The organism is Sporosarcina cascadiensis, from assembly GCF_009650995.1.
GTDB classification, from domain to species: domain Bacteria; phylum Bacillota; class Bacilli; order Bacillales_A; family Planococcaceae; genus Sporosarcina; species Sporosarcina cascadiensis.
The window spans coordinates 56,752-172,094 of record NZ_WHVV01000003.1; the positions used below are offsets into that span (position 1 = coordinate 56,752).

Genomic DNA, 115,343 nt, shown 5'->3' on the forward strand with positions numbered 1-115,343 from the left:
ATCGGATACTTCAGATCAGCACGAAAAAACGTCCACTGACTCAAAGACCGGTCACCAAATGGAACAAGATCAGCCTTGGTTTGAAGAGCCGCAGAAGAAAAAGTCCTTCAATCAATCAAAAGATCCGGACCAAACAACTGACGAATCATCTGCAGACGACTTTTTCGAAGATATCCGCAAAGAATTCATGACAGCAGGAGACCGTTTTATGCAATTCATGGATACGGCTGTACAGCGCGTAAAGACCTTTGATTTCGAAGCGCCGTTCAGCAAATCGGTCAGCTTTACACATACTGAAACCAAGACGGCAGAAGATATAGAACAAGTAATTATCCATATTGACCACGGGAAAGTGGAGATTCATCCATCTGAAGATGATCAAATCACCGCAGAATTCTCTGTTAAACATTTTAATCATGATTCTGAAACAGAAGCACGGAGCCAATTTCTAGAAAAACTGCTGTTCGTCAAAGACGGCAATAAACTGCGTATCGGCAGTGATATGAAAATGGTTCAGGTGAATGTAAAGCTCTATATCCCTAAAACGCTGCCATATAAAAAGCTGTCCGTGCGTCTGTTGAACGGCGGCTGCTCAGTGGAAGGCATCGATTTCAATGAGCTTCGCATCAAAACTGCGAATGGCAAAATTGAATGTGCGCATATTGCGTTTGATGAAGCGGAACTGGAAACCGCAAACGGGATGATCCGTTTATTGAAAGTACGGGGCAATAAGCTGGAAGCGGAGACGCTGAACGGGCGTGTCTATGCTGACGGTGAACTGATCGATGCAGATGCGAAATCGCTGAACGGCAATGTCAGCCTGACAACGACTGCATTGAATGCGAAGCGGCTGGACGCAAAGTCCATCAGCGGTACAGTTGAGCTGTATTTCCCATCGACAGTCGGTCTGAAAGGCGAGATCATCTCTAATATGGGGAAGCTTGATCTGCAGCTGAAAGATGTATCGCGTGTGGAAGAACAGGAACAATTCCTGCACCGAACAATCCGCTTCACTAAAGCCGGTGAGGATGAAACGAAAGCTCCTTTACAGATTACCGGCGAATCCAAAACAGGTTCTGTGTTAGTCCACTACAACTCGGTTGAGTTTTGAACGATGTGTGAGGTAAGGACGCGTCCGCCTGGAACGCAGGGAAACGTTTTCTCTCCACTTACCCTATATTGCGCATTCACTAGTGAAACTCCATTCGCAAGGAGCCATTCTAAACACATAAAAAATACCTGCACTCCGCTGAAAATGCGGCAGTGCAGGTATTTTTACTTTTGGTAAGCCCAGTTTAAAATTCCGAAAGCCAGCGCCCGTGCACATTGCAGCAGGTAGACTTTATTCTGAAGCAGCACAGCCTCTGTTTTATGTGACATGAAGCCGCATTCTGCCAGAATCGCAGGCATCTGAGTATCCCGCAGCACAGCGAAATTCGCTTTCTTCACCCCGCGGTCAAGCCGTTTGCAAGCCGCAATGAGCGACTGCTGAACCAAGTTTGCTAAAATTGCGGAACTTTTACTGGCAGCCGGATAGATATACGTTTCTATTCCCTGTGCTTCGCTCCAGCCACTCGTATGGGCATTTGCGTGAATCGATACATAAGCGTCCGCTTTCATTCGGTTGGCTGCTGCCGTGCGTTCAGACAGCGGCACGTCCCGTGAGTTTTCATGTACATAGCGAACGTTCAGGCCTTCTCTGGTCAGGCGGACACCCACCATCTCCGCAACTGCCAAATTAAATTGGAACTCGCGAAGCTTACCGTCAGGCGATCGTTTCCCTGGTGTTTCAGGTCCGTGTCCGGCATCAAGAACAATCAGTGTCATTTTCAACCACTCTCCTTTATCCTGTATATAGTCAGTTTTCTGAAAAAGTGGACACCTGCATAAAGCAGACAAGGAGAAATCCATTTCTTTTCTTTTCCTACATGTTAAAATGAGGATTGGGAAAGCAGTCAGTTGTACATTTGATCAATCTGAATGGCAAGTTTGGCTGACAAGAACGTGAAAATTCCATTTCAAAAGAAATGAAACAGCTGGAAAGCGGGGAACTTTATGGGGGAACTAACAGTAGAAGATATTATGAATCGGTTCGGGCTTGAGTTGATCGCTGGACATCAAGGGATTCAGCGGCATATCCTGATGAGCGATATCTCGAGGCCAGGTCTGGAGATGGCTGGATACTTTGATTATTATCCATCAGAGCGTGTCCAATTGATTGGGCGAAAAGAAATGTCATTTCTGGAAACATTACCTGCCATTACAAGAAGAAAGCGGCTGGAACGTCTTTGTTCCAATAATACGCCTGCTTTTATTATCGCGCACGGTGAAGAGGGGCCGAGAGAACTGAGTCAGCTGGCAGATGAAAAAAACATCCCTGTCTTGCGGACGGATTACAAAACGACGCAGTTTTCCGGTATGCTGACGAATTACTTAGTAGGCCAGCTGGCTCCCATGACGACTGTCCACGGTGTATTGGTAGACGTTTACGGAGTAGGTGTGCTGATCACAGGCGGGAGCGGTGTAGGGAAGAGTGAAACTGCGCTTGAGCTCATTAAGAAAGGTCACCGTCTCATTGCCGATGACTCCGTGGAAATTCGTCAAGTGGCGGAAAATATCTTGATCGGGACAGCGCCGAAAATATTAAAACATATGCTAGAAATCCGAGGAGTCGGGATTATTGATTTAATGACATTGTTCGGTGCAAGCGCTGTAAAAGACGATAAACGGGTGCTGCTGGCTGTAGATCTGGAGATTTGGGATGAAGATAAACATTACGACCGTTTAGGTATCGATGAAGAAAAGGTAGTTATACTGGATTCACAGATTACAAAGTTATCGGTTCCTGTGCGTCCGGGGCGAAATATTGCGGTCATCATAGAGGTGGCAGCGATGGATTACCGAATGAAACGTCTTGGTTTTAATGCAGCCGAGGAATTTACGAAACGGCTGGATCAGGCAATCGCGGATAATGCGGAAATTTTGAAAGAAGAGGGGCTCGACTAAGTGAATTTATTGTTACTTGCGATCAATCCGGTTGCAATTAGAATCGGCAGTTCGGAACATGCGTTAGAAGTGCGCTGGTACGGCATTCTAATCGCAATGGGAATCATATTAGGATTTTTGATAGTACAGCGGGAGATGCTGAAAAAAGGCATGCATCCGGACTTTCTGACGGATATGCTGATTTGGGCCATCCCAATTTCCATCATCAGCGCCCGAATTTACTATGTCATCTTCACATGGGACTATTACAGCGAGCATCCGGAACAGATCATCCAGATTTGGAATGGCGGAATTGCGATACATGGGGCGCTGATAGGTGCTGTCATCACAGCGGTCATATTTACCAGAAAACGCGGTGTGTCATTCTGGAAAGTTGCGGACATTACAGCGCCCGGTCTGCTGATAGGCCAAATTATCGGACGCTGGGGAAATTTTATGAATCAGGAAGCGCACGGCGGTCCGGTTTCCGAGGCATTTAAAGAGAATACGATGATTCCTGACTGGATCATGAATCAAATGACGATTGACGGCGTGACGTATCATCCGACGTTTCTCTATGAGTCGATGTGGAATGTAGCCGGATTGATATTGATCTTGGTTCTGCGCAGGGTCATCACTGTCAAACGCGGGGAAATCTTTTTGTTTTATGTTATCTGGTATTCGATCGGCCGGTTCTTTATTGAAGGCATGCGGACGGACAGTCTGTATGTAATAGGAGCTCTGCGTGCGGCGCAGTTGGTCTCTGTTGCCGGAGTCGTTATCGGAATTGCGATTTTGCTGTATCGCAGATTTATTATGAAAGTGAACGAGAATTATGAAGAAAAACGAAAATAAAATCGCATTATCCAGTACACTCAGCAATGGACTGAAATCGGGTCTTCACACGACCTGGTCGCTGGGAAAGATCATCTTTCCCATTACACTGTTCATAACGATTTTACAGTTCACGCCGATTTTACCCTGGCTTGTCGAACTGGTTGCGCCGCTGATGCATATCTTCGGACTGCGCGGGGAAGCCGCTGTGCCGATTGTGCTGGGAAATACATTGAATTTGTATGCCGGAATTGCAGGGATCATCTCTCTGGAATTAACGGTAAAAGAAGTTTTCATTATTGCGCTGATGATCAGTTTTGCGCATAATTTGTTCATTGAGACAGCTGTGGCGCTTAAGGTGGGCGTCAAGCTGTGGCTGGTCCTGGCAGTACGGCTGGGATTGGCGGCAACGGCGGGCATCTTGCTGAATCTGTTTTGGACAGGCGGCTCAGAAATCGCCCAGTACGGCTTGACGCCACAGGCTGAAGCGGTTCCACAAGGAGTTTGGCAAATTCTGCTTCTCGGAATCGAGAAAGCAGCGTTCGGCGTTCTGCAGCTTGCGCTGATTGTCATCCCGTTGATGCTGCTTGTTCAATTTGTCAAAGACCGCAATTATTTAGAACATTTTTCAAAAGGACTAGCTCCTTTCACTAAGTTAATCGGCGTGAAGCCGAATACCTCGATGACACTTGTTGCGGGCTTGCTGATCGGCCTGGCTTACGGAGCGGGTGTGATGATACAGGCTGTCCGCGAAGACGGCGTTTCCAAACGGGATATTACGTTAGCATTCATTTTTCTGATGGCCTGCCACGCTGTAATTGAAGATACTTTATTATTTCTGCCGCTTGGTATCCCGATCTGGCCATTATTTCTGATACGGCTTGTGACCGCGATTCTGCTGACTGTAACGGTCAGTGTGTGTTGGAAGCAGCCGAAAGCAGCCGAAAGCGAAGGAGGAGTCTGTCATTGACTATTAAACCGATTACCACGTTATTATTTGATTTTGACGGAACACTTGGCGATACAAATGAATTGATTATTGCTACTTTCCGTCATGTGCTGGAAGAACATTTTCCCGGTCGTTTTCAGCGTGAAGACATATTGGCTTTTATCGGGCCGTCGCTGAGAGATACTTTTTCATCCATTGAACCTGTGATGACAGACCAGTTGATCCAGGAATACCGGGCATGGAATCTTGCCAATCATGACGCTTATGTAACAGAATTTGACGGCGTTTCGGATACACTGCACAAGCTGCATGCAAAAGGTTTGAAAATGGCGGTCGTTTCTACGAAAAAGCGTGACATGGTGGAAAGAGGGCTGCGTCTGATCGGAATCGAATCCTATTTTGAAACGGTGATCGGTCTGGATGACGTGACCAATGAAAAACCGAATCCTGAGCCGCTTTTATTGGCATTGGAACGACTGAATCGTTCGCCTGAAGAAGCGCTGATGATTGGAGATAACTTCCACGACATCCTAGGCGGTCAAAACGCAGGAGTCCGCACGGCAGCTGTTGCCTGGGCGCTTAAAGGAGAAGAATACTTGCAGACGTTTAAACCGGATTATATGCTGCATCACATGACCGATTTGTTTACACTGATCGATGGAGAGCGGCCGTGAGACGCACGGAGCGCTACGCTTCTAAAGGCGAAGCAAATTCACTTTGGCATATTTACCGGACTGTTTCGATTTTCAAAGTAGCGAAGAACTTCATTGTGATCCAGATCGCACGGTATACTCCGTTTGTTTCATGGAAGAATATACTGTATCGGCTATTTTTGCGAATGAAGGTGGGCAGACAGACAGCGTTTGCTTTAATGGTGGTGCCGGATGTCATGTTTCCTGAGCGTATTACGGTCGGAAATAATTCGATCATCGGTTTCAACACCACGATTCTTGCCCACGAGTATTTAATCGATGAATACCGCATTGGCGATGTGGAGATCGGCAACGAAGTGTTAATTGGCGCAAATACCACGATTTTACCCGGTGTGAAAATAGGGGACGGCGCAATTGTCTCCGCCGCTTCACTGGTTAATATGGATATTCCTGCCGGCTGTTTTGCAGGCGGGAATCCAGTGCGGATCATTTATACAGCAGAAGAGATGAAAGCACGGGCTGCACGCAGTGACAAATGAATGACGGGCAGGTTAGATGTGCTATAATAGAGGGTAGATTGCAAAGAGGGACGTTATATGCGTTCCTCTTACTTTTTCGGAGGAGTTCGATTGGAAAAAAAACGAAGGTTTAACAAGAATAAGATTGTTTCATTTTTGCCTGACGGTGATTTTTATCGCAAGCGCGCGATGCAGGCGATGCAGCGCGAGCAATTTTCAGACGCAGAAAAGTATTATAAACGTGCTTTGGAGCTGAATCCTGATGATGCGCTTACGCATATGGAATATGGCGTATTCATCATGGAAGTCGGTCGTTTTGAAGATGCCTACGAATTATTGAAGAAGGCGGATGAATTAGACCCGGATAACGAAGAGACAACTTTCTATCTGGCGGAAGTTCATGCCCACCTCGGCTTGCTGCGCGAAGCGAAACAATATGCATTGAAATATATCGGGCTTTCTCCCGGCGGACTGTTCATGGAAGAATCACACGAGATCATTGAATTTGCAGATCAGGAAGAGACCTATCTCGAAGACGGTGAGCTGCCGGACGCCGAGGTACTTTTCATTCAGGAAAAGGCCCGTAAAATAATGGAAGAAGGCAATTTTGAGCAGGCGATTGAAGTACTCGAAAATCTGCTCGCTGATTACCCGAAAAACTGGGCGGTCCATAATAACTTGGCGCTGGCTTATTTCTATATTGGTGAAGAAGCCCGTGCAGAAAAAATACTCTATGACGTGCTTCAAGAAGAAAAAGGAAATATTCATGCGCTGTGTAATTTAGCTGTGTTTTTTTATTATGGACGGGACGAAGAGCGGTTGACAAGCATGATGGATCTGCTCGCGAAGATCAAACCATATCAGGTGGAGCACCGATACAAGCTAGGTGCTACGTTTGCGCTGACAGGCCGGTATGAAGAAGCGTATCATTGGTTGCGCAGTCTTCAGAAACGCGGCTTCCAGGGCGATGTAGGTTATTATTTCTGGCTTTCGAATGCCGCTTATTTTACGGGACATCGACAAGTGGCGGAGCAGGCTTACGATAAATTGCTTCAAATGGATCCTTCAAAAGAAGGGTTCGAGCCTTGGAAATCAATAGAGGACCAGCTGAATCCTGATGCGTATGAAGAGGATGTTCCTTTTTTAATTGAAAAGATATCGAATCCGTACAGCAGTGAGCGGATGTTCGGCTTGTATTTACTTGGCAAGTCTTCGCATCTGCAGGAAATCCTGTCACATCCGGGATATATAAACGTGGAAGATCTCAGTTCATCAGAGCAGTTATTTTTAGCGCATAGTCTGGATTATGAATTCATTGCGGAAAATGATTTCGAAAAATCGTTCAGCCGGGCGCTGGAAATTTGTGAGCTGCTTTATGAACAGTACACGCCGCTTGATTTGCAGGGAACACATTTATTTCAGATGTGGTTCACGCTGTGTGAGAACGCCCTCACGGATAAATATGCGTTTGCAAATCCTAAAGCTATAGCTGCAGCAGTGGACTATATGTTCCAGTCTTCCCGCTATGATCAAGTGACTAAGAAGTCCCTAGCGGGGAAATACGGGGTGTCTGTTGCCACTCTGACAAAGTATGTGCAGCAATTGATTCAGTTTTTGCCTTACTCTGCGGATTGACAGTAAACTGGCTGTGCATTTAAGTTGAATTCATTCGAAAATTCCACTAGGATTTTATATATAGACTTTCTATATTTGAGGAGGACAATCAGATGTCAACGGATAAAATTTATGACGTAATAATTGTGGGTGCAGGACCGGCGGGTATGACGGCGGCTGTTTATACAGCACGCGGAAACATGTCTACATTAATGTTGGAGCGGGGAGTTCCCGGCGGCCAGATGGCGAACACAGAAGAGATTGAGAACTATCCTGGATTCGAAAGTATTCTTGGGCCTGATCTGTCTACGAAAATGTTCGACCATGCAAAACGTTTCGGTGCGGAATATGCATACGGAGACGTCACGAAGATCGAAGACGGACGCGAGTTCAAAACAATTCATGTAGGAGAAAATAGCTTTAAAGCACGTGCGGTTATTTTAACGACAGGTGCTGAATACCGTAAAATGGGAATTCCGGGCGAAGCAGAATTGACCGGCCGCGGTGTCAGTTATTGTGCAGTTTGTGACGGAGCGTTTTTCCGCGGTAAAGATATCGTCGTAATCGGCGGTGGAGATTCAGCGGTTGAAGAAGGTACGTACTTGACGCGTTTTGCGAATAAAGTGACGATCATTCACCGCCGTGATGAGCTGCGCGCACAGAAGATTGTGCAGGAGCGTGCATTTGCGAATGAAAAGATTGATTTCATTTGGAACACGACTGTTAAGCAAGTGAACGAAAAGGACGGCAAGGTCGGTTCTGTTACACTTGTATCAACTGAAGACGGCTCAGAACGCGAAATGGAAACGGAAGGTATGTTTATTTATATCGGACTGGATCCATTAACGGCGCCTTTTAAAGAACTCGGTATTTTGGACGAGAACGGTTATATCGAAACAAACGACATTATGGAAACAAAGATTCCGGGAATTTACGCTGCAGGCGACGTGCGTGAAAAGTTACTGCGTCAAGTCGTTACAGCTACAGGCGACGGAAGTGTTGCTGCGCAGGCGGCTCAGAAATATATTGAAGAGCTGATGGATGAGGTAGGAGCCAAAGCCTGAAAACTTAATCTATTCGTAATCTGTACGTAATAGGTTTGCAATGTAGGAAGGGTATACTTGTATAAGTCAAGACCCCCTTTTAAAATATAGCAACTTTGTGGCTATTTGCGGTAACAAACTTCCGTGAATAGCCTCCTTTTTTTGTCGTTTTTCTATAAAGCATTGTATACTAGGAATACATACGTGAAAAGTGGGGACTACATATGCAAAAAATTGCTAATTTACTCGTAGTGAAAGACGAACAAGTCCTTTTACTCAAGAAGCCGAGACGCGGCTGGTATGTAGCGCCGGGCGGGAAAATCGACGAAGGGGAATCGATTTACGAGGCTGCTGTAAGGGAATTTACTGAAGAAACAGGCGCCAGACCGATTCAGCCGCATTTGAAGGGTATTTATACAATGATGACCATGGACGATGACGGAAAGCAACTGCTGAATGAATGGCTGCTGTTTACATTTATAGCCCGTGATTATTCGGGAGACATTTTGGAGACAACAGCTGAAGGCGAGCTGGAGTGGCATCCGGTGGAGAGTCTGCATACATTACCGATGGCAGAGGGGGATCGTTCCAATCTCTTGTTCGCAGTCCATGGGGCAGGAATGCAATATGGAACGTTTTACTATACAGAGCAATTCCGCTTACTGCAGGAGTCGCTTCAACAATCGACGGAAGGTGAATGAATAAAAATGGATCAAGCACACGGGTCAAATGAATACGAAGTAGTGATTATCAGTGGCATGTCAGGTGCCGGTAAAACAGTTGCGATGCAGTGTTTTGAGGATATGGGTTTTTATTGCATCGATAATTTGCCACCTGAATTATTCGTGACATTCCTGGATTTAATGATGAAGTCGGATAATCAGATGAGACGGATTGCAGCCGTAATGGATACACGCGGCGGAAGCCTGTTTGATTCATTGGTTGCAGCGCTTGAGGAACTTTTTAAAAAAGACGGCGTTAAAGCCAGTCTGCTGTTTCTGGATGCCGATGATGAGACCTTGGTGAAGCGTTACAAGGAAACACGCCGGTCCCATCCGCTTTCTGAAGGCGGCGTGCTGCTCGAAGGAATCCGCAGAGAGCGGATACTGCTGACGGAGCTGAAAGGCCTGTCACGTTCAATTTACGATACGTCTAAATTAAAGCCGAAACAATTGCGCGAGAAAATCATGCGGGAGTTCTCTGCTGAAGGAGAACCGACGTTTACGCTGAACTTTGTTTCTTTTGGTTTCAAAAACGGTATGCCGATTGATGCAGACGTCGTTTTCGATGTTCGTTTCCTGCCGAATCCTTTTTATTTAGAGGAGTTGCGTCCAATGACAGGTTTGAACCCAGAAGTGTCTGATTACGTGCTGAAGTGGAATGACACAAAATTGTTGATTGAGAAATTAACCGACCTGTTCAAGTTCCTGATCCCGCAATATAAGCAAGAAGGCAAAGGTCAGGCAGTCATCGCATTCGGCTGCACAGGGGGCCAGCATCGCTCGGTGACTCTTGCGGAATACTTTGGAAAAGAGTTCAAAGGGGACTATCCAACGCAAATTTCTCACCGGGATGTCGAAAAAAGAAAGGGCTGACACGGCTATGCCATCTACTACTATAAAAAGAGTCGTAGTATTCGGAGGGGGAACAGGCCTTTCAACCATTTTACGCGGATTGAAGCGCTATCCCATTGATTTGACGGCTATTGTCACAGTAGCAGATGACGGAGGCAGTTCGGGACGTTTATTTGACCAATACGACATCCCGCCTCCAGGGGACATCCGACAGGTTATGGCAGCGCTTTCAGATGTCGAACCGTTGATTGAGAAGATGTTCCAGTACCGTTTCGAAGGTTCCGACGATTTGAAAGGTCACTCGCTCGGGAACCTCATGCTGACCGCATTAACGAACATTACAGGCGATTTTGCGCGTGCGGTGGAGCAAATGGGGCTGGTCCTGAACATAAAAGGGAAAGTATTGCCTGCAGCAAATCAACGGATTACCTTGCATGCAGAGCTAGAAGATGGTTCAATTATTACAGGTGAATCGAAAATTCCTCTCTACGGGCGGAAAATTCGCAATGTCTTCATTTCACCTCAAGATGTGAAGCCGCTGCCGGAGACGGCTGAGACGATCAAAAAAGCAGATTTGATCATATTTGGTCCAGGCAGTTTATATACAAGTATCTTGCCGACGATTCTGGTGCAGGATATACGGGAAGCCGTACTTGCGAGCCAGGCGAAAAAAGTGTATATCGGCAACTTGACGACGCAAAGAGGCGAGACATTTCGGTATACGGCCTCTGAGCATGTTCAGGCGCTGTATGACCACGCGGGAGTGCCTTTCCTGGATGCAGTGCTCGTCAATAACTCAGATGCCTTCAGACGTGCGTACGGGATACCTGCCGATGAAGAACCCTGGCTGGTGGAAAATGATCTGGACAGACTGCAAATGCTCGTTCCCGAAGTTTTTGTGCAGGAAATCGCGACGGTGTTCAACGGTGTGATTATGCATAAATCAGCGGACGTGGCGGATGTGCTCATGCGATATATAGAGAGAACGTAGAAGACGGATAGATATGAAGATCGCCGAAAAGGGGGAATATCATGTCTTTTGCATCTAAAACAAAAAAAGAGCTGACGCAAATTGAAGCGGATGACTGCTGTATTAAAGCGGAGATCGCTGCTTTTATTCGAATGAATGGCGTGATGTCTTTTTCCAATAAACAACTGAGTCTGGATGTGCAGACTGAAAACGCGGCGATTGCGAGAAGGCTTTATTCCAATCTGAAAAAGCTGTATCCTTATAAAGTAGAATTGCTGGTACGGAAGAAAATGCGTTTGAAGAAAAATAACGTGTATATTTGCCGGATACGGGACGGCGCAAAAGACTTGCTGGAAGCGCTCTCCATTATAACCCACGATTTCCAGATGGTTGATACGATTGATCCGGTGCTAATTGAAATGGACTGCTGTGCGAGAGCGTATTTACGCGGTGCTTTCTTGGCGGGAGGTTCGGTCAATAATCCAGAAACCTCTTCGTATCACTTAGAAGTGTTTTCAAGCTATCAAAAGCATAGTGAGTCACTTGTGGAACTGATGAACCGGTTCCAATTAAATGCGAAGTCCATCGAACGCAAAAAAGGATTTATCGCTTATTTGAAAGAGGCTGAGAAAATATCTGATTTTCTTGGACTCATCGGGGCGCATGTCTCGCTTATGAAATTTGAAGACGTTCGTATTATGAGAGATATGCGGAACAGTGTAAACCGGCTTGTGAATTGCGAGACAGCTAATCTGAACAAGACAATTGGCGCGGCACAGCGTCAGGTGGAAAATATTAAGCTGATTGAACAGACGATCGGACTGGAACAACTGCCGGAGAGGCTGCAGGAAATTGCACAGCTGCGTGTGGCGCATCAAGACGTCACATTGAAAGAGCTGGGTGAACTGGTGTCCGGTGCATCTGTCAGTAAATCAGGCGTTAACCACCGCTTGCGAAAGATTGAAGAGATAGCCGAGCGGCTGCGCGGAAACTGATCAAATGTATTATATTCTGAAAAAGAAAGAAAAGGAGCATACAATATGGTAGAAAAAACAGTGAAGGTAGGAATAAAACCTGGTTTACAGGCAAGACAGGCAGCATTATTTGTGCAAGAAGCGAATAAATACTCTGCTGATATTTACTTGAAAAAAGAAGTTCGTCAGGTAAACGCCAAAAGTATTATGGGGATCATGAGCCTGGCGATTGCAAAAGGTACGGAGATCACTTTGCAGGCAGACGGCATCGATGAAGATTTGGCTCTTGAAAATCTGGCACAGCTTGTAGAAACTGAACAGCAATAAAAAAAACCGATTCTCCTTTTGGAAGAATCGGTTTTCGTTTACTCATTTTGCTTATTTCTTCATATCGCTGCGCTGAACGATGTGATCGATCAAGCCGTATTCTTTCGCGCGTTCCGCTGTCATGAAATTATCACGGTCTGTATCTTTCGCGATGACATCAATCGGCTGTCCAGTGCGGTCAGCTAAGATTTGATTCAGCTTCTCACGCAAGTGCAAGATGCGCTTTGCAGCGATTTCGATTTCAGTCGCCTGACCTTGTGCGCCGCCGAGTGGCTGGTGAATCATCACTTCGGCATTCGGCAATGCATAACGCTTGCCTGGAGCTCCTGCTGTCAGCAAGAATGCGCCCATGGATGCTGCCATACCGATGCAGATTGTCTGGATATCGGGTTTGATGAACTGCATTGTATCGTAGATTGCCATACCTGCTGTAATGCTTCCGCCAGGGCTGTTAATGTAAATGGAGATATCTTTTTCCGGATCTTCAGCTTCCAGGAATAAAAGCTGCGCTACGATCGAATTTGAGACATTGTCATCGATTCCGCTTCCGAGCATGATAATCCGGTCTTTCAGCAAGCGGGAATAGATGTCATACGCCCGCTCACCGCGGTTTGTTTGTTCAATAACTGTAGGAATTAGATTCAATGGTACTTCCTCCTTTTAATGTTCCGTAATAATCGTTCTGTTGAAATCAGTTGGTATTTCAACTATAATTGTATTTTACATAAGTTGGTCAACAAAGGTCAAATCATTCGCCTTATAAATAGCTATTGCTTTTCATTCTATTCCACGATATAATGGAAGATGTCTCAAAGAGGGATATATTTATTTGACAAGTTGATTTTGAAGCGTTTAAAAAATGTGGAAATATTATCTGTCCTCGTGGTGCAATGGATAGCACGTAAGCCTCCGAAGCTTAAAATGTGGGTTCGACTCCCGCCGAGGGCACTACTAATTAGCAAGAAGACTGAACAGATCGCATATGCGATTTGTTCAGTCTTTTTTTTATTTGTCCAGAGGCAGTCAGCAGAAAAAAACGTCCGAATGAATTAAATTCATTTTTCTTGATTAATTTAATAAGAGCTCAACTTGAATAGAAAGAAAGGCTGGAAATATAAAAAGGGAAATACCCAGGAGATTACTCATGAAACAGAGAAAGGCCTGTCTTTTCACCTAGTAAAAAATAAAAATTAAATAAATTATTGTCGAAAAAGACTCGTGCAAACGCTGTCATACCAATAGTTAGCGAGAACAGTAATTATTTTACACTTTAAGAAATTATGAAAATTGGTTTGAACTCGAATTTTAGTTATGGTAATCTATCAAATAAGTAAAACGAAAGTTTTATGAAAATATCAAGGAGGAGAATTATGAAGAAATCGGCGATAGGTATTATGGCGGTGATGATGCTTCTTTTGCTCGCAGCATGCGGTAGCGGAGATTCAGATTCCGGCAGCAGTGGAAGCGGCAGCAAGTTGGATGAACTAAAAGATAAGGGCGTTGTCAGAGTCGGCTTTGCCAATGAGAAACCGTATGCGTATGAAGAAAATGGCGAATTGCAAGGTGCTGCGGTTGCTATTGCCAAAGCGGTCTTTGAAAACCTGGGCGTTGACGAAGTGGACGGCAAGCTCTCCGAATTCGGTCAATTGATCCCGGGGTTAGGCGCCGGCAAGTTTGATGTGATTACAGCAGGTATGGCTATTTCACCGGACCGCTGCTCAAACGTTTCATTCGGTGAGCCGGAAATTAAGTATGGTGAGGGCCTGATTGTTGAAAAAGGCAACCCGATGAATCTGAAGAGTTACAAGGATATCGCTGCTGATCCGTCTATTAAAGTAGCAGTCATGAGCGGAGCGACAGAAAAAGACTTCATGATCCGTGAAGGAGTTGCGGAGAGCCAGATTATGATGGTTCCGGATATCCCGGCTTCATTCTCGGCAGTTGAATCAGGCCGTGCAGCTGTTACGACAGGCACTGAGATGACGATTAAGATGGCATTGGAATCTGCAAACAATGAAAAATTGGAGTTCGTCACAGATTTTGAACAGCCGGATATCGAAGGAGTGCCAAGCTACGGTGCGGCAGCTTTCTTGAATGGTGACGACGAACTGCGCGAAGCATACAACGAAGAATTGAAGAAGTTGAAAGAAAGCGGCGAAATCGCTGCATTGATTGAACCGTTCGGCTTTACCGAAGAAAATAACTTGGTGGAAAACGAGATTACGACGGAAAGTGTTTGTAACGGAGATAACTACTAAGAGAACAGCCGGGTCATGCCCAACAGCGGCATGACCTTTTTTCTTTCGTTAAATCGGCCGTCAGTCTGGCAGATGCAGACCGGACGGCAATTGGTTTTTAACTAACGATCAATAAATAATGGAGTGGTTTTTGTGAATTCCTTACCCGATATATTTTCTGCGGTCGTACAAGGGCTGGGTATTACGCTGCAGGTATTGTTCCTGTCGATTATCTGCGCGAGTATCATTGCACTGGTTGCAGGGCTTTCGCGTGTTAATTCGAACCCCCTGCTGCGTGGATTCACTGGTTTTTACGTAGAGATATTCCGCGGCACCTCGCTGATTGTACAATTATTCTGGTTTTCCTACGCACTTCCAGGATTATTCAATATTCATCTTGGAAGTGATGTATGGGTAGCAGTCCTCGCGATCTCATTGAACTACGGAGCCTATATGTCCGAAATCGTCAGAGGATCGATTCAGGCGGTGTCTGCAGGACAGACAGAAGCATCTATCGCACTGAATTTATCGAAGTTCCAGCGTATGCGCCATATTATTTTGCCGCAGGCTCTGCGCATGATGCTGCCGGAATACGGTAATTATTTAATACAGATTTTGAAAGCAACTTCATTAGTATCACTCATAGGATTGACTGATCTGCTGTATTACGGAAATATTTACCGAAGCACGCACATAGCGGAATCCCCGATGGTTTATGTACTTCTCCTCGTGATGTACTTTGTGATTGCGCTGCCGTTGATTGCCTTCACAAGAAAGATGGAGAGTGTAGCGAAGAAAGGGGTTGCTAGCTGATGACTTGGAGCTGGGATGTGTTTTTTTCAGTAATTCCACTGATATTTAAAGGTTTGTGGATTACCGTCGGTTTGACGCTGGCGTGTTATGTATTCGCTGCTGTATTTGGATTCTTCTGGGTGTTTATCAGCAGATTGCCATGGCGGCCGGTGACGTGGCTGTTCGGCTGGATCGCTGAATTTATCCGTTCGACTCCGCCGCTTGTCCAATTGTTTTTCATTTATTACGCATGGCCGATGATGCCGGTAATAGGCGTATCTCTCAATCCTTTTGTAGCTGCTATTTTAGGGCTCGGAATGCATTTCAGCACTTATATGTCTGAAGTATACCGTTCAGGAATTGAATCGGTGGATAAAGGACAGTGGGAAGCTTCGACAGCGCTGAATCTGTCGACGCGTCAAAAGTGGACGAAAATTATTTTGCCTCAGGCGATTCCGCCGACTATTCCAATGCTGGGCAATTACTTGATCATCATGTTCAAAGAAGTCCCGCTGGCTTCTACAATCGGTGTCGTGGCGATGCTTCATATCGCCAATGATTATGGAGCGCAGTATTATAAGTTCGTGGAGCCGCTGACAGTCGTCGCGCTGTTCTTCCTGCTGCTGAGCTACCCGTCTGCACTGCTAATCAATAAATTAGAAAAGAAATATAACCGCAGCTTCGATAAAAAGACGCTGGCATAATAAAAAAGCAACAGAGTGGAATGAAAGAGAGGTTGAGATGGTGGAACCGATAGTGCAATATAAAGACGTCCGCAAATCGTTTGGAGAAACAGAGGTGCTAAAAGGCATCGACTTGGATATTAGGCCTTCCGAGAAAGTCGCTCTGATCGGTCCGAGCGGTTCCGGTAAGACAACAATTATCCGTATGCTGATGACACTGGAAGAGCCGACAGCTGGAATTATAGAAGTGAATGGGCAAAATCTTTGGCAGATGCAGAAAAAGGAGGAGTGGGTCACAGCGGATGAAAATCATCTGCGTTCCATCCGAGGAGATATCGGTATGGTGTTTCAGCACTTTAACTTATTTCCGCATATGACGATATTGGAGAACTGTATGCTGGCTCCCGTACTCGTGAAGAATGAAAATAAAGCCGAAGTGAAAGCGACTGCTGTTGAGATGCTGGAAAAGGTAGGCCTCGGTGATAAGATTGAATTGTACCCCGCGCAGCTTTCCGGCGGCCAGAAGCAACGCGTGGCAATGGCGAGAGCGCTGATGATGCGTCCGCAGGTCATGCTGTTTGACGAAGTAACGTCAGCGCTGGATCCTGAGCTCGTCGGTGAAGTGCTTGAAGTCATCCGAGATCTTGCCAAAGAAGGGGAGATGGCGATGATTCTTGTCACGCACGAGATGGATTTTGCGCTCGATATTGCAGACCGCGTAGTCTTCCTGAATGAAGGGGTCATTGAAGAAGAAGGGCCGCCTTCAGAAATCCTGCTGAATCCTGATAGTGAACGCCTGCAGGACTTCCTGGGACGCTTCATGAATAACAGATAAAAACGAGTCGTTTATTGGGTCTCCACCAAACTGTGTGCTTGACAGTCTATTTCATAAGCAGTTTGAAATTTGACTGTTATTGCGCAATGTAGGATGAGTGAGAAGGATACCGTTTCCCTGCGTTCCAGGCGGACGCGTTCTGGAGGGCCCGCGGTGAGCCGACTTGGTCGCAAGCTCCCGCAAGTCGTCTCACCTGTCGGGCTGATCCTCCCAGAGTCGCCGCCTTCCACTTCGGTACACTGGCTGATTTTTCAATACTTTTCATGTGATTGGCAGTATGAGCATACTATTTGAGACTTTTATTATAAGTAAGGCATTCATGCACTACCTATCATTCTGCAAAGGCTTAGATTCTTGTGTTCAATGCATTTACAAAGTCGAGAAACGAAAACCATACCAACTAAATCCGCACTCTGTAAAAGAGCAGTATGACATACTTTCTCCAATACCAGCTAAGGCGCAACTGCGGGGAGGCTGTTGCAAAGCGAACAGCGTAGGATTCGCTTTGCCGTATTTCTGCGGTCTTTGCAGAAATTAAGACAATGAGGCATGTTCTTCGCCAGCTGGCCCATAGCGTAAGGCAATCCCCCAGCAGCGAAGCGGGATTAAACTGCAAACTCACACTCCATTCAAGACTCCTGCAAAGCCGAGTAACGAAATCCTCACACTGCAAAACTGCAGCAGGATTTCCGCAATACGAATGTGAAAGGTTGTCAAGAACAGAATTTGGCGCAGATCTCGTTTATTCATATGAATAATTTACTCGTGTGGAAACATATAAAAAGGGTCAGGATTCATAATTGAATCTAGACCCTTTTTTCTATATGTATCCAATTTTAAGGAAATAAAAAACCCTACGCAATGTAGGGTTTTTCTCAAGCAGAGATTAAGCTTTTTGAACGTTAGTAGCTTGTAGGCCACGTTGTCCTTGTTCAATTTCAAATGTTACGCTTTGACCTTCGTCTAAAGATTTGAAACCGTCGCTTTGGATTGCTGAGAAGTGAACGAATACGTCCTCTCCAGCTTCACGCTCGATAAAACCAAAACCTTTTTCTGCATTAAACCACTTAACTGTACCTTGTTCCATAATTTTTGCCTCCTAGTGTGGATTGCCACACATGATGTTACTATGCTTGCTCAAATACCTTAGACGAAAAACAAAATATTTTCTCGATCTGCAAAAAGAACAAAGATAATACTCTCTTAGAATAACCCATCTCGAATGAAATTGCAAATGGAACGATTGATAATAATTAAAAAGACCTTAGAATCTTTGGGAAATGGTTAGTTCTTCCTGCGATATTCTTAAGAAATATTTATAAAGGGGGGCAATACAGCTGATAAATTGATGAACCGTACGGAACTTATCCGTAAACTGTCCTGAATAAAGCAAAAGATGTTCTATTGTTAAAATTAATCATACAAAAAAAGGAAGCCGCTTATAAAAGCGGCTTCCTTCTATACAATACAGTTGGTTGACCGGAGCTTAGCGTTCCTTGCTGAGTTCATCGTGAATCAAATTCATATTATAGTTTAAATACTTAACATATGTGTCGATTTCGTCGCCGGGATTCCCGATTTCATCAGAATAGATCGGCTTTTCTGCGATTGGAACGCCTGTTTCTTCAGATACCGTTTCCATCGGGCGTGTATCCACATTGGACTCTACGAATAAAACAGGCACATTGTGTTCTTGAATATAGTGGACCAATTCTTTGATCTGCTTAGGAGAACCGTTCTCTTCTGTATCGATCTCCCAAATGAACGCTTCCTTAAGGCCATAATGATCGTTCAGGTATTGGAATGCGCGTTCACTTGTAACGAGTACCCGGTTTTCTTCAGGAATTGTAGAGATGCGCTCTGCGAATTCATTATCCAAATCCTGCAGACGCTGAACATACTCATCACCGCGTTTTTTGATGTCTTCGCTATTAGCAGGGTGCTTTTCAACTAATACATCGCGCACTGTTTCTGCCATCTTCACCCCGACAGCCGGGTCAATGAACGCGTGCGGATTGATTTCTTCATCGCGGCCATCTTCTCCGCCGATATACTTCGGCTCCACATTCTCAGTCAAACTGAAGATATTTTCCTCTTTCTGGCCGACAGAGTCCATCATTTTAAAGAACCATCCCTTTTTGCCACCTTCAAGATTCAAACCATTATAAAATAAAACGTCTGCATCCGTCGCAGCTTTAATATCATTTGGAAGAGGCTCATATTCGTGAGGATCCGTTCCAGTCGGCACCAGATTATACACTTCAATGTCCTCTCCGCCGATTTCGCGGGCCATGTCTGCAATAATGGTAAATGATGTAACAACCTTCAGCTTGCCGCCGTCCTCTTTACTGTCATTTGTGTTTGCCGCGCTGTTCTTGTCATCGTCGCTGCCGCATGCTGCCAGCATAAACACAGCGAGCAAGGACAAGCCCAGCCATTTTAATAAGTTTTTCATGTAATTCATCCTGCTCCTTTTATAGGTTATTATATTTTCCGTCTCAACGGTTGTTTCTATGTTTAATTATTCGTCATCACGTCTTTCCGTTTAGACACAGACCGGAACTTGCTGACCACAATCCCTTGTTTAGGGGAGAATAAAAATGCCAGTACAAAAAGTGCGGTTGTCGCCAATGCGATGACAGGTCCTGAAGGCATGTTGTACAAAAAACTGAAATATAATCCGATGATGGATGAAATTGCGCCGAAAAAGGCAGCAAGGAAAACCATAACGGAGAGTTTATTGGTTAACAGATAGGCAGTCGAAGCCGGTGTGATTAATAATGATACAACTAAGATAACGCCTACCGTCTGCAGGGAAGCGACTGTCACCAATGTCAATAAGAACATGATGCTGTAGTGAATCAAGCGCGTTTTTAATCCGTAGGCGGCAGCCATCGTTTCGTCAAAACTTGATACGAGCAGTTCTTTAAAGAACAGCGCGACCACTAAAATGACAATAGCGCCGATGATCAACGTTAGCCACATATCGGAAGTACGGACCGACAGTACGTTGCCGAATAAAATCTGTGTGAGGTCTGTCGCACTTTTTGCCCGGGTAATGAGGATAATACCCAGTGCGAAGAACGCGGAGAATACAATCCCGATGGACGAATCATTTTTAATCCGGCTGTTTTGGGAAATGGCGCCGATACCGAATGCCGTTAAGACGCCCGTCAGGACCGCTCCGTAGAAATAGTTGATGCCGAGCATATAAGAAATCGCTACACCGGGCAGAATAGCATGGGAAATCGCATCTCCCATCAGCGCCATGCCGCGAAGAACGATAAAGCTGCCGATGACGCCACAGATGATTCCCACCATGATGGACGTGATAAACGCTTTCTGCAGGAAACCGTATGTCATTAAATCCTGAATAAATCCCATTACATGGAAACCTCCAAACCATCGAGCATGAATTCACGGTTATAGGCTTTCGACATATTGCCTGACTGGAATACTTTGTTGACAGGTCCCGCATCAATCAGCTCTTTATTCATCAAAATCAGATCATCAAAATAACTTTTCACTTTTGACAAGTCATGGTGCACGACGAAAACGATTTTTCCTGCTTCTTTCAGTTCACGCAAAATCCCGATGATGACTTCTTCACTGGATACGTCAATTCCGACAAAGGGTTCATCCAAGAAGAAATAATCTGCTTTTTGAGCAAGTGCACGCGCGAGGAACACTCGCTGCTGCTGTCCGCCGGATAATTCACCGATCTGGCGGTTGGCGAATTCCTCCATGCCTACTTGCTTCAGACATTCCATTGCCAGCTCTTTATCCGCTTTTTTAGGGCGGCGCAGAATTCCGACTTTTGGATAGGTGCCCAGAAGCACAGTATCCTTTACGACAATCGGGAAATTCCAATCGATATTTGAACGCTGTGGAACGTATGCAATCTGTTTGCGCATTTCATCGACTGATTTCTTGCCGAATCTGACGGATCCATGGTCTTTATGGATCAATCCAAGCATTGCTTTCATTAATGTTGATTTGCCGGCACCGTTCGGACCGAGCACCCCGATTATAGTGGAGGCTCCGAAAGAAAAGGATACGTCTTTCACTACTTCATTTCCGTCATACGACACACTGATATTCTCAACTGTTATCGGATCAATCATTCTGTTCCCTCCTTCAATATGTTTCCCTCGTGCAACTTTTAGATAAATAATAACCTGCCGAATCATTTATTCAATTAGTATTCCTCATTTTTTATTTATTAAAACACTATAAATCAATAGTTTCCTTAGTGCAACTCTTGTGCATGGTTTGAACTACAATGTTTCCTTAGTGCAACTTTTAATAGTATAGCTTACTCAAAATACTCTGTAAAGCTAAATTTTCAAATAGCTATTACTGCACAGTATTTATAGAAAACTTCTATCATATAGTGGCTATTATATGTGAGGAATGAACCAAGTAAATGGATGAACACCCAATTTGACGGGGGAATAAATTTGGGGTTTGCAACAAAATCGATTCTTGAAAACTTGTCATGTCTGTATTGAGAAAATCATGCTGCAGTTAAAACCCGCTTCGGCGCTGGGGGATTGCCTTACGCTATGAGCCTACTGGCAAAGAGCATGCCAGCAGTCTCACAGCCACGGCCGACCCCACAGTTGCGCCTACGCTTTTGCTGGAGAATGTATGTCATGTTGCTTTTTGGCAGATTGTGAATTGAGTTGGTGTGGTTTCGTTTCTCGACTTTGTAAACACTTTGATCACAATGATCTAAGTCTTTGCAGAATGCTAAGTATTGCATGAAACGCCTTACCTATCGTAATAGTCTCAGATATTATGCTCATACTGCCTTCTTGCACAAAAAGTATTAAAACAACAGCCAGTGTACCCTCGTTCCAGGCAACCTAAGTACGCCGCAAGTGCCTTAATTTCTGCAAAGACCACAGAAATACGGCAAAGCGAACCCTACGCTGTTCGCTTGGCAACGGTTGCATGACTCACTTCATGTGAGCCCGCGGCTAAAAACACTCTGGGAAGATCAGCCCGACAGGTAAGACAACTTGCGAGAGCCGTCACGAAGAACGGCTTTTGCGAGTAAAAGCGAAGCGTTAGGAGCACATCTTTGCACTTCAAGTCGGCTCACCGCGGGCCCGCAAGACACGCGTCCGCCTGGAACGCAGGGGAACGGTATCTATCCATTTACCATTCTATACTGCGCAATCACAGTCAAATCCATGAAATAGACTGTAAAGCACATGTTTTGGTGAAGAGCCTAAATTTTAATTGAGCATTTTTATTTCATCTGAAGTTTTGCGGGATAAAGAAGAAGGGTAAGTAAATACTAATTACATAAAGAAAGGAGCAGTTGTGGATGAAAAAAATCACAGGACCGTTAATTATCGTCATTATCTTAGTTGTTATAGCAGCTGTTATGATTGTACCGAGCTATAATAAATTAGTGAATTTGGAAGAAGACGTAGATCAGTCTTACGCACAAATTGAAACGCAATTGCAGCGAAGAGTGGATTTAATCCCGAATCTGGTCAGCACGGTAAAAGGCTATGCTTCGCATGAAAAAGAAGTTCTGGAGAATATCGCCGATGCACGGAGCAAGATGGCAGGTGCTAAAGGACCGGAAGAACAGGCAGCCGCAGATTCCGAACTAGCGGGTGCGCTGAGCAGATTATTGGTCGTTGTCGAGAACTATCCTGATCTGAAGGCCAATCAAAACTTCCAGCAATTAATGGATGAACTGGCGGGTACAGAAAATCGAATTGCAGTCGCACGCAAAGATTATAATGATGTAGTATCTGTATTCAACCGGAAAGTAAAAGGTTTCCCAGGTAAAATTATCGCATCCGTTTTTGGATTCGATGAGAAAGAATACTTTAAAGCGACAGAAGGGGCACAAGAACCGCCAACAGTTGATTTTGGAGATGACAAAAAGTGATGAAACACTTCCGCCTGTTCACTGCAGCGCTGCTGTTTGCCCTGATCGGCACTGCGGTACCGGCCCATGCCATTACAGAAGTAGTAGTGGATGATGCAGACATTTTATCTCCGCAGCAGGAGGCGGAAATAAAAGACTATGGAGTTCGGCTATATAACGCGACAAAAGCGGAATTTGCCGTACGGACTGTTTATTCTCTTGAAGGGGAGCCGGTAGAGGATTACGCAGTCCGAAAACTTCGCGAACTGAAGCTCGGCGATGCCAAGATGGACAACGGCGCACTGCTGGTTGTCTCAACTGAAAAGAATGAAGAATTGGGCATCAAAAGAGAGTTCTATCTCGCTACAGGCTATGGCCTGGAAGGTGCACTCCCTGACGGTAAGGTGGGCCGCATCATAGACGAAGTGGCCATACCATACTTAACAGGTGATCCAAAACAGCCTGATGCAGCCATCATGGAAGCCTATAAAGCTTTCTACAATGAAATCGCAGCAGAATACGGCCTGGAAGGAGATGAATTGCCGGTCAATTACCCTCAGTCTTCTGAAGAAGAGTTCGGCGTTCCTCCATTCCTGGTAGTCCTCATTATCATCTACATTATTTTCCGCGTCCTTAAAGGCGGCGGCGGAGGAAGAGGTGGTGGAGGCGGCCCGCGCGGAAGAGCCCGCGGCGGTCCTATATTCTTCCCGGGATCATTCGGCGGCGGTTCAGGCGGTGGCTTTGGAGGAGGCGGCGGTGGTGGTTTTGGCGGCTTCGGTGGAGGAGGATCCGGCGGAGGCGGCGGAGCAGGCCGAAGCTGGTAAAATAGATGGAAGCTGCTGTTGCAAACGAACTTGGTTTGCGGCAGCAGTTTTTTGATGACTTCGCACAGCCGCGCCAAACTTCGGCCCGCGCGCACCCACCCAAATCCGTCTTGCTTGATTACTGTTCTATCGTTACTATATAAAGAAATACTCCGCATAAGAGGTGAATCAAAATGAAATTCCAATTCTACACAAGACCCGGCTGCAGCCTGTGTGAAGAAGCTGAACTGATGTTGAAGCTTGCGGCAGAGGATTATCCGGTCGAATGGCAGACCATTAATATAGAAGAAGATGAAGAAATACATGAAAAATACATGTTGATGATTCCTGTACTCGAGCAAAATGGAGAAGTTGTTAAATACGGGAATATTGGCTATATCGATATTTTGGAAATAATTGAATATTGAAAGCGTTTTCATTATTGATTTTAAAAAAAGAAGATGTTATACTCAACGTATAATATTTTTTTAATCTAGGTGGGACGTTATTTAAATATAGGGATCAAAAATAACCCATCTGAAAAGAGTGATGTAATTGAGCTTATCATTTATCGATGCCCAGCTTGCATTAGTACCTGAAATTTCATCGTTAATTGAACAACGGTATCACTTGCTGAAACTCATCAAGCTTTCAGGTCCGGTCGGCAGAAGACCGTTAAGTACGATGTCGGGCTGCTCTGAACGCGAAATTAGAACAATGCTCGAATCTATGAAAGAACAAGGCACGGTGGATATTTCAAAAGAAGGAGTTTCCATTACAGGCAAAGGGGCAGAAATTCTGTTTATTTTGCACGACTCCATTGAAGAAAGATCAGGCAGACGGCAGCTGGCGGAACAATTAGTCGAACGGCTGGCTGTACGGGATGTTCATATTGTAGAAGGTAACTCGGATCGCTCCGAGCTTACGAAGAAACTGCTCGGCATGCACACGGCAAAACAATTCAGGTCTCTTATTAACGGCCATAAAATTGTGGCTGTGACAGGCGGCAGCACGGTAGCCTCGATTCCGGCATTCATGCACAATGAAGAACTGTCTGACTTATTATTCATTGCGGCAAGAGGCGGAGTAGGTGAAGAACTTGGTTTGCAGGCGAATATGATCGCCGCTTCATTTGCAGAAACTTGCGATGCATCTTACAAAGCGTTTTATTATCCGGACACCCTCAGCGAAGAAGCCCATGCAGTATTTCAGCATGAGCCGGCAGCGAAAGAGATGCTAGAGCTGTACAGTCAGACGGAATGTGTAATTCACGGAGTAGGAAATGCAGCAGAAATGGCGCTTCTTCGCAATTCTCGAGAAGAAGAAAAGCAGATCCTTACTGACCGGCAGGCAGAAGGCGAGGCTTTTGGGTTCTACTTCAATCGTCATGGTGAGATCGTTCACCGCATCCGAACAGTCGGGATTCAGATGGAACAGCTTCAGGAAGTGCCTTTAGTGTTTGCAGTTGCAGGCGGAGAAAGTAAAGCAGAAGCTTTATTGTCCTATCTCGCAAGCGCACCGCCGCAGACAATTTTAATTACGGATGAAGGGGCAGCGAATAAAATGCTGTCACTCATGTGAAAAATGGTTATGATTCGCCTGAATGGGCAAACAATATACTAATGGAGGAGATTTATTATGACATTGAAATTAGCGATTAACGGGTTCGGACGTATTGGGCGGGTAGTGCTTCGTGAAACTTTATTACAAAACGACGTAGAAGTGGTGGCAATCAATGATTTGACAGATTCAGCTATGCTGGCACACTTATTGAAATACGATTCCGTACACGGCGTATTGAATGCAGAAGTTCAGTCAGATGAATCAGCCATTATTGTAGACGGCAAGAAAATCAAAGTATTTGCTGAAAAAGACCCGGCCAATCTACCATGGGGAGACCTTGGCGTGGATATCGTAGTAGACAGCACAGGGGTTTTCCGCTCAAAAGAGCAGCTTCAAAAGCACATCGATGCAGGAGCTAAGAAAGTCATTCTGTCGGCACCGGCTCAAGGCGAAATGACAACACTTGTAATGGGTGTCAATGAAGAAACTTATGATGCGGCAAACGACAATATTGTTTCCAATGCATCTTGTACAACTAACTGTCTGGCGCCTGTTGTCAAAGTATTGAATGATACTTTCGGTGTGAAACGCGGGATGATGACGACCATTCACTCGTATACGAATGACCAGCGAATCCTGGATCTGCCGCACTCCGATTACAGACGCGCGCGTGCTGCTGCTGAATCCATGATTCCCACTTCAACAGGTGCGGCTTCTGCTGTAACAAAAGTTATTCCTGAACTGAAAGGCAAACTGGATGGAATGGCTGTGCGTGTGCCGACTCCGAATGTATCCCTTGTCGACTTCGTAGCGGAACTGGATAAAAACGTAACAGTTGAGCAAGTTAATGAGGCACTGAAAAAAGCTTCTGAAAATGAATTAAAAGGATTCCTGTATTTCAGCGAATTGCCACTGGTGTCCATCGATTATAACGGCAACACAGCTTCCTCCACAGTAGATGCATTATCCACTATGGTAATGGAAGATAACATGGTGAAAGTCATTTCTTGGTATGACAATGAATCAGGTTACTCTGCACGCTGCATCGACTTGGCCCGTTATATGCAAAAACAAGGATTGTAAGCTGGAAATCAGCCCAATCTTTTATAAATCGTAGCCATTCCAATGGTGAATGATTATAATGAATAGGGGTGAGAGGAACGGAGAAACCCGTTCCTCTTTTATATACAAAAAAGCGGAAAGCGCCGTTAAGCCTCGACAGGCACTGGAGGGCTTAAAATAAAGGTGGCTCTTTACCTTTATCTTTAAGACCGAAGTGACCCGAGAGGCTGGCGCTTGGAGCTGGATTACACAAAAAGCGGAAAGCGCCGTTAAGCCTCGACAGGAACTGGGAGGCTTACAATAAAGGTGGCTCTTAACCTTTATCTTTAAGACCGAAGTGACCCGAGAGGCTGGCGCTTGCAGCTGGATGATTCTAAAGCGGAGACGGCTGTCCAGCTCCGACAGGCACTGGAGGACTTAAAAGAAAGGCGCACTTTGCCTTTCCTTTAAGTCTGAAGTGACCCGAGGAGCTAGCCGTCGCAGCTGGATGACAACAATCAGTAGAAATGCAAAGGAGGACTTAATCCATGAAGATGAAAAAAACAATCAGAGATATCGAATTGAACGGCCGGCGTGTCTTTTGCCGTGTGGATTTCAACGTACCGATGGAAGACGGAAAAGTAACGGACGACACACGGATCCGTGCGGCGGTTCCGACGATTGAGTATATGGCGAGAGCAGGAGCGAAAGTCATCCTCGCAAGTCACTTGGGGCGTCCAAAAGGCGAAGTGCAGGAGGACATGCGTCTGACGTCTGCAGGCGAGAAGCTGTCTGAGCTGCTTGGCAAATCGGTTCGCAAACTGGATGTTTCGACAGGGGAAGAAGCGGAGCAGGCCATTGCGGAAATGAAAGACGGCGATGTCATTCTTCTCGAAAACGTTCGTTTCCATGCCGGCGAAGAAAAAAATGATCCGGAACTGGCAAAACAATTTGCGGATCTGGCGGATGTGTTTGTTAATGATGCATTCGGGACGGCTCACCGTGCTCACGCATCGACAGCTGGAATTGCGCAATATATTCCGGGTGTACTCGGCTTCTTACTGGAGAAAGAACTGGATGTCCTAGGCAAAGCATTGTCTCATCCGGAACGTCCTTTCACTGCGATTATTGGCGGAGCGAAAGTAAAAGATAAAATTGGCGTCATCGATAACTTGCTGGATAAAGTAGATAATTTATTGATCGGCGGCGGACTTTCCTACACATTCACACGGGCGCAAGGTTATGAAACTGGCAGTTCGTTAGTAGAGGAAGATAAAGTGGATTTGGCGAAGTCTTTCATACAGAAGGCAGAAGAGAAAAACGTGAAGTTATACTTGCCGACGGATGCTGTTGTAGCAGACGCTTTTTCAGCGGATGCACAGAAGAAAACAGTGTCAGTTGAAAACATTCCGGAAGGCTGGATGGGGCTGGATATCGGGCCCGAAACAGCAGAAACTTATAAGGAAGTCATTAAGAATTCCAAATTTGTGATCTGGAACGGACCGATGGGTGTCTTCGAGATGGAACCTTTCGCAAACGGCACGAAGACGGTCGCGGAGGCAATGGCTGAAACGGATGCTTATACTGTGATTGGCGGCGGTGACTCGGCTGCTGCGGTTGAAAAGTTCGAAGTGGCGGAGAAAATGGATCATGTGTCCACGGGCGGCGGCGCTTCATTGGAATTCATGGAGGGCAAAGAGCTCCCTGGAGTTGCAGTACTGGAAGACAGAGAATAGGAGGGATTCTTTTGAGAAAACGAATTATTGCGGGCAACTGGAAAATGTATAAAACATCTAAAGAAGCTGCGGATTTTGCGGAAACAATCAAAGATCGGATCAAGGTTTCTGACCATGTAGAAGCCGTCATCTGTCCGCCTGCCATCTATTTGGGCGACCTCATGCAACGTTTTGAGACAAGCGCCGTCAAAGTGGGCGCGCAAACGATGCACGACACGGATGAAGGAGCTTTCACAGGTGAAGTGAGCCCGGCAATGCTGGAAGATCTTGGCGTGCAATACGTCATTATCGGACACTCCGAGCGACGCCAGTATTTCAATGAAACAGATGAAACGGTCAATAAAAAAGTCCATGCTGCATTCAATCATCACTTGGTACCGATGATTTGTGTGGGTGAATCACTGGAGCAGCGCGAAGCAATGGAAACGGTTTCGGTCGTTTCAGAACAAGTAGAGAAAGCGTTTGCTGATTTGCCGGCTGATCTTGCAAAGCAGGCAGTCATCGCGTACGAGCCGATCTGGGCGATAGGCACCGGGAAAACGGCAACAGCTGATGATGCCAATGAAGTGTGCGGCGCAATCCGTCATAAAATCGAAACGATCTATTCGAAGGACACGGCAGATGCAGTTCGTATTCAGTACGGCGGCAGCGTCAAGCCCGAAAACATTAAGGAACTGTTGAGCAAAGAGCATATCGATGGAGCACTTGTCGGCGGTGCAAGTCTTGATCCGGAGGCTTTCATCAAGCTTGCGGAGGCGGGAACACATGTCGAATAAGCCTGTCGCGCTCATTATCTTGGATGGATTCGGTTTGAGGGATGAAAAATACGGCAATGCTGTAGCCCATTCCAATATCCCGAATTTCGACTTGCTGTGGAAAAACTTTCCACATGCCACGCTGACGGCCTGCGGAGAAGCAGTGGGACTTCCGGAAGGACAGATGGGAAACTCGGAAGTCGGTCATTTGAACATCGGTGCTGGCCGGATTGTCTATCAAAGCCTGACGCGTATCAATAAGTCTATTCGGGAAGGCGACTTTTTCGAAAATGCGGCGCTTCTGGAGACGATGGAACATGTCAAGACGAAGCAGTCTGCACTTCATGTCATGGGACTGCTGTCCGACGGCGGCGTCCACAGTCACTATGAGCATTTATTCGCTCTGTTGAAACTGGCGAAGGAACAAGGAGTCCAGCGGGTGTATCTGCATGCGTTCCTTGACGGGCGTGATGTGGGTCCAACTTCAGCACTTCCTTATCTGAAGCGGACAGAGGAAGAAATGAAAAAAATCGGGGTCGGGGAAATCGCTACCGTTTCGGGAAGATATTTTGCGATGGACCGAGATAAACGATGGGACCGCGTACAGAAAACATACGATGCTATGGTCTATGGTATCGGCAAACAGGCAGATTCCGCAGAAGAAGGAGTTAGTGCCTCTTATACCGAAGAAGTACATGATGAGTTCGTGGAGCCGTTTGTCGTGCAGAAAGACGGCAAACCGGTGGCAACGATTGAAAACGGCAATGCGGTCGTTTTTTTCAACTTCCGTCCCGACCGGGCAATCCAGCTGGCACGTGCGTTAACACAGCCGGGGTTCGACGGATTCGATAGGGGCGTGAAAAAGTTGCCGGACCTTCATTTTGCCGGTTTTACGCATTATAATGATGACGTAGTCGGGGATATCGTATTCCACAACGTGAACCTGACGAAAACGATTGGCGAAGTGCTCGAAGACCGCGGCAAACGTCAACTGCGCATTGCGGAGACGGAAAAGTATCCGCATGTGACATTTTTCATGAGCGGCGGACGCGAGAAAGAGTTTGAAGGGGAGACCCGCATTCTTATTAATTCGCCGAAAGTCGCGACGTATGATCTGCAGCCTGAAATGAGTGCGTATGAAGTGACGTCCGCATTGGTCAAAGAGATTGAAGAAGAGCGTCAGGACGCCATCATTCTGAACTTTGCCAATCCGGATATGGTCGGCCACAGCGGAATGCTCGAACCGACTGTCAAAGCGATTGAAACGGTGGATGAATGTCTCGGCCGGATCATCGACGCTTTATTTGCCAAAGGCGGTTCTGCCATCATTACGGCAGATCACGGAAATGCGGATGAAGTCACCACAATCGGCGGACAGCCGATGACAGCGCACACGACAAATCCGGTACCTGTCATTGTGACACAGCCTGATTTGACGCTGCGCACGGACGGTATTCTAGCCGACCTGGCACCGACCATGCTGAAAATGCTGGGAATTCCACAACCGGTAGAAATGACCGGAAAACCATTATTCTAAGGAGAGATCTTCATGCCAATCATTACACATATTCAAGCTAGAGAAGTTTTGGATTCACGAGGCAATCCAACAGTAGAAGTAGAAGTATTCACGGAAAGCGGTGCGTTCGGGCGTGCTATCGTACCATCCGGTGCATCCACTGGTGAATATGAAGCGGTAGAGCTTCGTGACGGCGATCAAAATCGCTATAATGGCAAAGGCGTGCTGAAAGCGGTTGACCATGTGAATGAGGTAATCTCTTCAGAACTGGAAGATATGTATTCTGTGCTTGATCAAGTAGTCATCGACCGTGCATTGATTGAACTGGACGGCACTTCAAATAAAGGCAAGCTCGGCGCTAACGCAATCCTTGGTGTATCCATGGCAGTTGCACATGCGGCGGCAGATTACCTGGACATTCCTCTTTATCAGTACTTAGGCGGCTTTAACGCGAAGCAGTTGCCGGTGCCGATGATGAATATCCTGAATGGCGGAGAGCACGCGGACAATAATGTCGATATCCAGGAATTCATGATCATGCCTGTCGGCGCGGAATCTTTCCGTCATGCAGTGCGGATCGGTGCGGAAATTTTCCACAGTCTGAAATCTGTACTTCATGAAAAAGGATTGAACACGGCAGTTGGCGACGAAGGCGGATTCGCTCCGAACCTTGAGTCCAATGAAGCAGCGCTGACAACTATCCTGGAAGCCATCGAAAAAGCAGGTTATAAACCAGGCGAAGAAGTATTGCTGGCAATGGATGTGGCATCTTCTGAGTTTTATGATAAAGAGCAAAACAATTATTATCTGGCAGGCGAGGACGTACGCAAGACATCTGAAGAAATGGTGGCGTGGTACGAAGAGCTTTGCGAAAAATATCCGATCGTGTCCATTGAAGACGGTCTGGATGAAAACGACTGGGACGGCCATAAGCTGCTGACAGAACGTCTTGGCAGCAAAGTGCAGCTGGTAGGGGACGACTTGTTCGTTACGAATACAGACAAGCTGTCACGCGGAATCAAAGAAGGAATCGGCAACTCGATCCTGATCAAAGTGAACCAGATCGGAACATTGACAGAAACGTTCGATGCAATTGAAATGGCGAAGCGTGCAGGCTATACAGCTGTCATCTCTCACCGTTCAGGCGAATCTGAAGACGTAACTATCGCAGATATCGCGGTTGCGACGAATGCAGGACAGATCAAAACAGGCGCACCTTCACGTACAGACCGCGTAGCGAAGTACAATCAGCTGCTCCGCATTGAAGATCAGCTGTTTGAAACGGCTCAGTATCTGGGCAAAGAAACCTTCTATAATTTGAATAAATAATGGTCTCAATAACTGTCATCGACACGAATCGCAACAAAGACTTGTGTCGGTGGCATAGCTTTGTTAAAATAGAACTGTTGTGACTTGCTATTTTTTGGAGGTGGAAAAACATGCATGCCGTTTTTACAGCATCGCTTGTAGTCGTAGCTATAGCATTGATCGTTGTCGTATTATTGCAATCCGGTAAAAGTGCAGGACTGTCAGGAGCCATCTCCGGAGGGGCAGAACAACTTTTCGGTAAACAAAAAGCACGCGGATTGGACTTGGTTCTTCAAAGAACAACCATCGTTCTGTCTGTATTATTTTTTGTCTTAACAATTGCGATCATGAAAATATAACAAGCCAGCGCCTGACCACGTTTGAACGGTCAGGCGCTTTTCGTAGAAAGGATCGAAAGACATGCGAATTGCACAGCCTAAACCGTTTTTCTTTGAGCACGGCAAACGTGCGGTGCTTCTGCTGCACGGCTTCACCGGTACATCTGCGGATGTTCGGATGCTCGGCCGGTTTCTTGAAAAACATGATTATACTTCATTGGCGCCTCATTACAGAGGACACGGTGTGCCGCCGGAGGAACTGATTAAGACCAATCCGGCTCAATGGTGGGAAGACGTTTTAGATGCATATAAACGGCTGACTGATGCAGGCTATGAGGAGATCGCGGTGGCGGGACTCTCTCTCGGTGGCGTGTTTTCATTGAAGCTGGCAGCAGAATTTCCGTTAAAAGGTGTCGTAACGATGTGTGCGCCGATGACGATGAAAACGACCGATTTGCTGTATCAGGGCGTCTTGAAATATGCCCGTGATTATAAGAAGTTTGCAGGCCTGAATGAAGAACAGATCCAGCAGGAAATGGACGAGTTGAAAACGAAGTCGATGCCCGGGCTGAATGACTTGCGCGCGATGGTGGAAGGTGTGCGTAAAGAAGTCAGCCAGATTTATACGCCGCTGCTGGTGGTCCAGTCCCGTCACGATGAAGTGATTGATCCCAATTCGGCCAATATCATTTATGAAGAAGCGGAATCGACGGAAAAAGAACTGCAGTGGTACGAAGAATCAGGCCACGTGATCACGCTCGGCCCCGAAAAAGCGCAGCTGCATGAAAATGTACTGCAATTTCTGGAATCACTTGATTGGCAGGAGTAAAAAACGGGGAAGATACAACTAGCAGGAAGTAAAGGAGGAGATGATTGTTTGGATACATTTGAAAAAGAGTTACAAGAACGGATTATGTCCTTGGTAAAGGAAGAATCCTACCAGCCGCTCACCGTTCACGAGATCCAAGAGAAATTCGGGATGGAGCAGGCGGCGGAATTTAAAGAACTCGTGAAAATGCTCGTGCAATTGGAGCAAAGCGGGAAAATCGTGCGTTCACGAACCAACCGATACGGATTGCCGGAACAAATGAATTTGCTCCGCGGAAAATTTATCGGACATGCGAAAGGCTTCGGCTTTGTCGTGCCGGAAGATGTGACAGGTGATGATGTCTTCATCCCTCCGCATGAAGTTAACAGTGCAATGAACGGAGATACGGTGCTTGTGCGCGTTTCAGGAAACTCACAGGGGGACCGCCGCGAGGGAGTCATCACGAAAGTCGTGGACCGCAAGACAGCAACTGTCGTCGGTACGTATGCGCAGCATGACGGCTACGGTTTTGTCATGCCCGACGATAAGAAACTGCCGATGGATATTTACATTGAAAAAGGGCATTCATTGGAAGCGGTTGATGGGCAGAAAGTAATTGTCGAAATTACAGAATGGCCGAGCGACACAAAATCCGCAACGGGCATGATCACGCAGATTCTGGGACATAAAAATGATCCCGGCGTCGATATTTTGTCGATTATCCATAAACACGGCATTACCGTCGATTTCCCGCAAGAAGTCATCGATCACGCCATGCGTGTACCGACGACGGTGCAGGAAGAGGATTTCACTAATCGCAGAGATTTGCGCGATGATCTGACGATTACAATTGACGGAGCAGACGCAAAAGATTTGGATGATGCCATTTCACTTGTGAAAGATGAAGACGGAAGCTATCGTCTGTTTGTCCATATTTCTGACGTCAGTTATTATGTAACGGAAAACTCCCCGATGGACGCAGAAGCAGCAGACCGCGGCACGAGTGTCTATTTAACAGACCGCGTGATTCCGATGTTGCCGCACCGTTTGTCGAACGGAATCTGTTCATTGAATCCGGGAGAAGACCGCCTGACACTGACTTGTGAAATGAAAGTGGATCATAACGGCAAAGTAGTGGAACATGAGATTTATCCGAGTGTCATTAACTCGAATTATCGTATGACGTATACCGATGTCTATGAAATCGTCGATCATCAGGATGAAGAATTATCGAAGAAGTACGAAGAGATTGTGCCGATGCTGAACAGTATGGCGAAGCTTGCAGCGATCTTCCGTCAAAAACGGCAGGACCGCGGCGCGATTGATTTTGATTTCAAAGAATCTAAAATTCTGGTCGATGAAGAAGGCTGGCCGACAGATGTCGTGATTGTCGAACGTACGGTTTCTGAGAAAATGATCGAAGAATTCATGCTGATCGCCAATGAAACGGTAGCCGAGCATTTCCACTGGCTGCAAGTACCGTTCCTGTACCGGATTCACGAAGACCCGAAAGAAGAGAAACTGCAGCGTTTCTTTGAGTTCCTGACGAATTTTGGTATCGTCGTCAAAGGATCAGGAAACCAAGTACATCCGCGTGCCTTGCAGGAAATCGTGGAATCGATTGAAGGTCTGCCTGAGCAGTCGGTCATTTCAACGATGCTGCTGCGATCGATGCAGCAGGCGAAATACCATCATGAAAGCCTAGGACACTTCGGCTTATCGACGGATTTCTATACGCATTTCACAGCGCCGATCCGACGCTACCCGGACTTGATCGTCCACCGTTTAATCCGGACGTATCTATTCGAAAAAGACTTGTCACAGGCAACTGTCGCACACTGGTCGGCAAGCCTGCCGGAGATTGCGCAGCACACGTCTGAACGCGAACGCCGCGCAGTTGATGCAGAACGTGATACGAATGCCTTGAAGAAAGCACAGTTTATGATGGATAAAATCGGGGAAGAGTTTGAAGGTGTCGTTTCTTCTGTGACGAACTTCGGAATATTCGTCGAGCTCGAGAATACAGTAGAAGGTCTGGTTCACGTTCAGAATATGAACGATGACTATTACCGTTTCGACGACCGTCAGATGATGATGATCGGCGAACGGACAGGCAAGCAGTTCCGTATAGGCGATGAAGTGACTGTGCGCGTGGTGTCGGTCAAGCCGGAAGAACAGGCAGTCGATTTCGAAATCGTCGGCATGAAACAGAATTTCCGCGGATCGCGCAAAGAGACGCCGAAAGTCATTCAGTCCGGGGCCAAAGGAAAAGGCGGCGGCCAGAGCAGAAAACAGGGTGCCGGCGGACAAGGCAAGAGCAGCGATAAGCGCAATAAGAAGTACGAGAAGCCGAAAAGAAAGTTTTATGAAGGCGTAGCGAAAAAATCAAAGAAGAAACCTAAAAAATAATAAGGCTGGAGATCATTGCTCCAGTCTTCATCCGGATTCAGCTTACGCTAGATCCGGATGCAATCACGCTATTGCGAGATTGATAATATAGGGAGGAATGAAACATGGCCAAAGGATCCGGCAAAGTACTCGCCATCAATAAGAAAGCGAATCATGATTACGCAATCGAAGAGACGATTGAGGCGGGTCTTGTCTTAAAAGGTACGGAGATCAAATCCGTCCGTAAAGGGAAAGTACAGCTGCGTGACGCATTCGTGCTCATCCGAAATAATGAAGCATGGATTTCCAATATGCATATCAGTCCGTATGAACAGGGAAATATCCATAACCATGATCCAGTTCGTTCACGCAAACTGCTGCTGCATAAAAAACAGATCAGTAATCTGATAGGGCAGATCAAGCAAGACGGCTATTCGATCATACCGCTGAAAATGTATGTCAAAGACGGTTTTGCGAAAGTACTGATCGGTGTCGGTAAAGGGAAGAAACTTTACGACAAGCGGCACGACCTGAAAGAAAAAGAACATAAGCGCGATATGCAGCGTGCATTCAAATCCAGACAGCAAGATTGATTCAGCGACGGTTTTATTGTATACTATAAGAAGTTTCAAGTACGACCCATCATTCGAAAGTGACGAATGAACACGGGTTCCGGACTTTCCTTCGGGGACGTTACGGATTCGACAGGGGTGGTCTGGGCTTGAGTTGCGCGTCGGAGGGATCGTCTCCGTCAGAAACGACAGTTAATAATAACTGGCAAAACAAACAACAACCTAGCATTCGCAGCGTAAGCTGTTGAATCTACCTTTCGTTTCCATCGCTCATGTGGAGGCGTAAGGTTCACTTATTAGTGGGCTACGATGACATCTGCATTCTGAGGCTGTCATAAGAGATTCCCGGAATAGCGCACAGGACGCCCTGATTGATGGCAGAATGTCCGCGCGAAACCAAGTAGTCAATCTACACGCGTAGACGCTGAAGTAGCAGAGCCTTTGGACGTGGGTTCGACTCCCACCGTCTCCATAGATGAAATTCATACAGTTTCAAACAACGTGAGAAGCCTTGTTATACAAGGCTTTTTCTTTTTGTCTATTTCATTGAATCGCACCCAATTGAAACAAACCGATGTTAAAACCGATGTTAGCATCGGGTGGAAAACAACGTTCAGATGCTCATAAAGCTGTCGAACTTATTGATGGCTTCTTCTTTTGCCTTTTGCGAAACGTGCGTATAAATATCCATCGTTGTTTTAACGTCACTATGTCCTAAACGATCTTGCACTTCTTTCAAATTAGCACCTGCTTCAAATAACAATGAACAATGTGTATGACGCAAACCATGTGTTGTGATTGTGCCTAGTTTGTATTTATCCTGTACATGCAAAATCCATTTACGAGTTTTTGTAGGCTGCATATACTCGTTGTATTCATTGCTAAATACAAGTTGCTTTGGATTCAACGTATTAAAGCCTAGTGCTAAATAATCTTGTTTCTGCTTTTTCTTCCACTCTTTTAACACAGCCATTGTTTTTTCTTCCATTTTAATAGTACGGGCAATCCCGGTTTTTGTGGACTTTACATATAGCTTGCTAGCTTTACCACGAGAAAGAGCCTTGTTGATCCGGATCTCATTTGTTGTGAAGTTCAGGTCATTCCACGTAAGAGCAAACGCTTCACCTTTACGAATCCCACTGAATGCCAATAATCGAAAGAAAACATACGCTTTGTAGTTATTCTCTTTTTCCAAGCATGACAAGAACTCGATTAGCTGCTCACGAGTATAGAAGTTTTCCAATTCCTCTTCGCTGTTTACAGTGGCTTTCTTGGAAGCAGCGGTGGGCATATCTACGTGTGTAAATGGATTTGTTTGTATATAGCCACGTTTAATCGCAAAGTCTAACACTTTTGCAGCATACGCTTTTACCATGTGGAACCTCTTTAACTTCACTGCCCATTCATCTACATGCTTTTGACATACATCGACATGAATCTTTTCAATCTTATATTCGCCCATTGCAGGCAGTATATGATTTCTGAAAAGGCCAGTCGTTTTTACAAATGAGCTTTCCTCAACAGTCTTTTCATATTGTATGACCCATAGGTCATAAATCTCTTGATATGTTTCCACTTGCTTCTTGCGAAATGTTCCTTTGTCTATCTCCAGTTTGATCCTTGCAAGCGCTAGTTCTGCTTCTTTTTTGGTTTTGAACTTGCTACGCGTAGTACGCAGCTCTTTTCCGGTCAGTGGGTCAATGCCGATATAAATTTTAAAACGGTAACGCTTCTCACCATTCTTCAGTGTGTAGGGTTCAATAGTATTTGATTTTTTCTTCGCCAATAGTTACTCCCCCATTCCTTATTCGGAGGCAAGGTTGGGGCGCCGAGTACCAGGACCCGACAATCAACATATATCATGGTTGGTTATTAATTGCAATTTCTCACTCTTGCCCCCAAATCTACTTAATGACTATTGCTTACCAAGAAGCCATCAATCTCTTTTTTTGACACGCGCTTCACTCCGTCAATCTCACAGACCCTCAAGCCCATCTCTCTGAACTTGCTGAACGTGTTATGGGCAACCCCTGCATAAGCAGCACCTTCTTTTAGGCTCATCCATTCTTTGCTGGACTGTTGCTCCTTGTGGTGATTTATCGCTTCTTTTACAGTAGTCAGCACTACATTCCGTAGCTGTTCCTCCAGCCCCTGCGGCATGTCAAATTCGATACGCATTTCCTCATGCTCCTATGTTTTCTCTTTGAATTTTTTCATCGGAAGGTGAATTGTGGAAATAAAAAAGCAACCAATAGATACCTCATAAAAACACAAAAGAGAGCGCAAGGATTTAGTTCCCAGCGTTTTCTTTTATGCAATTATGCGCTATCTTTGGTTGCGCGGTTATCTTTAGTGTGGTTGAAGAGTCTGTGAATGTTAAGGACCCTTCGATAGCTCCTATCTTAAAACATAATTGGGTGAATTGTCAAATGAAAATAAAAATGTTGCAAAATAAATGATGGTATTGTATCTTGGAATTACACATAGGCAACATTGACTGTTGCGACGGATAAAAAGCTCTATAAAGACACTTACAGATAAGCGCGTTGCTAACGCCAAAAATTGAAGATGAATCCTACTTTTATACAAAAGGGATTCATCTGTCGATTTTCGGTTAGCAGTGGGCTATTTTTTTATACAAAAGTCGATAGGGAGGAACAAAAATGGAGAAATTCATTGATGAAAGAGAAGTTGAATGGATAGTTGAGGGAACCCGTCTAAAGAAATTACGAGAAAGTCGTCATATGAGTAGGGCAGAACTTGCTCGTCGTATGAACATAAGTAGTGCAAGACTAGCAAGGTTAGAAAATGGTGACTGTGTCAGAGATGCACATATATTGTCACGTTTCTACGAACATATCATTGAACATCAAGACTTGCTCGAAGGGCTAGGGAAATTGTATACCGATTTGTATGAAATGATGAAACATTACAGCATACCGGGGCACTATGTGTTAAATAATGTGAGAGAAAAAGTTTTAACGAAAGACACAAAAAAAAGAAGTGGCAATGTCAATTATGTTGATTCCGATTCTGCAGGAGGGATCCGGAGTAAGCAAAAAACGATTACTACTAGGTTTAACCCTCGAAATATTATCTGATTAGCAAAAACGGCGGAAACACGATGAAATCAAGCTTTTAACTACGGGACGAAAACCCACTTAAATAGGGGCCTTGTGGCTACTGGGCTTGTACCAAAGTAGAAGCTAACTCGTAAAGCCTATGTACATTAACCAAGAATGCATAGGTAATCTAGTAGTTTTAGCCAAAATTTAGTGGAAATTGCAATAGGTTGTCATGTTAATAGCGTTAGAACATGCGTAATAATTCTTTGAAGATATTTTATGAGGAGGGGAATCATTATGCAGTTTAATCACTATAAACTTAAAGCAGCCCGTTGCTTGAAGGGCTACAGTGTAGAAGAGATTGCTAGACGAACTGGGATTGATACACATGCTTACTGGCGAATGGAAAGTGGGAAAACTCAGTTGAAGGTGCGGCATTTTTTGAAGATTGCTACGGTACTGGAGCAACCACTTACTTACTTTATCGAGGAGAGCGAATTGATTACTGATGTGGGAGATCGTGTAACGGAACTTCGAATCTTATTGGATCGTTTGGACAGTGAGGGAAAAGAGCAGTATTTAGCGTTAATACAATCGTTAGAAGCTGTTTGTTTAACGTAATTGTAAAAAGGATAAAAAAACTTTGCAATTGATGTTAAAAAACAACTTTTCGACGGGTAACTTTAAAAGAAGCGTGAAAGGCGCCGGGAAAATCAGAGAGGGTTGGGGAGATGTGATTGATACATTTGAGATAGCATTAATAACTGGTCACTCTGTGGTTAATCTATTGAGTCATGGGTTAGGGAAGGAAGTTAGGTTCAAGAACAACTTTTGTAAACTCCCTGATCCGCTGGGACAGCCTGGGGTGAGAGCAATCAATATTAAAAGGTTAAAGAACAGTGAGAAGTTTTGTATAGCTGTTGAGATTAATCCTGCGGAACTGTTAGAAGGTGCGGCAAGCATTGGGCTGTTTCAGTGCAGTCAGGAGAACGTGAGGGCTTTACAGCAGCTATTAAATGAATCCCTTGAATCTATTCATTCTCACTTCTCATTAACAAATCGTAAGTGGCGCTTGAGTCGTGTTGATTATGCATTGCAGTTCTATACACCGCATGTGGAACTGTATACGATACTTGAAAGCAAAGGGCCAGTTCCATATCGATATAAAGGTCTACAGAAGCCAGGAAGCACCTACAATGAGTGTAAGAGTTCTCGAATTAATGCCTATAATAAAGAGGATCAGCTTTCTAAGACGAATAGTTCTGCATCCTTGAAAGAGAAAGCAAAAGACTTGTATCGATTCGAGTACCAATGCTTAGACTTGAGATACTTAAATAAGAAGTACGATATAGATCATGGGGACTTGTTTGGATTGTGTAGAGAAGATATTGCAATTACGGTCTTAAAAGCACATCATAAACGTCACATTAAGGTAGGTGACTATTACACATATCGTGAAGCCGCGAAGCGGATAAAAGAAATGGAAGGGAAACAAGAACGAACGAAGGAAAAGGCGCTTGAAGTCCTGAGATTTATTGAAGCTGCTGGTTCTGTTCCTAATGCATTGCGAGCAATCCAAAATGATGCAGACAGTGTACCAGAACAATTCAGAGGAGCAGATGGAGACCGTAGCTATGAAATACTTAAGGACAGGTTTAACGAGTTTATTAGGGAGCATCTGTGCAAGGAAGGAATCAATCCAGTGTTATTGCCAAGTGACTGTGGGGTTGCATTTTTGTTGAATACTTCAGTAAAACTATTTGTCGCTTAATTTCATATACAAAGCCCAGAGGTAGGGCACTGACTACCCCAGGGCTCTTTCTTTCATTTGATTACATCTATAATAGACCAAGTACCTCCAGTAAATTTTTATATTTTTGTTGGTCTATTTGTTTTTCAAATTATAAAAGGATCGAAAAAATCTTTTAATTTCAAGTAAACAGTAGGAGAGTTGTACTTTGGATAATATACATTGGAAATCGGAACAAAAATGCCTAAGCTCAATGCCGCTTTTATCTTTTTGGAAAGAATTAAATAGTAGGCTACTATGTGATTTTTTAACAAGTGGATCAAGTATTTGTGAGTGTGGTGTTTCAATTGGTAAATTAGATATGACTGTTAGAGGTTTAAAATTCCCTAGAGAAAACTGTTCCAATTGTAGTCAATTGCTTCCAAGAATTGATTTTGTTGAATTATACTATAGAACTCATAATGATCAATTAAAAGGAAATTTCACAGCATTTGATGGAATCCTTAATTTGGAAATCGGCCAAAACATATTTTCAACAATTGAATTATTGGAAGACAAAATTGGACAACAAATCTTAATTAATTTAGGTGAAATAATCGGTATTGAAGTCTTAATTACTGATGAAGAATTAAAAATCATTAAACACCTTAAGCAACATATTATTTCAATCAATGACCACACTTGCTATGGAGATATCTACCCGTTCTTACAATACTTGTTTAACACTATATTAGCTAACGGATCAAATTATTGTCTTTATGAAGACAAAGTTCTTTTACCATTTTCTTTTAATGGCTATTTACTACGGGGTGAAGAACTAGGGTGGAAAATTAGCTATGAAACTTGTAAAAGTCTTTTTATGCCCGCTATTGAATTTGGATACATCGAAATGTGTAAAGACGAATTATATGAATTTGCTAAGAGTAAGTTAAATCCAATCAGCTTCAGTATGAAACAATCACTAAGTCCATATAAATATAAGCAATATAAGGAAATTATAGATAAACATGATGATATGCTTGAACTTCTTACTGATGGCAATTATATAATCCTTAATGATTTCAATCTAGCCAAGCATAGATACTTCGATTATTGTTTAGAAGAACTAGTTCAAGATAATCCAGATGTAGAATTTACAATTGGTAACAATGTTGAAGTTACTATTCTACGACCTTGTGGGCACTCTATGCATTTTGAATTCGACTTAGGAAGCATACACAGTTTCCATTTATTAAAGAAAGAAAAGTTTCATGAAAGTTGTAAAGAATGCTATAAAAATGAACCTGCTCAAGATAGAATTAACCAATCTCAATATAACCTCCAAAGATCTTTGACGATTTTACGAGAAAACAATTTATCATTCGAAGGATCCGAAAAACAAATAGAATGGGCGGCAAATATCTTTAAGAAAAATGAAGAGTTATTAAGAAGACATTTTGATGAAAACTTACCAAAACATGCAACTTTTTATATTGAAAACCACAAGAACCTAAACGATTCCTTTCTTAGAGACTATGTCCAAGCAAGCCCAAAGGCTATTTCCAAAGGATTAAATGGTGATCCTTACTTAATTGAATTAGCTACTAACATCATTTATTCTCGAGAGAACATTATAAGAAAGGCAATATTTGAGTTAGACATATCTCCACCAATAGATCCAGAATTTTATTTAGCTATTGGTAAAACTAAACACTCAACAAAAAGAATTAAAAAGTTATATAATGCAATTTATAAATAAGACGTTAAACATCCAAGCACTCTTCTCTTTCTTGGAAATAGAAGAACTTCAAGAAGGGGACGAGCTGTCAACGGAACAAAAACAAGAGGTTGTTGACTTGCTGAAGATGATAAAAGATGATTCAAAGTTTATGGATGTTGTCATGGTGGTTTGAGTTTTCTTTAGTCAAGGAAGATTTCAGAATACGAACAAGAGGCTTGAAGAGGTGCAGAGGGCTTCAGAGGCTGTCCTTAGGGAGAGAAGAGAAAATCGTTATGGCAGTAGTTCTTGTGAATGGATATATTACAATAGAAGGAGATCGTTAATTATTTCATTACACAATCGGTCTAATCCAAATTGGCGGTATCAGTGTGCATTGCCGAAGGCCGTGAGAAAGTTTCTAGGCAATTTTCAACGCAACGCAACATAACAAGCTTAGTGTTAGTCAATTGCAAAAATCCATTAATGATTATATACACCTTCAACTATCACAAAATAGCATTAATCCTGTACTTCTTCTGGAAGGATCTGAAATCATCTTTCTTCCTAGCAGTCTAAGCTACTTAATGAACTAAATCCTAAAATGACACCCCTGGGGCTAAAATACTTATAACACATGCTTTATAGTAACTCTAGGTAGCCCCAGAAGTTTTTTGTGAATTTTGGTTTATACATGAACTTTATGGAGGTGACACTGTGTAGTTCATTTGATAGAATGATTGATTTTATATACTGATTAAAAGTGCAGGAAAGCGATAGGGTAAGTTTCAATTTGTGACATACCAACACCTCCCATATGTAAAAGTTAATAATATGATTTAAAAAGAAATATCTGTTTACCAGCTCAACTTAAAATAATCGTTGAAATTCGGTTGCAGTTATCCTTCGAATCGGCGTATTTACATAGCGATTGAATGCTCCTATAGGTCTAGGGTGCGGCACATAATCTATTTGTTCATTAACTGCTACTAATACATCATAAGCAAATAACTTTTCTTGAATGGCCACAAATACTTGCCGTACAGCAGGCAAATATGCAATGCATTGATTAATGCCCTGCTGTCCTTTAATACCCCAACTAATAAACACAATCTCTGCATTCTTGACAACTTCCTCAATAAAATCCCAATTAACTGTATTGTGTTGAAAGTGTGAGGCGTTTAGTGCGTTACTGTTTCCTGTAATAATACTAGATACATTAATTACATGCAGTGCATCACATTCGTGAGTCTGTGCTAAAGTAAGCATCTGGTCTACTGTTGGGTCCGTTGCATTATGTGCTGCTTTACTGGGATTCATCATAAAAGCTACAAAAATACGCTCACCTCTTTGCCAACGTTTTTCTAGCACGTAGCGTTCGGTGTTTACCTGATTAAATACAGCAACTCCTGCAATTCCGTTATATGCTGCTACTTGAACGGCTAAACCATGTTTAGTTGCAATATCATCAATCCACATGAAATCTCCCCTTTTTAAAATGTTATACGAATTTCCCCTGTTAAAGGTTTTTGTATTAACTCCTTTTTTAGTTGCGCATGTTCCACTTTATCCTGCTAAAACAGTTCATATAATTTTACACGAAATGGAACTCACTGTTCCACGAATAATATCAGCTGACTTCCATAAATGTGACTCAAACTGCCGTAGTATTAAAACAGTCATGTGGAAAGGTTACACATGTCTTGTCACCTAAGTTTCTAAAAAGATTCTTCTCTATAAGATTATACATGATTTTACAGCACCCTATTAAACACATTGGTGAATGTGAAGGAATTTAAGTTTTTCAATGACACTGGAAGAGAAGTGAACATTCATCCGGCAACCCAAATTGCATGGTTGTCAATGTGATAGGAGTAAAATTAAACTATTAGAAATTAGAACATTCATCCTTCCTGATATAACTTATCCTTGGGTAAAGATGTGGGATTACGAAAAGAAAATAGGTCTAAGTATTTTGGTATCACCACAAATAGATAATGAGTAGGATGGATATTACGCATATGAAGAAGCTGCGTGCTATTCCTAATGCATTGAGAGCAATCCAAAATGATGCTGACAGTGTACCAGAAAGATTCAGAGGAGCAAATAGAAATAGTAGCAAACAGATAGGTGGAGGGAAGGGTTGAACATTAGAGAGAACGACATCTTAGAATTCAGTAACCTGTGAAGAACACAGATAACCGTAAATGCATGCTTGAAGGAGAAATTCCATGAGGGACTCAAGATGGCGGAGCAGAGCTGGCATAAGAAGAAGTATTGTCCGTGAAAAGGTGTAACCAATGTTGATGGAGAGATTACTGTCGCGTAAAAACCTACACTCTGCTATAAAACGAGTGGAACGCAATAAAGGTAGTCATGGTGTAGATGAAATGACCGTACAAAACCTACGGAAGCATATCTTGAAACACTTGGAATCCCTGAAAATGGATCACCTTCAGGGGATTTTGAGAGACCGTATACTGACCGACACGTACCGTAGTGTGAGAAGGTCGAGGGATAGCCACTCCCCCCTCCTACCCGATTAAGGTGTTCTTTACCTTGAACTAAGTTTATAATGGGAATTTATTTCCCATAGTTAATAGAATGATCAGATATATAGAATGGTCCCCCCGGGGCTCTTTATTTCTAACAATAAAATAAATAATAAGACTAATTACCGTCAGCAAATTTTATCAATTTTGCTATCCTAATAGATTTTTCAAATTGTAAAAGGAGAAGGGGAAATGTGGAATAGCATCACCGGTTATGAAAACATTCGGAAATAGGATTCCGTCTTTTGCAGATAAAACAAAGCAAAAAGTAAAACACATGATTCAGTGCACGTTATGATGATGACCAATGATGTCAGCGTCTCATCCAGCCGTACTGTTCCCCTATGCTACAATGTTGTTGGGGGTGGAGCAAGTGGATGAAAAATTATTAAATGAAGACCTAGAGAAGATGCAACCTTTTTTACTGAAATGGTTTAGAGAATACAATGTGATGATGCTCAATTCTCCGTTTAAGACATTGGAGTATGAAGTGTCTATGGATGGTTTCGCTCCTGTGAAAGATATGCTGAGTCAAAGCCATCTCTACTCAATTTTTGAAGCCTTTCGCGAACTAGTAAAAACACACTATTATTCTCAAGCTGCCTATACAATAGAAAAAGAACTAATAGAAGAAGGAGAAATTGAATGGAGCAATTATTGGAAGTATGAAGTGAAAAACTACTATTTCAGAAGTATCATACCCAGAATTGTATCTCTGTTAGACTATGTGGCCATAATGATAAATGAGTTATCTCAGCGTGAGTTGATTTCAAACGTAAGGGGTGTCTATTTTAAAACTCTTACGTCATCCTTGACGGCCCGTAAAGCAAAAGCCGGATGGCTATCTTATGAAGAAATCAAAGAGCTAGACATGATATTATCCCATGCTTATCTGCAGGTTACACAGGAGGAAAAGGATATTTTAACACTCTTTAGGCATACATCAACGCACAGATACTTCGTAGGGATTGACGAGTTAACCGTTCCGTTTCAAAGAAGAGAATTATCAAAGCATGAGCGAAAATTTCTACAATCGCAATATAGTTATGGATTTAGGGGGAAACCTGAGTATTCCTTTGATGAATTAAACGGCACTGTCGAAAAGCTACTGAACAATATAGACGACATGCTCTCCCGGTTGATGGAGATGGATATGATGCAGAACTCAGTACAGCGAATAGAGAACGGATAAAGGCAGTTCGTAAAATTCCTTGCAAATCCGTCTCATAAATTTGAAAATATGAGTGACAGTCATTTGCGCAACAACGTTAGGGAAGCTGTACAGTAAATGGAGAAGTACTTTTAAATTGGCGGATTTTTTTAGCGACCAATGTCAACAGTTGATTATGTCATTACTCATGAGTTAGCACATTTAAAACATTTGGACCATTCACAAGCCTTTTGGGATACATTAGAGATGTTGTATCCAGAGTATGAAAAACAAAAGGAATGTCTACGTTTGAATGGTCGTAAACTGAATATCTAATGAAAAAGGGATCCTACGCTAATTAACACGTGGAATCCCTTTAAATTTAAAAGAGAACTAGACGCATCTAGTTCCCTTAAGTGCAAGCCGAAGCAGTGCACCGCAATTAGTTAAGTATATTGTAACATGTATTTATCTATACCCACAAGTAGAAAATTAAATCATATATAGTCTCTCAAATTTTGCATTTTTCTTCTGAAATCAGATCCCATAATCGTTGTATGAATGGGGACAGGAATTAAAGTCCTAAGGTTTTCAGAATATGCTTCAAGGTCTTTTAATATTTTTCGCATTTCTTTCTTAGATACATTTAATTTTTTTAGTAAAACAATCATGATTATAAAATAATCGATAATATTATTAAACGCAATATTGTTAATTGTCGTCTCGCTTTGTAGATATTCCGTCAACCTACTAGGTGGATTAGTCTTTTTAAAACGACAATCAAACACTACTCCATTATGTGCAACTGCATTTCTAAGTTCTTTTATTAGAAAGATGATATCCTCCGGTATACGGCCATTTTGATTATGTGAAGTGGTATGAATACCTAAATCTTCGGCAATTCTTATTCTATTGGATAGGTCCAGACATTGTAAAGGGAACCCAAATTCTCCCATATTAATCACTTCGAAGATTGCCCAAAGGGGAACTTGTTTATTATTATGTAGGTAATGCTTAATCACGTCTTTCCCATCAGCATAATTATAAGCGATACCAGATAAAATTTTATTCTTTAGCTCCAGGCGTTTCTTCATTTTATCTCTGTACTTACTATTTCCCACATTTTCTGCCTTATAATCAATTAACATGTGTGTGAAAATATGTTCGAAATCGGCAGAATTGTTGGCTATAAGTGTATTTAAGGTATAATTCTTTAATGCGGTCTCTGTAAACATAATATGTGGATATAGTAACCCCTTGAGTTGGGCATCAAACTTATAAATAGCAACAAGTTCATCGAAATCTTTAAGAGGTATAATATTATTTGGTTGACCTATAAAACGATAGCCTTTAAATCCATGAAAATAACCCATGTTCATTAGATCTCTTTTATTTCGACTACCACTAATTTCAATGCTGTGTTTGTTTCTTAAATGTTTCATCAATGCATTCATTGATTTACCTCTAGTCAATCGCTGCACCTCCAATATATATATAAGGAATTTATTTATACTGTCTCTCCGCCAACGACATAAAGTATCCTGTCAGCATCCCAACTTGTATATTCATAACACGTTGCACAAGCTGTAACAACACTTTTGAGGATAAGTCACGCTTAAAGTCATTCTTCTTATGAAACCGAATTGACTTAACCACGTAGAATGTCAGCTGATTTCCATAGATGCGATTCGAGTTGCTGTAATCTTAATTGTGTCACGGTGGACCTCCTGAAGTTAAACTCACTATCGTTATTATCAATTTAATTACTACTGAAAGCAATGGAATTAGTTTAAATCAAGAGGTTTTCATGGATATGAATTGAAAATAGACGTAGGATTTCGAGTCCCACGCACGCCTAATGTAAGTTGTATGCTAAATACTACTATAGTGTTTTTTTAGTGCCTCACTAGGTTTTAAGTTTGTATAAATGGAGAGATTAAGAACTTTCCCCAAACTGATTATATTATTCTTTAGTTGCTACATCTAGAAATGAAAAAATAATGTCTTTAGTTATCGCTGTAGCATAACCGATTTCAGCGATTGTTCCGAATGGGTTTTGGTCTTCATGATGAAGGTGAAAAATACTATCTGCTTGACCTAGCTGTGCCAACCAAATCTCTTTTACTTCTTGTTAAGTTAAATGAATGCTGTAACAGCCCGATTTGATTGCGTGTTTTTCTTTACGATAACTTTTGTTGTAACGATAAACAAAATACATAACGAATGCAGAAAAAACGCCTACATACGCGGCGCCAATAGCGGACTCATTCAGCCATTTGGCTACGGCATGAGTTACCTGTACATAAAAAAATGTTTTTTTCTCGTGTTATTTGTATGTAAATGTTGATGTACAGTCATTTTAAAGACCCTAATTCATATGCGAATTGGCGACCTGTTTCGTGCTTTATTTTGTGTTTTGCACCACTCAAATGAACGGGTTACATACCTACTAGCGAAGTACGATATTAACCATAATGAATTGTTTGGCTTGTTAGAGAGGAAATTGCACTTTCTGTTATAAAAAGCACAACATGAGCGTCATATCAAGATGGGTGACTACTACACTTATGATGGTGCCGCGAAGCGGATAATGGAGCTAAAGGGTAAACAACATCGGACGAAAGAACAGGCAATTGAAGTCCATAAATTTAAGAGGCTGCTGGTTCAATCCCTAACGCCTTGCAAGTAATTCAAAATGACGCTGATGGTGTACCCTGAACGAATCAAGGGAGCAACAGGCCAGCATAGCTATCAGACACTCGCCCTATGTTTTCAGATGAGTCTTGGCGGATAAATATATCCAGAGTACTACAGAGAAATACAAGGAATAGAGTACAGACTATCGGATAAGTGTTGAACTAAAAAGAACCGGGCGGTTTATGCCCGGTTTTTCTTATTTTAAACTAAGGTATACATATTTATCGCTAAATAAGCTTTTTGTAGTTAACATTTAAATTTTGTGTATATAAAATAATTATATATCTTGCGATTATGAAATTCAGTCTATATAATAATGAATATATATTTTGAATAATGAGAGATGGAGGTATACTATGCCTGAAAACAAAAAGCGTGAGAAATTTGAAGAACTTGCCGAGAAGCGAGTAACAGAAACTCTAAAAAAAATGCGGCTGATTGGAAATCTGTCGAATCGAAATAACTATGATTATACAGATGAGCACGTGAAGCAAATTTTGTCGAAGCTAGAGGAAGAGTTGAAGATCTTGCGAACTAAATTTAGCGAGAGTCATAGAGAAAAGGAGTCTACATTTAAATTCAAATAACAAAAGTAAATTAATGATGTGGAGGCATGAATATGGCGGGATATTGGAATTTCCCAGCGGTTGCTGGTGGGCAAGTGAATTCAATTAACAACGCAGGAATCGAAACCTTCCGTGGCGATGAATTGAATTCTGTTGGAAGAGAGGCACTACAAAACTCGGTAGATGCACAGCATGATGAAACCAAGCCAGTCATTGTTGAATTCAGTAGCTTTCAACTTTCGAAGACTGCCTTTCCGAATCATCAGGAATTCCTGAGAGTTTTCGATAACTGTGAGGCTACTTGGAAGGGCCATAACGTTAAATGTGAAAAGTTCATTGAGCAGGCGAAAGATATTTTATCGCAACCTTCGATTAATTTCTTGCGTATTAGTGATTTCAATACCAAAGGGTTAGAGGGTGCCAACTCGACGGAACTCGGGACACCTTGGAGCTCACTTATTCGTGAGGCTGGCTCTTCGAATAAAGGCGATAGTTCAGGGGGAAGCTTCGGTATTGGAAAATCTGCACCAGCAGCAAATTCGAAGCTGCGTACGCTATTCTATGATTCTTTAGATATTCATGAAGTAGCTTCTCATATTGGTGTTGCGAACATCATGTCCTTTGAAAAGGATTCCAAAATTACGACAGGTGTAGGATATTTTACGGGTGATGAGAACTCACGCGCTATTACAGGATTACTGGGCTTAGATCCATACTTTGTTCGAACAGAGCCGGGAACAGATATTTATATTTCGGCCTTCAATACGAATGAGCCATGGAAAGAGCGATTATTACACTCCATTTTAATGAACTTCTTTATTACAATTCATCTGAAAAAGCTTGTTGTACGTATTGAGGAACTTGAAGTGAACCATGAAAATTTAGGTGAACTGATTCTGGAGCTTGATGATACAGAGGATTTCCGTGCTCTGAAGAATTACTATCAGCTACTAGTTTCCGAGGATACGGTGGTTGTGCAGTCGCCGGAGCGTAAGTATAAAACACTCGGTACATTTAAAGTGGGAGAAGCAACTCTATTTTTAACAACAGGTGACGAGTTAAACCGTCGTGTCCTCATAACACGTAAGACGGGGATGCGTTTGTTCGAGCGCGGCCGTATTAGCGCTAGCATTTCGTTCACGGGGATTCTGATGATTACTGGAGAAAAGATGAACCAGGTATTCAAGGAACTTGAAAATCCTGCGCATACAAAATGGGAAACGAATCGTTACGAGGCTGATCCAAAAGCTGCTGAGAAGGCGATGAAGGAATTATTCAAATTTGTTCGTGATACAGTCCACGAGAAATTCCAAACAGAGGAAACGGATTCGATGGATGCTATTGGCCTGAGTGATTTCCTACCGGATGAGATTGCAAGCGGGCAAGGACAAGAGCAAAAAGAATCCCTCACAATCAAAATCAAGGATGTAAAGCAAAAAACAAAGGAAAAGGTTAAACCAAAGCCAAGCACGAATGAGAAGGATGATGTCAACGGATTGCTAATCAATACAGGGATTGGTGACGAGGACGGCGAGGGTGATGATCCAAATAATAACGGTGGCAAACATAGTGGAGGCGGGGGAAAGGGCGGAGCTGGCTCTGGTCATGATGGTAATCAAAAGGAAAAAAAGGAGAAAAATAAGCCGATTGAAACAATAATTCGCTACCTATGCACAGATAAAGCAAAAGGTGTTTATCGTGTAAATGTTTCACCAAATAAGAAGTTTTCACGAGGGAAGTTTGAGTTCCATGTTTCTGGTGAGCAAAGTGAGGTAAAGCTACCAATTTCCTCTGTTTCATCAGCTCAAATCGAGGATATTTCTATCCGCGAAAATATCGTTCGATTCACAAATAAGGCCGGTAAAAAAGATATTATTATAGATGTTCAAATTGGCTATGATGAGTACTGCGCGTTAGAGGTGATGCTATATGAAATTTAATCCTGCCCTACCTTATCCAGTACTATCAAAGGGAAATGACAGTTATGTTAATTCGTCATTCGATGTACAGTTGATCTCAAAAAAATCATTTGGCCAGCTTGTACTAGAGGTTGAATTTGCACTTAATAATGCAAGTCTACAGGATTTGATTAATCAGGGTAAAGCCATCTTCGCTTTACATATCGAATGTCCGCAGACAAGCCTCCGTAGGTTGGTTAAAAGTGATTTGCAAACATTAACAATTAAAATTGATGAGCATCAGCTACGTGGGAGAATAGACGTCCATACGTTTATCCTAGCGAATGAGCGCATTGTTGACTATACGAATGCTGACTGGAACAGCTTCTATATAGGCGTTCCTATTACCTATGATAAGGGGAATATGCTTGCATCCGGAAGTGCCGTGGAAATCGTTCTTCATGAGGAAGCCGTAGAGGAGCAAAGTTTACCTTCTATCGTGACGGTTCGACGTGCTGGCAATCGTGAATATATCGGCATTGAATTAGGCACCAATCAAATTTTAGTGTTACTACCTGAGCGATTGTATAAGCAATATGCTGAATATGGAGAGAGTAGATTAAAGGATACGATTTTATCTATGCTTATTTTACCTGCCTTAATAGATGTGTTCCATACTATTAAGGTCGAGCCAAGTACCTACGAGGATAATCGTTGGTATCAGGTGTTGGTGCAAATCTTCGAAAATAATCATGTACCCTTTGAGCGTGTATTAAATGATCAAATGCCTGTCATAGAAGCAGCCCAATTGGTGCTCAGAAATCCACTGGTTGCTTCATTTAAAGAGATAGAGAAATTTCTAGCACAGGAGGACTAACGCATGAAGATTCAATATGTAACAGAGAATGCCCTACAGGATTTACTTGCCAAACATGCTATTTATAAAGTGCATTATCTTTCGCGTAATGAGGATTGGTTTAAATCATACTTTGCGCAGGAAGGTGTCGTACTCGATTCGAAAATTGAATATGTACATCCAAATTTTAGCTTCAATCCTGACTTTTCGGTAAGTGATTTTGAAAATATAAAGGCGATGTACGAGGCGCTCAAGCATTTAACGGTTTCGCAGGCTACGCAGGAACGTTTGTGGGTAGGGTTTGCCCACTTGCAGATGCGTGATTACTTCAACTTCCGTTTAAAGGATGATTTAGATAAGAAAAATGAAAAAAGACTGAAGTCGGCACTGTATTTTGTGAATGGTGCGAAGCGCTCTCTTTTTGTGCATGTGTTGGCTCGTCTATGGTGGGTTGGCTACATGACCTATGATGAAAGCAATCCTAAGAATCCATACTGGTTAACGGAATTTTTCTGTGCGCGCGAGTTTTCAGGGCGTAGTGTTTACTTCTTTTCAAGTAATTTCACGGGAAATCGTACGATTACAAAGGGCGTTCTACGCGCTTTGAAGAAGTTGAATGATGAGGGTTTTGAGATGAAGCGAGCTCACTTTGTAGAGGCGGGTCGCTATTTGAATATTGTTGGCGGCGCAATGATTTTAGATATGCTAGATGAGGATGAGGTAGCAGCGATGATCGAGTCTCGAATTTGTAAGGTATTTGAGCTACAGCCTGTTGCTGTTTAAATAGGGGCTGGTGAGTTACTACTCTCTAGCTTTTTCATTGTTTATTTTGTATTTTCAAAGATGAAGACATCTCTTTTAAAAGCAAAAACCGCCCTCGTAGACTTGGCAGTCAGGGCGGCCTTAAGATAAAGCAACGTAAAAAACGTTAACTAAGCATAGCCGTACCTCAACTTCCCGATCGCTGTAGTGGCTACTTATTTATATTCTGATACTTCTGCTCTTATTATACCCTATATGTTAAAAAGTAAAAGTAGGTCCTATTAAAACTATTAGTCTTACGACATAAATCCTTGCCTCCGAATAGGCATTTTAATCAAACCGAAGCTAAAGACGATGTTAGCGATTCTCAAAACATACAATAAAGCGACGTGGGCGCTGGTATGGAGCCATTCTAGTAGAATGGTGGTTCGACTCCCGCCGTCTCCATGTTGTAAAAAAATATGGTTTCAAACAGTTTCAATCAATGCGAGAATTCTTGTAATCAAAGTTTTTTTTGGTCTTTAACATCTAATTTCATTATTTTAGGTACCAGGTCCTCATACAATTAGAGAACAATTCTGAATTGAATTTGATTTGTTTGGGGACCCGGTACCATTCTCTATTTCCTAAACAAATATTAGAAAAGGATGATACGGTGGCTGCATTGCAATTAGCGAAAGGTACTAGGTTCTCGTATAGTCCATCTGCTCAAACAATTCTTGCACGCTGCCCACTTTTTTATATGGAGCAAACTCCCCATAAACTCTAGTGACAGTCTCTAAATCGCCTCCGCCTAAAACACCCAGCTGAAAATCAATTCCACGGTTTGACTTCATCACACCAATAGCTTCTTTCTTTGACATCGGTAAAATAGCTGTTGCTTTAACACCAGTTCTCCTTGCATATAGAAAAGAATATTCCATTTTATTGTCCTCCTGGATTACGACCTCTATTCTCTAGCCAATAACCCTCAAATACCGCTCCAATTCCTTCTCTTCACAATCTGCAACAAATTCCATAAAAGCATCGTAATACATGCTTACAGCAGCCTGATCCAACACATCATAATAATCAAAACAACGTTCAGTTTCTATAATCACCGGCAAATAACCAGACCGGACAAGCTCCAACTTTAAAAGTAAACGAGCTGTCCTGCCATTCCCTTCTGTAAAAGGATGGATATTGATAAACTTACTGTGCAAAATCGCCGCTCTTTCTACTGGATGCAAATCCTCGGCTACTCTATACCAGCTGATCAAGTCAGACATCAACTGAGGCACCACGACTGCATACGGCGGCGTATGAGATGCACCGGAAATGATCACATTTCGATCACGGTATTTCCCTGCATTTGCTCTGTCTATATTGTTCAACACAATACCATGCAATTCTTTAATCATTATTTCAGAGAAGGGAGCATCATTTTTCACTATTTCCTCAGCGATCAGGATTGCCTCTTTATGATTCAGCACTTCCAAATGTTCTCTCATTGATTTTCCGGCTATAGTGATGCCCTCCTCCAGCACTGCCTTGGTTTCATAAATCGTTAATGTATTTCCCTCAATCGCATTGGAATGATACGTACTTTTTATTAAAAAATCCTCTTGAAGTTCTCGAATGATTTCTGTAGAAAGCGGCCGTTTCTTATCAACTTTACCTTTTAATAACGTCAGCCTATCCATTTTCTCTTTCAAAGTCCTTCCCCTCCCTAATGAAATAAGAGGTATTGTCCAAGAGCTTTCTCTTGTTCAATACCTCTTAACTTCGTGCTATTTCACCTGTAATCAGATAATAGAGACGGCGGGAGTCGAACCCACGTCCAAAGGTTGAGTATCAATAGAACGTAGTCAAAGCGTAGTCATCTAACTGTATCTCCATATAGCTAGCAAACCCTCGAAATTGATGATCCCAGTCGATGCCGTCAATATCTAAAACACTTTAGAACAGCCTTACTATAAGCCATAATTGATGTACGACTTATTCATTTGATCAATATGTAGGGATATTCTTTACTGGAATAATTTTCTGAATAATGGTATAGGTTAAATCAGCAAAGTTAGAATGGGGCACTCATATTAATGACATATGAAATTCCTGAACTTTTTGGTTAAGGTACCAGGTCCTCACACAAATCAGGAACAATTCAAAACTATATCGGGAACTGGTACCTTAACTGAATCTTCCGCGTTGTCACTCCCTTTTCTCCTATATAGACAGTGAGTCGAAAAAGGATACACAGTATACCCGCAGAAACTTTAGACCCCTCCTGTATCCTATTTGCTAAATTCTCCTATATAGCATATAAGAAGTGCGTTCTGCTGTCTGCTTGCCTGCTGCAAAAAAAGAATTGTCAGCAACTTTTGATCAGCATCTTTGCCATTATGACCAACTGCAGCTGTTCATAATGAGCAGTCAGGACTGTTCAATATGAGCAAACCATTACTTAAAGAACTTAAGAGCATTAAAGAATAATATGTCGGGTTACACCGCGACGATATGTCTATGAGACGAATGCTATTCTGAAATACGGCAGTCATTGCAAGTAAATCCATACAAGAGTGTTTAAGCTGTACGAAACAAATATATAGTAACAGTTCAATCTAACAGTATAAATTGGCTTGTGTAATTGATGCGAAGAAGATCGGAATTTATCTAAATATAATTTATATACTGTGATAATAGTTTCGTTATTTTCCAATGATTGTTATAATTGTAATTAGATTATTACAAAGCGGGTGAACGAATGTCTTCCATAGAAATTTTATCCTGGCCATTTCAGCAAAACGCCATAAATCAAATCGACAGTAAACAAGACTTTTTGAACTATCCAGTAATCTATATTTTAAATGGTAAAAGAGAAGCGTATATAGGCGAGACTGTTAACTTTAAAACCCGAATCAAAACGCATATTAAAGACAGGAAAAATGTTGACGAGGTAAATTTAATTAAACATGAAGAATTCAATCGCTCTGCTACATTTCATTTAGAAACGAAATTAATCAACTACTTTTTGGGTGATGAAAAGTATACTCTTCAAAACAAAAGTAAAACAGCAAGCAATTTCACTCATAACTACTATAATAAACCGCACTATGATCAGTACATTTTTCAAGAACTTTGGCGGAAATTACATGAACGCCAGCTGGTTAATAACAACCTACATACAATTGAAAATAAAGACATTTTTAAATTATCACCTTATAAGGAGTTAACGCTGGAACAGATAGATTTAAAGGATAAAGTGCTTGAATTCTGCAGCGCACAACTGCATACGAAATCAGCAGAATACGGTAATTTATTAGTTGTTGAAGGTGAAGCGGGTGTCGGGAAAAGTGTGGTGTTAAGTTCAATTTTCAACACTGTTCAAGAACGTACAACGGAGAAATCCTCTGAATTTTATGGAACAGAAAATTACTTAGTCGTGAATCATGAAGAAATGTTTAAGACATATAAAGGTATAGCTAAACGTGTTAAGCATCTTAAAGCCAAAAATTTTGCGAAACCGACTCCCTTGATCAACAAATTGCAAAAAGAGGATAAGAAAGCAGACATTATATTTGTAGACGAAGCACATTTACTTTTGACGAAACAAGATACATATAACAATTTTCATGGTGAAAATCAGTTAGAGGAGTTACTTAAACTCGCTAAAGTAGTTGTCATCATTTATGACCAGGATCAAGTCTTGAAATTGAAAAGTCTGTGGGGAGCAGCCATGCTGGAAAAGCTGAAAAAGCGTAGCAACTGCCATGAAGAATATTTACTAACCAATCAATTCCGTATGCAAGCAAATGACAGGGTAATTGATTGGATTAATAATTTTAAACGTAAGAGACTAACGCCGGTTCCGAAAGATGAAGGATACGAGTTAAAGTTGTTCGAGACATTGGAGGAAATGCATAAAGAAATAATAGAGAAAAACGAAAAGTTTGGCTTAAGCCGCATTGTTTCCACTTTTGATTACCTGCATAAGAAAGACGGCAAAACTTACTACGTAAAGGAATCCAATGGTGAATATAAGATGCCATGGAATACTACCAGTACTAAATTCACCTGGGCTGAAAAAGCAGAAACAATTAATGAGGCGGGTTCCATTTACACGGTACAGGGTTTTGATTTGAACTATGTAGGCGTCGTATTGGGGCCATCGGTTCAATACGATGAACTGAGAGACGAAATTATTATTGATACCAGCAAATACAAGGACAAGGGAGCTTATACGGGAGCGGATGGCATTGAGGATTTGAATAAGGCAAAAGAGCAGATCGTTTTAAATTCAATGAATGTTCTTATGAAGCGGGGGATTAAGGGGCTTTATATTTATGCCTACGATAGAGCGCTGCGGGAGAAGTTGTTGGAGTATCAGGAATTGATTGAGTGATAGTAAAAGCAAGGAGTGACTAATTTGAGAATACTAAGCGCTGTTTATGTTGCTGACGATGGTATTAAGAAAGAACTCATCCTTAGAGATATCACATCATTTATTTACGAGGACCAACTAAAGGGCAAATTATATTGTCCTTCAGAGAATTGCAAAGCAAGGATTAGTTATAGTAGAGGAAAAAAAGCACATTTTAGAACTTGGAGAATGGACGAGCATTCAAATGAATGTATTTTCCGTTTTGATAGAATTGCGCTGAATACAGGTGTTAATACAACAGAAACTATAAACGTTGAAATACCTTATAGTAGAAAGCAAAAAGCATTACAAGAAGCTTTTAGAATAATGAATTTAAGTGAGGAAGAAAGGGCGGCACAGTCCAGTAATACAGATTCGAAACCAAGAAGTAGAGAAAGAGTTATTACAAGATCTAAAAAAAGTGTGACTGGTATGCAAATGGTTTTATTTGATGGAGAAGAATATGACCATCAGCTTTTGAAACCTCGGACTTATATCTGGAAACGTCTTGTCGATGAAATAACGCTAAAGGATATAGGGGAAATTCGCTTAGTGATGGGAAATGTAGTTAGTGTTAGAAAGATAGGTGAAGTCGCAGAATTAGTAGTAGAACACAATAATCAGAGCATAAAAGTAGTTTTCGAAGAGGCATTTATAGCGGAAAGACTGAATTCCAGCTATTTAAATAAATTTTGGACCATAGAGCGCCTAATGAAAGAAACAGGAAATGTCCAATTTACCGGTATAGGTGACATTCGGAAGAAATCAGTCGTAGAAGTACCAGAATTAGTAATTTATCACGGGTCAGATTTTAAAGTGAATAATATAGATATGTCTAGCCTCGCTGTTCAGTTTGTGAGAAGGAATTTTGAGGAAGAGCAGGATAGTAGCTGAATTACGGTAAAAATAAGCATATATCTTTTAATCTGACACTGCGGTCTTCTCATATCTCAAGAACAATTCAGAATTGTATAGGGATCTGGTACCCAAAAGAAATGCAATACATGCGTATCATGATAGAGGTATCAAGGACTTTATAAACTTCCGCGTTCAGATTAAAGAATACCTATTACTTCTAATAAATGTATTAAATAGGATTCTATATCCAAATGACATATATGCTCCTGATTTTAAGCTTTAGTAACTAGCCAATGTAATTCCTAATACGTTCATTTATAGGATTCTAGAAATGTTATAAGAAATCTAATATATTCTATTAAGCAGATGGGGTGGCACTTTGTATATTAAAAATTTACAAATACAAAACTATAAGCAACTCGAAGAAATAAATTTAAACTTTAAGAAAGATAGAGCGAAAGTAGTTGCTGGGGAAAATAATAGTGGAAAAACATCTATAATTAGATTGATTCAAGAAATCGTTGGTAGTCGAAAACTGAAGCCAATGGAGTATTCCATTTTAAAAAGACCTCAGTTTGAAGAGGAATTAAAATCTTTAGTGAATGAAGATATTAATTCGGATGAGTGGGAAAAAAAGTATCAAATTTTCACGGACAAATTTTCGATACAAGTTAAATTTGAAATTGAATATGAGGAATATGAGAATATCAGTGAAATAGCTGGGTACCTAATGGATTTAGAACCAGGAAGGAATAGCATATACTTTTTATTACAATGTATAATTCCTAAAAGAATAATTCTTGAAAATGTTGAACAATGGAAAAATGAAGTTTTTTCTTTTGATAATGTGTTTGCACATAATGAATGGCACTGCTATTACACAGACTTCCAATTCTTAAATCGTAAAGAAATTAGCTTGAAAGACTTTTCGAAGCTGTTTAACATAGAAGTGATTTCCGCAAATAAAGAAATTCTAGATCAAGAGAAAAAAGGACGGGAATCCATTGCAACACATACCATAGGATATCTTAAAGAAACAAAAGAATGGGACGAAACATATAAAGAGATAGCAACCGTAACTAAGGATGCGATTGATGGTACCGACATCAATGCTACAATCAGAGAAAAATCAATTGAAAACTTACAGGCTTTTTTAAAAAAGGTTCGAGAGACAACGGGAGAAAATCCCTTGGAATTATTTACTAGCATAAAACTAGAGTCTAAAAATATTGAAGATCTGTTGAATGGCGGATTGAAAGTACTGTTCAAAGGACCTAAAGATCATGACCTAGATGAATTTTCTCAAGGGCTCGGATATAGTAATTTAGTGAAAATGCACTTAGTCATAGAAACATTTATAGAGAAAATCAAACAGAAAAATTCATTGGAAAATAAAGTCCACTTAATGATAATTGAAGAACCAGAAGCACATTTACATCCTCAAATGCAGCGTGTTTTCATGGAATATTTATATGAAAAGATTGAGACCGTTGAAAATAAAGGAATACAGTTATTAGTAACTTCTCATTCACGTGAAATAGTGCAAGTCACAAGATTAAAGGACGTTATTGTATTCAAGAATAAACACTATAAAACGTCAGCACATGAGCTAAATGAGATCGTGGATATGGAAAACTTTTTATATAAAATCAATATATCTGATTTAGTATTTGCTGATAAAGCGATCCTTTATGAGGGAGATACCGAGAGAATGTACCTAGAGTATATAATCAAAACAAATGAGAAATTCAGGAAATTAAGGCAATCTTACATAGCTTATATCCAAGTCGGTGGGGCGTATGCCCATAAATATAAAAATATATTAACCACTCTCAAAATCCCTACATTGATTATTACGGACATAGATTATGGGTTAGAATGTAAGTCTAAAAAGGAAGTTCTTGAAAGTGAATCGACTAATGCAGCTTTTAAGGAATTTTTGGAAACAAAAAATGTTGAACAAATTTTTATAGAAATAAAAAGTATGGATAGCACAATTAAAATAGTAACACAAGGTTTAGAGGATGGTCTTGCTAGAACACTAGAAGAGGCAATGTTTAATAGATTAGGATTTAATGTGTTTGATCGCCATTTAAAAGAAGATTGGAAAAAAATTAGAAACCTTAGTGGATTAAATTTTACAGTTCCGCGAGAAGGAAACTGTTTCACATCTAGAGATATTGTAAAAAGTAGCGAGAATAAAAAAGTAGACTTTATGTACTCCGTCATTGCTGCTGGATTACACGAGCGAGCGCTTCCAATCTATATTGAGGAGGGGCTAGAATGGATTCAACAACAGAAAATTTAATCATTATACAAGCGCCAGCTGGAAGTGGTAAAACAACAAGTATAGAAATTTATCTAAAAAATAAAATTGCTAACCATGAATTCAACAAGAAAGTTCTATGTATTACTTACACCAAAAGAGCAGCTGAAGAATTGCAATCAAGAGTATCTCATGAGTTGATTCATATTTCGACAATTCACTCATTTATATCCAAGTTTTTTATTAACCACTTTATAGAACCGCGAGTCATTGATCTTTATATGGAATATAAGTCAAAAGAAATTGAGGAGGAGTTGTTAAAATATAATACATACTCCGAGGAGGCGGGAGTTGAAAAGCCGTTTTTATATGAGAAATATGCAATGTTAGAAGAAGAGTACGGCCCTCTATGTTCTGAGAATTTAAGGGTTATACTAAGTACTAAGGGTCTTAAATATAATGAGAGAAAATGGAGTAGTTGCGTATTAGGAGAGTTATCGCATGATGATTTACTAACGTTTGCACAGATATGTATAAGCAAAATAGAAAAGTTATCATTTAGATTACGGGCGATGTATGAAGAAATTATTATAGATGAATATCAAGACACGCATTCTGATATAATTTCTTTATTTCATAAAGCTGTAAAAGCTACCGATACAAGCTTGAAATTGATAGGTGACCAAATGCAAAATATATACAAATCAAATCATTTGAATATTATAGAATTGCTGGATGAATTTAAAGTAGATAAAACAATGCTTACGAACTACAGATCATCCCAAGAAATCGTAGATATTTTAAATGTTGTATATAATAATACTGAAATTATACAAGAATCAAATATTGGTAAGTTAAATATTAGACCTAAGTTTTATGTAACAGATGAACCAAAAAAGATTAAATTACTAAATGATTCTTTAATATTGGTACCGACTAATAAGGAAGCTTGCTCTGATGCAGAAAGCATATATAACATATTAAAAGATTTTAAAGAGTATAGGAATAATAATAGTAAAAACATAAAAATGACAGATGTAATTAACTTTAAAGAATCAGTTGATCCTCTATTTCAGTTATTAAATCTAATATATTCGATAACGGAAGCTTATGAAAAAAAGGACTATCCCACAGTTTTAAATGGAGTTAAAAGTGAATTAGAATATACAGCTCATAGTGTTAAAAAACTGATAACCCAAAAGGTTGAAGGGATTATAAAATTACAAAACAATCTTACAATTGGAGAGTTTTTTGGTGGAGTCAAGAAATTGGGGTTGTGGGATAAAGAAATAGATTCACTGTTTGAAGAAGACAGATATGAAAAATTCTTAAAATTACAACTATCTGAATATAGCACTCCAAGAACAATTGGGAGTAAATATTCAACCCAGCATGGTGTTAAAGGTGAAAGCCATGAAAAAGTAGTAGTTTATTTAAAGGATAGTAAATCAAATGGAGTCTATATGTATGACTTTCTAAACATTTGGACAAAGTATAACACTAATTTAGAAATTCTAGAAAGTTGTTATGTAGCTATACAGGATTGTAAAATAAATCAGCAGATCTTAGAAATTGAGAATCGGTGCTCGAATAAGACTTTAAATGCACAATGGTTTAACGATAATAAAGAAATTATCGATCTAGTGCAAAAGTTAAAACAAACACATTCTAATTTACCGATTTTACATTATTTGTTACAAGAAAATGTAGAAGAATTTCTTGAAAAAGAAAATAACAGTTGGTATTTAAAAACAAATGTGGGACGAAGAATAATTAGTAAAATAGAAAATATAACTACTACGTATAAACTGTTTTATGTTTGCTTATCAAGGGCAAAGAAGCAGTTAATTGTAATTTTAGATAAGGAAAAGGCGTCTGAAAAGTTAATTGAAAAAATGATAACCATTGGATTTGAATATGAAAACATTGAAACATGAATGGACTTAGATTTTTACACATTTTCTTGCCCAATTGTGTTGCTACTTCACGAGATAAGGTAACTATTATATGAAATAGATTAAGTGAGAAATGATAAGGTATGTTACCAGGTCCCCACACAACTCAGGAACAATTCAGAATTGCTTAGGGGCCGGGTACCTGGGTTTACACACAGGCAACGAAATTTGGTTAAGAAGAAAATAAAAAACGTCAACTCTTTTAATCGGAGTTGGCGTTTATTTGATAGGTTGAGATTTACAAGGAATCTCATTTAACTATTTCCCACACTACTGGATTCCGTTTCATAAAGACTATCCTCAATCAATGCAATTCTAAGGCCAAGCGCAGCAGCCACTTTCTCTAAAGTGTCCAGACGTGGAATAGCGTGTTCTTTCTCCAGTCTGGCGATAGCTGCTTGTTTTAATCCAGCTCGATCAGCTACTTCCTGTTGTGTGAGACCAAGCTGGATTCTTCGGGAAATAAGTTGGGCGACAATCTCAATCTCACTCATTTCTCTTGGTGTTAAAGCTGTTATTTGCTTTTTATAGTCAGCCCATTTCATCGAGAATTTCCTCCTTCCATCTTAATTTGAACCATATTTTATATTATTGCTAATCTCAATATGGTTGCATGGTGCTGTAATTTTATATAGTAAATATGTGAGGAGAGGTCTGTGAATGAGGGAGGGCATGCCCTTCCGCCTCATACCATGGTTTTTCGTTCTCAAGATCGGCCATGGGAATTTTCAATCCAGTCGAGCATTTCTCTTTCAGCTCTTTGGATTTCACGTTTAGGAGTTTTCTTTGTGCTTTTTCTAAAAGGATGTAATAACACAATTTGATTGCCTTCCCAATGAAAGAAAAATATCCGATAGTTGTCTGGCCTTAATTCCCAAATGCCATTGCCTATAAATTTTGTGAAGGGTAAACCAGATCTGCTGCCTGTACCTTCAAGGACTTCAATATAAAGAAAAATTTTGGAAAGGAGTTGCTTTGCTGGTTTATTGCGGGCAGACTCATTTTGCAACTGATCCAATAAGTCTCTTACAGGAGAACGACCACGGCTATCTTCGTAAAAGATGACCTCATAATTCATATTATGTCCTCCCGAACAAAATTTATAACACTTATGTACTAAAAATAACATAAACGTAATTAATTATCAAACTAAGTAGTTTAGTTAGTTGTATTAAGACAAGGCATCTAAAAATTGAGTTCAAAAGAAACTTGAAACTTTCTCCCGACTACCCCGTCTGTACGCTGAATTGACATACAGAGCAATGTTGGGAGGCTGGAAAATTTGAAAAAGAAAATTATAACGGCATTTGGCGCATTGGTAATGGCATGCAGTTTGCTGGTTGCGGGCTGTGCCACCGCTGGGGAAGAAGTGTTTTCTGATGTGCCGGCGGGTATGCATTTTGCGCTGGCGGTGAATGAACTGGCGGAACGGCATGTCATTGGCGGCTATCCGGATGGAACTTTTAAGCCCGGCAATCCGGTGACACGCGGACAGGCTGCTGCCATGATTGTGAAACTGACAGGCATGGACACTTCCAACGTGAAAGATCCGCAGTTCAAGGATGTTGCGAAAACAAATGGTTCTTATCAGGCAATTGCTGCGCTGGCGCAGGCAAATGTCATTGGCGGCTATGAAGATGGCCGGTTTGGACCGAATGATCCGGTGAAGCGTGGACAGCTTGCTTCTATTCTTGTGAAAGCATTCGATTTGCCGCGCTATGATTTCTACGGAATGAAAAATCCGTTTACAGATATCGCGGGCAACCAGTCGCACAGTGCCAGCATTTTAATACTGCACCAGTATGGGATAGCGGGCGGCATTGCGCCCGGCCGTTTTGGTGTGAATGAACCCGTGACGAGAGGGCAGGCAGCGAAGATGATGAAGGCGGCAGAGGAGAAAAAACCTGCGATGGTTTCATTCACAGCGGAAGAGCTTGGGATGGACGGTATTTATTCAGTGATATGGGAAGAGGATCAGGACGTGTATGAGCCGATTGTCGCCCGCGACACAGTGTACGGACCGCCCAGACTGCAACTTATTGCACTGCAAGAAGGAACTGCAACACTGAATGTCAGCGGATATAACGGGGACTCGCCGGTGAATGAAGATGAGGATATTTACCGGAAATATTATGTGCATGTCAAAAAGACAGGTGACGGGCTGAAACTGTCGATGGAGGAAACGGATGATTATTTGCCGACAGAGGCGCCGCTGGAATTGTCTAAAGGTGAGAAAATCAAGAACGTCAGTCTTTATTCAATAAATGGCACCTTGCTGGATGATGAAGCAGCGGCCCTCCATACATGCAAAGAGGATCAAAAGACTTGTATCACGATCCGACAGCCTGGCAGCTATTATGCCGTTGCCCGATTGGCGGGCGGAGAAGAACTCCACTATGCGATCCATGCGAAAGAGCCGGAGCATGCGTATTTTCATTATGACATGGATGTGCTGAGAGAGCGGCCGTCTTACACATTCGACACAGAAGATCTGTTCAAACAGAATGGCTACTATAACAAAAAAGCAGCACGACAAATCGGAGAGCATACAGTCTTTACGAAAAATGCAGAAGACATTGCGGATATTACTAGAGATCCCGGAACGAACGTTTTTCATGTCACAGCCAAAAAACCCGGTACAATCGAAGTGAAATTTGAACGTCCTGTCTCCTTCCGCGGCGAAATCGGGGACGGAGTATCGGGCATGATCACCGGAATGGAAATAACGGTTCGGGAGCTGAACGGCCTGATTACTATTTCTGCTTCGCAAGTGTATGAGTTTGATGCTTAATAAAGGAAAGGGGTTTGACAGGCGTACAGGGAAGGGAAAAGGATGAGTACTCAGCTGTTTGCGATCGCGATAAGTCCACACACTAAGGAGGTGTATGCAATGAATAAATTTGCGCGGTTAATCGGCATCGGAATAATAAGCGGGCTTATTTTAGCAGTTCTGCTGCAAGTTGTCTATTGGTTAACCGGAAATGAAGCATACATCTTACTTTATAATGTGGATTATTTTCCTTTGATATATGTCTTCAGTGAAAGTGCCTGGTTTGGTATTTCCTTTCACTTTATGTTTTGCATTGCCAGTGTGGTTGGCCTTTATTATATATTATCCTTTATTGGCTGGCAGTCGTTCATTTGGCCGTACATTATTGTTTATACAGCAGGCAGCGGCGTGTTATATTTTTTAACATTATTAACGGAAAAGCCGCCTGCTGCAGATGACGGCATGGCCTGGTTTTATTGGACAGCCAGTCATTTGGTATTCAGTATAGTCGTCGCTTGGTTAGTGAGACGGTTTGTTGCATCTAAAAGTAAGTACTAGTTCTCGAAACAAATCAGAAACAACTCTGAATTGAACTAGAGTTGTGTGAGGACCTGGTACCTTCCGAAAAATCTTTGAAACTTTTTCCGGATTCCTGCGTCTGTACGGTGTTACATAGACAGGAAGGGAAGATATGAAATGAAAAAGATGATGATGGCGTTACTGAGTGCAATCGTGTTGGCTTGTGGTCTGCCTTTATCGGCGGGAGCGGCAAGCAGTCAGCCGTTCACGGATGTCTCGCCGAAGCAGCCATACGCGAAGGCGGTGAACGACTTGGCGGCACGCGATGTTATTGGCGGTTATCCGGATGGTACGTTCAAGCCGGGGAATCCGATTACGAGAGGGCAGGCCGCTTCCATTATTGCGAAGATGCTAAAATTGGATACGACGAACGTCAAAAATCCCGGGTTTACAGATGTCTCAACGAAAAATGGCCATTACCCGGCGATTGCAGCGCTGGCTGAAGCGAATGTGATCGGTGGCTATCAAGACGGCCGTTATGGTCCGAATGATCCGGTGAAACGGGGGCAGTTTGCTTCGATCATCGTAAAAGCATTCGATTTGCCGCGATATAATTTCTACGATACAAAAAATCCGTTCAAGGATGTCGTGGAATATCAATCACATGGTACGAACGTGCTCATCCTGTACCGCCTTGGAATTACTTCAGGTACGTCTCCTGACAGATTCAGCATCAATGCGCAGATTACGCGCAGCCAAGCAGCTGTATTATTGACGAAAACCGAGAAATCGAAGCCGGCGATGGTTACGGTGCGGGCGGATGAACTAGGGTTTGATAGGATAAGTGTTCATTCGGAATCGGGTGGAATCTATCAAGATCTTGATAATAAAAATGAGTTGTTTCAAGCAATCTACACGTATGGAAAAGACCCATCAACAGACGGGCGGGTTCAATTGATTCCACTGAAAGAAGGAAAGGGCACTCTCGCTTTACACGGATGGAAAGGCTCGCAGCAAGAAATTAAAAAGTATTACGTGCAAGTGGAAAGAGTGAATGGAGAATTGCGGCTGACGATTGAGAAAACGAATGATTATTTGCCGACTGCAGCGATCTTCGACATGCCTGCAGCAGAAAAGATTACTAGTGTCAGCATTTATACAGTGGACGGTGCATTGGTGTCCGATGATGCGACATTCGGAACGTACCAATACCCTGCCCGCAAGTATATTGTGATCGACAAGCCGGGTGACTACATTGCGACTGTGCGTTTTGCGAATGGAAAAGATGTGCGATTCGCAATCGAAGCAAAAGTACCGGAAGATGGGTCATTTTATTATGACACGGAGGTGTTGCAAGAACAGCCTTCGCTTACGTATGATGTAGCTGCGTCGTACGATGGATATTATACCTATGACAAAAAAGCCGCAAATAATATAGGGAAACACACGATACTCACTGAAAACGCCGAAGCGATAGCAACGGTAGAGCGGGAGCCGGGAACGGGCATATTCCATATTACAGCGAAAAGCGCAGGCACAATCGATATGGAATTTGAAAATGGCGTCTACTGGATGCTTGGCGAGCCGGGTGACGCCGTGTCAGGCATAGATAGAGGGAGAACGATCCAGGTAAAAGAAATGCATGGCATAGTGAATGTATCTGTACGCTCTATTTTTGACATAAATCCCGATATGTAACGGGCGCGATCGGTGCAATGGATATTATTGATCTTAAGTGAAGGTACAAGTGTAAGAAACAAACGTGAATGTTTAAACAATCATGTTTGTTTCGCGCACAGGTACTTTTATTACATAGTAAGCTAGTCATGCAGGTATAAAGTGACCATTACCATATCTCCGCCACTTTTACCTATTGAGTCTTTAATTTGTTGTTTGATCGAAATGATCTTATCTTTATTTCACGGTACTAGACCCTCATACAACTCAAGAACAATGCAGAATTATACATCGGGACATGGTACCTGAAATCATGCACAAATGCGCTTGTCCGCTATGCAAACAAAGTCATGATCCACTACTGGTATGCTGCAGTGACTTAAGAAATCAGACGGGCGTAGTTAAGGTACCTCTCATTACGAAGGTTTATCTTCCTTTTTATCGCTCTTTTCTTCCTTCTGATTGAACAGTAGGGGAGGTTACGTGAGCGAATTTCAAATGCTTACTTATTAAAATGGTTTCTATTATAGTCCACAGTTCTCTAATTCTACCATTGGGTAACCTGATGGATGCTTTTTGGTCTTGGTCATCCCTTTTGACGTGTAAGTGGAAAGGTTCGGTACTTGTTTGATGTTCTTTACTTTCTTCATGTGGTTCAGAGTGAAATTTTACAATAATTGAACCAGTAGAGGAATAGAAATCATAGTGGTAGTACTCAATAAATCCATCTTTTATTATCTCTTGACAAGAAATTTTTGTTAAATCAGAAAATACAATAGTTTTCCGAACAGCACCCGGTTTCGAGGGTAGCCCATTAGCGCCGTCTCTGATTTCCGTGATTTCATCAAATTCCTTTTCAAGCAAATTATAGTTAGTCTTTGGAATTCCTGTTGACATTTAACTCATCAAACTTTCTAATGAAATATAACCAAGCAGCAGCATCAGTTTGTTCTTGGGATGATAAGTCATCCATAGAATCCAATGTACTCTCGAAATTCCCCCCGTACTTTCTTTCGTAAAGTGTTATCTGTTCAACTAGGAATAAAAGTTCATCTGAATCATTTAGATTTTCTTCTTGTTCTTCTTCCCATTCTTTTACGATATTACCGACAGTATACATTTTACCTGTTCTAGATTTCCACAAAGTTTTTGCACTGATTCGTGCTTGCGAGTTTTTCTCAGTTCTTTCAACGCCCACGAATCGTCCTTCTTTAATCCAATTATTGATAGTGGTGATCGATACTCCAAAATACTTTGCAATTTGCCCGGTAGTATAAACGGTGGCAAAATTTGTGTCTTCGGCTGCGATTTCCGCCATAATTTCTAATGTTTCCAAAAGATACTTTTTCATTTCTTCGGGCCTGCCTAGGATTGACTCATCCAACTTACTTAATTGAAGGTTGTTTATGTTAGTTTTTTCTAAGTAATTGACTAATACTTTGAAGAATAATAAACTATCATCTTCATTTTCAAAAATACGTCGTGTTAATTCAGGTGTTCTTTTAACAAATTCCTTTTTTTCGAATGTTGTCAACATGATCATCACCTCTTTACCTCCTAGCATAAACGAACTAAAACTAAACTGCAAGTAACTGAAATTGAAGTTCATGTTAATCATTGTACTCAATTGAATATTTTTTATACCTGAAAAGGGTACTTATATGAGAAACAAACGTGAATGGTTAAACATTCATGATAGTTTTTGCACAAGTACCTTTTTTGACGCTGCAAACTAGAAATATGTACAGACGGGAGTCAAATAGTTTTAGGGAGTGATAATACCGCACCATTGCAAATCTCTTCGATTCTGTCCATACTAATAGAAAGAGCGATGTGAGGAGGATAACTAATGAAGATTGGTGTAGCAATCGATGGATCACAAAATGCGCTGCGGGCAGTGGAGCATGCATTAAAGACAGCTGGGCTGTATAGGGAGTCTGAACTGAAAATGATCTATGTGGTGGATTTTAACACAGCGAATGATGAGCGTATGAGCAAGGAAGATACGGAAACGATCAGACAGCGCGTGACCCAGCCGGCGATGGAGTTGGCCCGGCAGGCGCATTCCAACACGGAACTTGTCATTTTTGAAGGGGATCCGGCGCAGAAAATTGTGCAGTTCGCGGATTCAACTCTGCTTGATCACTTGATCATTGGAAGCCGTGGACTGAATGCTGTACAGGAAATGATGCTCGGAAGCGTCAGCCATAAAGTGATTAAGGAAGCAAAATGTCCGGTGACAGTTATTAAATAAGCACAAGTCCTCCGCATACAGCGGGGGATTTTTCATTTATACAACAGGAAAGCCGCAGGTGCCTGTGCACGAAACAATCGTGTTTGTTTAAACATTCAAGAAAGTTTCAATAATCATGAATAAGTAAACTTTCACGTTTGTTTTTCACACAGGCACGACTTTGATTAGTTTTTTTGCGCATATATGAACCACGCAACCTTCAAACACCCTCATCGTCAATACTGTGCTATACTCATCCAAAAACTCCACAACAAAAAACAGGTGAACTCTATATGAAAAGATCCGAATATAAAGAACAACAACATAAAAAATCTCCAAAACAGAAAGGCAGCCTGATGAAAAAGATTACCCGTTTAATATTCATCGGCATACTGCTGGCGGTTCTTAGCGGATTGCTCGTACTGAATATCTTCATCACATTCAGCGATGTCAGCAAACTCGAAGAACCCGCACCGCGCTCGACATTTATTTACGCTCCGGACGGAGAAATCATCAGTAAGATTTCCAATTCGAATATTGAAAGTGTGTCGATCGACCAGATTCCCCAAACGTTGATTGATGCAGTTGTCTCCGTAGAAGACCAGCGCTTTTACAAACATCATGGCGTGAATTATTTACGGATGGGACGCGCTTTAATAGAGAATGCGTTCAAGGGGAAGATTGTGGCAGGGGGCAGTACGATTACGCAGCAGCTTGCGAAAAATGTGTTTTTAACGGAAGACCGTACGTACTCCCGCAAATTCAAAGAATTGATCCTGGCTAAGAAGATTGAGCGGGAGTATTCGAAAGAGGAGATTATGGAACGCTACCTCAACCAGATTTATTTCGGTGACGGGGCATGGGGCGTTCAGCGTGCAGCGCAGACTTATTTTGGCAAGGACGTCAGCAAGTTGACGTTAAGTGAATCTGCGACATTAGCGGGCGTCATTAAAGCACCTACGCATTTATCCCCTACAAAAAACATGGAGAAGTCATTGAATCGGCGCAATCTTGTTTTGTCATTGATGCTGCGCGAACAGTATATTACGCAGGAAGAGTACGATGATGCAGTCGGCCAAAAGATCGTGCTTGCTGATTCGACGGTACCGAAGTATAAAGGGAAATATCCGTATTATATTGACCGGGTAATTGACGAGGCAGTCGACACGTACCATTTGACGAGAAATGAAGTGATGTCCGGCGGATTGCACATTACGACAGCAATTAATTCGGTGGTGCAGGACGCGCTCGAAGAGGTGTATGCGGATAACGGGAATTTTCCGGAGAGCACACCTGATCAGCTCATCCAAAGCGGTTCCGTGTTCCTGCATCCGAAAACAGGCGGGATTCTGGCATTGGTCGGCGGAAGAGGAGAGTATACGCATGGACGCTTCAATAATGCGACTGACCTCGTCCGGCAACCCGGTTCGACATTGAAACCGCTGGCTGTCTACACTCCGGCGCTCGAGAAAGGGTATCATATGTCGGATTTGCTTCTCGACGAACCTATAAACATTGACGGCTATTCTCCGAAAAATTTCGATCAGAAAAATAGAGGGGAAGTGACCATGTACGATGCACTTGCGCACTCATATAATGTCCCTCCCGTCTGGCTCCTGGATCAGATCGGAATAAAAAACGGGGTGCGTGCGGTTGAACGATTCGGCATTCCATTGGAGAAAAACGATCATACGCTTGGCTTAGCCTTAGGAGGGCTGAACAAAGGTACCTCGCCTTTGCGGATGGCCCAGGCTTTTTCGGCGTTCGCGAATAATGGCGTGATGGCGGAAGCACATGCGATCGTGGAAATAAAAGATTCAGAAGGCAAAGTCTTCGGAAAGTGGCGGGAACAGTCTGCAGAGGCGACCAGTGCGGAAGTGGCCCAGCAAGTGACCTATATGCTGCAGGGGGCTGTAGAAGAAGGTACGGCGAAGAAAGCACAGATTTCAGGTATGGAAGTGGCCGGAAAAACAGGTACCACGCAACTGCCCTTCACAGGAGTGGATGGCTCTAAGGATCATTGGTTCGTCGGCTATACACCAGACATCGTCGGGGCGGTATGGCTCGGGTATAATCAAACCGATGCCGGCCATTATTTAACATCGACCAGCAGTTTCACAGCACCGCCTATTTTTGCACAAGTCGTTTCAAAATCGATGAGTGAATTGCCGACAAAGAAATTTGATCTGCCGTTGATCGAGAAAGATATAAAAGAGCTGGAAAAACAGAAGGAAAAGTTAAGTGAAAAAGAGCATAAAAAAGAAAAAGAGAAAAGAAAACAGCAAAAAAAAGAAGAGAAGGAACGGAAAAAGAGAGAGAAAAAAGAAAAGTGGAAGAAAGAGATCAAGCATGAAGTAGAAAACTGGAAACAGAAGTGGAAAGAATTTGTGGGGAACTAGAGAATAGAAAGTGGTACCTGCAGAAAACAATTTCGTTTGTTTGAACATTCATGACTATTCAAACAATCGTGAATAAGTGAACTTTCATGTTTGTTTCGCACACAGGCACCAAAGAATGTCCAATCAGGATGCCTTGACCAGCATTTATCTGCAAATTTATTTTGGATATGATGAAACTTTTTACGCCTTTCCCCGTCTATACGTCGATCTTTGATTACATAATAGAAGGGAAAGAACACGATGAAAAAGATTTGGATAACATTTGGCACGGTGGCTCTTGCCCTCAGCCTGCCATTATCGAGTATGGCCGCAAGCAATCAGAAGTTCACGGATGTTCCCGATACAAAGCACTTTGCGGAGGCGGTCAATGAATTGGCTGAACGACATATTATTGCAGGGTATGCGGACGGCATGTTCAAGCCTGGCAATCCAATCACGCGCGGTCAGACAGCGGCGATTATTGCGAAGTTGATGGGGCTGAATCCGGATAACATGGTGAAGGAGCCTGGATTCAAGGATGTCTCGAAAGCGAATGGCTATCATAATGCCATTGCTAAGCTGGCGGAACTGGAAGTGATCGGGGGCTATGAAGACGGAAGTTTCGGACCGAATGATCCCGTCAAACGCGGACAATTGGCTTCCATTCTCGTCAAAGCGTTCGATTTGCCGCGCTATGCGTTTAACGCGAAAGAAAATCCATTCCATGACGTCAAGCCCAACACGTCGCATGGCGCGAATGTCCTGATTCTTCACAAACTCGGCATTACGACAGGCGTGACGTCCGACAGATTTGGCATTAATGAATTGGTGACGAGAGGACAAGCGGCGAAGTTGATGCAACTAACGGAGCGGATCCATCCCGAGACGTATTCATTGAAGACATGGGGTCCGATGCTGCGTTTCTCGGAAATCATGACCGATGAGGACACGGATGAATTTGCGGTCAACTCGGAGGTGTATCACGCAGCCATCATTAAAGGCAGACAGACGCCTTCAGGATATACCGGCGATCGCGTACAAGTGACGCCGTTGAAAGAAGGAAGAGGAACGTTGCAGCTGGGTGGTAATTATGGTATGGAAAGTCAAAATATCAAACGCTACTATCATAAATTCTATGTGGATGTGAAGAAGGTCGACGGCAAATTGAAGGTGGATCTGCAATACGCGAGTGATATTTTGAAGACGCGGGCGCGGCTGAAGCTGGTGGCGGATGAAGAGGTTGAAAATATTCGTTTCGTGCGGTCTGACGGGGAAGTTCTATCGGGCAACATGCCGTTTGAAGAGTATGCCGATTCGCCGGACGTGTTCATTCGTGTCAACAAGCCGGGCAGCTTCATCGCGACAGTAAGCTTTACTGATGGAAAAGAAGCGCGCTACGCGGTGGAAGTGAAAGTTCCAGCTGCACATATGTTATATTATGAAGTAGAGACGTCGAAGCTGCCAGACGTCAACTAAACTTGATTCTTGAATGGGTTATCTAAAATATTGAGAGTAGAAACTGAAAAAGCAATTTAAAATACCTGCAGCAAACTTGAGTGAAAGTTTGCTGCAGGTATTTTTCATGGAGGCATTGATTGTTCTTTTGATCTTGCTCAGTATTGTTTGATTCATGAGTTTCGAGAACTTTAGTGAGTAGTGCCTGTGCAGGAAACAATTGCATTTGTTTAAACATTCATGACTATTCGAACAATCGTGAATAAGTAAACTTTCATGTTTGTTTCGCACACAGGCACCAAAGAATTAATTTAACTCTTTGGCATGGTTGCGTTATGAAGGTTGACACAGTTATTATGAAATCAAAGAAGATAGATGATTAGGAGAGACATATCATGAGCAAATTACACTTTAATCCCCTACTAATCCAAGCAATGAGCGATCAACCATCACATGTAATAAAGGAGTGTCCTTCTCTTTCCGATTTGCCGGGTAAATTACCGAAACAGATCATACAAAACGTGAGCCAAGTGCCACGTAAATTCCCCAAAAATGATGTAGTGTTTGTATGTAAAATATGCAAAAAACGCGGACGTTATGATGCCGGGCATATATCTATTAATCTGGAAGGCCACAAGCAAGCTGGGGGAACAATAAAAAACTATATACAAATGACAGGTTATTTTCGTTGTAAACAGTGCAATTCTGCTGGCGAGTGGGGTACTACACAGGATTTTGAAATGCGTTTAATGGGAATGTTGATCAGTATGAATATGGACGAGTCGGTGGTTACCTACTCAATTCATCAGTTATTCGACGGTTTTCAGCCAAGATACGGCACGGAAGCAGAAGAGCATCTTTTACAAAAGATTTTAGAGAAACCTGCTGATGCATTTCTGTGGAATCGGCTAGGCAATGCATATTTTGCAGGGGCCAGACCTGATTTAGCTGCAGCTGCGTTCGAACACTCGTTGGTTTGTGATCTGCTGCAGATGGAATCCTACTTTTCTCTTGGAATGCTGGTGGAAGAATTTGATCCGGCATTAGCAGTTCGTTTTTATCATAAAATGATTGCGGCCGCACCTTATTATACCGAAATGAAGAACTCCGCACTGAAGGAATTACTTGCTGCAGGGCTAAACAACCTGTTCAATATAAAAGTTTCATCAGAGCAAGAAGTTGCTATTTTGCCAGGAGAGGATATTTATGAAGAGCTCGGGATTGAATTTCCATCAGCGGACAGGAAGGCTGATGTTTATGAGGGAACTATTGAGCTAGATAACGTTGAATCGTTCTATCCGCTGGCTAAGTTGCTGATGAAAAATGGTGGGAAGAAATAATTTAGGAACCAATTGCGATTATAGAATAACTATATAAAAATAAAGTCAAACCATTTGTAAACAAAATATAATTTTTTTACCTATAGGCATTGGGTTCACATACAGATCAGGTAACCTAGTGAGTAACCTATATAGAAGGAGAGTCAGTAAAATGGACAAACAAATTGATGAGTTGGTATTGCTGTTGCTGTATTTGACTTCATGGGAAGAGGACGAGCTGCCTGACGGAATGAAAAGAAGTTGGAAAGGTTATCCGTTTGGCTCCTTGGATGATTTGCAGGCGGAGGATATGATTAGAGGAAGCAATCGTTCGAAATCTGTTTATCTGACAAAGACAGGCATTGAAAAAGCAGAGTCCTTGCTAGAGAAATTTCATTTTGACCAGATGAAGTAGGTATAAGTTATCCTTCAGAAAAAGAAGAAGATTGCTGGCAGACAAGGAATCGATTTTCAAGGCGCAGGGTGCAGTGTAATTGGCTTAGCGAACAATCATGTTTGTTTAAACATTCATAACTGTTTAAACAATTGTGAATAAGTGAATTTTCATGTTTGTTTCGCACTCAGGCACCAAAGAAGATGACTCGAATTGTATACTTATGCAAAGGAGGAGAAAGTATATGAAAAATATTGAACAGCAACTGACAATGTCTGACCTGTTTCCCGATGACCAGAATCCAAGTAAGGAAATGTCGGTTCAATATGCGCCAAAGAGCGTGCCTGCATTCCCTGCGGATTTGATTTCTGATTTTGATGCATTCTTAGCGTATTGCAGAGAAAACTCTGTCACATTGTCGAAAAAGAATGAGTTAATTTCTCGAAAACACCTAGTGGAGCTAAATCAACGGTTGCATGTTCAAGCGTTAGCGGCCAAGCCAAGTTCTCCTCAGGTACAGTATCCATATATCAATTTCCTCTTTCATCTAGCAATCAGCAGCAGACTATTGCAAATCGACCGTCATACCGCCACTGCAAAGCTAATTGCTTCGAAGCGGCTTGACTTGTTTGAGAAATTCAATGATAACGAGAAGTATTATGCGATGTTGGAAGCTTTATGGATTGATATAGATTGGGATAAATTAAAGGAATCAACATCTCGGTTACCAGTACTCCAAGTTACGCCGGTCTTTTCTGTCCTGTGCAAAGCAGATACCTCTAAAAAGATCGTACTTGTCAATCCGAAAACCGATATAGGCCAGTTTCTTTCAAACATTTTTATAGAATGGCATCATTTCCTCAAATACTTTGAATGGTTGGGTTTTTGGAATTGCGAAGATGACTTCGAGCGAATGAATGAACATTACCGAAAAGGTGTGTATTTCGCCAAAAGTATTATCGTTACTGAATTTGGTAAAGAGATCATGTCCATTCTACTGTTCAAGCGCAATCTGGAAGCATGGAATATCACATTGCGGAAAACTAATGGCGAGCCCGAATGGTTTCCTGGTGCTGCTCTTGAGACATTATATGGCTTCTCATTGGACGACACTGATTATGAGCATTTTGCCGATGAGGTCGAAGCAGATCATAGCGAGGAAAGTTTCCGCCTACCATTTCAGGCAGCATTCCCTGGAGACGAACTGCAAAAAGGACTGCCGCGGGATCAAAAAAGATTTATGGAAGGCGTATATACGTTCAAAGTTTCATTCGAGCGAGGAATTTGGCGCAAGATGGTCTTACCTGGAAACTTGACGATGCATAAATTGCATGAATGCATTGTAAATTCTTTTGATTTCGATGATGACCATCTATATTCATTCTTTATGGATAATCAGCTCTGGTCCCGTAATTGTATCGCATCCCCCCTTGACGATTTTGGCCATCCAGATGCCTCCAAAGTCCGAATAGATTCCTTGGGACTCTTACCGGGGCAGCAATTTCTCTACTTATACGACTATGGCGATGAATGGACATTTGAAATACTTATGGAACGAATCGACGAGACTGACAACAGCATAACTAGTCCTTTTATTTCTGCAAGTAAGGGAAAGAGTCCAGCACAATATTATATGGAAGATGATGAGTGGGAATGAATTGTGCCGGGACCTGGTAACTTTAATACATCGTCCCGACTATGAGATTACAGGTGTGATAGGTAAGTAAGGGATCTTGTATGAGAGGAAACTCTTGTGCGGGTTCCCTAAGTATTGGGTGCCTGTGCATAAAACTATTGTGTTTGTTTAAATATTCGTGATTATTCAAGCAATCGTGAATAAGTGAACTTTCATGTTTGTTTCTTACACAGGGACGTTATTTAATACCATATGCATTATAGATAAATAGTCCTTTTCATTATTTGCGGCCAGTAAATAATGAAAAGAAGAATATTGTGTGAAGTGCATGTTTGCTCAGGCATCACGCGGATGAAAACGGACTGACACAAAGCAAGTACCAGGTCCCCGCATTAATTACGCACAGATCTATTCATACGAAAAAAACAGCGCAACCTCGTCTGACAGAGAGTTTGCGCTGTATCCATTCACTTTTCTTCAATTAACCCGCTGTCCACCAGAAATTCCTTGGCGACTAGCTCAACCATGATGCCGTCATTGTCGACTTTTCCATTCATGATTTGCATTGTTTCCTCATCAATTTTCCCTTCGAGAAGACCGAGTACTTCTTCCAGTTTGGGATATTCCTTAAGCGTTTCATCCCGGACCAGCGGAAGTGCGTGATAAGGAGGGAAGTACGATTTATCATCTTCCAGCACGCGCAGATTCGCAATCGCGAGCTGTCCGTCTGTCGTGTAAGAGTTAATCACATTTACTTCATTTGCCCCGATTGCACGGTACATCATGCCGTGATCCATTCCTTTAACATCTTGAAACTCAATGTCATATTCTTTTTCGAAGCCGGGTAATCCATCTGGACGGTCAATAAATTCGAATACGGCGCCCAATGTAAAATCCTTGGAGACTGCAGCGAAATCACTGAACGTCACCAGGCCCAGCTCTTCAGCTTTCGACTCGTCAAGAGCCAGTGTATACGTATTATTGAATCCGAATGTACCGAGCGCGGTGATATGGTCGCCGGCGACAAGCCGTTTGGTGGAAGCTAATGTTTCTTCGGCTGTCCCGGGTTCTTCCTGATAATAGGTGACCACAATAGTTCCTGTATAGTCAGGGATGACATCGATATGGTCATTTGTCATGGCGTTCCAGACGACAGACGAGCCGCCCAGGTTTTCTTTATAAATAATATCTATACCTAACCGGTCCTCAATTAATTGTCCCATGATATTAGACAAAATAATACTTTCCGTATTATTACGGGAACCGAGTCTCAGTGAATCTTTTTCATTGAATATACAGCCTGAAAGCATGCTGGCAAGTAAGGTCGTGGCAAATAATAATCTAAGTTTGTTTTTCAATTTCATTTCAATCCTTCCGGCGTCGTCCAGCGTTCAACGGCACTAAAGAACGTTTCAAGAGCAATTGCAAGGATTGCCGCTGGAATGGCCCCAAGTAAGATCAATCCGTCTATCCCGCGTGTAATTCCGAGGAAAATGAAATCACCGAGTCCGCCTGCTCCGATGAATGCCGCTAGTGTCGCGTTACCGACGTTAATTACCGCAGCAGTTCGAATTCCCGCCATAATAATAGGGATTGCAAGAGGCAATTCTACTTTAAACAAAATTTGCATGCTTGTCATACCCATACCTCTCGCAGCCTCGATTGTGGCCGGATCGACATCCTTAATCCCCGTGTACGTATTTCGCATAATGGGCAGCAGAGAATAAAGGAATAAGGCAGCGATGGCTGTTTTTACACCAATTCCGAAGATGGGAATCATAAAACCGAGTACAGCTAAACTAGGGATTGTCTGCATAATACCTGCGGCGCCAAGGACCCCGGTTTTCAGTTTAGGTACGCGTGTAATGAGAATTCCGAGCGTTACGGCGATGAGTACTGCAAGGATCATCGAGAAGAAGACGAGTTGAATATGGACGGATGTCGCTTCGAGTACTTCTGGCCATCGCAGTTTTGTTTGTTCCACAAGCTGCTGCCATATGTTTAGGTTATTCATTTGCTTCTACCCCCGTTTCTGTCCATTGACTGGACATCGCAGAGAGTAAGGAGCCGCGATTGACGAGTCCTACAAGTATATGATGTTCATCGACAATCGGAATCATGCCGAATGGTGATGTGTCCATCATGATAATGGCATCTTTCGCTGTTGCCGTATCAAGTAAATACGGTACTGCCGGTTTCATGACTTCATCAATTGTTTTAAGCTCATCTAAGTTTTTAATTATATCGTAAGCAGAAACAATACCGAGAAGCTTTCTTTGGTCATCTACGACGAGAAGATCTGTTATTTTTCGTTGACGTATAAGCGAAATGGCTCGTTCTGGTGAAGTATTAGAATGGGTAGTGACAATCTTCTCTGCCAGTATTTCCGTAACGGGCATTAGTTCAGGGTTTTGAATAATTCGATGCTTACCCATAAATTCTTCTACAAAGCCGTGAGCGGGTTCATGCAGCAGTTTCTCTGGAGTATCCAACTGAAGTAAATTGCCGTCTTTCATAATGGCAATCCGATCTCCCATCTTCAACGCTTCGTCCATGTCGTGTGTAACAAAGACAATGGTCTTCTTTAACTGTTTATGCAGCTTAAGTAATTCTTCTTGCAGCTGCTCACGTGTAAGGGGGTCAAGCGCACTGAATGGTTCATCCATTAAAATCACATCTGGATTCGCTGCAAGCGCTCTCGCAATTCCGACACGTTGTTGTTGTCCACCTGATAATTCTTTCGGATAACGTGCAGCATATATTTCTGGATCGAGTCCGACTAATTCAAGTAGTTCCAGTACACGTGTTTTGATTTCTTTTTTATCCCAATTTTTCAGTTGAGGTACAATAGAAATGTTTTTTTCGATTGTATAATGAGGGAAAAGACCGATTTGTTGAATGACATAACCGATATTTCTGCGGAGATCAGCGGCGTTGTAAGATTTGATATCTTTGCCTTTGATAGAAATTTTTCCACTAGTGTGCGGGATAATTCGGTTAATCATTTTCATTGTAGTAGACTTACCTGAACCACTAGGTCCTATAAGAACAAGTAATTCACCTTCTGCAATCTCGAAGTTGACAGATTTCACAGCTTGAAATCCACCATCGTACACTTTTGTAACATTTTCAAATTTTAGCATAAGTACCTCCTGCATGTAATTAAACGTACGCCCATATTTTTAGATGATTTTAAAATTCGCATTAGAAAACAGACGTCATAATTTGATAAATTAAGAAAACGTCAGAATACTAAATTTAACATATTAATAATGTATATTCAAGAAGATTTATTATATTTTCATTTTATTGCTTTAGACATGGTACCGGTCCTCAATCAAATCGGAAGAAATGATGAGTTGATTTAGAGTAGTATGCGGACCTGATACCGTTTGTTAAACATTGAAAAGTAAGACAAATATAGCAGTGATATAAAGAAATAAGATACTAGATATCCATGAGATTCGTAAACGATTCGAAATTAACGAAAAGGAGCATAATATCAAAAAGATAACTAAAAAGAACGAATCCTTCGTGTATCATTCACGAAAGAATTTGTTCTTTTTTGGGGAAGTCTGAAGCAATTTTAAGTCGTATTTTGAATATATTTAATAAGTTCTCGTTTATATGCTGCTGGATTCTCATCGTCTCGACTATGAGATTATAAGTGTGATGTAAGTAAGGGCTCTTGTATGAGAGGGAACACTTTTGCAGGTTCCCTTATTTTATTTTGAACTATCGAAATTTAAATTGTAGCTTGCTAACAATGTTGGTATGATGTGGGTAAGACAATGCAATTATTACTAGGCGAAATCTTACAGAAGCAAATGAGCAAATGATTATCTTTGAATCAACGAAAGAGCAATTTGTCGAGATGCAGTCAGTAGTTATTAATCGACAGGTTGAATGACTCCTATCAAGGAGCAGTGGGCACCTTTTAGTAGAGGAAAAAAAGGAGGAAATCCGACTATGGATCAAACAATTATCTGCCGATGTGAAGAAGTTTCTTTACAGGACATTCAAAATACGGCAATTACGTATAACTGCTCGGCCCGTGAAGTGAAGTTACGAACAAGGGCTGGTATGGGGTACTGTGGCGGGCGTACGTGCAGGCCAGCAGTTGACGCTGTATTGGAAGCGGTTACAGGAGAGAAAGCAGGGCATGACATACCTATGAAAGTCCAGCCGCCCGTCAGACCTGTATCACTAGCTATTTTAGGAGGTAAAATGAGATGATGACGAACCGTATACTAGATCATCCTGTTCTTGGGAAATTAGAAAACCAAAAAACAGTTACTTTTACTTTTGATGGTGTCCCATATAAAGGTTTTGAAGGGGATACCATTGCATCGGCACTTCTTGCAAATGGTATCAGACAACTGCGCGTTCATGAAGAAACTGGGGCACCACGGGCTATTTACTGTAATATTGGCCATTGCTTTGAATGTCGAGTAACGGTCAATCAAGCACAAGGTGTTCGAGCATGTATGACATCAGTCGAAGAAAATATGACAGTTGAAAGCGGAAAATTACAAGCTGCTCCATTTGAATCTGCGCCAGAAGAGTGGCCGCGTACATATGCGGAATTTGAACAAAAGAACAAAGGCAAAAAGGTTGGTGTTCCACATGTATGATGTCGTCATAATTGGTGCGGGCCCCGCTGGTTTATCAGCCGCCATTGCATGCCGCGAATCAGATTTAAAGGTCCTGGTCATCGACGAATTTCCGAAGCCAGGCGGTAGATTACTAGGACAGCTTCATCAGGAACCAAATGGCGAATGGTGGAATGGAATTAAAGAAACACAAAATTTATTGGATCAGGCAGAAAAATTACACACAGAAATTACATGTGGCGTTTCTGCCCATCATATTGAAAAAACAGAACACGGCTATATGATACATACAAATATAGGCGTTCTTGATACGACAAATTTACTCATTGCGACAGGCGCCGCAGAAACAGCTGTCCCCATTCCAGGCTGGACACTTCCTGGTGTGATGTCGATTGGTGCAGCACAAGTCATGACAAATGTACACCGTGTTCGCGTTGGGAATAAAGGGGTAGTCGTTGGCGTCAATGTCTTGTCTGCGGCAATCGCCCGTGAACTTCAAATTGCTGGCATTGAACTGCATAGTATGGCTCTGCCGATTTCCAATCCAGTCACAAAAAATCATGCCAATCCAAGACATGTCATGGATGGATTGGTACGTATTGCACATTTGGCGCCTTCTGCATTCCTTCGTTTTGGAAGTAAGTTTGCGAAATCTGCCTGGGTGCGTAATATCGCTGTCAATTTCTATCCTAAGAGCGGCGTGAAAATGTGGGGCATGCCCATCCATATTCGTAAAGCCATCGTTCAAATAAATGGTACAGAAAAAGTGGAATCGGTGACAATGTGCGATATTACTTCTGACGGAGAAATAATTGCAGGCAGCGAAAAAATAATTGACGTCGATTTCGTTTGTATAGCAGGAGGGCTTTACCCACTTGCAGAACTTGCTTCTGTTATCGGTTGTCCATTCCAGTACGTCGAAGAATTGGGTGGCCATATTCCGATTCACAATGAACAAATGGAAACACCTCTGAATGGACTATATGTTGCTGGAAACATTACAGGTATCGAAAGTGCAAAAGTCGCCCGCGCACAAGGAACGCTTGCGGGGTACTCTATTGCGAAGAATATCGATAAAATACAGCAAGCAATGAAAGATGTAAAATCTACACGTGATTCAGCATCCATTCAATTTCATCCTGATATTGTGGAAGGCCGAGAGAGAATCCATAGATCATTTCAAACGTATGAAAAAGCCCAATAAACCTTCTATGTAAGACCTCTTTTCGATACTGTTTGTATAATAGATAATTCATGAAAATTTTACCCAAGAGATATAAATAACCTTGCAAGTCAAAGGAGGATCTTAGAATGACAAATAAAAATCATACGGAAGTCGTCATTATTGGCGGAGGGATTGTCGGTTGTGCCATTGCTTATTATGTTGCAAAATCAGGCATCGATTGTGTGTTAATTGAAAAAGATGATATTGCGAGCGGCACATCATCCCGATGTGATGGCAACGTGACAATCGTGGATAAGGACCCAGGATTTGATAGTCTGATGTCTTTGAAAAGTCAGGAACTCACGGTAGGCTTGAGTGACAAGCTAGAATTAGGATTTGAATATCGTGCACTCGGCAGCCTGCTTGTTTGCGAGAATGATACAGAACTGGAAGCAGCAAAAAATTGGGTAGACATACAAAATGCCGCCGGTTTGGATTTTAAATTACTGGACCGGGCAGATCTACGGGCGGAGTCTCCTTATTTCGCGGATGATATTCCCGGAGGACTAGAGTGCAGAACAGACTCGCTCATAAATCCTTATCTATTTTGTTATTCGCTCATTGACAAGGCGAAGCAATATGGACTTAAAGTATATACACAGTCAGAAGTGACTTCGATTACAAAAAAAGATGATTTTACAATTGAAACGACAAATGGCCAATTTACGGCGAAAAAAGTCGTCAATGCTGCGGGCGTATGGGCACCATTTATCGGTAACATGCTTGATCTTGATATCCCAATCATTCCAAGAAAAGGTCATATTATCGTTGGGGCCAGACAAAAGCCAGTCATGATGCGGAATGTCATGGAATTTGGTTATTTAATGAATAAATTTGGTCGTGACCGGATTGTCGATCCAGTAACAGAGAAGCATGGTGTAGCGCTGGTACTTGAACCAACGGAAAGCCAGAATTTCTTGCTGGGCAGCAGCCGTGAATTTGTTGGGTATAACGGAAAAATTGATATCAATGTGGTTCAAACCATGGCAAAAAGAGCCATGCGTTTTTATCCGAAAATGAATGATTTTACGATGATCCGTACGTATACGGGCTTCAGGCCATGGACAGCTGATCATCTGCCAATCGTTTCAGAAGTTGACAGCATACCTGGATTTTTCATAGCAGCTGGGCATGAGGGCGATGGAATAAGTTTAGCAGCAGTTACCGGGAAGTTAATTGAAGAGTTAATTCGCGGTGTATCTGATACGATTGTTCCAACAAATCCATTACGATTTGATCGTTTTACTAAAGTGCCTGTTTCATAATATAATAATTTCATGATCACAAGGCGGGTATCAGGTCCATATACAACTAGGACCTGGTATCTTTAGTGCCTTACCGATCTATTGCTGCATAGCATCTCGAATTTCTGATATTTCCTCTTTTGAAATCCCCGTCAAATCCGCAATGTCTTCTAGTAAATAATTCTTTTTCAGCATTTTCTGGACTAAATGAATACGCTCCTCCATCTTACCTTCCATCTTGCCTTCCAATCTGCCCTCTGTTCTTCCTTCCACTCGTTTCATTTCAAACGCATTAGCGATAAGCGTGAAGTCGAATTTTACGACACAGTTCGGCAAATACAGCGAAATGGCGAAGCAGAACATCCTCTACTTAAAACGGTTTAGCAAAGAGGATTCGGTCGTTGCTGAGATGCTGAATCGATGGCTCGGAGGCGATTTCTCGCGGGTGACTGACGATTATAGGACATTGCTCGCGATAACAGACGATGATTACGGCAACTGCGCCGATGTATGTATGTCCGACTCCATCAAAGCCCGTACCAAACGGGCGGAAGAACATTTCCTGCAAACACTTTCTAGAGCGGAAGCTGTAAAACGTTTCCGTGCGGAATGGGGAACAGAATGAATATTGTCAGTCTGCAGGGAGTTAGAAAAATTAACCTTTGCGCATAAATATGGTGGAGTGAAGAATGCTTGTAAGGGAAATTCAGATGATACGCTGGCATTTCATCATATAGAAAAACAAAGTTGGTTAACTCGAATCTATTCAGTATTTGGGGCGAGTACCAGGTCCATTAGCAACTGAAGTCGTATGGGATATGGTACTTTTTTAAAAGATAAAGGATTTCAGCTTTCATTTACCATCTGTTTACTATTCTGAAAGAGTATAGTAAGATCCACTTAACTGAAAAAACAAGTGGACTGAGGTAGTAGAATGGAATCTATGGAGAAACGCCTGATTGTCAATTCAGGTATCGAGAACTTATTGAATGAATTAGTTTCCTCACTTGAAGATTGTGAGCGATTTTATTTTAGTGTGGCGTTTATAAATTTTAGTAGACTCCAGCTATTGTTGGATCCTATTAAGGAAGCGGAGAGACGAGGAGTCGCCGGAAAGATCATTACATCGACTTATTTGAATTTTACCGAAGCGAAGGCGCTGAACAAGCTTCGACAGTTTCCGAATGTCGATTTAAAAGTATTTGTTACGGACCGGGAAGTCGGTTTTCATACGAAAGCGTATATTTTCGAATATGAAGATCGGTATAAGGTGATTATCGGGTCATCGAACATCACGCAAAGTGCGCTGAAAAGCAATATTGAATGGAATGTAGAAATCATCGCTAAAGAAGAAGGTCTGTTTATTCAGGATGTTCTAAGTGAGTTCCATCGCCTCTGGGATTTGAGTGTGACTGCTGATGAAGACTTTATCGCTAGATACGAAGAGTTTTTGGAAAGTTTCAAGGGAACTAATGTATCCCGAATGAGAATTTATGAAAATGGTCAATATATTGTGCCGAATCAAATGCAAAAAAGAGCGACAGAAAATCTGGAGCGGCTTCGGAGCTTAGGAGAGAAGAAGGCACTCGTCATTGCAGCGACCGGCACGGGTAAAACGTATATGTCGGCGTTCGATGTGAAAAAAGCAAAGCCGAAGAAGCTACTGTTTATTGTGCATCGGGAAGATATTTTGCGTAAAGCGAAGGAGACATTCGAACTGCTGCTACCGAATGAAAATTTACGGTTCGGTTTACTGACAGGGAATCATAAGCAAAAAGACGTTGACTACGTTTTTGCTACGATTCAAACCATCACTAGGTGTTTTCATGAGTTTGATCAAGATGAATTCGACTATCTCATCATTGATGAGGCACATCATGCAACAAGTCCAACCTACCAGGAAGTTCTTGGATATTTCCAGCCCTCATTCACTCTTGGTATGACGGCAACGCCAGAGCGGACGGATGGCAATAGCATTTTTGAATTATTCGATAATAATGTCGCCCTCGAAGTCCGTCTTCATGAAGCGCTGGAGGACGAATTGGTTATTCCTTTTCACTATTTCGGCATCACGGATATTGAGAGTATCGATTTGAGCGCTATCGATATCGACGACATTCAAGAAGTGACGAAAAAGCTGAAGGTGAATGAACGCGTTGATTTTATTGTAGAGAAGTTCCTTTTTTATGGGCATGATGGAGGGAAACGAAAAGGTCTTGGATTTTGTGTCAGTATTGAGCATGCCCGCTATATGGCCGATGAGTTTAATAAGAGAGGTTTTCCAAGTGTATTCCTTTACGGAGACCACTCTCCTGAGCGGCGTGAACACTTTATGATGAGACTGGAAGACGATCAAGACGAATTAGAGTTTATTTTCACAGTTGATATTTTCAATGAAGGTGTGGATATTCCTTCTGTCAACTTGGTATTGATGCTGCGGCCAACCAATTCCCCGATTGTATTTATTCAGCAATTGGGAAGGGGGTTGCGGAAGCATGAAGGGAAGACGTTTCTCACAGTTCTTGATTTCATTGGCAATCATAATAAGACGTTTCTGATTGCGATGGCCTTGAATGGTAGCCGCTATTACGATAAGGAAAGTCTGAAAGTCGCCATTGCCACCAACTTTGCCAATATTCCAGGCTGCACACATATTCAAATGGACAGAATTTCAAGAGATCGCATATTGTCTCAGATTGATCAAGAAAATTTCAACTCGCAGAAGTACCTAAAAGAGGAATATCACGAATTTAAAAAACTAAACCAAGGGCGAACGCCGCTTTATTTAATGGATTACTTAAAATTTGATGGCGCGCCCGATCCGGTCAAATTTATTTGGAAAGAAAAAACGTATTTGCAGTTTGTGGCGAAAGTGGAAAAGAATGAAGGGCTAAAGAGACGTTTATTAGATGAAGCATTTGAGGGGATTCTAAAAGAGCTGTCGAGCAAGCTGCCGTTAAAAAGAGTGTATGAGTTTGTGATCTTACGCTACTTACTGGATCATGAAGAGATCGATTTGGACATGGTCATGCAGCAAATTCTCAAGCTGGTTGAAAATGTCGATGAGGATAGTGTGAGGCATGCGTTTGAAACGCTGGACCAGGATTATTATGACAGTGTGCAGTTAAAGAAGCCGAAGCTTGTTTTCCAGCAGGGTGAAAGGCTGATGAAATCTCCACTTTATAATCAGATATTGATGAAAAGGGAGTTTCGGAGGTTCATTGAGGATGTAATCCATTATGGAATTCATCGCTATGAGAAGGAATTCGGTACGACAAATTACGGTGTGCCACATTTTAAACTGTACGAACAATACCAAATGATCGATGCCGCTCTTATGTCGAACTACCGAAAAATTCACAGCTCGTTCAGGGGCTCAGGGCTGCTTGCGAGTGGAAATGATTATTTCTTGTTTATCGATCTTCATAAAGAAGAAGATATTAAAGAAAGTATCAATTATCATGATAAGTTCATGGATGAGCAGTATTTCCAGTGGCAGACGCCAAATAGTACCTCCCAGCATTCAGAAAGAGGACAGAATATCATTTTCAACCAGCGAAACGGCATTCATTTGCATTTGTTTGTGAGGAAGTATCGGCAAATTGATGGCAAGAATGAGCCTTTTATTTATATCGGCAAGGGAGATACTATCGAGGCTTCGGGAGAGAAACCGATTACTGTTCAATTGAAATTGCAGAATAAATTGCCGGCGAATCTTTATACGGAATTTACAAAAAAGGTGTAGTTTTCTCAATGTGAGAAGACTACACCTTTTTCTTCGATCAGCTGCTGAACCGCAGGGATATCGGCAGGGGCCCATTGGAGCGATTCCAAATTCTCGCGCTTCAGCCAGATTACTTTTGAATGTTCACTGACTGTTGGCGTTCCTTCGGCAATACGGCATTTGATGGAGATCAAATTAATCATGAATGTATCGTATTCATGTGTATTGTCGTTGAAGATACCCTCTGTGATTTCAATCGTACAATTCATTTCCTCGGTTATTTCTCTCTTCAAAGCAGTATAGAGATCTTCATCCTTTTCCACTTTACCACCCGGAAATTCCCAGCGATTCGGGATCGACATGGCGGGTGAACGCAGCGCACAGAGGATTTCCTTCTCGTCGTTTTCAATGATGGCAGCGACCACTTTAATTACTTTTTTCATACAGGCCTCCTGAAAATTACTTTTAAGATAATGATACCATACTGTAGAGTTCGTTTACGCGAGAAGAATATGTGGTGCAAAATATTTTTTCTGAAGTCCATCCTTCGTAACGAATACACATGTTTTTTGATTATCCGACATTCGACAACTTTTCTTCTTTCAATTCTTTACTTTTAAAATATTCTTGGGCAAGTAATGTCGTCTTGAATTCAACTGTTGGATCAATCTCTTCTACAATTTCTTGTAATTTTTCAATCGTAGTGTTGAAGAACTCTTTGCGCAAGTTTACTTTATTAACCCTCTGCTGATGAAGTGTTTGATGCAGCTGATTTTCCAGTCCTACTGCATCGTTACTGAACACCATAGCATGGACATCAAATTTGAATGGGACAGAAGCGCTTCCTAGTTCATCTACTCGTTCTTGAGGATTTAGTCGTCTTGTCATCCCAACTTTAAACATTTGATCACCGAAGGAGCCAAGATTGGAAATAACATAGACATAACCTGCTTTACCGTTCGCAAGTCGGGTGATTTCCTCTTTCTTCAATTCAAGCTCATTCTGCTGCTCTTCCAATTCACGAACTCGCGCTTCCAGTACGGATATCTTGTCTGTATCTGTTTCGGATAAAAGAAGCTCCATGTTTCGTTGCATTTCTACCATGAATTTTTCTTCTTCTTGTTCAAGCTTCTTCTGCTGTTCTTTCAAAGCCTTCTTCTCTGCAGCATCTTGTCTCATCTGTTCTCGTATTGCTTGCTGCTCTTCTTTTTCAAGCTCACGTTTGGCATAGTAATGATGTTCGATTTCAATGGCCTCTAAGAATATAGGCTCGATTTCCGATAAGAAACGAGTAATTGTGGGGAGAATGGAATTATTTCCATCCGCACAAATTGCCAGATATCTCCTAACTAGATCACGCACATTTTCTTGAGCCTCTTCAAGTTTCGAATACGTAAGAGTATATAAGATGTTCTGTAGTTCTGCTTGCAAACCAATAACCATTAGTTGATATATAGTTTTATTCGCTTTCGTAGTGTAGCGATCCACATATGTATCTAAAACCTTTTTCAACTCACGCTTATTCCTATTCATTTCTTTACGTAACTCTTTAGAGTTTTTGTAATGACAATCGAGTTCAATAAGGTTTCGAAGCATGCTCTCCTCATCGAAAAATTGACTAACATTCCGTACTTCTTTTTCTAACTTAGAGTAATTTAAGGCATTAGGAAAATTTTCAGTAAGTGTTTTGATTCCTAATATTTCAGCTTTAGCTTTTAGAATTTTATTCGTATTAGTTTTTAACTGCTTTTCTGCTTTTTCATTGTCGATTAGCAGTTGATCTCGTTCTTCAATGTACTTTTGAACATCTATCAGGACATTCGCAGCATCGTTGGTAGCAGTTTCTCTTATTTTCGCTGCTTCGTTTGTTGCCTCGCTAATCTGTTCTTTCATTTCTTCTCGGACATCATTTTTGAATTCTGTCTTTAGTTTTCCGAATATCTCTTTGTTATTAATAATATCTTCCTGAATAGCAGCTAATTCTTCTTTATGACTTGTAATTTTTTGTTCGGTAATCTCTATGTCAGCATCTAAGGCGTCAAGCTTGAGAATTCTATCGTCAACTATTTTGGCGATTTCCTCATACTTGATAAAGAGCTTGTTATTCTGCTTAATGGCCTTTCGCAATTTCCAGCCGATTATTGGACCTGTTAAAAGGATTGCATGAGGAATGACAAAGGCTAGAAGCGAGAATAAAATCAAGAGCCAACTCCAAGTTTTCATGAACCAAGATAACTGATTATATTCTTCCTTGTTCTTTTTTGCAGGTAGTTCTAGAGGCGGTTGTTTCATTTTATTTTTGGACAATATTAAAACTCCTTTCATTAATGTGAGTATATGTAACCAATTTAACTAATTCTATTGTAGTATTTTTTGCCCCTTAATTGTTACTAAAACTAATTCCTGATAATAAAATGACAAATCATGTCGATTATTTTGTATTTTTGTTATTATTAGCTGAATAATTGATAGATTCATTTAGTAGTGATCACTTTTTAAAGGACATTTGCATTACTTTGGGTTAGATCAGTAAGGCTAAAACAGATAATCCTGTTGGTTGACATGAAAACTATCTTGCCTTATATTTATTCGCAATTGAGCAGACGTTCTTTTCTTATTGAGAGAGACAGAGGGGGTGGCCCGATGAAGTCTCAGCACCTGCCGGATAGGTAAGGTACCACATTCAACAGGTGTACCTGAACGATGAGAAGAAATTATGCGTGCAGAACCAGATGATGGAGAGGGCAGTAACTCACATAACATCGCGGACATGTTTACGTGATATATTGAGATGCTGACAGCGACGAAATGACCGGGAGGGATGTTATGAAACAGGGCGATTACATGAAACGATTGGAATTCGGTGCTTGGACTATAGAAACGGATAGAGAACGAACTAGGGAATTCTATGCAGGCCACCCTCTTCTTACACAGGACTGCAGCTGTGAAGATTGTCTGCATTATGTTCAGGCATGTGAGCAATTCCCTGCAGAAATCCGCGATTTCTTTCGTGTTCTCGGAATTGATCCGCACAAAGAAGGGGAAGTTTCAGCGTTTGGCAGGAGCGGAGACGGTACGCATCATTATATAGTCTTTTATCATTTTGCGGGCAGGATCATTGATGGGCCGGAGCAGATTGAAACAATGCCGTCCTACAAGCTTGCGGGTGTTGACATCAGTTTTACGGAAGAGGCAGACTTAGTGCCGGAAGGGTTTCCTTCGCCTGTAGTACAAGTTGAATTGGAAATGTATTTGGACTGAAAATTAAGATACTGCCTGAATGAGTGCTTATTCTATAATAAAGGAGAGTGCAGTATGGATTACTGGGAAATTGACGGGAATCCGACCGGCGTGGTATATGAAAATTTGATGAAGGTACTTTGCGTGCATTCAGATGAATTTTATTTCATTACCCGAAATGAGCTGACATACGACTGGTCGCTTCTCGATTATTTTGCACCATACATAAAGAGCAATTATAAAACAAAGACGTTTGCACAGACCATCACGAAAGGTCCGGCAGCCACGGTATATGTAATCGAGTCAACTCCGGATACATTGAAACTTCTGATCAAGTCGGCGAATTCACTCTATGACTGGGTAGCTCCGCAACTGCCTGAGGACCTGATTTTCTTCGAAAACAATGTTGAATGGTTTTCCTGCACGATACACGAGGAGCAGGCAACCTTTTGGCTGCGATCTGAATACTATTAGCAGCTCGTCAGAAATACTGATGGACAAAAGTGTATGAAGAATGATTAGATCCGTTAAATCATGGTTTTAATAAAGAGGGAGGAAAATAGATGAGTGAAGTGCAGCCGCAAAATTGCAATTTAAATATTTGGTACTCATTGCCTGAGGAATTGTGGGGTAATGTGACTGGTGTATACAAAAGCATGCCCGGCTGGCTAGGTTTTAAAGATGGAATTCCCTATTGGTTCGGGCGAGAAGAGGACAATATATTTATATGGGCTTCTGTGGAACCGAGCGGATTATCATTTTATGCGCGGATGGGCGATGACGAGTGGAGTGATTGGATGGAGAAATTCAAATTGGAAGCTACAAAAGCAGTAGGGTTTGAAGTGGGCGAACCTGAAGATGGTTTTTTGTAAGGATTGAGTGCCGGCTTTTATATTATCTGTATTGCAGGTGTTTTCATGTTAAAGAGCGCAATAATGATTAAATTATTCTTTTAGTGTAATCAATTCTTAAGTAGTCGTTAAAATGTCGGTACGTACGCGTTAACAATTTATGGTAGGCGACTTTAAATCTACGGACAATTACTGTTCTCTTACTATTTATAATGACATGACTCTCCAAAGGTTGGGGAGTTTTTTTATTGGGTAAAATTTTGGCTAAATAGCAGCTCTCTGTTGGATGTAGTATTGCAAATCAATTATCGGTATCTGATAGCATTATTTATTTTGCGTCCAATGTTGATCTAATTATTAAGTCCTTTACTAATCTCTTCCTAGGCCAAGTGAGAAATATTTGACTTTTACAATAAGAATTTTAAATATAAAAGGTTTATTTGTATATTTAGGTATATAAAAATAGAATATATTGGTATAATGACGGTACTATGATTATATTTTGAAATGGAGTTGAAAATTTGATTATTTAGTAAATATAGAGTGATTATTTTTCGTAATCTTGCTGAGTTTTAGTTGTTAGTTAAATAGTATGCGAATTGAATAACATGACTATTAAATAGAAAAATAACTTATTTATAGATATTTTTACTGTTGGTGTTAAAAGTATTCGAAGTATTTCATTATTAATATATTTTATTAAGGAGTAAAGTTATGAAAAAATTAGTAATTACATTAAGTATTATTTTGATTTCCTCGCTTATTTTCACTGAGAAAACTTCAGCTCATCCAGGTAGAACGGACAGCAACGGGGGGCATACGTGCAGAACAAACTGTGCAAAGTGGGGATTGAAGACAGGTGAATATCATTACCATAATGGTGGAGGATCCAGTACCAATTCAGCAAATAAAACCACAAGAAATGTAAACACCTCTCAACCTAAACCTAAACCAACCTATACACAAGCGGATGTCGATGAAGGGAAATCAAAAGGTAAGGCACGGGGTTATGATGACGGTTATAGTAGGAATACTAAAAATTCCGCAGCAGATACAGGGAATGAAGGATATAAAAAGGGGTATGCAGCAGGCTATGAAGCGGGCTATAAAGAAGGGATAGAAAAAATTAAACAAGAGGATTCTGAAGCTGGAACAAGCAGTGGTCTAATCGACGGAAAAAACGCGTTTCTCAAAGGAGAGAATCAAGAAGTTTCCAATAATACAGCCAAGTCTGCCGACTGGAATTCTGCCTATAAGATAGCTTTTGATAAATCATATAAACAGGAAAAAATTCTACTTCACTCTGAGCAAGTCGGCTTTAAATTAGGATATTCTCTTGCGGATTTAGACATTCCGTCTGAATTTACAAAAGAAGAAGCAGTCAGAAAGAATTTCGAGAAACATTATAAGACAGCTTATGACAAGCGGATAGCAGAAGTAAACCTAAAACATGGGAAATTAGGTATCAAGGACGGCTATGCCCTAAATTCACTGTCTATTAATTCTATCGATAGTAGATTTACTGACTCGTATAAAAAAGGGTACGAAGAGGGGAAATCAAAAAGAAAAGAAGAAGTCATGTTGGAGGGGTACAATCTTGCTTTCATTCAGCTGAAATATCAGGAATCGTATAAAAACGACAATGACCAACTTAGGGAATGGCATAAGGAAGGTTTTGACTCCAATCTAGTTGCTAGTGAAATTAAAGATACAGCCTTTGATCATGGCTACGAAAATTCAACATATATGATTTCGGATGAATTTACAGTTAATGAGGAAGCTGTCGCGTTATATGATTCACTATTTTATGAGGGACAGGAATTGAAGAGTCAGGAGAAGCAGCAGAAAATAAAAACTGTCGCAGGTGTTGCCTTACCAGTAGGAGGATTAGCTGCAGGAGGTTTTTTCCTGCGACAGCGAAGAGTGAAAAAGGGTTAACTTGATTTTCAGTATGCTGCTTTGGTTAAGGCAGTAATCTAAACACTTAAGTCGAACAATCATCATAAGTATGGCAGTTAAGCGTGCAGGGGATATTACGATTGACAAGAATGCTAGGTTGAAGAAGAAAATATTAGAGTGCCAGGAATTAGTTAGATAAAAGACAGACAACCTGGCACTCTTTTACGTTATTCCTTAAATTGTTTGGATGTAGAAAACGTGTAAGCAAGACACCTCACTCCTGCTATCTTAGCGGAGAAAAGGTGTCTTTCTTCTGTCTAGTGATTTTTATCTATCAGTTGATAGACGGGTCAGTTCAACTTTTTCATCATCTTCAGCATATTGCCGAGGTCAATGATCTGCGCAAACTTCATATTAGAATCGCAAATAGCATCCTTCTAAATATGTTTGCAAACCTGGTAACTTGTGCGTCAGTCAGTCTCCAAAAGGGATACCCAAACATATGCTGATATATAAGAATATGTTTGTGCCACTTACACAAGGAGAGGGGCTATCAGGTTCATGGCTGTAAAACCGCAGCAACTGCAAAGGGGCGACACGATAGGGATTGTAACACTTGGCAGTCCGTTGGCGGCTAATCGCATTACGGAAGGGATCCGGATGCTGCAAAGTATGGGATATAAAGTGGTCGTGGGGGAACATGTGTATTCTGCGAATGGCTTTCTTGCGGCAACTCCACGGCAAAGAGCTTCGGATTTAATGAAGATGTTTACAAATCCGGAAGTGAAGTTGATTTTACCTACGCGGGGCGGAGTCGGGGTGGCAAGTATTTTACCATTCCTAGATTTTACCGTCATTAAACAAAATCCTAAAATTGTTTCGGGTTACAGTGACATCACAATTTTATTAAATGTGCTATTTGAATATGCGGACCTCATCAGTTTTCAAAGTTTGTTATTGCTGGACTTTAATTCGAGAACTCCTGCATATAATTTCAATCAATTCTTTGCGGCGACATCGTCAGTCACTGCGCCGTGGCAAATTATTAACCCGCCTGAAGTGCCGCTTATTGGGGCGGTTCCCGGAAATGTTACAGGACCAATTGTAGGTGGAAATCTCACGTCATTCGTGGGCACCTTGGGCACATCGTATGAAATCAATACGGAAGGCAGAATTCTTCTTTTGGAAGAAACACATGAACCGGTCAATACAGTGTATCGATATTTAACCCACTTGGCGATGGCAGGGAAATTTGAAGATTGTGCAGGAATTATTATGGGACAATGTACTAACTGTGAAACGGCCTACGGAAAAAGCTATGTGGATTTGATCAATGAATTTCTAGTTCCGCTGGGAAAACCTTTATTGACCAACCTGGCCACTGCGCATGACTACTACAAAGCCGCCATACCTATTGGAGCCAGCATGAATATGGATACAGTGAATCGAAAGTTGACGGTGATGGAGCCGGTGGTAAAAGTATAGTCGAAAACTTTTACTGATATATGCACGGTTTGGGGGTATACTAATAAAGGTAGAATCTCTGCTTCCGTAAGATCAGGCATTTGATGAATAGATTGTCTTCAAAGACGACAAGAATAGTAGGTGAATGAAATGGGTAAATATCAATTAGACAGCAAAGGTCAGGCGTCTGTGGCAAAGTATCACGAAAAAAATAAGCCTGCCCAATTTGATAAAAAGCAGCATCTGGAAAAAATACGAGCAGAATATTTGAAGAAAAAGCAAAAACAAGCAGAGGAAAAATAAGATGACTCTGAGGCAGCGACGTCTTTTGGCGTGATACGGCTTCCTGAGTTTCCATTTAATGGAAAAGTAATGACTTTAGAAGACGTTAGATCCTTGTTACCTCAAGGGTTTGACGTTTTTTTTTATGAGTTCACAGTAGGTCTTAATTACTTGACGAAAATGTAAAATGAGAGTAATCTACAAAAGCTAGAGTGTAAAGATATAGTAAAGTAATGTTTTTTGAATTTACTGTCTACAAAATAAATAAAAGGTTGGTGCAAAATGATATATCTCAGAAGTAAAAAAGATGATCTTATGAACAACTTTTTAGGGATCTATGCAGCGGCTGTTTTAATGTTATGGATGAAAACATATATCACACAACTGTCCCAGTTTGAACTGGGTGTGGAAGGACCTTTTCAGCACTTCCTTTTACTATTAAACCCACTTGGTTCTGCATTGCTGTTCTTGGGAATTTCATTTTTATTTAGAGGAAAGAAAAAATATACAGCTCTCGTTGTCGTCTATCTGCTGATGTCTGTTCTTTTATATGCGAATGTAGTGTATTACCGGTTCTTTACTGATTTCATTACATTGCCTACACTTTTCCAGACACAGAACTTTGGAGATTTAGGCGGAAGTATTGCGACTTTATTGGAGCCTTATGATGTTCTGTTTTTTGTGGATGTATTTGTGATGTTCTATCTGAGGTTTTCAAAAAAGATTCGTAAAGAAACCAATCGTTTTGGATATAAAAGAGCAATAGCCATTGTTGCTGTTGCATTAGTCGTTTCCATTATAAACTTGGGACTGGCGGAAATGAGCCGCCCACAGTTATTAACACGGGGTTTTGACAGAAACTATATTGTGAAGTATTTAGGAATGTATAACTATTCGATTTATGACTCTGTAGAAACGATGGCTGCCTCATCGCAGCGGGCTTTGGCGGACAGCAGTGATAGTACAGATGTGATCAACTATACGCATGCTAACTATGCTGAACCGAATGGAAAATATTTTGGTGCAGCAAAGGGAATGAACGTCATCTACTTACATTTGGAATCGTTCCAGAACTTTCTGATTGACTACAAATTAAACGGCGAAGAAGTGACGCCATTTTTAAATTCCTTGACAAAAGATCAGAATACCATGTATTTCGATAACTTCTTCCATCAAACAGGCCAGGGGAAAACTTCTGATGCGGAATTTATGCTGGAAAACTCGTTATTCGGACTGCCTCAAGGGTCTGCTTTCATTACGAAGGCACAAAATACGTATCAGTCGGCTCCTGCTATTCTAAAGGATTTTGGTTACACATCGGCTGTATTCCACGGCAATAACGGAAGTTTTTGGAACCGGAATGCCATGTATAAATCATTTGGCTTCGATCACTTTTTTGATGCCAGTTATTACGATACTAGTTCTGCAAAAGATATGGCTGAGTATGGTTTATTGGATAAACCTTTCTATGAGCAATCGGAGGATTACTTGCGTTCGCTGCCGGAGCCTTTTTATACGAAGTTTATTACGGTAGGAAATCATTATCCCTATAAAATGGATCAGGACTTAGTTACCATCGATAAAGCCAATACGGGAGATGTCAGCGTTGATGATTATTTCCAAACCGCGCGTTATACTGATGAAGCCATCAAAGAAGTCTTCGATCAATTAAAAGAGCTGGGTTTATATGATCATTCGATGATTGTTCTCTATGGCGATCATTATGGTATTTCAGATAATCATAAAAAAGCGATGGGACAAATTATGGGGAAAGACATTACCCCAGTTGAAAGTGCAGATTTACAACGCGTCCCGTTGTTCATACATGTACCTGGAATGCAGGGTGGAATTGACCATACGTATGGTGGACAGACAGACCTTCTGCCGACGTTATTGCATCTATTGGGAATTGATACGAAAAACTATGTTCAATTTGGTTCCGATTTAATTTCCGACGAACATAATGAAGTAGTGCCGTTTAGAAATGGCGGTTTTGTCAGCCCGACGATTTATTCAATCAATGACAAATTTTATGACAGTAAAACAGGACTGCTGTTGGCTGACGATCAATTGGAGTCTGCTAAAGCTGTCAAAAAAGAAGTGGATTATAAATTGGGGCTTTCCGATAAAGTGGTGAATGGTGATTTATTGAGATTCTATACGCCAAAAGGATTTACGCCGGTTGATCCTGCTCAGTACAATTATGGGAAAGATGCAGCTGTTGAGTCTGATGAATGATTGAAAAAATTTTATTGCATCATACACTGAGAGGTATGGAACTAGGGTGAGACCTTGTTCTGTACCTTTTATTTTGTTAATTCAGCAGGGGAAGGTATCACGTTCACAAACAAACCAGAAATAATTAGCGTATGATCGATACGCAGGTATAGCCGTCGATAAAAGCATTATAAAGAGAGGGCGGATAGGATGAATAAGCAAGTTGATGAATTGGTTTTGCTATTGCTGCATTTGACTTCATGGGAAGAGGATGAGCTGCCTGATGGAATAAAAAGAAGCTGGAAAGGTTACCCGTTCAGTTCCTTGGATGATTTGCAGGCGGACGATCTGATTAGGGGAAGCAATCATTCTAAATCAGTTTATCTGACAAAGGCAGGCATTGAAAAAGCAGAGTATTTGCGGGAAAAGTATCAAGTAGACAGATGAAAGATGTCACAGATAAATGGTTCCTTTTTGAGAACAGCCATCATAAGTAAACAGAAGCAGTCCGATGAATGATTCCGGGCTGCTTCACTTTTTTTATAATGGCAGTTTGATAGAAAGATGCAGCGGGTATCTTTAAATAACAAGCAATAATTAGCTTATGTATAAATACATTTGTTCCTCTGCCAGTTCTAACAGCAGTGCCTGTCTCATAAACTTCCAAGTAGACAACCAACAAGAAAAGGGTGATTCCAATGAAAAAAACTTTATTCGCAATTATGATCTTAATTCTCGGCTTTTCCTATACTGCGCCCGCTGGTACGGCTTCCGCGGCAGTGAACAGCGGACTGTCTCCAGACGATGGGTTAATCCTGACCTATTCACCTTCATTCACCGCTCCTGCAAAGGAAACATTCCATGTGAAGAAGGAAGGGACATTTACGTATTTACACAATAAAAAAAGTCAGCAATATCCCGAGTTGGCCAATTTAGTATATATTGAAGACGATTTCGGACTGTCGGCCAGTTTAGGTTATTCGGATTTTGTTTTTGTAAGTACGCCTTACCCGCTAAAGCAAGGATCCACTTTCATGCAAAGTGATCACTTTGATGACTATAAAGTTCTCGTTGAAAATACGGCAAAGACTGTAAAAGTAAAAGCCGGTACTTTTAAAAATACAGTCATTCTGAAATATCCGGACGGTTCCCGGGTGTATCTCGCTAAAGGAATCGGCATGATTAAAATTACGGATGCCGCCGGAAAAATGACGACTGAACTTGCAGCTGTTAAAGCAGGGAAATAATTTTCCATCATAGCTGTGAATCCTTATTGAAAATCCCGTCATTTTAGAACTGGCGGGATTTTCTATAGTGTTAGAGAACTTGCACCTGGACATTCACTCATCTGAATGAATTTCTGGAAAGAAGCACAGACTACATATAATTTTATGGAACTTGCTGCATGCAGTAAATTTCGTAAGTTAGAGCGTGAAAACAGCAGCTGAAAAAGTATGATTACTAATCAAAAATTTACAAGGTGGGACTTACATTGAATCTAATACACGTCAGAAAAGGCCAATTCGTTTATTATAACCATAAGCTGCATCAAGTTTATTCGGTGAAAGCTTTTTTTAAGCAGTCCATTCACTTGATTCGGCTTGAAGATTTTGAACAGCAGCTCGCAACGGCTAAAGAAATTACTTTGTATAAACCAAAGCATATGGACAGTTTTATGGTGAACCATAAACGCTACACATTGCACAAAGACGTGAAGGCCAAAGTTGGCGATTACATTTTAATCATCAATCCCCAGCCGGATTCCTTGGATCATCACCATCTTCATGCGATAGAAATGGTGTCTTCTATTGAAGCGAATGGTGTCATCAGCAATAAATCCAACGGAATAAAACATAACGAGTATTGGGTTATGATACCGGGGCTAGAGGAAGGCGCGACTGTTATTGATAGGGAATATCCTAATGCAAATTATTTAACTGAACAGGAAGAGGAAAAGCCGGAAATCAGTATGCCTAGATCATATACACCTAAAATAGGCGATGTGTATCAATGTAACTATAGTGAACCAGTCATTCAGGCGATGGTCGTTGCGATTCAGGAGGAGACAGTCTTTTTAGGCGGAGATCTTGAAGTGTCAATGGATGAGCTGACTGATGCTGAATCCTGGAGCTTTGTGCACAGCATACTGAATCGGTAATTTGTGAGCTGAGCCATATGTAAAGGTACCTGTGCAATACAGGTACCTTTTTGACGTTACATTTCTATTCCAGCTATCCCAAATCCTCCGGGCCCGGAATGTGTAGAAATCATAGCACCGGCTTCAATCCACATACTCTGTTCGAATCCCATTTCATGTGCCACTTCATTGATTCGTTGTTTGACCGTGTCGCTGAGTCCGATGGAGTAGATAAAGTAAATTTGCTGGCGGTCGATATCGTACTGCTGCAAATAATCGAGCAGTAACTTTTCAGCAACTTTGCTCATTTTACCATGATATTTTTTAGTGGAAACCAGCTTACCTTCAACTAATTCAATACATGGTTTTATTTTCAGCAAAGCCCCTCCAAGATAGGCCATATTGCTGACTCGTCCGCCTGCTCTTAAAAAATCCAAGCTGCCGGGAAGAAAAGCCAGTCTGCTTTTAGGGATTTTTGATTCAATTCTTTCCAGCAGATGAGCCGGAGCAATATCGGGTTCTTTCTCCAGCAAAGCAGCCGCATACATGACCACTGCAGCTAATCCGCCTGTAACATTTAACGCATCAAGTAAATAAATATTTTCTTCATCTTCCGCCGCCAGCAACGCATTTTGAAAGGAAACAGATGCTTTAGACGTATATCCGACATGAATGATGACGCTGTCAGGATATTCCGTTCTAATCTTCTTGAAAAACTCCTGATACTCATGAACATTCGTCGCCGACGTGGAAGGGATCTTTTTCGTGCGGTCATAATATTCGTAAATTTCTTGTACGGGCAGATGTCCGTCTAAATAGTCTTGGCCATCCATGATGACGTGCATAGGTATTACTTGAATATTATAATTTATTGCCAAAGATACCGGCAGATCGGCTCCGCTCTCAGTCGATAAAATGATTCTTCCCAATGAATATCGCCCCCAACTTTCATTCTATTAAACCAGCTTAGTAAATTTACTTTAACTATACAGTAAAAGTGGCGGGGATATGTCGAAAAATTTAAAATGATTGAAAGGGATAGCGGAATCATAAAAAAATGGATCAAGCGGTATGCCTGATCCAAATCTTTTTTGGTGCCTGTGTGGGAAACATTCATGAAAGTTCGAACAAACATGAATGGTTGAACTTTCACGTTTGTTTTGTGCACAGGCACCCTTTATTGCTGCATTTTACCCGCTGTATAACCGCCATCTACTGCAAGTGTGACGCCGCTGATTGATTTTGCAAGGTCTGAGCATAGGAATACGACAGCATTGGCTTGTTCTTCTGCCGTAGACATTCTTCCGGCTGGAAGTGATTTCAGAACTCCCTCGTATTGTTCGGGATTAGATTTAGACCAATGCTCAATTGCTGGTGTTATAGTGGCACCAGGTGCAATGGAATTAATAGTAATGCCTTTTTGTCCGTATTCCAATGCAACTGATTTGGTTAAACCGGCAATTGCATGTTTAGATGCAGTGTAGGGAGCCATGTTCGGTGAACCTTCAATACCAGCGCCTGACGCTGTATTGACAATTGCACCACCGCCAGATTTCAGCATGGCGTTTATTTCATGCTTGATGCAGTAAAAAGTGCCGTACAGATTTACTTGCAGTGTAATATCCCAATCTTTTGTTTCCATTTCACCGATCGGTACAAGACCCTTGTTAATGCCAGCATTATTGTGTGCAAAGTCCAGCTTGCCAAATGTTTCAACTGTTTTATTCACAAGTGCGATTACCTGCTCTTCGTCACTGACATCACATTTTAAAAAGGCCGCTTCACCGCCGTTATCTTTGATCATTTGTACGGTTTCTTGCCCGGCTTCTTCACTGACGTCGGACACCATGACTTTTGCGCCTGCTTTTGCCAATGCGATTGCAGCAGCTCTGCCGATTCCTGAGCCTGATGCTGTGACTAATCCTGCTTTTCCTTCCATCATTCCTGTCATGAAAAACACTCCTTCATAAAGTATTATTTGCTTTTATTACTAAATCATGTACATTATTAGCTTCCTTCATTAAGACAATATACGCCCCAAATCTAGTTAAATCAAATATTTAGTTTAATGGCTAACTATTTCTCTGCTGTAAGTAATTGTGAGCTTTCCGATCAGGAATGAGTATATAGCATAAAAACTGAATCAAATAGACTTTCTCCTAATAAAAATGGTTTCTTTCCACATTTTTGGGGAAGGCTTTTAGTATGTGAATATTTTCTTTTCGAGAAGGATACGAAATCTTATATTGAATTAATGAAGGAGGAGTTCTGTTGGATATGAACACTAATGGAAAGAATAAGGATCAGCAGGAGATGCAACGTAAAACACTAACAACGCGCCAAGGCCATCCTGTGAGAGATAATCAGAATATCCGTACTATTGGTGACCGAGGTCCCGCTACACTTGAGAATTATCATTTTATCGAGAAGATCTCCCATTTTGACCGAGAAGAAATTCCTGAACGTGTCGTCCACGCGAGAGGTGCCGGTGCATTCGGGTACTTTGAAACGTATGGCAAGGCCGGCGACGAACCAGTGGAAAAATATACTCGGGCCAAAGTGTTTTCAGGCGAGGGGAAAAGAACACCGCTATTGGTTAGATTTTCGACTGTAGCAGGAGCGAAAGACTCTCCTGAAACTGCACGAGATCCACGGGGATTTGCAGTGAAAATGTACACAGAAGACGGGAACTGGGACTTAGTCGGGAATAACTTGAAAATTTTCTTTATCCGGGATGCGATGAAGTTTCCCGATATGATCCATGCGTTCAAAGCTGATCCTGTATCGAATATACCGAATCCACAGCGGATGTTCGATTTTGTTTCACGCTCGCCAGAAGCGATGCACACCATTACCCTGTTATTTTCACCTTGGGGCATCCCGGCGACTTACCGCCACATGCAAGGGTCTGGTGTAAACACGTATAAGTGGGTGAATGAAAAAGGGGAAGCTGTATTGGTGAAATATCATTGGGAACCTAAACAAGGTATTCGCAATCTGCTGCAAGAGGAAGCAGACGCGATCCAAGCGAAGAACGTTGGACACGCTACACAAGATTTATATGAAGCGATCGAGCGGGGGGACTATCCGGAATGGGAATTGTTTGTCCAGATTATGGACGACGATTATCATTCGGAACTCGATTTTGATCCTCTCGATAATACGAAGATTTGGCCGGAAGATCAGTTTCCTTGGTTACCGGTCGGGCGCATGGTATTAGATCGGAACCCGAAAGATTATCATACGGATATTGAGCAGGCTGCTTTCGGAACCGGGGTTCTGGTCGACGGAATGGACTTCTCAGATGATAAAATGCTGCAAGGCCGCACATTCTCCTATTCTGACACGCAGCGTCACCGGGTAGGCACCAATTACTTGCAATTACCTGTCAACGCTCCTAAGACAGAGGTCCATACGAACCAACAGCGCGGGCAGATGGATTATCGGGGCCCGAATGATCCGGATGAAAATTCGCATATCAATTATGAGCCATCCTTACTTGGCGGGCTCGAGGAAGCGCATGCTGACAACAGACCACTACACCGCCCGACTTTTAACGCGGCTGCCATGAGTGCGCCGATCGACCGTCCTAATAATTATGGGCAAGCAGGTGAAACATTTAGACAGTTCGAGGAATGGGAACGGGAAGAGCTGATCAAAAATCTTTCGGAAGCTTTGGCTGGATGTGACTCTCGTATTCAAGAAAAGATGGTGGAACATTTTACTCAGGCTGATGAAGAATATGGCCGCCTAGTCAAAGAAGGCATCGAGAAAATAATGAAAGAAACGATTGAAACGGAGAAAGAACAGGCCGTTCCGGGTCGTGAATCAGGAAAGACGAAATTTGGACAAGGAACAGTGAAGGCGAAAGAGGCTGCGGAAGACGCAGTCGATCAAGGACATGAGGCAGATCCTTACTAAAGCTGTAATATTGAAACTCCTACATTCACCGGATGTAGGAGTTTTTTTAGGTTATATCAAAATTAGTGAATCTTGATATCAGGTCACCTCATAATTAGATGCTATTCAGAAAAAAATTAAGAAATTCAGTACCCCAGTGCGAAGTGCCAAATTTCCGTAAAACTTCTATACGAGTTTGGATTTTTTTCGAATGGTATTTCACATATGGCTAACAATTGAAAAGGTATGTTTATGGAAAAAACTAATTAATTAGAACTAAATTTCAAGACTAAAATCTTTAAGGCTATTTTATTAGTGAACGTTAAATATTTTTAATATTTAGATAGCAAACTATGATATAATTTACTGAAATAACATAATTTTTCATAATTAAGAGGAAATGAGGGATGAAAATGTATTTGGAAGATATTTTACCGAAAATGAGCAAGCTTTATTTGGGAAGAATCGTCGATAGTTTTTTAAAAGATGTACGCATGGAGACTGAAGAAGAAATGCGGGAAGTTATCCTTAAGAATCTTGATGAATTTCAGAATAAAGAGAGAGTGAAGAGTTATCTGGACTTTAGCAATGAAACCCGCGATATTGCTTTATTAAATGAACTCATTTTGATGGCATTAATGGAGAAAGAGGGATACCTGTTGAATGAAGCTAACCTCTATAAAGAAGTTGAGGATATGGAACGGTCGATACTTAAACAAAGTCAAGACGACAATTATATAAGTCGTTTTATACCACATGACACTAACAGAATCTATAGTGCTGTATTAGATGAAGCATGGAAGAAAGACGAGTCATTGAATGAACATGAAATCAATATTTTGGAAGTGCTGAGAAGAGAGCTTGACTTGTCTAAAAGAGATCATTATTTGTTGGAGAGCAGGATCGGACGCTTTCCTCAAAAAAATAATATTTTACACACTCATCAGCAAATCGGAAGATCTTTAATTAATCTACAAGTTAGAGGATTGGTTCTGAGATTTAAAGACGATGCATCCACTACATTATTCCTACTGATATTGCCCGAATTCTGCGATATGAGATGGGCGGAGAGTTGCGAAATGAAGTGTATGAAACGTTACTGGCTGATCTAAGTGTCGTTCAACTTCGTGGCATTCTCCATCATCATCAATTTAATACAAGCGGAGTAAAAGAGGCATTAGTTGAGAGAATTATAAAGCATGGGATTCTGCCTTCAACAGCACTCAAAGTATTTGGAACAAAAGAACTTTCAGAAATCTTAAGGAAGCTCGAGGGAGCAAAAATCAGCGGAACCAAGAAAGAAAAGATACAAAATATCATTGATTATTATGAAATGCTATCTTCTCCTACTTCTTCTGATCCAACTGATGAAAGAGCACGTCTATACGATTTTTATGAAGAATTAGCTGCCAGGGATTATAAGTCACTGCGGGTTAATAAAATAATAGACAAAGATATTGAAGTGGAGAATTACTTCGAGGAAGCTACGCGCTATATATTTCAACGAAAGTTTGGGTTGGAAACTTTAGAAATGGAAGGCACGCGACATGCTGATGGGAAATTGCAATTCAACAAGCAGGAAGTAGTTCTGTGGGACAACAAAAGCACGGAAGCTCCGTATAATTTTCCCGATACCCATTTTAAACAGTTTTTACGCTATATCCGTTCTGAAAAAATGCGAGTTACATTATTCCTGATTGTCGTTCACGACTATACGAAGGAGGCTGTGGCACAAGCGCAAAAATTAAAAGCATTTTCTGAGGAGGATACAGATATAGGGTTGATTAAAGCTGGCGACTTGAAATACGTGGCTGAACAATGGGAGAAGTTCTCTGATCAAAAACAGCCTGTGTTTAATTTGCAAGTTTTCAACATGACAGGTGAGCTTTCGAGAAATGTTTTATTAAGCAGAATGGAGTGGGCGTTAAAGGGCACGATTAAAATTTAACATTAAAAGAAGAAGAGACTTAGAGGTGACTCAGTCACAGCTTGGTCTCTTCTCAAAAAAGTGCCGTTACTCCAATTAATCATGCTTATTTAAACTAATTTGTTTTTTGCACATAGGCTCCTCTGTAACTCAACTTCAATAAGGCATATAAGGCTGCAATGGCGTATTGATCACCGACAGAGGAATTTCAACTCTTTCAATCTGCAGTTCATAAGGGGAGGGTTTGCGGTTGGCTACGAGCAGTTCGCTGCTAGTCAGTCCGTATTGCTTCGCTATGCTCTCCACAGTATCTTCGCTGTCCATCTCATGGACATTGCGGATTTTCTCTACTGTGCAGGCAGATTGTTTAAAGGTCGGTTGTTTAGACAGAGGATCGACGAAATCGATCGTCAGTTCATTTGCGGCTTCTTTTTTATCCAAGTTGCCGAAATGAAACGGCACAAAGACGAGTCCCTTCTGTACGGTCTTGCCGATATGGGGAGGCAGCTCAATTTCTCCCTCAATGATGTCCATTGTCCTGCCTCTAAACTGGTCTTTCCCGAATGTCTGAGCATCGTCAGAGGTCGCATGGAATGTGAAATCCGAATATAGCCGGGTAGCCTGTAGAATCTTCCGTTGGGGCAGGCCAGCGCATGCCGCTGCAGAAGACGCGGTCGATCAAGGACATGAGGCAGATCCTTACTAAAGCAGAAATGGAAAAATTCTCACCTTACTACTGAATGTGGGAGCTTTTTATGTGGCTAGATTTGATTGGAGTGATCACGACGCCAGTATTTTTTTGCATCGCAAGTAGGAATTCCATGCTACACTTAAAGAAAAAAAGTGGTGAATTATAATGAGGAAAATTGAAACTGTTTCATTAATAGGACTGGGAGCCGTTGGTGCGGCTTATGGCAGCCGTCTGCACACAGCACTGGGGGATACATTCCGAGTAGTTGCCGATGATAAGCGTATTACACGATATAAAAAAGAAGGAATCTGCGTGAACGGTGTGGTGCAAAACTTTCATTATGCGACTCCAGATACTGGCACGGCGGCTTCTGATCTGGTTATTTTTGCTGTGAAAAATGCAGAACTCCTGCAAGCTATGGAAGACGTCAAACATGTGATCGGGCCTGATACGATTATCATGTCTTTACTGAATGGTATTTCGAGCGAAGAAGAGATTTATTCAACCTTCCACAACGAACACATCTTACACAGTATCAGCGTGGAAATTGACGCGGTCAGACAAGGCAATGAAACCACTTTTAGTACATTGGGAAGAATAGAATTCGGATACAGAGACAACTCGATGACAGATGATGTGCTGGCAGTGAAAGAATTGTTCGAACGAGTAGGCATCCAATACAGAATTCCAGATAATATACTGCATACGATGTGGTGGAAATTCATGATAAATGTCGGCATCAACCAAACTTCCGCAATATTACGGGCGCCATACGGGGTGTTCCAATCTACTCCCAGTGCCTATCGGCTAGTTGAGGATGCAATGTGGGAAGTCGTGGCACTTTCTCAACAAACAGGCGTAAATCTTTCTGAACAAGATATAAAATCGTTTTGGCCGATCCTGAACAATCTTTCACCGTATGGAAAAACTTCTATGCTGCAGGATATCGAGGCGGGAAGAAAGACGGAAGTGGAATTTTTGGGTGGAGTAGTTTGTGAAAAAGGCGATCAATATGGCGTGTCTGTGCCTGTGAATAAACAGCTTGTTCGGTTGATTGAAGTGATGGAGGAGATGGCCAACAATGACTCTCTGTCCTTTGAGGAGTAGTATACTTCCCATGTAAATGCAGAGGCTTCTTTTTTAACTTAAAGAAGCAGCTCCTTCAGCTCATTTTCATATGTACTTTTAACATGTTTGTTCATTGAACGGTATGGATAATATTTCCACGCATTTTATGCAATATAATATTGCTCGGTAACCTGCTCCTTTTATGAATCCCTCTTTTTTAAATTGACATGATCGGCAGTGCCGTCTTTTCCTATGATGAATTGCAGCTCATAGTGCCCCGGTTGATACATGATATTCGTTTCACCGGTTGCCTCAATCAAATGGGTATCTGCGGGATCGCCGAGTTCTTGGTACAGAATTATTTCTGTGATGCCGCCCAGGTTGGTTTGGCGTTCGATGTTTGTGCCAAAGTAGCGAGCTTCTTCCAGAACTTCGTTGCCATCAAATTTGAAAGCGATAGAAGGACTGCCCATGGAACCATGATAATGCTCGAAGTCACCTTTCATTTCTTCCGGTTCCCCGATTTCCTGATGAATCTCTTCGCGGGTGGTCTTGCCGATTATCCATTGAGTGCCTTGTCTATAAACGATCCCTTTTTTTGCATCGTTCGTTAATTCTTTTAGCATATTGATCGCCATCTGCTGCTGTTCATCCTCTGCTGAACTTTCAGAGGACTGATCTGCTATGTTTTCTTTATCTTCAGAATCGGCTGCTGGCTTTTCTGTTCCTGTCTTTTGTTCAGGCTTAGAGACTGTTTTGTCCGGTGTTTCATTCGTGGTGGGAGACTGGCTGTTGACTGTCTCTTGGCTAGTGTCTGTAGATTGGGCGCATCCTGCGAATAAAGAAGACAGTATGATGAAACTGCCAGCAAGTTTTATCTTGTTCATGAAAATCTCTCCTTTGCCAGTGTTATTCTCTATTTTTCCCTCCCGTTCGTATGGGTAAACCCCAACATTGGTGGGTGCCTGTGCGCTAAACAATCATGTTAATTTGAACATTCGCGATTGTTTGAACAAACATGAAAGATTGAACTATCATGTTTGTTTCGTTCATCGTTCACGAACGCTCTTGAATGATTATGGAAATGTATATGATCTGATATATCTTATTCAAATTAATAATTTAAATAATTTGTTAAAACGCAGTAGAGTTATATAGAACGTTAGGAGATGAGGGAATGGAAGATTGGCTTGTAAGTTTACAGACGGATACAGCGCAAAAGGGGGGGAACTGGCCATCAAACTTGCGAGAAAAGGAGTCACCTATACACAGACATCAAGTACGGTTATATTCAAAATGAATGTTATGTATGAGATAAAGGTATTTTCCTAGACTTATGAAAACCCTCCTGCAAGGAAGTTTCAGTGCGGGAGGGTTTTCAATATCTATTGCTCAGTACGGTAGAAGAATCAACGTATTACTCGAGTGAACGTTTAAGCACTTGCTTACCAGTAACTAATTGTATGGGTAAATTTTTGCACGTGGACTTGCTCTTTCGGATGACTTTATTTACACCTGAATCCCTAATGCCATTTCGAGATATGGTTTTACAAAGCATTTCCCACATTTGTTACGCACCTCTCAACTAACTCAACTCCGATAAGGCATATAAGGCTGCAATGGCGTATTAATCACCGACAGAGGAATCTCAACTCTTTCTCCAATCTGCAGTTCATAAGGAGAGGATTTGCGGTTGGCTGCGAGCAGTTCGCTGCTAGTCAGTCCGTATTGCTTTGCTATGCTCTCCACAGTATCTTCGCTGTCCACCTCATGAACATTGCGGATTTTCTCTACTATGCAGGCAGATTGTTTAAAGGTCGGTTGTTTAGACAGCGGATCGACGAAATCGATCGTCAGTTCATTCGCGGCCTCTTTTTTATCCAAGTTGCCGAAATGAAACGGTACAAAGACGAGTCCTTTCTGTACGGTCTTGCCGATACGGGCAGGCACCTCAATTTCTCCGCGCGGTGTGGTGATGCGCACAACTTCTCCCTCAATGATGTCCATTCGTTCGGCGTCATCTGCATGCACTTCAACGTAAGCATGCTGCGCTGCCATATGAAGCATCGGAGAACGAGCTGTTTTGGTGCGTGTATGCCAATGCCAGACGAGCCGGCCGGTTGTCAGCCACATTGGATATTCGCTGTTCGGTTCTTCATAAGGGGGCAGATATCTCGTCGGGTGCAAGATCGCTCTGCCGTCCGCACCGATATTCTCGAATTCTTCCTTCGTGTGCGCCCTGCCTGTAAACTGGTCTTTTCCGAATGTCTGTGCATCGTCAGGGGTCGTATGGAAGGTGAAATCCGAATAAAGCCGGGTGGTGCCTGTGGAATCTTCCGTTGGGGCAGGCCAGCGCATGCCGTTAAGTTTTTCTAATTTTTCATATGTCATGCCAGTCATATCGCAAGGACGGCCTTTGGAAACGACTTTCCACTCTTCAAAGGCTTCTTGCGGTGTAGAATATTGAATTAATGGATTGCCGTCTTTGTCCTGGAAATCCATTCTCTTTGCAAAATCAAGAAGCACTTCAAAATCGGACTTGACTCCCTCTGGCGGCTCCACGGCTTTGCGCAGTATATTAATCGTACGGTCGGCATTTTCCATCGTACCTTCTTTTTCACCCCAAAGTGCAACGGGCAGCATGACGTCTGCAATTGCCGATGTTTCAGTCAAGAAGGGATCTTGAACGACTACAAACGTCTTTTCCAATGCTTTGCGTGCACGTTTCCGGTTAGGAAGAGAGACGAGTGGATTAGTCCCAATATTCCAGAACAGACCGATTTCGTCTTGTTCGATCATCGCTATAATATCTTCAATACCTTTTTCAGGTCCTGCAGGCAAGTTTTTGGCTTCGACGTTCCAGAGTTCTGCCATTTCTTCTATATGCTTAGGATTCATTGGGTTTCGATGTGCCGGATAGGTGCCGACACCGCCTGCTGTCCGGTTTGCTGATGAACTCGGCTGGCCTGCCATATGGAGTGGGCCGCTTCCCGGCTTGCCGATCAATCCGCGGATCAAATGAAGATTGTTCACGGCCACGCAAGCTGTCGTTGCTTCGGCACTCTGATAGACTCCTTGCAGAGTAGTCGTGACCAGAGTTGGCGTTTCGGCGAGGGCCTCAACAGCAACAGTCAGGGTTTCCAATGGAATACCGGTCAGCTCCGCCGTTTTTTCGAGCGTCCAATCCTCCACGGAATCTTTCATTTTGTCATAGCCGACTGTATAATTTTCAATGAATTCCCGATCGACCGCGCCTTTCTGGATCACCTCTCGAACAATGCCGTTATAAAGCGGCACATTGGTTGCCGGCTTTAATTGCAAATGAAGATCCGCTTCTTTTGCCGTCAATGTCTCTCTTGGATCAATTACAATCAGATACGGCTTGCCCGTGCGTTTTTTGCGCTCCATAATTCGTTCAAAAAATACAGTCCCTGTCTCTGCTGGGTTATGACCGAATAATACTAAAGTATCCGTTTCATCCACATCAGCATAAGAGGCAGGCGTGCCGTCCGCGCCAAACGACTGTAGTAAGCAGAATTCTGTGGTCGCTGTACAGAGCCGAGTATTCGCATCGAGCAAATGTGTCTGCAGTCCGGCTCTTCCTATTTTGGCAATCGAATAATAGTCTTCCAGAAATCCCTGTCCAGTCGAATAAATACTGACACTGTTAGGACCTAGCTTGTCAATCGTCTGCTTCGCTTTTTCTGCAATTAAGCTCATCGCATCGTCCCAGGAAGCCGGCTGCAGTTCGCCGGCTTCGTTGCGGATCATCGGCGTCAGCAAACGGTCAGGCGCGTTATTCGCATGCCACTGGTTCTCTCCTTTAGGGCCCAGTCTGCCTCGGTTGATCGAATGCCCAGCATTTCCTTTGATGCCGACAATCTTGTCATCTTTAACGCCAATATAGCAGCCGCAGCCAATCGAACAAATATTGCATGTGCTGTACACCCAACGTTCTACGTCTCCTTGGCTGTAAATATTCTGGTCAACCCGTTCATTCTCCCAACTCAAAAAAATCCCTCCTCTATGGTCATGCAGGCAAGTAAAAGGTAGATATTACATACTTGACCTTAGCAAATCCGTAAACGCTTTCCATTTCATTCGCAGCTTCGTCAAATGAATTCTTCATCTGATCCATTGCTATTTTGACATCGGGCACAATAGCTTTTGACGGCAGTTTCATCCAATCCACTGCACGAGTCCATGATTGAAAAAAGGAATTAGCCATTTCATTTGCATGGTAGGCTATTGAGCAGTCATTTTTAAAAGACTCAATCGGCGGATGGTCTTCCTTCTGACGCAGGACATACAGAAGTGACAGAAGAGCTTCCTGCTGCTTCTGCAAGGTTTCTTTTAATAAAGTGAGCAATGGATGGTCGTACAGCTGAATTTTCTCTATTGCCTGATCAGAAGCTTGAGAGGCACGCGTGAATAGTAGTTCTAAATCGGTCATCAACTTTTATCCCTCCTCTAATTTCACAATTACTTTCCTGTTTTCCCATAAAATGCTCTCCTAAACTAGTGTTCTGAATACCCCGAATTAAGTGCGGGCTATTTATTCGCAGTTTTTTGATATATATGATGTAGCATTCCGAAAAAGGCTAGCATCCATGTCGCTAATGCAATATAAAACATGATCTTCGGGATGATCAATAAAAAAGGAAGTTGCAGTGCTTTAGATAGTTGGAATGTACCTGCCACGTACATGGAAAGCGGGAAGACCATTCCCCATATTTGCGGGTCATAGCTGAGCGGATAATGGTGGTAGAAGTAACGCCATAACATCAAAATGAAAAGCAGCGGAATCCACCAAGTGCCTGTAATCCAGAAGAACAGAGTAAAACCCTTTAAAAAAGGAGTAATTTCCTGCAGCATGGGCCAATACTTGGCATGCAGAATTAGCATGGAGCCTGCCAGCGTAGTAATTGCCACAGCCCCCATATTGATCCAGTAAGGCGGGGACAGAGCGGCGTACTTGAGGTCTACAAATGTGAAACGATAAAAGATCAGCGTGATGATGTTTAAATAAAGCATACACCCAAGAAAATACATACACAGCGTGGAAAACAACACGATAGTACGTCCTGATACCAAATGAGGAGAAAGAAGAGTTCCCAGAATCGATATGGACTGAGTGGCAACAGCGGCAATTAGCCAGGCACCGTTAATTCCCTGAGCTATAGCAGGTTTGTTCTTACGTATGGTGACAGCCGTGAAAAAAGTATACATAATAACGATCCATAGAAAGATCGCGAGCACCCACAGCCAGACGGCAATCCGGTGATGACCTCCGATAATGATTAATTGGCTGCCGAACATAGCCGTTCCTGCTATCAAGGTAAAAAAACTGGGTCCAAGCTTATGGCTGATTAAGTCCTTGCAAAAATCTGGAAAGTAAAAAAATAAACGAATCAATGTAAGGAACCAAAGTACGATGAATGCTGCAATATTGACGGCCAGAAAGAGTTTTGAAATGAATACCATCTTCAACAAAAAGGAACTAATCGACAGCGCACCTGTTGCCATGATCAAGGCAAAATACCCCGGAAACAGATTCTGCGCTTGTTTTTTCAGTAGGGTAAACATACTTTCACTCCTTATTCGTGGTGCCTGCGCATAAAACTAACACAGATACTACAGAATACCCGTCTTGGGACATAGGAAAACCGAGTCGAGTAGGTGCCAACAGCCCAATAGGTGCCTGTGCGCTAAACAATCCTGTTAATTTAAACATTCACGATTATTTGAACAAACATGAAAGGGTGAACTTACATGTTTGTTTCGTGCACAGCGTTTAATGTGAAATAAGTCAAGTCCCACATTTCACGTATTTTGACCGCACGAAACCAAAGCTTCAAAGTACCATTTTTTTGAAACTCAACAATCACAGAACTTCTATCAGGGGCGTCTTTCCGTAGCGGGAAAGGTCTTGTATTTTCATTCCACAGGGATACATCCTATTAAATTCAAACTCTTTTCTTTCACGTTTTATCCGTATTTGTGGAACAAGACCCATAACGCTGTGCAACGAGGTCCAGATGGCCTCAGGCACCTCTTCCTATGTGGCCTCCGCTCCGGAAAGACGCCTGTTTTTATTCTCCATGACCAATCAACGAGTGGCGGATATTGCTTGGATTACTGTATGACAAACCGATCGTAAAATAGAGCTTGTTTCGCTTGATTTCGCAGCTTGCCGGCGATCACTTTCTGCAGCACATAGTCCGGCTGCTGACTTTGGTAGAGCGTCTGCTGTTTCCGCATCGCATAGGCGAGACGCAGGATTCGATTGCCGATCGCAATGAAGGCTTGGCCCGTCAACTTTCCCCGTTCCTTCAGCCGTTGGTAATGCGCATTCATTTCAGGATTGAAGAGGGCGGTACATTTGCCCGCCTGATAGACCACACTTCGAAAGGGAGCCCGCACCTGTTTGGAGATCGCAAAGTGGCTGGCCGCCTTGCCCCCTGACTGCTTGACGACCGGATTGGTGCCGGCCATTTTGATGAGTTGGCTGGCACTTGTGAAGGCCTCCAGATCCCCCATCTCCGCCGTCAGTTCTGCCGCCAGGGTCACACCAATGCCGGGTATACTCAGCAGGATGCCCCCATCGGTCAGAAGAAGCAGGTGTTCAATGACTTCCTCCAGCTCCGCAATCTGTCGCCGGATAAGTTCGTATTCATCCAGCTTCAACCGGAGGAGGAGCAGTTCACTGGTCAGTGCTTCCTTCGGCTTGGAGATGCTTTCCTCGGCATAGGTCAACAGTCGTTCAATGGCTGTCTGACGCAACTTTAGGTTGTGGGTTTTCGACAGGTTTCTCAGCCCTTCCTGCCCCAATGCGAGGATATCCGAAGGATGTGGATAATGTTTCATCAAGAAGAGGGAGGTTTTGGACGTGAACTCATCGAACACCTTGACGAGCTGGTTTTTCCCGTCCCTCCGTACATTTTTCCCTTGGAATTCACGGAAGATATGATCCATATACAGTCGGATCCGGTTAATACAACGGGTCTGTTCATCCACCATCCTTCGTCTCGCGCGGGTCAGTGTCTGCAGCTGTTCCAGATCCTCCCGCTTCTTTCGGCTGGTCTCTCCGTGCCCCTGCAGGAGGGTCTGCACAATGGCATTCAGATCCACCCGGTCGGTCTTCGAATAATTTAACAGCTTTCTCCGTTCCTCTGCGGTGGTCGCTGCGTTCACCACACGAACCAGGTACCCTTCTTCATCACATACCCGCACCAAATCCTCATAGTAATGAGCAGTGGTCTCAATCCCTAAAATGACATCCGTTAACTGATAGGCTTCACGTGTCCGGTCAATCTCTGTCTTCAACACCTGGAACCCGGTAGAAGATCCATCGAATTCAAAGGGCCCTTTCAAAATATCTCCATAGATCGTACAGATAATGGCCGTGTTCACATACTTCGCTGCGTCTACAGCGACGATACAATAGTGATCCGCCTCTCTACTGCGCATGAGGCGACTCCAATTACTTCCGTTTCTCCCGTGAATATGGTTTAATGTCGGTATAACCATTGTTTTCATCTCCTCTTTAGTGGGGGGGTTAGGGAAGTTCTGTGATTGGTACTCTCCTATACCCTGAAAACAATGGTTTCTTTGCGTTTCGGTCTATCTATTTAATATAATAGGCACCAAAAAAAATACCTGTACGAAGTATTCCAAGTTGTTTGAAATTCGATTGCTCAAACAATTGGTGTACTTTTATACAGGCACCCTTAGATTACGTAACTCGTTGTTTTCTCATCCATTGCGTTGCGACCCATTTTTCTCCTTCAATAACGGGTGCACCGCCGTGTAAAGTTAAATCATTCAGCATTTGGTTGCTGTAGAAATACTCGAAGTAGACGGCCATGCCTTTTCGGGGCGTGACAGAAAACTTCAGAAGCGGGAAGAAGGTTTCTCCGCCTTGTTCCACGTCATTTAAGTAAATCACCAGCGTGCTGATTCGATTATTTGCTACGTTACTTTCAAGTGAAAAGAAATCATGATGCGCTCTGTACTGCTGACCGGGAGTATACCGGAGGATCTGAAGTCCTTCTCCGTGTTCGGCAGGTACATCCATAATTGTGGAAATCCGCTTCTTAATTCTTGCGATCATCAGGTTTTCACTTTCTTCTATAAACATACTGCTGCTTGTTCTCAGCTCATTTTCCTCATGTGTTGTTCCTATTTTTGAACGGGTTACTTTATCTGCTGCCAGTCGGATGAGCTCATCACACTCTTCCTCACTTAACACATTGTCTAAAACGATGATTAATGGCTCTTCGATTTTTGCGACTATGTCAA

The 115,343-nt window shown here is 42.0% G+C and carries 106 protein-coding genes, 1 tRNA gene, 1 other RNA gene, 1 pseudogene and 1 riboswitch (2 of these 110 only partly in view); of the genes and pseudogenes, 77 read left to right on the forward strand and 32 right to left on the reverse strand.

Annotation, left to right across the window (positions count from 1 at the left end):
- A protein-coding gene (locus GDZ68_RS04230; protein WP_153721023.1) for a DUF4097 family beta strand repeat-containing protein crosses the window boundary here: on the forward strand, nucleotides 1–1,111 show its 3' portion. Its footprint begins 95 nt before the window's first position; only the last 1,111 of its 1,206 coding nucleotides appear in the window; its start codon lies beyond the left edge, outside the window; the stop codon is at nucleotides 1,109–1,111.
- Between the two features lie 164 nt (nucleotides 1,112–1,275).
- On the opposite strand, the gene GDZ68_RS04235 is transcribed toward GDZ68_RS04230, so the two are convergent.
- The gene (locus GDZ68_RS04235; RefSeq protein WP_194841052.1) at nucleotides 1,276–1,827 is read right to left on the reverse strand and encodes an N-acetylmuramoyl-L-alanine amidase family protein; all 552 of its coding nucleotides are present in this window, start codon (nucleotides 1,825–1,827) and stop codon (nucleotides 1,276–1,278) included.
- A gap of 228 nt (nucleotides 1,828–2,055) precedes the next feature.
- Here GDZ68_RS04235 and hprK point away from each other — a divergent pair, with 228 nt between their 5' ends.
- The 12 genes from hprK to GDZ68_RS04295 all read left to right on the forward strand — a co-directional run bounded on the left by hprK (nucleotide 2,056) and on the right by GDZ68_RS04295 (nucleotide 12,441).
- Nucleotides 2,056–3,006, forward strand: coding sequence for an HPr(Ser) kinase/phosphatase (hprK, locus tag GDZ68_RS04240; protein ID WP_153721025.1), 951 nt, complete (start codon nucleotides 2,056–2,058; stop codon nucleotides 3,004–3,006).
- Nucleotides 3,007–3,840, forward strand: a complete 834-nt coding sequence (gene lgt, locus GDZ68_RS04245; protein ID WP_153721026.1) for a prolipoprotein diacylglyceryl transferase — start codon at nucleotides 3,007–3,009, stop codon at nucleotides 3,838–3,840.
- On the forward strand, nucleotides 3,821–4,789 hold the full coding sequence (locus tag GDZ68_RS04250; protein ID WP_153721027.1) for a nucleoside recognition domain-containing protein: 969 nt from the start codon (nucleotides 3,821–3,823) through the stop codon (nucleotides 4,787–4,789). Before lgt ends, GDZ68_RS04250 begins: the two co-directional genes overlap by 20 nt.
- Complete coding sequence (gene ppaX, locus GDZ68_RS04255; protein WP_153721028.1) at nucleotides 4,786–5,442, forward strand: pyrophosphatase PpaX; 657 nt, start codon at nucleotides 4,786–4,788, stop codon at nucleotides 5,440–5,442. Before GDZ68_RS04250 ends, ppaX begins: the two co-directional genes overlap by 4 nt.
- Entirely contained in the window at nucleotides 5,439–5,960 is a 522-nt protein-coding gene (locus GDZ68_RS04260; protein WP_153721029.1) for an acyltransferase, read from the forward strand. The genes ppaX and GDZ68_RS04260 overlap by 4 nt, the downstream gene beginning before the upstream one ends.
- Nucleotides 5,961–6,050: 90 nt before the next feature.
- Nucleotides 6,051–7,574 carry a tetratricopeptide repeat protein gene (locus GDZ68_RS04265; RefSeq protein WP_153721030.1) on the forward strand — a complete coding sequence of 508 codons (1,524 nt, stop codon included), beginning with the start codon at nucleotides 6,051–6,053 and terminating at the stop codon, nucleotides 7,572–7,574.
- Between the two features lie 92 nt (nucleotides 7,575–7,666).
- Nucleotides 7,667–8,617: a thioredoxin-disulfide reductase gene (gene trxB / locus GDZ68_RS04270; RefSeq protein ID WP_153721031.1), complete on the forward strand. Its 951-nt coding sequence runs from the start codon at nucleotides 7,667–7,669 to the stop codon at nucleotides 8,615–8,617.
- A 203-nt stretch (nucleotides 8,618–8,820) separates the two neighbouring features.
- Nucleotides 8,821–9,297, forward strand: coding sequence for an 8-oxo-dGTP diphosphatase (locus GDZ68_RS04275; protein WP_153721032.1), 477 nt, complete (start codon nucleotides 8,821–8,823; stop codon nucleotides 9,295–9,297).
- 6 nt (nucleotides 9,298–9,303) lie between these two features.
- Complete coding sequence (gene rapZ / locus GDZ68_RS04280) at nucleotides 9,304–10,191, forward strand: RNase adapter RapZ (protein WP_153721033.1); 888 nt, start codon at nucleotides 9,304–9,306, stop codon at nucleotides 10,189–10,191.
- 7 nt (nucleotides 10,192–10,198) lie between these two features.
- Complete coding sequence (locus GDZ68_RS04285) at nucleotides 10,199–11,161, forward strand: gluconeogenesis factor YvcK family protein (protein ID WP_228551006.1); 963 nt, start codon at nucleotides 10,199–10,201, stop codon at nucleotides 11,159–11,161.
- Nucleotides 11,162–11,202: 41 nt separating this feature from the next.
- Nucleotides 11,203–12,135: a DNA-binding protein WhiA gene (whiA, locus tag GDZ68_RS04290; protein WP_153721035.1), complete on the forward strand. Its 933-nt coding sequence runs from the start codon at nucleotides 11,203–11,205 to the stop codon at nucleotides 12,133–12,135.
- A 45-nt stretch (nucleotides 12,136–12,180) separates the two neighbouring features.
- Nucleotides 12,181–12,441, forward strand: coding sequence for an HPr family phosphocarrier protein (locus GDZ68_RS04295; RefSeq protein WP_153721036.1), 261 nt, complete (start codon nucleotides 12,181–12,183; stop codon nucleotides 12,439–12,441).
- Nucleotides 12,442–12,492: 51 nt separating this feature from the next.
- Here GDZ68_RS04295 and clpP read toward each other — a convergent pair whose 3' ends face one another.
- On the reverse strand, nucleotides 12,493–13,086 hold the full coding sequence (gene clpP, locus GDZ68_RS04300; RefSeq protein ID WP_153721037.1) for an ATP-dependent Clp endopeptidase proteolytic subunit ClpP: 594 nt from the start codon (nucleotides 13,084–13,086) through the stop codon (nucleotides 12,493–12,495).
- Nucleotides 13,087–13,317: 231 nt separating this feature from the next.
- Between clpP and GDZ68_RS04305 the strand changes: the two genes are divergently transcribed.
- The 5 genes from GDZ68_RS04305 to ehuA all read left to right on the forward strand — a co-directional run bounded on the left by GDZ68_RS04305 (nucleotide 13,318) and on the right by ehuA (nucleotide 16,988).
- A tRNA-Arg gene (locus GDZ68_RS04305) sits at nucleotides 13,318–13,389 on the forward strand.
- Between the two features lie 422 nt (nucleotides 13,390–13,811).
- Nucleotides 13,812–14,699 carry an ectoine/hydroxyectoine ABC transporter substrate-binding protein EhuB gene (ehuB, locus tag GDZ68_RS04310; protein ID WP_153721038.1) on the forward strand — a complete coding sequence of 296 codons (888 nt, stop codon included), beginning with the start codon at nucleotides 13,812–13,814 and terminating at the stop codon, nucleotides 14,697–14,699.
- Between the two features lie 132 nt (nucleotides 14,700–14,831).
- Complete coding sequence (ehuC, locus tag GDZ68_RS04315) at nucleotides 14,832–15,491, forward strand: ectoine/hydroxyectoine ABC transporter permease subunit EhuC (protein ID WP_153721039.1); 660 nt, start codon at nucleotides 14,832–14,834, stop codon at nucleotides 15,489–15,491.
- Entirely contained in the window at nucleotides 15,491–16,174 is a 684-nt protein-coding gene (gene ehuD / locus GDZ68_RS04320) for an ectoine/hydroxyectoine ABC transporter permease subunit EhuD (protein WP_153721040.1), read from the forward strand. The genes ehuC and ehuD overlap by 1 nt, the downstream gene beginning before the upstream one ends.
- Before the next feature lie 37 nt (nucleotides 16,175–16,211).
- Nucleotides 16,212–16,988, forward strand: coding sequence for an ectoine/hydroxyectoine ABC transporter ATP-binding protein EhuA (ehuA, locus tag GDZ68_RS04325; protein ID WP_153721041.1), 777 nt, complete (start codon nucleotides 16,212–16,214; stop codon nucleotides 16,986–16,988).
- A gap of 886 nt (nucleotides 16,989–17,874) precedes the next feature.
- On the opposite strand, the gene GDZ68_RS04330 is transcribed toward ehuA, so the two are convergent.
- The 4 genes from GDZ68_RS04330 to GDZ68_RS04345 form a co-directional block, all read right to left on the reverse strand.
- Nucleotides 17,875–18,075 carry a cold-shock protein gene (locus tag GDZ68_RS04330; protein ID WP_153721042.1) on the reverse strand — a complete coding sequence of 67 codons (201 nt, stop codon included), beginning with the start codon at nucleotides 18,073–18,075 and terminating at the stop codon, nucleotides 17,875–17,877.
- A gap of 399 nt (nucleotides 18,076–18,474) precedes the next feature.
- Nucleotides 18,475–19,443: a metal ABC transporter solute-binding protein, Zn/Mn family gene (locus GDZ68_RS04335; protein ID WP_194841053.1), complete on the reverse strand. Its 969-nt coding sequence runs from the start codon at nucleotides 19,441–19,443 to the stop codon at nucleotides 18,475–18,477.
- 62 nt (nucleotides 19,444–19,505) lie between these two features.
- Nucleotides 19,506–20,372: a metal ABC transporter permease gene (locus GDZ68_RS04340; protein ID WP_153721044.1), complete on the reverse strand. Its 867-nt coding sequence runs from the start codon at nucleotides 20,370–20,372 to the stop codon at nucleotides 19,506–19,508.
- A complete protein-coding gene (locus GDZ68_RS04345) occupies nucleotides 20,372–21,112 on the reverse strand; it encodes a metal ABC transporter ATP-binding protein (protein WP_153721045.1) in 741 nt (246 codons plus the stop codon). Before GDZ68_RS04345 ends, GDZ68_RS04340 begins: the two co-directional genes overlap by 1 nt.
- A 1,211-nt stretch (nucleotides 21,113–22,323) precedes the next feature.
- On the opposite strand from GDZ68_RS04345, the gene GDZ68_RS04350 reads away from it, so the two are divergent.
- The 14 genes from GDZ68_RS04350 to ssrA all read left to right on the forward strand — a co-directional run bounded on the left by GDZ68_RS04350 (nucleotide 22,324) and on the right by ssrA (nucleotide 36,184).
- Nucleotides 22,324–22,902 (forward strand): LemA family protein, encoded by a 579-nt coding sequence (locus GDZ68_RS04350; RefSeq protein WP_153721046.1) that lies wholly within the window; start codon nucleotides 22,324–22,326, stop codon nucleotides 22,900–22,902.
- Nucleotides 22,902–23,705: a TPM domain-containing protein gene (locus GDZ68_RS04355; protein WP_228551019.1), complete on the forward strand. Its 804-nt coding sequence runs from the start codon at nucleotides 22,902–22,904 to the stop codon at nucleotides 23,703–23,705. Before GDZ68_RS04350 ends, GDZ68_RS04355 begins: the two co-directional genes overlap by 1 nt.
- A gap of 173 nt (nucleotides 23,706–23,878) precedes the next feature.
- Nucleotides 23,879–24,112, forward strand: a complete 234-nt coding sequence (locus tag GDZ68_RS04360) for a glutaredoxin family protein (protein ID WP_153721048.1) — start codon at nucleotides 23,879–23,881, stop codon at nucleotides 24,110–24,112.
- Nucleotides 24,113–24,239: 127 nt separating this feature from the next.
- Entirely contained in the window at nucleotides 24,240–25,265 is a 1,026-nt protein-coding gene (locus tag GDZ68_RS04365) for a sugar-binding transcriptional regulator (protein WP_153721049.1), read from the forward strand.
- 57 nt (nucleotides 25,266–25,322) lie between these two features.
- On the forward strand, nucleotides 25,323–26,330 hold the full coding sequence (gene gap, locus GDZ68_RS04370; protein ID WP_153721050.1) for a type I glyceraldehyde-3-phosphate dehydrogenase: 1,008 nt from the start codon (nucleotides 25,323–25,325) through the stop codon (nucleotides 26,328–26,330).
- Nucleotides 26,331–26,836: 506 nt separating this feature from the next.
- Nucleotides 26,837–28,024 carry a phosphoglycerate kinase gene (locus tag GDZ68_RS04375; protein ID WP_153721051.1) on the forward strand — a complete coding sequence of 396 codons (1,188 nt, stop codon included), beginning with the start codon at nucleotides 26,837–26,839 and terminating at the stop codon, nucleotides 28,022–28,024.
- A gap of 11 nt (nucleotides 28,025–28,035) precedes the next feature.
- The gene (tpiA, locus tag GDZ68_RS04380; protein WP_153721052.1) at nucleotides 28,036–28,800 is read left to right on the forward strand and encodes a triose-phosphate isomerase; all 765 of its coding nucleotides are present in this window, start codon (nucleotides 28,036–28,038) and stop codon (nucleotides 28,798–28,800) included.
- Nucleotides 28,790–30,316 carry a 2,3-bisphosphoglycerate-independent phosphoglycerate mutase gene (gene gpmI, locus GDZ68_RS04385; protein WP_153721053.1) on the forward strand — a complete coding sequence of 509 codons (1,527 nt, stop codon included), beginning with the start codon at nucleotides 28,790–28,792 and terminating at the stop codon, nucleotides 30,314–30,316. Before tpiA ends, gpmI begins: the two co-directional genes overlap by 11 nt.
- Before the next feature lie 12 nt (nucleotides 30,317–30,328).
- Nucleotides 30,329–31,624, forward strand: a complete 1,296-nt coding sequence (gene eno / locus GDZ68_RS04390; RefSeq protein WP_153721054.1) for a phosphopyruvate hydratase — start codon at nucleotides 30,329–30,331, stop codon at nucleotides 31,622–31,624.
- Between the two features lie 110 nt (nucleotides 31,625–31,734).
- Nucleotides 31,735–31,962 carry a preprotein translocase subunit SecG gene (secG, locus tag GDZ68_RS04395; RefSeq protein WP_153721055.1) on the forward strand — a complete coding sequence of 76 codons (228 nt, stop codon included), beginning with the start codon at nucleotides 31,735–31,737 and terminating at the stop codon, nucleotides 31,960–31,962.
- 61 nt (nucleotides 31,963–32,023) lie between these two features.
- Complete coding sequence (locus tag GDZ68_RS04400) at nucleotides 32,024–32,770, forward strand: alpha/beta hydrolase (RefSeq protein ID WP_153721056.1); 747 nt, start codon at nucleotides 32,024–32,026, stop codon at nucleotides 32,768–32,770.
- Nucleotides 32,771–32,854: 84 nt separating this feature from the next.
- Nucleotides 32,855–35,158, forward strand: a complete 2,304-nt coding sequence (rnr, locus tag GDZ68_RS04405) for a ribonuclease R (RefSeq protein WP_255425131.1) — start codon at nucleotides 32,855–32,857, stop codon at nucleotides 35,156–35,158.
- Between the two features lie 104 nt (nucleotides 35,159–35,262).
- Nucleotides 35,263–35,730, forward strand: coding sequence for an SsrA-binding protein SmpB (gene smpB, locus GDZ68_RS04410; RefSeq protein WP_153721058.1), 468 nt, complete (start codon nucleotides 35,263–35,265; stop codon nucleotides 35,728–35,730).
- 93 nt (nucleotides 35,731–35,823) lie between these two features.
- Nucleotides 35,824–36,184, forward strand: a transfer-messenger RNA (tmRNA) gene (ssrA, locus tag GDZ68_RS04415).
- 138 nt (nucleotides 36,185–36,322) lie between these two features.
- Here the strand turns inward: ssrA and GDZ68_RS04420 are convergent.
- Both GDZ68_RS04420 and GDZ68_RS04425 read right to left on the reverse strand, forming a co-directional pair.
- On the reverse strand, nucleotides 36,323–37,495 hold the full coding sequence (locus GDZ68_RS04420) for a site-specific integrase (protein ID WP_153721059.1): 1,173 nt from the start codon (nucleotides 37,493–37,495) through the stop codon (nucleotides 36,323–36,325).
- 122 nt (nucleotides 37,496–37,617) lie between these two features.
- A complete protein-coding gene (locus GDZ68_RS04425; RefSeq protein WP_228551007.1) occupies nucleotides 37,618–37,887 on the reverse strand; it encodes a DNA-binding protein in 270 nt (89 codons plus the stop codon).
- 485 nt (nucleotides 37,888–38,372) lie between these two features.
- On the opposite strand from GDZ68_RS04425, the gene GDZ68_RS04430 reads away from it, so the two are divergent.
- The 5 genes from GDZ68_RS04430 to GDZ68_RS04450 all read left to right on the forward strand — a co-directional run bounded on the left by GDZ68_RS04430 (nucleotide 38,373) and on the right by GDZ68_RS04450 (nucleotide 42,416).
- Nucleotides 38,373–38,810, forward strand: coding sequence for a helix-turn-helix domain-containing protein (locus tag GDZ68_RS04430; protein WP_153721060.1), 438 nt, complete (start codon nucleotides 38,373–38,375; stop codon nucleotides 38,808–38,810).
- A 261-nt stretch (nucleotides 38,811–39,071) separates the two neighbouring features.
- The gene (locus GDZ68_RS04435; protein ID WP_194841054.1) at nucleotides 39,072–39,395 is read left to right on the forward strand and encodes a helix-turn-helix domain-containing protein; all 324 of its coding nucleotides are present in this window, start codon (nucleotides 39,072–39,074) and stop codon (nucleotides 39,393–39,395) included.
- Between the two features lie 22 nt (nucleotides 39,396–39,417).
- Entirely contained in the window at nucleotides 39,418–40,545 is a 1,128-nt protein-coding gene (locus GDZ68_RS04440; protein WP_153721062.1) for a hypothetical protein, read from the forward strand.
- Between the two features lie 187 nt (nucleotides 40,546–40,732).
- Nucleotides 40,733–42,262 (forward strand): hypothetical protein, encoded by a 1,530-nt coding sequence (locus GDZ68_RS04445; protein WP_153721063.1) that lies wholly within the window; start codon nucleotides 40,733–40,735, stop codon nucleotides 42,260–42,262.
- The gene (locus GDZ68_RS04450) at nucleotides 42,246–42,416 is read left to right on the forward strand and encodes a hypothetical protein (RefSeq protein WP_153721064.1); all 171 of its coding nucleotides are present in this window, start codon (nucleotides 42,246–42,248) and stop codon (nucleotides 42,414–42,416) included. Before GDZ68_RS04445 ends, GDZ68_RS04450 begins: the two co-directional genes overlap by 17 nt.
- A 674-nt stretch (nucleotides 42,417–43,090) precedes the next feature.
- Here the strand turns inward: GDZ68_RS04450 and GDZ68_RS04455 are convergent.
- Complete coding sequence (locus tag GDZ68_RS04455) at nucleotides 43,091–43,699, reverse strand: DUF1643 domain-containing protein (RefSeq protein ID WP_153721065.1); 609 nt, start codon at nucleotides 43,697–43,699, stop codon at nucleotides 43,091–43,093.
- Nucleotides 43,700–45,145: 1,446 nt separating this feature from the next.
- Between GDZ68_RS04455 and GDZ68_RS04460 the strand changes: the two genes are divergently transcribed.
- Nucleotides 45,146–45,964: a hypothetical protein gene (locus tag GDZ68_RS04460; RefSeq protein ID WP_153721066.1), complete on the forward strand. Its 819-nt coding sequence runs from the start codon at nucleotides 45,146–45,148 to the stop codon at nucleotides 45,962–45,964.
- Nucleotides 45,965–46,102: 138 nt separating this feature from the next.
- Complete coding sequence (locus GDZ68_RS04465) at nucleotides 46,103–46,258, forward strand: YgjP-like metallopeptidase domain-containing protein (protein ID WP_153721067.1); 156 nt, start codon at nucleotides 46,103–46,105, stop codon at nucleotides 46,256–46,258.
- A 161-nt stretch (nucleotides 46,259–46,419) separates the two neighbouring features.
- On the opposite strand, the gene GDZ68_RS04470 is transcribed toward GDZ68_RS04465, so the two are convergent.
- Entirely contained in the window at nucleotides 46,420–47,394 is a 975-nt protein-coding gene (locus tag GDZ68_RS04470; protein ID WP_153721068.1) for an Abi family protein, read from the reverse strand.
- A gap of 491 nt (nucleotides 47,395–47,885) precedes the next feature.
- Nucleotides 47,886–48,032 carry a hypothetical protein gene (locus tag GDZ68_RS04475; RefSeq protein ID WP_153721069.1) on the reverse strand — a complete coding sequence of 49 codons (147 nt, stop codon included), beginning with the start codon at nucleotides 48,030–48,032 and terminating at the stop codon, nucleotides 47,886–47,888.
- A gap of 943 nt (nucleotides 48,033–48,975) precedes the next feature.
- Between GDZ68_RS04475 and GDZ68_RS04480 the strand changes: the two genes are divergently transcribed.
- Genes GDZ68_RS04480 through GDZ68_RS18185 form a run of 4 tightly spaced genes read left to right on the forward strand, consistent with a single transcriptional unit; the run spans nucleotide 48,976 to nucleotide 52,722 of the window.
- A complete protein-coding gene (locus GDZ68_RS04480; RefSeq protein ID WP_153721070.1) occupies nucleotides 48,976–49,206 on the forward strand; it encodes a eukaryotic translation initiation factor 6 in 231 nt (76 codons plus the stop codon).
- 32 nt (nucleotides 49,207–49,238) lie between these two features.
- On the forward strand, nucleotides 49,239–51,125 hold the full coding sequence (locus GDZ68_RS04485) for a hypothetical protein (protein WP_194841055.1): 1,887 nt from the start codon (nucleotides 49,239–49,241) through the stop codon (nucleotides 51,123–51,125).
- Entirely contained in the window at nucleotides 51,115–51,960 is an 846-nt protein-coding gene (locus GDZ68_RS04490; RefSeq protein WP_153721071.1) for a hypothetical protein, read from the forward strand. The genes GDZ68_RS04485 and GDZ68_RS04490 overlap by 11 nt, the downstream gene beginning before the upstream one ends.
- Nucleotides 51,961–51,963: 3 nt before the next feature.
- The gene (locus GDZ68_RS18185; RefSeq protein WP_228551008.1) at nucleotides 51,964–52,722 is read left to right on the forward strand and encodes a DUF6339 family protein; all 759 of its coding nucleotides are present in this window, start codon (nucleotides 51,964–51,966) and stop codon (nucleotides 52,720–52,722) included.
- 662 nt (nucleotides 52,723–53,384) lie between these two features.
- Here the strand turns inward: GDZ68_RS18185 and GDZ68_RS04500 are convergent.
- A complete protein-coding gene (locus GDZ68_RS04500) occupies nucleotides 53,385–53,624 on the reverse strand; it encodes a hypothetical protein (RefSeq protein WP_153721072.1) in 240 nt (79 codons plus the stop codon).
- Nucleotides 53,625–53,657: 33 nt separating this feature from the next.
- Entirely contained in the window at nucleotides 53,658–54,395 is a 738-nt protein-coding gene (locus GDZ68_RS04505) for a Fic family protein (protein ID WP_228551009.1), read from the reverse strand.
- Between the two features lie 1,049 nt (nucleotides 54,396–55,444).
- Here GDZ68_RS04505 and GDZ68_RS04510 point away from each other — a divergent pair.
- The 4 genes from GDZ68_RS04510 (at nucleotide 55,445) to GDZ68_RS04525 (ending at nucleotide 62,161) form a co-directional block, all read left to right on the forward strand.
- Nucleotides 55,445–57,082, forward strand: coding sequence for a DUF2075 domain-containing protein (locus GDZ68_RS04510; RefSeq protein ID WP_153721073.1), 1,638 nt, complete (start codon nucleotides 55,445–55,447; stop codon nucleotides 57,080–57,082).
- 24 nt (nucleotides 57,083–57,106) lie between these two features.
- Complete coding sequence (locus GDZ68_RS04515) at nucleotides 57,107–57,994, forward strand: hypothetical protein (RefSeq protein ID WP_153721074.1); 888 nt, start codon at nucleotides 57,107–57,109, stop codon at nucleotides 57,992–57,994.
- A gap of 343 nt (nucleotides 57,995–58,337) precedes the next feature.
- On the forward strand, nucleotides 58,338–60,266 hold the full coding sequence (locus tag GDZ68_RS04520) for an AAA family ATPase (protein ID WP_194841056.1): 1,929 nt from the start codon (nucleotides 58,338–58,340) through the stop codon (nucleotides 60,264–60,266).
- Entirely contained in the window at nucleotides 60,242–62,161 is a 1,920-nt protein-coding gene (locus GDZ68_RS04525; RefSeq protein ID WP_153721076.1) for a UvrD-helicase domain-containing protein, read from the forward strand. The genes GDZ68_RS04520 and GDZ68_RS04525 overlap by 25 nt, the downstream gene beginning before the upstream one ends.
- Before the next feature lie 272 nt (nucleotides 62,162–62,433).
- Here the strand turns inward: GDZ68_RS04525 and GDZ68_RS04530 are convergent, their stop codons facing one another.
- Entirely contained in the window at nucleotides 62,434–62,724 is a 291-nt protein-coding gene (locus GDZ68_RS04530; protein WP_153721077.1) for a helix-turn-helix domain-containing protein, read from the reverse strand.
- 161 nt (nucleotides 62,725–62,885) lie between these two features.
- The gene (locus tag GDZ68_RS04535) at nucleotides 62,886–63,257 is read right to left on the reverse strand and encodes a type II toxin-antitoxin system RelE/ParE family toxin (RefSeq protein ID WP_153721078.1); all 372 of its coding nucleotides are present in this window, start codon (nucleotides 63,255–63,257) and stop codon (nucleotides 62,886–62,888) included.
- A 204-nt stretch (nucleotides 63,258–63,461) separates the two neighbouring features.
- On the opposite strand from GDZ68_RS04535, the gene GDZ68_RS04540 reads away from it, so the two are divergent.
- The 3 genes from GDZ68_RS04540 (at nucleotide 63,462) to GDZ68_RS04550 (ending at nucleotide 67,166) form a co-directional block, all read left to right on the forward strand.
- Nucleotides 63,462–64,970, forward strand: coding sequence for an S-layer homology domain-containing protein (locus tag GDZ68_RS04540; RefSeq protein WP_153721079.1), 1,509 nt, complete (start codon nucleotides 63,462–63,464; stop codon nucleotides 64,968–64,970).
- 99 nt (nucleotides 64,971–65,069) lie between these two features.
- Nucleotides 65,070–65,507 (forward strand): hypothetical protein, encoded by a 438-nt coding sequence (locus GDZ68_RS04545; RefSeq protein WP_153721080.1) that lies wholly within the window; start codon nucleotides 65,070–65,072, stop codon nucleotides 65,505–65,507.
- A 138-nt stretch (nucleotides 65,508–65,645) separates the two neighbouring features.
- Entirely contained in the window at nucleotides 65,646–67,166 is a 1,521-nt protein-coding gene (locus GDZ68_RS04550) for an S-layer homology domain-containing protein (RefSeq protein ID WP_153721081.1), read from the forward strand.
- Between the two features lie 417 nt (nucleotides 67,167–67,583).
- On the opposite strand, the gene GDZ68_RS04555 is transcribed toward GDZ68_RS04550, so the two are convergent.
- The gene (locus tag GDZ68_RS04555; protein WP_153721082.1) at nucleotides 67,584–68,042 is read right to left on the reverse strand and encodes a toxin-antitoxin system TumE family protein; all 459 of its coding nucleotides are present in this window, start codon (nucleotides 68,040–68,042) and stop codon (nucleotides 67,584–67,586) included.
- A complete protein-coding gene (locus GDZ68_RS04560) occupies nucleotides 68,017–68,691 on the reverse strand; it encodes a MerR family transcriptional regulator (protein ID WP_194841057.1) in 675 nt (224 codons plus the stop codon). Before GDZ68_RS04560 ends, GDZ68_RS04555 begins: the two co-directional genes overlap by 26 nt.
- 303 nt (nucleotides 68,692–68,994) lie before the next feature.
- Here GDZ68_RS04560 and GDZ68_RS04565 point away from each other — a divergent pair, with 303 nt between their 5' ends.
- The 6 genes from GDZ68_RS04565 to GDZ68_RS04590 all read left to right on the forward strand — a co-directional run bounded on the left by GDZ68_RS04565 (nucleotide 68,995) and on the right by GDZ68_RS04590 (nucleotide 76,581).
- Nucleotides 68,995–69,399, forward strand: coding sequence for a universal stress protein (locus tag GDZ68_RS04565; protein WP_153721084.1), 405 nt, complete (start codon nucleotides 68,995–68,997; stop codon nucleotides 69,397–69,399).
- 272 nt (nucleotides 69,400–69,671) lie between these two features.
- Complete coding sequence (locus GDZ68_RS04570) at nucleotides 69,672–71,777, forward strand: transglycosylase domain-containing protein (protein ID WP_153721085.1); 2,106 nt, start codon at nucleotides 69,672–69,674, stop codon at nucleotides 71,775–71,777.
- 240 nt (nucleotides 71,778–72,017) lie between these two features.
- The gene (locus tag GDZ68_RS04575) at nucleotides 72,018–73,232 is read left to right on the forward strand and encodes an S-layer homology domain-containing protein (RefSeq protein WP_153721086.1); all 1,215 of its coding nucleotides are present in this window, start codon (nucleotides 72,018–72,020) and stop codon (nucleotides 73,230–73,232) included.
- A 374-nt stretch (nucleotides 73,233–73,606) separates the two neighbouring features.
- Complete coding sequence (locus GDZ68_RS04580) at nucleotides 73,607–74,551, forward strand: tetratricopeptide repeat protein (protein ID WP_153721087.1); 945 nt, start codon at nucleotides 73,607–73,609, stop codon at nucleotides 74,549–74,551.
- Between the two features lie 151 nt (nucleotides 74,552–74,702).
- On the forward strand, nucleotides 74,703–74,945 hold the full coding sequence (locus tag GDZ68_RS04585) for a DUF6429 family protein (protein WP_153721088.1): 243 nt from the start codon (nucleotides 74,703–74,705) through the stop codon (nucleotides 74,943–74,945).
- A 223-nt stretch (nucleotides 74,946–75,168) separates the two neighbouring features.
- Entirely contained in the window at nucleotides 75,169–76,581 is a 1,413-nt protein-coding gene (locus tag GDZ68_RS04590; RefSeq protein ID WP_194841058.1) for a plasmid pRiA4b ORF-3 family protein, read from the forward strand.
- Nucleotides 76,582–77,027: 446 nt separating this feature from the next.
- Here the strand turns inward: GDZ68_RS04590 and GDZ68_RS04595 are convergent, their stop codons facing one another.
- The 3 genes from GDZ68_RS04595 to GDZ68_RS04605 are packed head-to-tail and all read right to left on the reverse strand — an operon-like array spanning nucleotide 77,028 to nucleotide 79,703.
- Nucleotides 77,028–77,924 carry a glycine betaine ABC transporter substrate-binding protein gene (locus tag GDZ68_RS04595; protein WP_228551010.1) on the reverse strand — a complete coding sequence of 299 codons (897 nt, stop codon included), beginning with the start codon at nucleotides 77,922–77,924 and terminating at the stop codon, nucleotides 77,028–77,030.
- Complete coding sequence (locus GDZ68_RS04600) at nucleotides 77,921–78,574, reverse strand: ABC transporter permease (RefSeq protein WP_153721090.1); 654 nt, start codon at nucleotides 78,572–78,574, stop codon at nucleotides 77,921–77,923. The genes GDZ68_RS04595 and GDZ68_RS04600 overlap by 4 nt, the downstream gene beginning before the upstream one ends.
- Entirely contained in the window at nucleotides 78,567–79,703 is a 1,137-nt protein-coding gene (locus tag GDZ68_RS04605) for a betaine/proline/choline family ABC transporter ATP-binding protein (RefSeq protein ID WP_153721091.1), read from the reverse strand. The genes GDZ68_RS04600 and GDZ68_RS04605 overlap by 8 nt, the downstream gene beginning before the upstream one ends.
- Nucleotides 79,704–80,529: 826 nt before the next feature.
- Here GDZ68_RS04605 and GDZ68_RS04610 point away from each other — a divergent pair.
- The 4 genes and pseudogenes from GDZ68_RS04610 (at nucleotide 80,530) to GDZ68_RS04625 (ending at nucleotide 83,663) form a co-directional block, all read left to right on the forward strand.
- On the forward strand, nucleotides 80,530–80,796 hold the full coding sequence (locus GDZ68_RS04610) for a (2Fe-2S)-binding protein (protein WP_153721092.1): 267 nt from the start codon (nucleotides 80,530–80,532) through the stop codon (nucleotides 80,794–80,796).
- Nucleotides 80,796–81,089, forward strand: a pseudogene (locus GDZ68_RS04615) ((2Fe-2S)-binding protein); the annotation flags it as partial. The gene GDZ68_RS04610 and the pseudogene GDZ68_RS04615, both read left to right, overlap by 1 nt.
- 97 nt (nucleotides 81,090–81,186) lie before the next feature.
- A complete protein-coding gene (locus GDZ68_RS04620) occupies nucleotides 81,187–82,377 on the forward strand; it encodes an NAD(P)/FAD-dependent oxidoreductase (RefSeq protein ID WP_255425130.1) in 1,191 nt (396 codons plus the stop codon).
- Between the two features lie 107 nt (nucleotides 82,378–82,484).
- Complete coding sequence (locus GDZ68_RS04625; protein ID WP_153721094.1) at nucleotides 82,485–83,663, forward strand: NAD(P)/FAD-dependent oxidoreductase; 1,179 nt, start codon at nucleotides 82,485–82,487, stop codon at nucleotides 83,661–83,663.
- A 78-nt stretch (nucleotides 83,664–83,741) separates the two neighbouring features.
- Here GDZ68_RS04625 and GDZ68_RS04630 read toward each other — a convergent pair whose 3' ends face one another.
- Nucleotides 83,742–83,924, reverse strand: a complete 183-nt coding sequence (locus tag GDZ68_RS04630) for a hypothetical protein (RefSeq protein WP_153721095.1) — start codon at nucleotides 83,922–83,924, stop codon at nucleotides 83,742–83,744.
- 22 nt (nucleotides 83,925–83,946) lie between these two features.
- Here GDZ68_RS04630 and GDZ68_RS04635 point away from each other — a divergent pair, with 22 nt between their 5' ends.
- Together GDZ68_RS04635 and GDZ68_RS04640 are read left to right on the forward strand one after the other, a co-directional pair.
- On the forward strand, nucleotides 83,947–84,267 hold the full coding sequence (locus GDZ68_RS04635) for a hypothetical protein (RefSeq protein WP_153721096.1): 321 nt from the start codon (nucleotides 83,947–83,949) through the stop codon (nucleotides 84,265–84,267).
- Between the two features lie 309 nt (nucleotides 84,268–84,576).
- Nucleotides 84,577–87,387, forward strand: coding sequence for a DEAD/DEAH box helicase (locus GDZ68_RS04640; protein ID WP_153721097.1), 2,811 nt, complete (start codon nucleotides 84,577–84,579; stop codon nucleotides 87,385–87,387).
- 5 nt (nucleotides 87,388–87,392) lie between these two features.
- Here GDZ68_RS04640 and GDZ68_RS04645 read toward each other — a convergent pair whose 3' ends face one another.
- The gene (locus GDZ68_RS04645) at nucleotides 87,393–87,809 is read right to left on the reverse strand and encodes a (deoxy)nucleoside triphosphate pyrophosphohydrolase (protein WP_153721098.1); all 417 of its coding nucleotides are present in this window, start codon (nucleotides 87,807–87,809) and stop codon (nucleotides 87,393–87,395) included.
- A 130-nt stretch (nucleotides 87,810–87,939) separates the two neighbouring features.
- Nucleotides 87,940–89,673: a GIY-YIG nuclease family protein gene (locus tag GDZ68_RS18190; protein ID WP_228551011.1), complete on the reverse strand. Its 1,734-nt coding sequence runs from the start codon at nucleotides 89,671–89,673 to the stop codon at nucleotides 87,940–87,942.
- 304 nt (nucleotides 89,674–89,977) lie between these two features.
- Nucleotides 89,978–90,076, forward strand: a riboswitch (SAM riboswitch).
- 116 nt (nucleotides 90,077–90,192) lie between these two features.
- Here GDZ68_RS18190 and GDZ68_RS04655 point away from each other — a divergent pair.
- The 10 genes from GDZ68_RS04655 (at nucleotide 90,193) to GDZ68_RS04695 (ending at nucleotide 99,477) form a co-directional block, all read left to right on the forward strand.
- Nucleotides 90,193–90,627, forward strand: a complete 435-nt coding sequence (locus GDZ68_RS04655; RefSeq protein ID WP_153721099.1) for a hypothetical protein — start codon at nucleotides 90,193–90,195, stop codon at nucleotides 90,625–90,627.
- A gap of 54 nt (nucleotides 90,628–90,681) precedes the next feature.
- Nucleotides 90,682–91,080, forward strand: coding sequence for a hypothetical protein (locus GDZ68_RS04660; RefSeq protein ID WP_153721100.1), 399 nt, complete (start codon nucleotides 90,682–90,684; stop codon nucleotides 91,078–91,080).
- Nucleotides 91,081–91,169: 89 nt separating this feature from the next.
- Nucleotides 91,170–91,478: a hypothetical protein gene (locus GDZ68_RS04665; RefSeq protein ID WP_194841059.1), complete on the forward strand. Its 309-nt coding sequence runs from the start codon at nucleotides 91,170–91,172 to the stop codon at nucleotides 91,476–91,478.
- A gap of 693 nt (nucleotides 91,479–92,171) precedes the next feature.
- The gene (locus GDZ68_RS04670) at nucleotides 92,172–93,395 is read left to right on the forward strand and encodes a YHYH domain-containing protein (protein WP_153721101.1); all 1,224 of its coding nucleotides are present in this window, start codon (nucleotides 92,172–92,174) and stop codon (nucleotides 93,393–93,395) included.
- A gap of 522 nt (nucleotides 93,396–93,917) precedes the next feature.
- Nucleotides 93,918–94,841 (forward strand): S66 peptidase family protein, encoded by a 924-nt coding sequence (locus GDZ68_RS04675; protein WP_153721102.1) that lies wholly within the window; start codon nucleotides 93,918–93,920, stop codon nucleotides 94,839–94,841.
- Nucleotides 94,842–94,970: 129 nt separating this feature from the next.
- Nucleotides 94,971–95,123, forward strand: coding sequence for a hypothetical protein (locus tag GDZ68_RS18055; RefSeq protein ID WP_194841060.1), 153 nt, complete (start codon nucleotides 94,971–94,973; stop codon nucleotides 95,121–95,123).
- A 261-nt stretch (nucleotides 95,124–95,384) separates the two neighbouring features.
- Nucleotides 95,385–97,340, forward strand: coding sequence for an LTA synthase family protein (locus GDZ68_RS04680; protein WP_153721103.1), 1,956 nt, complete (start codon nucleotides 95,385–95,387; stop codon nucleotides 97,338–97,340).
- A 189-nt stretch (nucleotides 97,341–97,529) separates the two neighbouring features.
- Nucleotides 97,530–97,766 carry a DUF6429 family protein gene (locus tag GDZ68_RS04685; protein WP_153721104.1) on the forward strand — a complete coding sequence of 79 codons (237 nt, stop codon included), beginning with the start codon at nucleotides 97,530–97,532 and terminating at the stop codon, nucleotides 97,764–97,766.
- Between the two features lie 251 nt (nucleotides 97,767–98,017).
- Nucleotides 98,018–98,566, forward strand: coding sequence for a hypothetical protein (locus GDZ68_RS04690; RefSeq protein ID WP_153721105.1), 549 nt, complete (start codon nucleotides 98,018–98,020; stop codon nucleotides 98,564–98,566).
- 245 nt (nucleotides 98,567–98,811) lie between these two features.
- On the forward strand, nucleotides 98,812–99,477 hold the full coding sequence (locus GDZ68_RS04695; RefSeq protein WP_153721106.1) for a hypothetical protein: 666 nt from the start codon (nucleotides 98,812–98,814) through the stop codon (nucleotides 99,475–99,477).
- A gap of 56 nt (nucleotides 99,478–99,533) precedes the next feature.
- Here the strand turns inward: GDZ68_RS04695 and GDZ68_RS04700 are convergent, their stop codons facing one another.
- Together GDZ68_RS04700 and GDZ68_RS04705 are read right to left on the reverse strand one after the other, a co-directional pair.
- Nucleotides 99,534–100,385 (reverse strand): DegV family protein, encoded by an 852-nt coding sequence (locus GDZ68_RS04700; RefSeq protein WP_153721107.1) that lies wholly within the window; start codon nucleotides 100,383–100,385, stop codon nucleotides 99,534–99,536.
- Between the two features lie 248 nt (nucleotides 100,386–100,633).
- Entirely contained in the window at nucleotides 100,634–101,407 is a 774-nt protein-coding gene (locus GDZ68_RS04705) for an SDR family NAD(P)-dependent oxidoreductase (protein ID WP_153721108.1), read from the reverse strand.
- Nucleotides 101,408–101,733: 326 nt separating this feature from the next.
- On the opposite strand from GDZ68_RS04705, the gene GDZ68_RS04710 reads away from it, so the two are divergent.
- The 3 genes from GDZ68_RS04710 (at nucleotide 101,734) to GDZ68_RS04720 (ending at nucleotide 105,304) form a co-directional block, all read left to right on the forward strand.
- The gene (locus GDZ68_RS04710; protein WP_153721244.1) at nucleotides 101,734–103,377 is read left to right on the forward strand and encodes a catalase; all 1,644 of its coding nucleotides are present in this window, start codon (nucleotides 101,734–101,736) and stop codon (nucleotides 103,375–103,377) included.
- 386 nt (nucleotides 103,378–103,763) lie between these two features.
- Nucleotides 103,764–104,468: a hypothetical protein gene (locus GDZ68_RS04715; RefSeq protein WP_153721109.1), complete on the forward strand. Its 705-nt coding sequence runs from the start codon at nucleotides 103,764–103,766 to the stop codon at nucleotides 104,466–104,468.
- Nucleotides 104,429–105,304, forward strand: a complete 876-nt coding sequence (locus GDZ68_RS04720) for an SAP domain-containing protein (protein ID WP_153721110.1) — start codon at nucleotides 104,429–104,431, stop codon at nucleotides 105,302–105,304. The genes GDZ68_RS04715 and GDZ68_RS04720 overlap by 40 nt, the downstream gene beginning before the upstream one ends.
- Nucleotides 105,305–105,439: 135 nt before the next feature.
- On the opposite strand, the gene GDZ68_RS04725 is transcribed toward GDZ68_RS04720, so the two are convergent.
- Nucleotides 105,440–105,817, reverse strand: coding sequence for a molybdopterin dinucleotide binding domain-containing protein (locus GDZ68_RS04725; RefSeq protein WP_153721111.1), 378 nt, complete (start codon nucleotides 105,815–105,817; stop codon nucleotides 105,440–105,442).
- A gap of 322 nt (nucleotides 105,818–106,139) precedes the next feature.
- On the opposite strand from GDZ68_RS04725, the gene GDZ68_RS04730 reads away from it, so the two are divergent.
- A complete protein-coding gene (locus GDZ68_RS04730) occupies nucleotides 106,140–107,081 on the forward strand; it encodes a ketopantoate reductase family protein (protein ID WP_153721112.1) in 942 nt (313 codons plus the stop codon).
- A 161-nt stretch (nucleotides 107,082–107,242) separates the two neighbouring features.
- Here the strand turns inward: GDZ68_RS04730 and GDZ68_RS04735 are convergent, their stop codons facing one another.
- Entirely contained in the window at nucleotides 107,243–107,929 is a 687-nt protein-coding gene (locus GDZ68_RS04735) for a DUF4309 domain-containing protein (protein WP_153721113.1), read from the reverse strand.
- 298 nt (nucleotides 107,930–108,227) lie between these two features.
- On the opposite strand from GDZ68_RS04735, the gene GDZ68_RS18390 reads away from it, so the two are divergent.
- Complete coding sequence (locus GDZ68_RS18390) at nucleotides 108,228–108,374, forward strand: hexameric tyrosine-coordinated heme protein (protein ID WP_408020117.1); 147 nt, start codon at nucleotides 108,228–108,230, stop codon at nucleotides 108,372–108,374.
- A gap of 258 nt (nucleotides 108,375–108,632) precedes the next feature.
- Here GDZ68_RS18390 and GDZ68_RS04740 read toward each other — a convergent pair whose 3' ends face one another.
- The 5 genes from GDZ68_RS04740 to GDZ68_RS04760 all read right to left on the reverse strand — a co-directional run.
- Nucleotides 108,633–111,053 carry a molybdopterin-dependent oxidoreductase gene (locus GDZ68_RS04740; protein ID WP_153721114.1) on the reverse strand — a complete coding sequence of 807 codons (2,421 nt, stop codon included), beginning with the start codon at nucleotides 111,051–111,053 and terminating at the stop codon, nucleotides 108,633–108,635.
- Between the two features lie 19 nt (nucleotides 111,054–111,072).
- A complete protein-coding gene (locus tag GDZ68_RS04745; RefSeq protein WP_153721115.1) occupies nucleotides 111,073–111,498 on the reverse strand; it encodes a hypothetical protein in 426 nt (141 codons plus the stop codon).
- 95 nt (nucleotides 111,499–111,593) lie between these two features.
- Entirely contained in the window at nucleotides 111,594–112,628 is a 1,035-nt protein-coding gene (locus tag GDZ68_RS04750) for a tellurite resistance/C4-dicarboxylate transporter family protein (RefSeq protein WP_153721116.1), read from the reverse strand.
- Between the two features lie 549 nt (nucleotides 112,629–113,177).
- Nucleotides 113,178–114,512, reverse strand: a complete 1,335-nt coding sequence (locus GDZ68_RS04755) for an IS110 family RNA-guided transposase (protein WP_228551012.1) — start codon at nucleotides 114,510–114,512, stop codon at nucleotides 113,178–113,180.
- A gap of 265 nt (nucleotides 114,513–114,777) precedes the next feature.
- Nucleotides 114,778–115,343, reverse strand: the 3' portion of a protein-coding gene (locus GDZ68_RS04760; protein WP_153721245.1) for a 2OG-Fe(II) oxygenase. It continues 16 nt past the right edge of the window; the window shows 566 of its 582 coding nt (coding positions 17–582); its start codon lies off the right edge, out of view — the gene reads right to left on this strand; its stop codon occupies nucleotides 114,778–114,780.

What these genes read in the sequence shown, in the direction of transcription:
- GDZ68_RS04585 (WP_153721088.1), top strand. Translation starts at nt 74,703, where the DNA reads ATGGACAAACAAATTGATGAGTTGGTATTGCTGTTGCTGTATTTGACT.
- GDZ68_RS04685 (WP_153721104.1), top strand. Translation starts at nt 97,530, where the DNA reads ATGAATAAGCAAGTTGATGAATTGGTTTTGCTATTGCTGCATTTGACT.
- GDZ68_RS04755 (WP_228551012.1), bottom strand. Translation starts at nt 114,512, where the DNA reads ATGCGCAGTAGAGAGGCGGATCACTATTGTATCGTCGCTGTAGACGCA.
- GDZ68_RS04490 (WP_153721071.1), top strand. Translation starts at nt 51,115, where the DNA reads ATGAAATTTAATCCTGCCCTACCTTATCCAGTACTATCAAAGGGAAAT.
- gap (WP_153721050.1), top strand. Translation starts at nt 25,323, where the DNA reads ATGACATTGAAATTAGCGATTAACGGGTTCGGACGTATTGGGCGGGTA.
- eno (WP_153721054.1), top strand. Translation starts at nt 30,329, where the DNA reads ATGCCAATCATTACACATATTCAAGCTAGAGAAGTTTTGGATTCACGA.
- gpmI (WP_153721053.1), top strand. Translation starts at nt 28,790, where the DNA reads ATGTCGAATAAGCCTGTCGCGCTCATTATCTTGGATGGATTCGGTTTG.
- GDZ68_RS04485 (WP_194841055.1), top strand. Translation starts at nt 49,239, where the DNA reads ATGGCGGGATATTGGAATTTCCCAGCGGTTGCTGGTGGGCAAGTGAAT.
- whiA (WP_153721035.1), top strand. Translation starts at nt 11,203, where the DNA reads ATGTCTTTTGCATCTAAAACAAAAAAAGAGCTGACGCAAATTGAAGCG.
- GDZ68_RS04610 (WP_153721092.1), top strand. Translation starts at nt 80,530, where the DNA reads ATGGATCAAACAATTATCTGCCGATGTGAAGAAGTTTCTTTACAGGAC.
- GDZ68_RS04705 (WP_153721108.1), bottom strand. Translation starts at nt 101,407, where the DNA reads ATGACAGGAATGATGGAAGGAAAAGCAGGATTAGTCACAGCATCAGGC.
- GDZ68_RS04430 (WP_153721060.1), top strand. Translation starts at nt 38,373, where the DNA reads ATGGAGAAATTCATTGATGAAAGAGAAGTTGAATGGATAGTTGAGGGA.
- rnr (WP_255425131.1), top strand. Translation starts at nt 32,855, where the DNA reads ATGTCCTTGGTAAAGGAAGAATCCTACCAGCCGCTCACCGTTCACGAG.
- GDZ68_RS04715 (WP_153721109.1), top strand. Translation starts at nt 103,764, where the DNA reads ATGAAAATGTATTTGGAAGATATTTTACCGAAAATGAGCAAGCTTTAT.
- GDZ68_RS04480 (WP_153721070.1), top strand. Translation starts at nt 48,976, where the DNA reads ATGCCTGAAAACAAAAAGCGTGAGAAATTTGAAGAACTTGCCGAGAAG.
- GDZ68_RS04455 (WP_153721065.1), bottom strand. Translation starts at nt 43,699, where the DNA reads ATGTGGATTGATGATATTGCAACTAAACATGGTTTAGCCGTTCAAGTA.
- rapZ (WP_153721033.1), top strand. Translation starts at nt 9,304, where the DNA reads ATGGATCAAGCACACGGGTCAAATGAATACGAAGTAGTGATTATCAGT.
- GDZ68_RS04295 (WP_153721036.1), top strand. Translation starts at nt 12,181, where the DNA reads ATGGTAGAAAAAACAGTGAAGGTAGGAATAAAACCTGGTTTACAGGCA.
- GDZ68_RS04360 (WP_153721048.1), top strand. Translation starts at nt 23,879, where the DNA reads ATGAAATTCCAATTCTACACAAGACCCGGCTGCAGCCTGTGTGAAGAA.
- smpB (WP_153721058.1), top strand. Translation starts at nt 35,263, where the DNA reads ATGGCCAAAGGATCCGGCAAAGTACTCGCCATCAATAAGAAAGCGAAT.
- GDZ68_RS04345 (WP_153721045.1), bottom strand. Translation starts at nt 21,112, where the DNA reads ATGATTGATCCGATAACAGTTGAGAATATCAGTGTGTCGTATGACGGA.
- GDZ68_RS04350 (WP_153721046.1), top strand. Translation starts at nt 22,324, where the DNA reads ATGAAAAAAATCACAGGACCGTTAATTATCGTCATTATCTTAGTTGTT.
- GDZ68_RS04330 (WP_153721042.1), bottom strand. Translation starts at nt 18,075, where the DNA reads ATGGAACAAGGTACAGTTAAGTGGTTTAATGCAGAAAAAGGTTTTGGT.
- GDZ68_RS04285 (WP_228551006.1), top strand. Translation starts at nt 10,199, where the DNA reads ATGCCATCTACTACTATAAAAAGAGTCGTAGTATTCGGAGGGGGAACA.
- GDZ68_RS04735 (WP_153721113.1), bottom strand. Translation starts at nt 107,929, where the DNA reads ATGAACAAGATAAAACTTGCTGGCAGTTTCATCATACTGTCTTCTTTA.
- GDZ68_RS04655 (WP_153721099.1), top strand. Translation starts at nt 90,193, where the DNA reads ATGAAACAGGGCGATTACATGAAACGATTGGAATTCGGTGCTTGGACT.
- hprK (WP_153721025.1), top strand. Translation starts at nt 2,056, where the DNA reads ATGGGGGAACTAACAGTAGAAGATATTATGAATCGGTTCGGGCTTGAG.
- GDZ68_RS04530 (WP_153721077.1), bottom strand. Translation starts at nt 62,724, where the DNA reads ATGAAATGGGCTGACTATAAAAAGCAAATAACAGCTTTAACACCAAGA.
- ehuA (WP_153721041.1), top strand. Translation starts at nt 16,212, where the DNA reads ATGGTGGAACCGATAGTGCAATATAAAGACGTCCGCAAATCGTTTGGA.
- GDZ68_RS04235 (WP_194841052.1), bottom strand. Translation starts at nt 1,827, where the DNA reads ATGACACTGATTGTTCTTGATGCCGGACACGGACCTGAAACACCAGGG.
- GDZ68_RS04595 (WP_228551010.1), bottom strand. Translation starts at nt 77,924, where the DNA reads ATGAAATTGAAAAACAAACTTAGATTATTATTTGCCACGACCTTACTT.
- GDZ68_RS04630 (WP_153721095.1), bottom strand. Translation starts at nt 83,924, where the DNA reads ATGAAACGAGTGGAAGGAAGAACAGAGGGCAGATTGGAAGGCAAGATG.
- GDZ68_RS04675 (WP_153721102.1), top strand. Translation starts at nt 93,918, where the DNA reads ATGGCTGTAAAACCGCAGCAACTGCAAAGGGGCGACACGATAGGGATT.
- GDZ68_RS04690 (WP_153721105.1), top strand. Translation starts at nt 98,018, where the DNA reads ATGAAAAAAACTTTATTCGCAATTATGATCTTAATTCTCGGCTTTTCC.
- trxB (WP_153721031.1), top strand. Translation starts at nt 7,667, where the DNA reads ATGTCAACGGATAAAATTTATGACGTAATAATTGTGGGTGCAGGACCG.
- GDZ68_RS04750 (WP_153721116.1), bottom strand. Translation starts at nt 112,628, where the DNA reads ATGTTTACCCTACTGAAAAAACAAGCGCAGAATCTGTTTCCGGGGTAT.
- GDZ68_RS04510 (WP_153721073.1), top strand. Translation starts at nt 55,445, where the DNA reads ATGTCTTCCATAGAAATTTTATCCTGGCCATTTCAGCAAAACGCCATA.
- GDZ68_RS04535 (WP_153721078.1), bottom strand. Translation starts at nt 63,257, where the DNA reads ATGAATTATGAGGTCATCTTTTACGAAGATAGCCGTGGTCGTTCTCCT.
- GDZ68_RS04550 (WP_153721081.1), top strand. Translation starts at nt 65,646, where the DNA reads ATGAAAAAGATGATGATGGCGTTACTGAGTGCAATCGTGTTGGCTTGT.
- GDZ68_RS04590 (WP_194841058.1), top strand. Translation starts at nt 75,169, where the DNA reads ATGAAAAATATTGAACAGCAACTGACAATGTCTGACCTGTTTCCCGAT.
- GDZ68_RS04570 (WP_153721085.1), top strand. Translation starts at nt 69,672, where the DNA reads ATGAAAAGATCCGAATATAAAGAACAACAACATAAAAAATCTCCAAAA.
- GDZ68_RS04375 (WP_153721051.1), top strand. Translation starts at nt 26,837, where the DNA reads ATGAAGATGAAAAAAACAATCAGAGATATCGAATTGAACGGCCGGCGT.
- GDZ68_RS04450 (WP_153721064.1), top strand. Translation starts at nt 42,246, where the DNA reads ATGCAATTTATAAATAAGACGTTAAACATCCAAGCACTCTTCTCTTTC.
- ehuD (WP_153721040.1), top strand. Translation starts at nt 15,491, where the DNA reads ATGACTTGGAGCTGGGATGTGTTTTTTTCAGTAATTCCACTGATATTT.
- GDZ68_RS04710 (WP_153721244.1), top strand. Translation starts at nt 101,734, where the DNA reads ATGAACACTAATGGAAAGAATAAGGATCAGCAGGAGATGCAACGTAAA.
- GDZ68_RS04340 (WP_153721044.1), bottom strand. Translation starts at nt 20,372, where the DNA reads ATGGGATTTATTCAGGATTTAATGACATACGGTTTCCTGCAGAAAGCG.
- GDZ68_RS04645 (WP_153721098.1), bottom strand. Translation starts at nt 87,809, where the DNA reads ATGAAAAAAGTAATTAAAGTGGTCGCTGCCATCATTGAAAACGACGAG.
- GDZ68_RS04400 (WP_153721056.1), top strand. Translation starts at nt 32,024, where the DNA reads ATGCGAATTGCACAGCCTAAACCGTTTTTCTTTGAGCACGGCAAACGT.
- GDZ68_RS04665 (WP_194841059.1), top strand. Translation starts at nt 91,170, where the DNA reads ATGAGTGAAGTGCAGCCGCAAAATTGCAATTTAAATATTTGGTACTCA.
- GDZ68_RS04425 (WP_228551007.1), bottom strand. Translation starts at nt 37,887, where the DNA reads ATGCGTATCGAATTTGACATGCCGCAGGGGCTGGAGGAACAGCTACGG.
- GDZ68_RS04525 (WP_153721076.1), top strand. Translation starts at nt 60,242, where the DNA reads ATGGATTCAACAACAGAAAATTTAATCATTATACAAGCGCCAGCTGGA.
- GDZ68_RS04680 (WP_153721103.1), top strand. Translation starts at nt 95,385, where the DNA reads ATGATATATCTCAGAAGTAAAAAAGATGATCTTATGAACAACTTTTTA.
- GDZ68_RS04600 (WP_153721090.1), bottom strand. Translation starts at nt 78,574, where the DNA reads ATGAATAACCTAAACATATGGCAGCAGCTTGTGGAACAAACAAAACTG.
- GDZ68_RS18185 (WP_228551008.1), top strand. Translation starts at nt 51,964, where the DNA reads ATGAAGATTCAATATGTAACAGAGAATGCCCTACAGGATTTACTTGCC.
- GDZ68_RS04555 (WP_153721082.1), bottom strand. Translation starts at nt 68,042, where the DNA reads ATGTCAACAGGAATTCCAAAGACTAACTATAATTTGCTTGAAAAGGAA.
- GDZ68_RS04640 (WP_153721097.1), top strand. Translation starts at nt 84,577, where the DNA reads ATGGAATCTATGGAGAAACGCCTGATTGTCAATTCAGGTATCGAGAAC.
- GDZ68_RS04670 (WP_153721101.1), top strand. Translation starts at nt 92,172, where the DNA reads ATGAAAAAATTAGTAATTACATTAAGTATTATTTTGATTTCCTCGCTT.
- GDZ68_RS04625 (WP_153721094.1), top strand. Translation starts at nt 82,485, where the DNA reads ATGACAAATAAAAATCATACGGAAGTCGTCATTATTGGCGGAGGGATT.
- GDZ68_RS04435 (WP_194841054.1), top strand. Translation starts at nt 39,072, where the DNA reads ATGCAGTTTAATCACTATAAACTTAAAGCAGCCCGTTGCTTGAAGGGC.
- ehuB (WP_153721038.1), top strand. Translation starts at nt 13,812, where the DNA reads ATGAAGAAATCGGCGATAGGTATTATGGCGGTGATGATGCTTCTTTTG.
- GDZ68_RS04500 (WP_153721072.1), bottom strand. Translation starts at nt 53,624, where the DNA reads ATGGAATATTCTTTTCTATATGCAAGGAGAACTGGTGTTAAAGCAACA.
- GDZ68_RS04575 (WP_153721086.1), top strand. Translation starts at nt 72,018, where the DNA reads ATGAAAAAGATTTGGATAACATTTGGCACGGTGGCTCTTGCCCTCAGC.
- GDZ68_RS04605 (WP_153721091.1), bottom strand. Translation starts at nt 79,703, where the DNA reads ATGCTAAAATTTGAAAATGTTACAAAAGTGTACGATGGTGGATTTCAA.
- GDZ68_RS04275 (WP_153721032.1), top strand. Translation starts at nt 8,821, where the DNA reads ATGCAAAAAATTGCTAATTTACTCGTAGTGAAAGACGAACAAGTCCTT.
- GDZ68_RS04660 (WP_153721100.1), top strand. Translation starts at nt 90,682, where the DNA reads ATGGATTACTGGGAAATTGACGGGAATCCGACCGGCGTGGTATATGAA.
- GDZ68_RS04250 (WP_153721027.1), top strand. Translation starts at nt 3,821, where the DNA reads ATGAAGAAAAACGAAAATAAAATCGCATTATCCAGTACACTCAGCAAT.
- GDZ68_RS04580 (WP_153721087.1), top strand. Translation starts at nt 73,607, where the DNA reads ATGAGCAAATTACACTTTAATCCCCTACTAATCCAAGCAATGAGCGAT.
- GDZ68_RS04730 (WP_153721112.1), top strand. Translation starts at nt 106,140, where the DNA reads ATGAGGAAAATTGAAACTGTTTCATTAATAGGACTGGGAGCCGTTGGT.
- secG (WP_153721055.1), top strand. Translation starts at nt 31,735, where the DNA reads ATGCATGCCGTTTTTACAGCATCGCTTGTAGTCGTAGCTATAGCATTG.
- GDZ68_RS04725 (WP_153721111.1), bottom strand. Translation starts at nt 105,817, where the DNA reads ATGGACATCATTGAGGGAGAAATTGAGCTGCCTCCCCATATCGGCAAG.
- GDZ68_RS04620 (WP_255425130.1), top strand. Translation starts at nt 81,187, where the DNA reads ATGTATGATGTCGTCATAATTGGTGCGGGCCCCGCTGGTTTATCAGCC.
- GDZ68_RS04545 (WP_153721080.1), top strand. Translation starts at nt 65,070, where the DNA reads ATGAATAAATTTGCGCGGTTAATCGGCATCGGAATAATAAGCGGGCTT.
- GDZ68_RS04335 (WP_194841053.1), bottom strand. Translation starts at nt 19,443, where the DNA reads ATGAAAAACTTATTAAAATGGCTGGGCTTGTCCTTGCTCGCTGTGTTT.
- GDZ68_RS04355 (WP_228551019.1), top strand. Translation starts at nt 22,902, where the DNA reads ATGAAACACTTCCGCCTGTTCACTGCAGCGCTGCTGTTTGCCCTGATC.
- GDZ68_RS04565 (WP_153721084.1), top strand. Translation starts at nt 68,995, where the DNA reads ATGAAGATTGGTGTAGCAATCGATGGATCACAAAATGCGCTGCGGGCA.
- GDZ68_RS18055 (WP_194841060.1), top strand. Translation starts at nt 94,971, where the DNA reads ATGGGTAAATATCAATTAGACAGCAAAGGTCAGGCGTCTGTGGCAAAG.
- GDZ68_RS04465 (WP_153721067.1), top strand. Translation starts at nt 46,103, where the DNA reads ATGTCAACAGTTGATTATGTCATTACTCATGAGTTAGCACATTTAAAA.